The 115,343-nt window shown below is 40.5% G+C and carries 104 protein-coding genes, 1 other RNA gene, 2 pseudogenes, 2 riboswitches and 1 other annotated feature; of the genes and pseudogenes, 58 read left to right on the forward strand and 49 right to left on the reverse strand.

Annotated features, from left to right (window positions below; all coding sequences use genetic code 11):
• Positions 1 to 70: 70 nt before the first annotated feature.
• The 16 genes from pyk (at position 71) to MOO44_RS06675 (ending at position 15,341) form a co-directional block, all read left to right on the forward strand.
• Positions 71 to 1,828 carry a pyruvate kinase gene (gene pyk, locus MOO44_RS06600; protein ID WP_260116355.1) on the forward strand — a complete coding sequence of 586 codons (1,758 nt, stop codon included), beginning with the start codon at positions 71 to 73 and terminating at the stop codon, positions 1,826 to 1,828.
• Between the two features lie 158 nt (positions 1,829 to 1,986).
• Positions 1,987 to 2,871 carry a CvfB family protein gene (locus tag MOO44_RS06605; RefSeq protein ID WP_260116356.1) on the forward strand — a complete coding sequence of 295 codons (885 nt, stop codon included), beginning with the start codon at positions 1,987 to 1,989 and terminating at the stop codon, positions 2,869 to 2,871.
• A 1-nt stretch (position 2,872) separates the two neighbouring features.
• Complete coding sequence (gene xerD, locus MOO44_RS06610; RefSeq protein WP_260117317.1) at positions 2,873 to 3,760, forward strand: site-specific tyrosine recombinase XerD; 888 nt, start codon at positions 2,873 to 2,875, stop codon at positions 3,758 to 3,760.
• Positions 3,761 to 3,784: 24 nt separating this feature from the next.
• Positions 3,785 to 4,144 carry a reductase gene (locus MOO44_RS06615; RefSeq protein WP_260116357.1) on the forward strand — a complete coding sequence of 120 codons (360 nt, stop codon included), beginning with the start codon at positions 3,785 to 3,787 and terminating at the stop codon, positions 4,142 to 4,144.
• Positions 4,137 to 4,862, forward strand: a complete 726-nt coding sequence (locus tag MOO44_RS06620; protein ID WP_260116358.1) for a segregation and condensation protein A — start codon at positions 4,137 to 4,139, stop codon at positions 4,860 to 4,862. The genes MOO44_RS06615 and MOO44_RS06620 overlap by 8 nt, the downstream gene beginning before the upstream one ends.
• Positions 4,863 to 4,867: 5 nt before the next feature.
• Entirely contained in the window at positions 4,868 to 5,398 is a 531-nt protein-coding gene (gene scpB / locus MOO44_RS06625; RefSeq protein WP_260116359.1) for an SMC-Scp complex subunit ScpB, read from the forward strand.
• Position 5,399: 1 nt separating this feature from the next.
• Complete coding sequence (locus MOO44_RS06630; protein WP_260116360.1) at positions 5,400 to 6,128, forward strand: pseudouridine synthase; 729 nt, start codon at positions 5,400 to 5,402, stop codon at positions 6,126 to 6,128.
• Positions 6,129 to 6,181: 53 nt separating this feature from the next.
• Positions 6,182 to 6,301: riboswitch (FMN riboswitch) on the forward strand.
• 78 nt (positions 6,302 to 6,379) lie between these two features.
• Complete coding sequence (locus MOO44_RS06635; RefSeq protein WP_260116361.1) at positions 6,380 to 6,955, forward strand: ECF transporter S component; 576 nt, start codon at positions 6,380 to 6,382, stop codon at positions 6,953 to 6,955.
• Between the two features lie 21 nt (positions 6,956 to 6,976).
• On the forward strand, positions 6,977 to 8,020 hold the full coding sequence (locus MOO44_RS06640) for a helix-turn-helix domain-containing protein (RefSeq protein WP_260116362.1): 1,044 nt from the start codon (positions 6,977 to 6,979) through the stop codon (positions 8,018 to 8,020).
• Complete coding sequence (locus tag MOO44_RS06645; RefSeq protein ID WP_260116363.1) at positions 8,013 to 9,464, forward strand: RecQ family ATP-dependent DNA helicase; 1,452 nt, start codon at positions 8,013 to 8,015, stop codon at positions 9,462 to 9,464. Before MOO44_RS06640 ends, MOO44_RS06645 begins: the two co-directional genes overlap by 8 nt.
• A gap of 62 nt (positions 9,465 to 9,526) precedes the next feature.
• Positions 9,527 to 10,117: a LysM peptidoglycan-binding domain-containing protein gene (locus tag MOO44_RS06650; RefSeq protein WP_260116364.1), complete on the forward strand. Its 591-nt coding sequence runs from the start codon at positions 9,527 to 9,529 to the stop codon at positions 10,115 to 10,117.
• Positions 10,118 to 10,141: 24 nt separating this feature from the next.
• Positions 10,142 to 10,825, forward strand: a complete 684-nt coding sequence (cmk, locus tag MOO44_RS06655; RefSeq protein ID WP_260116365.1) for a (d)CMP kinase — start codon at positions 10,142 to 10,144, stop codon at positions 10,823 to 10,825.
• A gap of 68 nt (positions 10,826 to 10,893) precedes the next feature.
• Positions 10,894 to 12,132 carry a 30S ribosomal protein S1 gene (rpsA, locus tag MOO44_RS06660; RefSeq protein ID WP_260116366.1) on the forward strand — a complete coding sequence of 413 codons (1,239 nt, stop codon included), beginning with the start codon at positions 10,894 to 10,896 and terminating at the stop codon, positions 12,130 to 12,132.
• Between the two features lie 92 nt (positions 12,133 to 12,224).
• Positions 12,225 to 13,535 carry a ribosome biogenesis GTPase Der gene (gene der, locus MOO44_RS06665; protein WP_260116367.1) on the forward strand — a complete coding sequence of 437 codons (1,311 nt, stop codon included), beginning with the start codon at positions 12,225 to 12,227 and terminating at the stop codon, positions 13,533 to 13,535.
• Positions 13,536 to 13,731: 196 nt separating this feature from the next.
• Positions 13,732 to 14,007, forward strand: a complete 276-nt coding sequence (locus MOO44_RS06670) for an HU family DNA-binding protein (protein ID WP_260116368.1) — start codon at positions 13,732 to 13,734, stop codon at positions 14,005 to 14,007.
• A gap of 74 nt (positions 14,008 to 14,081) precedes the next feature.
• Positions 14,082 to 15,341 (forward strand): tetratricopeptide repeat protein, encoded by a 1,260-nt coding sequence (locus tag MOO44_RS06675; RefSeq protein ID WP_260116369.1) that lies wholly within the window; start codon positions 14,082 to 14,084, stop codon positions 15,339 to 15,341.
• Here MOO44_RS06675 and MOO44_RS06680 read toward each other — a convergent pair.
• The gene (locus tag MOO44_RS06680; RefSeq protein WP_260116370.1) at positions 15,338 to 16,168 is read right to left on the reverse strand and encodes a phage integrase N-terminal SAM-like domain-containing protein; all 831 of its coding nucleotides are present in this window, start codon (positions 16,166 to 16,168) and stop codon (positions 15,338 to 15,340) included. The genes MOO44_RS06675 and MOO44_RS06680 overlap by 4 nt on opposite strands.
• Positions 16,169 to 16,315: 147 nt before the next feature.
• On the opposite strand from MOO44_RS06680, the gene MOO44_RS06685 reads away from it, so the two are divergent.
• The 13 genes and pseudogenes from MOO44_RS06685 (at position 16,316) to MOO44_RS06745 (ending at position 29,861) form a co-directional block, all read left to right on the forward strand.
• Complete coding sequence (locus MOO44_RS06685; RefSeq protein ID WP_260116371.1) at positions 16,316 to 17,542, forward strand: CCA tRNA nucleotidyltransferase; 1,227 nt, start codon at positions 16,316 to 16,318, stop codon at positions 17,540 to 17,542.
• A complete protein-coding gene (locus MOO44_RS06690; RefSeq protein ID WP_260116372.1) occupies positions 17,542 to 19,455 on the forward strand; it encodes an ABC-F family ATP-binding cassette domain-containing protein in 1,914 nt (637 codons plus the stop codon). The genes MOO44_RS06685 and MOO44_RS06690 overlap by 1 nt, the downstream gene beginning before the upstream one ends.
• A gap of 10 nt (positions 19,456 to 19,465) precedes the next feature.
• Entirely contained in the window at positions 19,466 to 20,416 is a 951-nt protein-coding gene (locus tag MOO44_RS06695; RefSeq protein WP_260116373.1) for a thymidylate synthase, read from the forward strand.
• A 15-nt stretch (positions 20,417 to 20,431) separates the two neighbouring features.
• A complete protein-coding gene (locus MOO44_RS06700) occupies positions 20,432 to 20,923 on the forward strand; it encodes a dihydrofolate reductase (RefSeq protein ID WP_260116374.1) in 492 nt (163 codons plus the stop codon).
• Positions 20,924 to 20,939: 16 nt separating this feature from the next.
• On the forward strand, positions 20,940 to 21,161 hold the full coding sequence (locus MOO44_RS06705; RefSeq protein ID WP_423802906.1) for a YozE family protein: 222 nt from the start codon (positions 20,940 to 20,942) through the stop codon (positions 21,159 to 21,161).
• 22 nt (positions 21,162 to 21,183) lie between these two features.
• Positions 21,184 to 22,044 (forward strand): ribosome biogenesis GTPase YlqF, encoded by an 861-nt coding sequence (gene ylqF / locus MOO44_RS06710; protein ID WP_260116375.1) that lies wholly within the window; start codon positions 21,184 to 21,186, stop codon positions 22,042 to 22,044.
• Positions 22,037 to 22,810: a ribonuclease HII gene (locus MOO44_RS06715; RefSeq protein WP_260116376.1), complete on the forward strand. Its 774-nt coding sequence runs from the start codon at positions 22,037 to 22,039 to the stop codon at positions 22,808 to 22,810. Before ylqF ends, MOO44_RS06715 begins: the two co-directional genes overlap by 8 nt.
• A gap of 41 nt (positions 22,811 to 22,851) precedes the next feature.
• Entirely contained in the window at positions 22,852 to 23,730 is an 879-nt protein-coding gene (gene dprA, locus MOO44_RS06720) for a DNA-processing protein DprA (protein WP_260116377.1), read from the forward strand.
• A gap of 81 nt (positions 23,731 to 23,811) precedes the next feature.
• The gene (gene topA, locus MOO44_RS06725) at positions 23,812 to 25,917 is read left to right on the forward strand and encodes a type I DNA topoisomerase (RefSeq protein ID WP_260116378.1); all 2,106 of its coding nucleotides are present in this window, start codon (positions 23,812 to 23,814) and stop codon (positions 25,915 to 25,917) included.
• Positions 25,918 to 25,996: 79 nt separating this feature from the next.
• Positions 25,997 to 26,908: a site-specific tyrosine recombinase/integron integrase gene (gene xerA / locus MOO44_RS06730; RefSeq protein ID WP_260116379.1), complete on the forward strand. Its 912-nt coding sequence runs from the start codon at positions 25,997 to 25,999 to the stop codon at positions 26,906 to 26,908.
• A gap of 15 nt (positions 26,909 to 26,923) precedes the next feature.
• Positions 26,924 to 27,466: pseudogene (hslV, locus tag MOO44_RS06735) on the forward strand (HslVU peptidase proteolytic subunit).
• 21 nt (positions 27,467 to 27,487) lie between these two features.
• Positions 27,488 to 28,906: an ATP-dependent protease ATPase subunit HslU gene (gene hslU / locus MOO44_RS06740; RefSeq protein ID WP_260116380.1), complete on the forward strand. Its 1,419-nt coding sequence runs from the start codon at positions 27,488 to 27,490 to the stop codon at positions 28,904 to 28,906.
• 76 nt (positions 28,907 to 28,982) lie between these two features.
• Positions 28,983 to 29,861: an aldose 1-epimerase family protein gene (locus MOO44_RS06745; protein ID WP_260116381.1), complete on the forward strand. Its 879-nt coding sequence runs from the start codon at positions 28,983 to 28,985 to the stop codon at positions 29,859 to 29,861.
• Positions 29,862 to 29,901: 40 nt separating this feature from the next.
• On the opposite strand, the gene plsY is transcribed toward MOO44_RS06745, so the two are convergent.
• Positions 29,902 to 30,522 (reverse strand): glycerol-3-phosphate 1-O-acyltransferase PlsY, encoded by a 621-nt coding sequence (gene plsY / locus MOO44_RS06750; protein ID WP_423802907.1) that lies wholly within the window; start codon positions 30,520 to 30,522, stop codon positions 29,902 to 29,904.
• 203 nt (positions 30,523 to 30,725) lie between these two features.
• Between plsY and parE the strand changes: the two genes are divergently transcribed.
• The 17 genes from parE (at position 30,726) to MOO44_RS06835 (ending at position 49,803) form a co-directional block, all read left to right on the forward strand.
• On the forward strand, positions 30,726 to 32,684 hold the full coding sequence (gene parE / locus MOO44_RS06755) for a DNA topoisomerase IV subunit B (protein ID WP_260116382.1): 1,959 nt from the start codon (positions 30,726 to 30,728) through the stop codon (positions 32,682 to 32,684).
• A gap of 23 nt (positions 32,685 to 32,707) precedes the next feature.
• Positions 32,708 to 35,149: a DNA topoisomerase IV subunit A gene (gene parC / locus MOO44_RS06760; RefSeq protein ID WP_260116383.1), complete on the forward strand. Its 2,442-nt coding sequence runs from the start codon at positions 32,708 to 32,710 to the stop codon at positions 35,147 to 35,149.
• Between the two features lie 69 nt (positions 35,150 to 35,218).
• Positions 35,219 to 36,148: a manganese-dependent inorganic pyrophosphatase gene (locus MOO44_RS06765; protein WP_260116384.1), complete on the forward strand. Its 930-nt coding sequence runs from the start codon at positions 35,219 to 35,221 to the stop codon at positions 36,146 to 36,148.
• A 166-nt stretch (positions 36,149 to 36,314) separates the two neighbouring features.
• Complete coding sequence (msrB, locus tag MOO44_RS06770) at positions 36,315 to 36,740, forward strand: peptide-methionine (R)-S-oxide reductase MsrB (protein ID WP_260116385.1); 426 nt, start codon at positions 36,315 to 36,317, stop codon at positions 36,738 to 36,740.
• 42 nt (positions 36,741 to 36,782) lie between these two features.
• Positions 36,783 to 37,301 carry a peptide-methionine (S)-S-oxide reductase MsrA gene (gene msrA, locus MOO44_RS06775; RefSeq protein WP_260116386.1) on the forward strand — a complete coding sequence of 173 codons (519 nt, stop codon included), beginning with the start codon at positions 36,783 to 36,785 and terminating at the stop codon, positions 37,299 to 37,301.
• Positions 37,302 to 37,626: 325 nt separating this feature from the next.
• Positions 37,627 to 38,214, forward strand: coding sequence for a WxL domain-containing protein (locus MOO44_RS06780; RefSeq protein WP_260116387.1), 588 nt, complete (start codon positions 37,627 to 37,629; stop codon positions 38,212 to 38,214).
• A gap of 8 nt (positions 38,215 to 38,222) precedes the next feature.
• Positions 38,223 to 39,245 (forward strand): DUF3324 domain-containing protein, encoded by a 1,023-nt coding sequence (locus MOO44_RS06785; protein ID WP_260116388.1) that lies wholly within the window; start codon positions 38,223 to 38,225, stop codon positions 39,243 to 39,245.
• 264 nt (positions 39,246 to 39,509) lie between these two features.
• Positions 39,510 to 40,115: a tyrosine-type recombinase/integrase gene (locus MOO44_RS06790; RefSeq protein ID WP_260116389.1), complete on the forward strand. Its 606-nt coding sequence runs from the start codon at positions 39,510 to 39,512 to the stop codon at positions 40,113 to 40,115.
• 337 nt (positions 40,116 to 40,452) lie between these two features.
• Entirely contained in the window at positions 40,453 to 41,838 is a 1,386-nt protein-coding gene (locus tag MOO44_RS06795) for a hypothetical protein (protein ID WP_260116390.1), read from the forward strand.
• 54 nt (positions 41,839 to 41,892) lie between these two features.
• Positions 41,893 to 42,116, forward strand: a binding site (T-box leader).
• A gap of 44 nt (positions 42,117 to 42,160) precedes the next feature.
• The gene (locus MOO44_RS06800) at positions 42,161 to 42,931 is read left to right on the forward strand and encodes an acetoin reductase (protein ID WP_260116391.1); all 771 of its coding nucleotides are present in this window, start codon (positions 42,161 to 42,163) and stop codon (positions 42,929 to 42,931) included.
• A 550-nt stretch (positions 42,932 to 43,481) separates the two neighbouring features.
• A complete protein-coding gene (gene pxpB / locus MOO44_RS06805; protein WP_260116392.1) occupies positions 43,482 to 44,207 on the forward strand; it encodes a 5-oxoprolinase subunit PxpB in 726 nt (241 codons plus the stop codon).
• Entirely contained in the window at positions 44,200 to 45,219 is a 1,020-nt protein-coding gene (locus MOO44_RS06810; protein ID WP_260116393.1) for a 5-oxoprolinase subunit C family protein, read from the forward strand. The genes pxpB and MOO44_RS06810 overlap by 8 nt, the downstream gene beginning before the upstream one ends.
• A 5-nt stretch (positions 45,220 to 45,224) precedes the next feature.
• Entirely contained in the window at positions 45,225 to 45,638 is a 414-nt protein-coding gene (locus MOO44_RS06815; RefSeq protein ID WP_260116394.1) for an acetyl-CoA carboxylase biotin carboxyl carrier protein, read from the forward strand.
• Positions 45,610 to 46,983 carry an acetyl-CoA carboxylase biotin carboxylase subunit gene (locus MOO44_RS06820; protein WP_260116395.1) on the forward strand — a complete coding sequence of 458 codons (1,374 nt, stop codon included), beginning with the start codon at positions 45,610 to 45,612 and terminating at the stop codon, positions 46,981 to 46,983. Before MOO44_RS06815 ends, MOO44_RS06820 begins: the two co-directional genes overlap by 29 nt.
• A gap of 5 nt (positions 46,984 to 46,988) precedes the next feature.
• Entirely contained in the window at positions 46,989 to 47,795 is an 807-nt protein-coding gene (locus MOO44_RS06825; RefSeq protein WP_260116396.1) for a putative hydro-lyase, read from the forward strand.
• A gap of 13 nt (positions 47,796 to 47,808) precedes the next feature.
• A complete protein-coding gene (locus MOO44_RS06830; protein ID WP_260116397.1) occupies positions 47,809 to 48,561 on the forward strand; it encodes a LamB/YcsF family protein in 753 nt (250 codons plus the stop codon).
• A gap of 21 nt (positions 48,562 to 48,582) precedes the next feature.
• A complete protein-coding gene (locus MOO44_RS06835; RefSeq protein ID WP_260116398.1) occupies positions 48,583 to 49,803 on the forward strand; it encodes an NRAMP family divalent metal transporter in 1,221 nt (406 codons plus the stop codon).
• Positions 49,804 to 50,001: 198 nt separating this feature from the next.
• On the opposite strand, the gene MOO44_RS06840 is transcribed toward MOO44_RS06835, so the two are convergent.
• Together MOO44_RS06840 and MOO44_RS06845 are read right to left on the reverse strand one after the other, a co-directional pair.
• Positions 50,002 to 50,544, reverse strand: coding sequence for a folate family ECF transporter S component (locus MOO44_RS06840; protein WP_260116399.1), 543 nt, complete (start codon positions 50,542 to 50,544; stop codon positions 50,002 to 50,004).
• A gap of 36 nt (positions 50,545 to 50,580) precedes the next feature.
• Positions 50,581 to 50,678: riboswitch (THF riboswitch) on the reverse strand.
• Between the two features lie 69 nt (positions 50,679 to 50,747).
• Positions 50,748 to 51,611 (reverse strand): annotated as a pseudogene (locus tag MOO44_RS06845) (DegV family protein).
• A 130-nt stretch (positions 51,612 to 51,741) separates the two neighbouring features.
• On the opposite strand from MOO44_RS06845, the gene MOO44_RS06850 reads away from it, so the two are divergent.
• Positions 51,742 to 53,457, forward strand: a complete 1,716-nt coding sequence (locus MOO44_RS06850) for an NFACT family protein (protein ID WP_260116400.1) — start codon at positions 51,742 to 51,744, stop codon at positions 53,455 to 53,457.
• A gap of 56 nt (positions 53,458 to 53,513) precedes the next feature.
• On the opposite strand, the gene MOO44_RS06855 is transcribed toward MOO44_RS06850, so the two are convergent.
• The 7 genes from MOO44_RS06855 to MOO44_RS06885 all read right to left on the reverse strand — a co-directional run bounded on the left by MOO44_RS06855 (position 53,514) and on the right by MOO44_RS06885 (position 61,233).
• Complete coding sequence (locus MOO44_RS06855; RefSeq protein WP_260116401.1) at positions 53,514 to 56,012, reverse strand: carbamoyl phosphate synthase preATP-grasp domain-containing protein; 2,499 nt, start codon at positions 56,010 to 56,012, stop codon at positions 53,514 to 53,516.
• 7 nt (positions 56,013 to 56,019) lie between these two features.
• Positions 56,020 to 57,093 (reverse strand): carbamoyl phosphate synthase small subunit, encoded by a 1,074-nt coding sequence (locus tag MOO44_RS06860; protein WP_260116402.1) that lies wholly within the window; start codon positions 57,091 to 57,093, stop codon positions 56,020 to 56,022.
• A 27-nt stretch (positions 57,094 to 57,120) separates the two neighbouring features.
• Positions 57,121 to 57,660: a bifunctional pyr operon transcriptional regulator/uracil phosphoribosyltransferase PyrR gene (gene pyrR / locus MOO44_RS06865; protein WP_260116403.1), complete on the reverse strand. Its 540-nt coding sequence runs from the start codon at positions 57,658 to 57,660 to the stop codon at positions 57,121 to 57,123.
• Between the two features lie 113 nt (positions 57,661 to 57,773).
• The gene (locus MOO44_RS06870) at positions 57,774 to 58,676 is read right to left on the reverse strand and encodes an RluA family pseudouridine synthase (RefSeq protein WP_260116404.1); all 903 of its coding nucleotides are present in this window, start codon (positions 58,674 to 58,676) and stop codon (positions 57,774 to 57,776) included.
• A gap of 6 nt (positions 58,677 to 58,682) precedes the next feature.
• Entirely contained in the window at positions 58,683 to 59,150 is a 468-nt protein-coding gene (lspA, locus tag MOO44_RS06875) for a signal peptidase II (RefSeq protein WP_260116405.1), read from the reverse strand.
• Between the two features lie 17 nt (positions 59,151 to 59,167).
• On the reverse strand, positions 59,168 to 60,829 hold the full coding sequence (locus MOO44_RS06880) for a formate--tetrahydrofolate ligase (RefSeq protein WP_260116406.1): 1,662 nt from the start codon (positions 60,827 to 60,829) through the stop codon (positions 59,168 to 59,170).
• A 14-nt stretch (positions 60,830 to 60,843) separates the two neighbouring features.
• Positions 60,844 to 61,233 carry an EbsA family protein gene (locus tag MOO44_RS06885; RefSeq protein ID WP_260116407.1) on the reverse strand — a complete coding sequence of 130 codons (390 nt, stop codon included), beginning with the start codon at positions 61,231 to 61,233 and terminating at the stop codon, positions 60,844 to 60,846.
• Positions 61,234 to 61,268: 35 nt separating this feature from the next.
• On the opposite strand from MOO44_RS06885, the gene MOO44_RS06890 reads away from it, so the two are divergent.
• Positions 61,269 to 61,685: a ribonuclease HI family protein gene (locus tag MOO44_RS06890; protein ID WP_260116408.1), complete on the forward strand. Its 417-nt coding sequence runs from the start codon at positions 61,269 to 61,271 to the stop codon at positions 61,683 to 61,685.
• Here MOO44_RS06890 and MOO44_RS06895 read toward each other — a convergent pair.
• The 5 genes from MOO44_RS06895 to MOO44_RS06915 form a co-directional block, all read right to left on the reverse strand.
• A complete protein-coding gene (locus tag MOO44_RS06895) occupies positions 61,673 to 62,833 on the reverse strand; it encodes an NAD(P)/FAD-dependent oxidoreductase (RefSeq protein WP_341482920.1) in 1,161 nt (386 codons plus the stop codon). The genes MOO44_RS06890 and MOO44_RS06895 overlap by 13 nt on opposite strands.
• Positions 62,760 to 63,911: a THUMP domain-containing class I SAM-dependent RNA methyltransferase gene (locus MOO44_RS06900; protein WP_260116409.1), complete on the reverse strand. Its 1,152-nt coding sequence runs from the start codon at positions 63,909 to 63,911 to the stop codon at positions 62,760 to 62,762. Before MOO44_RS06900 ends, MOO44_RS06895 begins: the two co-directional genes overlap by 74 nt.
• A gap of 81 nt (positions 63,912 to 63,992) precedes the next feature.
• An RNA gene (rnpB, locus tag MOO44_RS06905) (RNase P RNA component class B) lies at positions 63,993 to 64,370 on the reverse strand.
• A gap of 22 nt (positions 64,371 to 64,392) precedes the next feature.
• Entirely contained in the window at positions 64,393 to 64,785 is a 393-nt protein-coding gene (gene gpsB, locus MOO44_RS06910; RefSeq protein ID WP_260116410.1) for a cell division regulator GpsB, read from the reverse strand.
• Between the two features lie 58 nt (positions 64,786 to 64,843).
• A complete protein-coding gene (locus MOO44_RS06915; protein WP_260116411.1) occupies positions 64,844 to 65,410 on the reverse strand; it encodes an SLOG family protein in 567 nt (188 codons plus the stop codon).
• A 125-nt stretch (positions 65,411 to 65,535) separates the two neighbouring features.
• On the opposite strand from MOO44_RS06915, the gene recU reads away from it, so the two are divergent.
• On the forward strand, positions 65,536 to 66,135 hold the full coding sequence (gene recU, locus MOO44_RS06920) for a Holliday junction resolvase RecU (RefSeq protein ID WP_260116412.1): 600 nt from the start codon (positions 65,536 to 65,538) through the stop codon (positions 66,133 to 66,135).
• Between the two features lie 15 nt (positions 66,136 to 66,150).
• On the forward strand, positions 66,151 to 68,433 hold the full coding sequence (locus tag MOO44_RS06925; protein WP_260116413.1) for a penicillin-binding protein: 2,283 nt from the start codon (positions 66,151 to 66,153) through the stop codon (positions 68,431 to 68,433).
• Between the two features lie 54 nt (positions 68,434 to 68,487).
• On the opposite strand, the gene MOO44_RS06930 is transcribed toward MOO44_RS06925, so the two are convergent.
• The 4 genes from MOO44_RS06930 to MOO44_RS06945 form a co-directional block, all read right to left on the reverse strand.
• Positions 68,488 to 69,222, reverse strand: coding sequence for a DnaD domain-containing protein (locus MOO44_RS06930; protein ID WP_260116414.1), 735 nt, complete (start codon positions 69,220 to 69,222; stop codon positions 68,488 to 68,490).
• 60 nt (positions 69,223 to 69,282) lie between these two features.
• Positions 69,283 to 70,578: an asparagine--tRNA ligase gene (asnS, locus tag MOO44_RS06935; protein WP_260116415.1), complete on the reverse strand. Its 1,296-nt coding sequence runs from the start codon at positions 70,576 to 70,578 to the stop codon at positions 69,283 to 69,285.
• Positions 70,579 to 70,610: 32 nt separating this feature from the next.
• A complete protein-coding gene (locus MOO44_RS06940; RefSeq protein ID WP_260116416.1) occupies positions 70,611 to 71,114 on the reverse strand; it encodes a cell wall elongation regulator TseB-like domain-containing protein in 504 nt (167 codons plus the stop codon).
• Between the two features lie 63 nt (positions 71,115 to 71,177).
• Positions 71,178 to 73,967, reverse strand: a complete 2,790-nt coding sequence (locus tag MOO44_RS06945) for an exonuclease domain-containing protein (protein WP_260117322.1) — start codon at positions 73,965 to 73,967, stop codon at positions 71,178 to 71,180.
• Positions 73,968 to 74,142: 175 nt separating this feature from the next.
• Here MOO44_RS06945 and mvk point away from each other — a divergent pair, with 175 nt between their 5' ends.
• From mvk to fni, 4 genes are read left to right on the forward strand one after another with little or no spacing between them, the layout of a single operon-like run.
• Positions 74,143 to 75,066 (forward strand): mevalonate kinase, encoded by a 924-nt coding sequence (mvk, locus tag MOO44_RS06950; RefSeq protein WP_260116417.1) that lies wholly within the window; start codon positions 74,143 to 74,145, stop codon positions 75,064 to 75,066.
• Between the two features lie 10 nt (positions 75,067 to 75,076).
• Positions 75,077 to 76,063: a diphosphomevalonate decarboxylase gene (mvaD, locus tag MOO44_RS06955; RefSeq protein WP_260116418.1), complete on the forward strand. Its 987-nt coding sequence runs from the start codon at positions 75,077 to 75,079 to the stop codon at positions 76,061 to 76,063.
• Positions 76,064 to 76,078: 15 nt separating this feature from the next.
• Complete coding sequence (locus tag MOO44_RS06960; protein ID WP_260116419.1) at positions 76,079 to 77,191, forward strand: phosphomevalonate kinase; 1,113 nt, start codon at positions 76,079 to 76,081, stop codon at positions 77,189 to 77,191.
• Positions 77,160 to 78,206, forward strand: a complete 1,047-nt coding sequence (gene fni, locus MOO44_RS06965; RefSeq protein ID WP_260116420.1) for a type 2 isopentenyl-diphosphate Delta-isomerase — start codon at positions 77,160 to 77,162, stop codon at positions 78,204 to 78,206. Before MOO44_RS06960 ends, fni begins: the two co-directional genes overlap by 32 nt.
• Positions 78,207 to 78,391: 185 nt before the next feature.
• Here fni and MOO44_RS06970 read toward each other — a convergent pair whose 3' ends face one another.
• On the reverse strand, positions 78,392 to 79,744 hold the full coding sequence (locus MOO44_RS06970; protein WP_260116421.1) for an RsmB/NOP family class I SAM-dependent RNA methyltransferase: 1,353 nt from the start codon (positions 79,742 to 79,744) through the stop codon (positions 78,392 to 78,394).
• Between the two features lie 398 nt (positions 79,745 to 80,142).
• On the opposite strand from MOO44_RS06970, the gene yjeM reads away from it, so the two are divergent.
• On the forward strand, positions 80,143 to 81,630 hold the full coding sequence (yjeM, locus tag MOO44_RS06975; protein ID WP_260116422.1) for a glutamate/gamma-aminobutyrate family transporter YjeM: 1,488 nt from the start codon (positions 80,143 to 80,145) through the stop codon (positions 81,628 to 81,630).
• Between the two features lie 16 nt (positions 81,631 to 81,646).
• A complete protein-coding gene (locus MOO44_RS06980) occupies positions 81,647 to 82,465 on the forward strand; it encodes a Cof-type HAD-IIB family hydrolase (protein WP_260116423.1) in 819 nt (272 codons plus the stop codon).
• Here the strand turns inward: MOO44_RS06980 and glpK are convergent.
• Positions 82,462 to 83,967 (reverse strand): glycerol kinase GlpK, encoded by a 1,506-nt coding sequence (glpK, locus tag MOO44_RS06985; RefSeq protein ID WP_260116424.1) that lies wholly within the window; start codon positions 83,965 to 83,967, stop codon positions 82,462 to 82,464. The genes MOO44_RS06980 and glpK overlap by 4 nt on opposite strands.
• Positions 83,968 to 84,084: 117 nt before the next feature.
• Here glpK and MOO44_RS06990 point away from each other — a divergent pair, with 117 nt between their 5' ends.
• A complete protein-coding gene (locus MOO44_RS06990; protein ID WP_260116425.1) occupies positions 84,085 to 85,515 on the forward strand; it encodes a C69 family dipeptidase in 1,431 nt (476 codons plus the stop codon).
• A 62-nt stretch (positions 85,516 to 85,577) separates the two neighbouring features.
• On the opposite strand, the gene rplS is transcribed toward MOO44_RS06990, so the two are convergent.
• From rplS to MOO44_RS07080, 18 genes are all read right to left on the reverse strand, one after another.
• Positions 85,578 to 85,937 carry a 50S ribosomal protein L19 gene (rplS, locus tag MOO44_RS06995; RefSeq protein ID WP_260116426.1) on the reverse strand — a complete coding sequence of 120 codons (360 nt, stop codon included), beginning with the start codon at positions 85,935 to 85,937 and terminating at the stop codon, positions 85,578 to 85,580.
• A gap of 121 nt (positions 85,938 to 86,058) precedes the next feature.
• Positions 86,059 to 86,823 carry a tRNA (guanosine(37)-N1)-methyltransferase TrmD gene (gene trmD, locus MOO44_RS07000; RefSeq protein ID WP_260116427.1) on the reverse strand — a complete coding sequence of 255 codons (765 nt, stop codon included), beginning with the start codon at positions 86,821 to 86,823 and terminating at the stop codon, positions 86,059 to 86,061.
• Positions 86,823 to 87,338: a ribosome maturation factor RimM gene (rimM, locus tag MOO44_RS07005; protein ID WP_260117323.1), complete on the reverse strand. Its 516-nt coding sequence runs from the start codon at positions 87,336 to 87,338 to the stop codon at positions 86,823 to 86,825. Before rimM ends, trmD begins: the two co-directional genes overlap by 1 nt.
• A gap of 68 nt (positions 87,339 to 87,406) precedes the next feature.
• Entirely contained in the window at positions 87,407 to 87,658 is a 252-nt protein-coding gene (locus MOO44_RS07010) for a KH domain-containing protein (protein ID WP_260116428.1), read from the reverse strand.
• A 10-nt stretch (positions 87,659 to 87,668) separates the two neighbouring features.
• A complete protein-coding gene (rpsP, locus tag MOO44_RS07015; protein ID WP_219054475.1) occupies positions 87,669 to 87,944 on the reverse strand; it encodes a 30S ribosomal protein S16 in 276 nt (91 codons plus the stop codon).
• 99 nt (positions 87,945 to 88,043) lie between these two features.
• The gene (locus tag MOO44_RS07020) at positions 88,044 to 88,337 is read right to left on the reverse strand and encodes a hypothetical protein (protein ID WP_260116429.1); all 294 of its coding nucleotides are present in this window, start codon (positions 88,335 to 88,337) and stop codon (positions 88,044 to 88,046) included.
• 12 nt (positions 88,338 to 88,349) lie between these two features.
• A complete protein-coding gene (locus MOO44_RS07025) occupies positions 88,350 to 89,615 on the reverse strand; it encodes a vWA domain-containing protein (RefSeq protein ID WP_260116430.1) in 1,266 nt (421 codons plus the stop codon).
• An 11-nt stretch (positions 89,616 to 89,626) separates the two neighbouring features.
• A complete protein-coding gene (locus tag MOO44_RS07030) occupies positions 89,627 to 90,769 on the reverse strand; it encodes a P-loop NTPase family protein (protein ID WP_260116431.1) in 1,143 nt (380 codons plus the stop codon).
• Between the two features lie 57 nt (positions 90,770 to 90,826).
• A complete protein-coding gene (ffh, locus tag MOO44_RS07035; RefSeq protein ID WP_260116432.1) occupies positions 90,827 to 92,284 on the reverse strand; it encodes a signal recognition particle protein in 1,458 nt (485 codons plus the stop codon).
• 13 nt (positions 92,285 to 92,297) lie between these two features.
• Positions 92,298 to 92,639, reverse strand: coding sequence for a putative DNA-binding protein (locus tag MOO44_RS07040; protein WP_260117324.1), 342 nt, complete (start codon positions 92,637 to 92,639; stop codon positions 92,298 to 92,300).
• A 66-nt stretch (positions 92,640 to 92,705) separates the two neighbouring features.
• Positions 92,706 to 94,235: a signal recognition particle-docking protein FtsY gene (gene ftsY / locus MOO44_RS07045; RefSeq protein WP_260116433.1), complete on the reverse strand. Its 1,530-nt coding sequence runs from the start codon at positions 94,233 to 94,235 to the stop codon at positions 92,706 to 92,708.
• 5 nt (positions 94,236 to 94,240) lie between these two features.
• The gene (smc, locus tag MOO44_RS07050; RefSeq protein WP_480241889.1) at positions 94,241 to 97,777 is read right to left on the reverse strand and encodes a chromosome segregation protein SMC; all 3,537 of its coding nucleotides are present in this window, start codon (positions 97,775 to 97,777) and stop codon (positions 94,241 to 94,243) included.
• A gap of 39 nt (positions 97,778 to 97,816) precedes the next feature.
• Entirely contained in the window at positions 97,817 to 98,506 is a 690-nt protein-coding gene (rnc, locus tag MOO44_RS07055; protein WP_260116435.1) for a ribonuclease III, read from the reverse strand.
• A 74-nt stretch (positions 98,507 to 98,580) separates the two neighbouring features.
• Positions 98,581 to 98,820: an acyl carrier protein gene (acpP, locus tag MOO44_RS07060; RefSeq protein ID WP_260116436.1), complete on the reverse strand. Its 240-nt coding sequence runs from the start codon at positions 98,818 to 98,820 to the stop codon at positions 98,581 to 98,583.
• A 17-nt stretch (positions 98,821 to 98,837) separates the two neighbouring features.
• Positions 98,838 to 99,875 carry a phosphate acyltransferase PlsX gene (plsX, locus tag MOO44_RS07065; RefSeq protein WP_260116437.1) on the reverse strand — a complete coding sequence of 346 codons (1,038 nt, stop codon included), beginning with the start codon at positions 99,873 to 99,875 and terminating at the stop codon, positions 98,838 to 98,840.
• Between the two features lie 13 nt (positions 99,876 to 99,888).
• Positions 99,889 to 101,913, reverse strand: coding sequence for an ATP-dependent DNA helicase RecG (gene recG / locus MOO44_RS07070; protein ID WP_260117325.1), 2,025 nt, complete (start codon positions 101,911 to 101,913; stop codon positions 99,889 to 99,891).
• A gap of 60 nt (positions 101,914 to 101,973) precedes the next feature.
• Positions 101,974 to 103,653, reverse strand: coding sequence for a DAK2 domain-containing protein (locus tag MOO44_RS07075; protein ID WP_260116438.1), 1,680 nt, complete (start codon positions 103,651 to 103,653; stop codon positions 101,974 to 101,976).
• Between the two features lie 36 nt (positions 103,654 to 103,689).
• On the reverse strand, positions 103,690 to 104,052 hold the full coding sequence (locus tag MOO44_RS07080; RefSeq protein ID WP_260116439.1) for an Asp23/Gls24 family envelope stress response protein: 363 nt from the start codon (positions 104,050 to 104,052) through the stop codon (positions 103,690 to 103,692).
• 215 nt (positions 104,053 to 104,267) lie between these two features.
• Here MOO44_RS07080 and rpmB point away from each other — a divergent pair, with 215 nt between their 5' ends.
• Positions 104,268 to 104,453, forward strand: a complete 186-nt coding sequence (gene rpmB / locus MOO44_RS07085; protein ID WP_219054488.1) for a 50S ribosomal protein L28 — start codon at positions 104,268 to 104,270, stop codon at positions 104,451 to 104,453.
• Between the two features lie 40 nt (positions 104,454 to 104,493).
• On the opposite strand, the gene MOO44_RS07090 is transcribed toward rpmB, so the two are convergent.
• The 9 genes from MOO44_RS07090 to coaBC are packed head-to-tail and all read right to left on the reverse strand — an operon-like array spanning position 104,494 to position 115,342.
• Positions 104,494 to 105,141 carry a thiamine diphosphokinase gene (locus tag MOO44_RS07090; RefSeq protein WP_260116440.1) on the reverse strand — a complete coding sequence of 216 codons (648 nt, stop codon included), beginning with the start codon at positions 105,139 to 105,141 and terminating at the stop codon, positions 104,494 to 104,496.
• Positions 105,141 to 105,794: a ribulose-phosphate 3-epimerase gene (rpe, locus tag MOO44_RS07095; protein WP_260117326.1), complete on the reverse strand. Its 654-nt coding sequence runs from the start codon at positions 105,792 to 105,794 to the stop codon at positions 105,141 to 105,143. The genes MOO44_RS07090 and rpe overlap by 1 nt, the downstream gene beginning before the upstream one ends.
• A gap of 10 nt (positions 105,795 to 105,804) precedes the next feature.
• Positions 105,805 to 106,686, reverse strand: a complete 882-nt coding sequence (gene rsgA, locus MOO44_RS07100; RefSeq protein ID WP_260116441.1) for a ribosome small subunit-dependent GTPase A — start codon at positions 106,684 to 106,686, stop codon at positions 105,805 to 105,807.
• A gap of 53 nt (positions 106,687 to 106,739) precedes the next feature.
• Positions 106,740 to 108,650 carry a Stk1 family PASTA domain-containing Ser/Thr kinase gene (gene pknB / locus MOO44_RS07105; protein ID WP_260116442.1) on the reverse strand — a complete coding sequence of 637 codons (1,911 nt, stop codon included), beginning with the start codon at positions 108,648 to 108,650 and terminating at the stop codon, positions 106,740 to 106,742.
• Positions 108,643 to 109,404: a Stp1/IreP family PP2C-type Ser/Thr phosphatase gene (locus MOO44_RS07110; RefSeq protein ID WP_260116443.1), complete on the reverse strand. Its 762-nt coding sequence runs from the start codon at positions 109,402 to 109,404 to the stop codon at positions 108,643 to 108,645. Before MOO44_RS07110 ends, pknB begins: the two co-directional genes overlap by 8 nt.
• Positions 109,405 to 109,408: 4 nt before the next feature.
• Positions 109,409 to 110,746 carry a 16S rRNA (cytosine(967)-C(5))-methyltransferase RsmB gene (rsmB, locus tag MOO44_RS07115; protein ID WP_260116444.1) on the reverse strand — a complete coding sequence of 446 codons (1,338 nt, stop codon included), beginning with the start codon at positions 110,744 to 110,746 and terminating at the stop codon, positions 109,409 to 109,411.
• Complete coding sequence (fmt, locus tag MOO44_RS07120; RefSeq protein ID WP_260116445.1) at positions 110,739 to 111,689, reverse strand: methionyl-tRNA formyltransferase; 951 nt, start codon at positions 111,687 to 111,689, stop codon at positions 110,739 to 110,741. Before fmt ends, rsmB begins: the two co-directional genes overlap by 8 nt.
• Before the next feature lie 14 nt (positions 111,690 to 111,703).
• The gene (gene priA / locus MOO44_RS07125; RefSeq protein WP_260116446.1) at positions 111,704 to 114,115 is read right to left on the reverse strand and encodes a primosomal protein N'; all 2,412 of its coding nucleotides are present in this window, start codon (positions 114,113 to 114,115) and stop codon (positions 111,704 to 111,706) included.
• A gap of 18 nt (positions 114,116 to 114,133) precedes the next feature.
• Entirely contained in the window at positions 114,134 to 115,342 is a 1,209-nt protein-coding gene (coaBC, locus tag MOO44_RS07130) for a bifunctional phosphopantothenoylcysteine decarboxylase/phosphopantothenate--cysteine ligase CoaBC (protein ID WP_260116447.1), read from the reverse strand.
• Position 115,343 lies beyond the last annotated feature (1 nt).

Raw genomic sequence — 115,343 nt, forward strand, 5'->3', positions numbered from 1 at the left:
TGGAAATTAGTTCACTAGTTTGCGAATTAGTTAATTAATTTGCGCAAAATCAAAGGAGAGAGTTTAACTTATGAAGAAGACTAAAATCGTAAGTACATTAGGTCCTGCTAGTACCGATCTCGATACTATTATTAAGTTAATGAAGGCTGGAGCTAACGTTTTCCGTTTTAACTTTTCACATGGTGACCATGAAGAACATCTTGGTCGGATGAACACTGTTCATGAAGCTGAAAAGCAAACTGGAAAGACAATGGGAATCATGCTTGACACTAAGGGTGCCGAAATTCGGACGACCGTTCAACAAGGTGGCAAGTTAGACTTCCATACCGGTGATCAATTTAGAATTTCAATGGATGATTCCATTGAAGGTACTAAGGATAAGATTGCCGTTACTTACCCTGGTTTATTTGATGACGTTCACGAAGGCGGTCACGTTCTCTTTGATGACGGTATCTTAGATGCTACTGTTGACGAAAAGGATGCTGCTAACAAGGAATTAGTTGTTACTGCTCAAAACAATGCCGTATTAGGTTCACGTAAGACTGTTGATGCACCTGGTGTATCAATTAACTTACCTGGTATTACTGACAAGGATACTAGTGATATTCGTTTTGGTTGTCAACACGGAATTAACTTTATTGCAGCTTCATTCGTTCGTAAGCCTGAAGATGTCTTAGACATCCGTAAGTTACTCGAAGAAGAAAATATGGAAGACGTTCAAATCTTCCCTAAGATCGAATCCCAAGAAGGAATTGACAACTTCGAAGATATCATGAAGGTTTCAGATGGTTTGATGATTGCTCGTGGTGACATGGCCGTTGAAATTCCATTTGAAAACGTTCCATTGGTTCAGAAGCACTTAATTGATAGATGTAACGAAATGGGTAAGCCAGTTATCACTGCTACTCAAATGTTAGATTCAATGCAAGAAAACCCACGTCCATCACGTGCTGAAGTTTCCGATGTTGCTAACGCTGTTTGGGACGGTACTGACGCTACCATGCTTTCAGGTGAAAGTGCTAATGGTGACTACCCAGTTAAGTCTGTTCAAGCAATGAGCAAGATTGATGTTAAGGCTGAAAATGTATTCGCTAAGTACGGTCGTAAGCGTCCAGACTTTAGTAACGGTGATGTTACTGAAGCACTTGGCCACAACGTTGCACAAATGGTTAAGGATCTTGGAATTAAGACGGTGGTAACGACTACTTCTACTGGTTACACTGCTCGGATGATTTCTAAGTATCATCCAGATGCTAACATCTTAGCACTTACTTTTGATGACCGGGTTCGTCGTGGACTTACTGTTAACTGGGGTGTTCACCCAATCGTAGTTGAACAACCATCAAGCACTGATGCAATGTTTGACTTAGCAGCTAACAAGGCCGTTGAAACTGGTTTAGCTAAGGAAGGCGACTTGATCTTAATCACTGCTGGGGTTCCAGTTGGTGACCGTGGTACTACTAACTTAATGAAGGTTCAATTAATTGGATCTAAGTTAACCCAAGGTCAAGGAGTTGGTGACAAGACTGTTATTGGTAAGGCTTTTGTTGCTAACGATGCTGATGAAGCAAATAGCAAGGCTACTGATGGTGGTGTTTTAGTTGCTAAGAACACTAACAAGGATTACATGCCTGCTATTAACAAGGCTAGTGCAATCATCGTGGAAAATGGTGGATTGACTTCACACGCTGCCGTAGTTGGAATTTCAATGGGAATTCCAGTTATTGTAGGTGCTGGTAATGCTACTGAAAAGATTTCCGATGGTGAATTAGTTACTGTTGATGCTCGTCGTGGAATTGTTTACCATGGTGCTTCTAGCTCAATCTAATTTTTAATCAAGCTTTAAAGTCCGTTCCGATTTTTCGGGACGGGCTTTTTTAGTTCTACTTTGACCATTAGCCGTAATTCCGACTATAATTAAAGTGAAATCCTAGCTTAAAAAGTGTATAATCTTTTAAACAACGTTGAAATGAAGTGAGGTTCATTATGGATCAAATTATCGGCAGGGTTGCTGCTGGAAAAGTAACCGATGAAAATGATGGGTATTATTTTGTTCAAATTGAGGGGGCGACCTTTCAATTAGATAAAAACGAGATTAAAAAGCCGCTCCAGTTGGGCAGTAATTTTAGGGGATTTACCTATGAAAATGAATCCCATAAAATGCAAATTACTAGAAACGTTCCTAAAATTCAAATTGATCATTATGGATTTGCTGAAGTTGTGGGATTTAAACATGATTTGGGCATTTTTGTAAACATTGGATTACCCAATAAGGATGTTGCGGTATCATTAGACGATTTACCAACGATTCGTTCACTATGGCCTAGTGTTGGTGATCACTTAATGATTGCACTGAAAATCGATAAAAAGGGCCGTATTTGGGGCCAGATAGCAGATGAAGAAATTTTTAACGCAATTGCAAAACCTGCTAACAATAAAATGATGAATAAAAACGTTCAAGCCACCGTTTATCGGGATAAACTAGCTGGAACAAAGGTGATTACCGATGATTACCACCTGGGCTTTGTGCACCCGAATGAGCGGGATGTCGAACCTCGGTTAGGACAACACGTTGCTGGTCGTGTAATTGGGGTCCACCCGGATGGATCATTAAATCTATCACTAAAACCGCGGGCATATGAGGCGATTAGTGGTGATGCTGCAATGATCTTTGCGGTGTTAAAACATTCCGAATCAGGTCAGTTACCATATACTGACAAGAGCGATCCAAAGGCAATCAAAAAATTCTTCGGCATTAGCAAGGGGCAGTTTAAACGAGCGGTTGGCGCGCTTTTAAAGCAACGATTAGTGACCGAAGACGAGCAATTTTTGAAATTAACTGAGAAGGGAATTGCAAAGGTTGTTGAATGATATGAATCAATTGGTTAGTGAATACGTCAGATACATGTTGGTAGAGCGAGGATTAGCAAATAATAGTATTGTGAGCTACAAACAAGATATTGTTGAGTGCATGCATTTTTTAGCATCGATCGGGTTGGACAGCTGGCGTGCAGTGGATCAAAACGCCATTTTAGAATACATTGCCCACCTTCAAAAAAGTGGGAAGGCGAAAAGTTCCATTACCCGCTTTATTTCTGCCATGCGCGAATTTTATCAGTTTTTGATGCAGTTTCATTATGTTGATACTAATCCAATGTTAAAAATTGAGGTTCCTAAACCAGAGCAGCACTTGCCAGCGGTTTTAACTGAATCTGAAATTAACCAACTATTGATGCAGCCTGATGTCACTAACAAGTTTGGCATTCGTGATCGAACGATTTTAGAGGTTATGTATGCGACTGGTTTGCGAGTCAGTGAGTTAATTGGGTTACAGTTAGCGGACTTACACTTGGACATGCACTTGATTCAAACAGTTGGTAAGGGTGATAAGGAGCGCATTATTCCGATCGGGACGGTTGCTATTGAATGGGTGCAACGTTACTTACGACTTAGCCGTCCACAACTGTTGGGTAGGCATAAGTCAAACTACTTATTTTTGAATGCTCGTGGCGGCAAATTGAGTCGACAGAGTATTTGGCAAAAAATTAAGCATTACGTATCAAATACCGATATTAAGAAAAATGTGACTCCCCATACACTGAGGCATTCGTTTGCGACCCATATTTTAGAAAATGGTGCCGATCTTAGAATTATCCAGGAACTGTTGGGACATTCAGACATTGCAACGACTCAATTTTATACCCATATTTCACATGGCCATTTAAGCGAGGTCTACGATAAGTACCATCCAAGAAAGTAATTTTAGTAAAGAGGATTTTGGAAAATGTTATTTAAGTACAAAGATGATTATCAAAAAATTGTTTATGATTTATTATCATTGGTTCCTAATATGGATAAAATGGATCGAATTACCGATGAAATCGATTGGTATCAAGATGATGATAGTCGCAATTTTTACTTGTGGAAGGATCAAAATGATAATTGGTCCGGATTATTAGGAGTTGAGGATAAGGAACAAAATTTATTGATTCGACGTTTGATCCTAGTTCCTGAAATGTTTACGTTACCTAATTGTTTTAAGATGCTAGATGAATTGGAAAAAATTGATTTAGGCAAGAAAATCGTGGGATCATTAGAAACCGCCAAAGTTTGTGAAGAATGGGAGCAAGCCCAAAATGAGTGAATTAAAACAGCCATTTTTGATTCATATCAATGAATTCGACGGGCCGCTTGAATTATTACTGCACTTGATTAAACAATCTAAGATGAGCATTTATGATATTCAAATTGAGGCAATTACCAAGCAGTATGTGGACTATCTCGATCGCATGAAGGCATTGAATATCGACTTGGTCAGCGAGTACTTTGTAATGGCTTCTAACTTGATGGCAATTAAATCCAAACTACTATTACCTAGTGTTTCAAATGATGAAGATGATGATTCTGATCCACGAAATGAGTTAATGAATCAATTGATTGTCTATCAAGTGTACAAAAAGCATGCTGATGATTTAAAGCAGCGCTATGTACAACGCGCCCAGTTGCACTCACGACCTGAGTTAGTCCCGAGCTATGCGAATGGTTTGATTGATAGTGATTCAACAATGGACATTGATTTAATTCGGACTGCGATGCTACGGGTGGTCAATAACCATGAATTGGAATCGCAAAATGCAGTTGAAGTTAGCGAATGGCAGTATTCCGTTGATGAGCAAACCGGGTGGTTAATTGATCAATTGGAATTAAATGGACATTTAAACTTGGTTGAATTATTTAGTCAGCAATTGAATCGAGAGGCATTGGTGACTACCTTTTTGGCGGTTTTAGAAATGATTAAGCAGCAGCAAATTAAAGTTTCGAACGTTGATGGTGAAATGACAATATGTAAAACGATTGGGTGATGTTAATGAATAGTAATTTAGCCCGCATTGAAGCGTTAATTTACGTAACTGGTGAAACGGGAATTTCGATCGATCAAATTCAAAAGCAGTTGAACCTTAGCTTAGAGGAAGTAACAACACTTTTAAAGCAGCTAACGTTTAAATATCAAAGTGATGATGAATCAGGATTGCAGGTCATTAATTTTGATCAGCGGTATCAAATTACGACTAAACCAGAATTAAATCCTGATTTAAAGCGGTTATATTCTGATGATAATCACCGCATTTTGACTCAAGCTAGCTTGGAAGGATTAACCATCATTGCATATAATCAACCAATTACACGGGTGGAAGTTGATGATATTCGGGGGGTCAATAGTTCAGCAATTATTCAAAAATTATTTAAACAGGGGCTGATTACCACAGCTGGGAAAAGCAACGTTGCTGGGAACCCCCGGTTGTATAAAACGACCGATTTATTTTTAAATCTATTTGGTTTAAATAGTTTGGATGATCTTCCACCAATGGACTTAGATAATGATTTAAAAGGAGAATGAAATGGCAGAAAGATTACAAAAGGTAATGGCTAGGGCTGGTGTAGCATCTAGACGGAAATCAGAAGCAATTATTAAGGCTGGCCGGGTCCGGGTCAATGGACAGGTAGTGACTGAACTGGGGATTAAAGTTAAAAGCAGTGATGAAATTCAAGTTGATCGGGTGCCGATTAGTAAGGAACAACCAGTATATTACCTATTTTACAAGCCCAGACAAGTGGTTTCGACCGTTAGCGATGAAAAGAATCGAAAGACGGTAATGGATTATTTTCCGGAAGTATCCGAGCGAATCTACCCAGTGGGGCGGTTAGATTATGATACCGCAGGATTATTATTGATGACTAACGATGGTGATTTAGATAATCGATTGACCCATCCTAAATATGAAATCAATAAAGTTTACGTTGCAAAGGTTACCGGCATGCCCTCGAACGATGGAATGAAAAAACTACGGTTAGGGGTAATGATTGATGGTAAAAAGACAGCCCCTGCTAAAACGAAGGTATTAGAGGCTGCTAATGGATATCAAGTTAAAAACGCGGTTATTCAATTAACAATTCACGAGGGCCGAAACCATGAAGTAAAAAAGATGTTTGAAGCAATTGGTAATCCGGTTAAAAAATTAAGTCGGGTCCAATATGGCTTTTTAACGCTTGGCAATTTAAAGCCCGGTGAGTACCGACCCTTAAAGAAGGTCGAAGTTGATCGCCTTCGTGAAATGACTGATAAATAATATTTGACTTTATTAATTCAAATTATGTACAATGTAACTGCAAATAAATTTTGGTTTATCTTCAGGGCAGGGTTAGATTCCCAACCGGCGGTACAGCCCGCTACCTATCGTTTGATAGTTGATTTGGTGAAATTCCAAAGCCGACAGTATAGTCTGGTATAAAGAAGATTGCTTTTTAAGGAACGCTTTTTTAGCGTTACTTTGGATTTTTAAATCCAGTTGAAGATGGCCTGTTAAAGGGGCTTTTTTTTATGGAAACAAGTAAGAAACGGTTTAGTGTTGTTCAGTTGGTTCAAATGTCATTACTAGCGGCATTGTCATATATTCTAATGATTTTTCCAACAATTCCAATGTTTGCTTTCTTCAAGTTAGATTTTGGTGATATTCCAATTCTAATTGGCACGATGATCTTTGGGCCCGCTGGAGGGATTTTAATTGCAGTTATTAAGTCGATCTTGTATTGGATTACCGGGGGCGCTTCAATTGCAAGCTTAATTGGAATCTTAGCATCATTGACAGCGTCTATCGTGATTTTACTTTCAATTGAGCTTGGCCAGGGATGGTTCAAGCACCGCAGTCGCAGTTTAAATATAATTGGCACGGTTACGATTGAAACGATTAGTTTAGTGGTAGTCCTATCGATTTTAAACTGGCTGGTAATTACTCCTCTGTATGCTAATTTAATTGGTTTTAAAATTCCAAATATGGCTAAATACATTTTAATTCAAGTAATTCCATTTAATTTGATTAAGGGAATTGTGATTGGTGGCATTTTCATGTTAGTTCAAGGCCGCCTTGCCAAGTGGATTAACGTTCATAAGAAATAATGATTAAGGGGGGAGCTTCCAGTGGATCAAGATTTGATAATGTTTTTCCTATCTGCTGAACAACCACGGCGGATTAAGGTAATTGAAAATACCCTAATTCAACGCCGAACGGTTTCAACATTGTTTTGGGGAATGCGTTATCAAATCAATGATTTCATGGGGCTATCCCCCAAATTAAATTCAATTAATACTAATCATGAATTAGTGAAATTGATTCAAGCCGGGTTAGTGACTAAAAATGACGATAGTCATTATCGACTGACGTCACTTGGGACGGCCCGGATACATACGCATCAACCCTATTTTAGTAGTTCGACTGGATTAAGTGCGAATGCTAATTATAATTTGCTTCAGTTTCGCAAACGATGGCTATTAGCGCTTCAAATTACATCTGAGTACAGCTATCGTAATCAACACTACTACCCAATGTTAATTGGTAATCGTGATGATAGTTTTATTAAGCAATGGTTTCACCACTTTAAAAATCACGGATTAGTTAATGAAATTAAGCGGGGCTTAAATCATTTTCTAAGTCAACTCCCTAATGATTTAGCATGGCAATTTGTTAAGCGTTTAAATGGTCATTCAATGACTGGAATGACTCTTTTACAACAATCGGCGGTCTTAAAACGGACGACTGGCTCACTATTGATTGATGAGTGGTATTTGTTTGATAACTTGATTATCTTCTTGCTTAACCATCAGTCTCAATATCCGGCATGTTATGATTTATTAATGGGGACCCATCGTGATCAGGTTAGTAATAGTGCGCGTCAGACTTATCAATTCTTTTTGCAAAATAACCATTTAAAATTAATTGCTAATTATCGCAAGCTCAGGCTATCTACCGTAAAGGAGCACCTCTTAGAAGTGGCGATTTTGGATTTTAAGACGCACGCTGTTTTTAAACAAATGTTCGATCGAAATACCTGGCAACTTTTGGGAAATTTATACCACGGTAATTTGGATAATTGGCAGTTCGATCGAATTAAGCAACAACGACCAGATTTCGATTATTTTTATTTTCGGATGTATCAGATCTTAAGGAGCAATCAGGATGGATAAGGAACAACTAACGGCTCTTTTAAAGCGCCATTTTGGTTTTGATCAGTTTCGTCCCGGTCAATTGGAAGTGCTATTATCGTTACAATCAGGGAATGATACCATGACGATTTTGCCCACTGGTGCCGGTAAAACATTGATTTATCAAATGTTTGGTTTAATGCAGTCCCAGCCGATTTTGATTGTGTCACCCCTGTTGTCATTGATGCAAGATCAAGTGGCGCGGTTAAAATACCTAGGGGTCAAATCAGTGGTTGCCCTAAATTCCACGTTAAATTGGCAACAAAAACAAGCCGTACTAGCGAATTTACATTCATATCAATATCTTTACATTTCTCCAGAAATGCTATCACAACCAGAGGTAATCGATCGAATTCGATTAATGCATCCTGGATTAGTAGTAATTGATGAAGCCCATTGTCTTTCACAGTGGGGGCCCGATTTTCGTCCTGATTATTTGAATTTAAAATCGGTATTAGAGCAGTTAAATGGACCATTAACGTTAATGTTAACCGCAACTGCTTCAAAGTTAGTTCAATCGGATGTGATTAACAAATTAGGCTTGAAAAAACCAGTGAACCGCATCATTAAGTCCATTGATCGGCCTAATATTTACTTATCCGTCATGGAAGTAGCTAGCAGTGACGATAAAGAAAGTCGCCTTTTAAGGTTAGTTACACAACTGAAAACGCCCGGGGTGATTTATTTTTTAAGCAGAAAATTAGCTAATCAAACTGCCGTTTGGTTAGCTCAAAAAACGGGATTACGAGTGGCCGCTTACCATTCTGGATTAGGAAGTGAGGATCGTTTTAAGATTCAACACCAGTTCATGAGCGACCAATTGGATATAATTTGTGCAACGAGCGCTTTTGGAATGGGGATTGATAAAAATGACATTCGATTTGTGATTCACTATCACTTGCCAGCTAACTTAGATGCATATATGCAAGAAATCGGTCGTGCTGGGCGGGATGGAAAGCAAAGTATTGCGATTTTACTCTATCAACCCGGTGATGAGACTATTCCAGCACACTTGATGTTCAATAATATTCCTGATGAAAGCCTAGTGCGGACCTTTTTTAAGACCCCTAAGCGATTTATTGAACAGTCTCCCGATGATGAACAAATCAAACTATTGGCCTTTTACTTTCAGCATGGTTACAATGCAAATCAATTGAACCGCATCTTTCAGTTGCGGATTTATCAGCAAAGCAACCACTTACAATCATTGATCAATTATGTGAATGCTCATGAATGTCGTAGGCATTCGTTATTATCATACTTTGATCAATTGGCTCCTGGGCATAATAAATATTGTTGTGACTATCAAAGCAATGGACTACCGCTTTCAGATTTAAAACTACAACGTCCTTTGAACCAACCCGATCATGATGCTTCATTGGATTGGCAAATAGTTATCAAAAAATTATTTAAAAATGATGATTAAAACCAACAACTAAATGTTACAATAATAAATGATAATTTTAGAGGAGGAGTGTTAGGCTCGTTATGAACGATAAAGATCAAAAAGATAAAGAACCTTGGAATCAAACATTTAACGATGCAACTGATGACGATGGAAATCTTTCCAGAAGGAAGTTGCGAAAGCAAAATAAAAATAATAGTCTAATCTCGGTGATTTTAATTGGGGCAATTATCCTAATTGCTGCAATTGCATTGTTATTTGGAGTGATGAAAAGTACCGGGGGCAGTAATAATAGTGATGGGACTAGCATTGCTAGTACAAAGGTTCAATCTGTTAGTTCCAGCCATACTAAGCATTCTGAAAAGAAGAGTAGTGTGAAGAAGGATCAAAATAGCTCAAGTGATACTAAGACAAGTAGTTCAGAGTCTAAAAAAGAACCATCACAAAAAACTAGTGCAAGTAGCCATTCAGCCGCACAAAAGTCATCCACTAGTAGTGCAAAAAGCAACAGCCAATCATCTGGAAGTAATGGTGATTATGTTACTGTTCAAGCTGGTCAAGGATTGTATCGAGTGGCTACGAATGCTGGAATATCAGAACAACAATTATTGCAGTTAAATGGGTTATCTAGTGATTCGCAGTTGCGGCCTGGCCAGCGACTACGGGTTAAATAATATTGATTGGAGAATTAAATTAAGTTGAGTACAAAAAAGCTACAAGTAGCAATTGATGGTCCAGCTTCGGCAGGTAAAAGTACGGTTGCCAAGTTGATTGCCAAACAATTTGGCTATGTTTATTGTGATACTGGAGCAATGTATCGGTCAATTACTTTGAAAGTAATCCAAGAAGGGATTAAACTTGATGATGAACCTAAGATTGTTTCGATCCTTGATAATACAACCATTGGGTTTGAACCAGGGCAGCCGCAACAGCTAGTCTTTTTGGATCATCAAGATGTGACTAATCAGATTCGTTCGGAACAGGTTACTAATTCTGTTTCAACGGTTGCGGCACTGCCGGGAGTTAGAAAGAATTTAGTTGATCAACAACGTAAAATTGCGAGTCACGGTGGGGTGATTATGGACGGACGTGATATTGGAACCACCGTCTTACCAAATGCTAATTTGAAAATCTTTTTAGTTGCTAGTGTTTCCGAGCGAGCTGAGCGACGGTTTAAGGACAATGCTGAAAAGGGAATTCACACGCCCTTGAAGGAATTAGCAGCTGAAATTGAAACTAGGGACTACAAGGATTCACATCGGAAGGTATCACCATTGATTAAGGCATCAGATGCAATTGAAATTAATACAACCCAGATGTCAATTCAAGATGTGGTTACTGAAATTAGTAAATTAATGAAAAATAAACTTAATAATGGCTAATTACTAGCAATTAATAAAAAAGTAGGTTAAACTACAGTTAGTTGTTGTCGCAAGGAGGAAGTATTTTTATGAGTGAAACTAACGAAAATACAAATAAGGATTTATTAAACGCTTTGAATAGCGTACAAGAAGTAAAAGTCGGGGACGTTGTCAACGGTGATGTTTTAGATATCGATGATAGTGGCCAAGTTTTTGTTGGAATTGAAAATTCCGGAGTTGAAGGGGTTATCCCTCGCCGTGAACTTTCCGCAACTCCAATCGAAAACGTTAAGGATGAATTTAAGGTTGGCGATCCAGTTAAGGTTGTCGTTATCAAGGGCATTGGTGATGACAAGGAAGGCGGGAACTTCCTGCTTTCAATTAAGCGCCTTGAAGCACGTAAGGTGTGGGATGAAATTCAAGCTAAGTCCGAAAAGGGCGAAACGATTAACGTTACCGTTAGTCGTGCCGTTCGTGGTGGATTAGTTGTGGATGCTGATGGTGTTCGTGGATTTATCCCAGCTTCAATGATTACTGATCACTTCGTTGAAAAGTTGAACCAATTTAAGGGTCAAGAATTCGAATGTAAGATCGTTGAAGTAATTCCAGCTGAAAACCGACTAATTCTTTCTCACCGTGAAATTGTTGAATTAGAAAGAAAAGAAGCTCGTGAAAAGATTATGGATAAGCTTACCGTAGGCGAAGTTGTCGAAGGTAAGGTTGCTCGTTTAACTGACTTCGGTGCTTTCGTTGATTTAGGTGGAATCGATGGTTTAGTTCACGTTTCTGAAATTTCATACGAACGAGTTGCAAAGCCAAGTGATGTCCTTAAAGTGGGTGAAGAAGTTAAGGTGAAGGTCCTTTCAGTTGATGAAGATCGTGATCGGATTGCCCTTTCAATTAAGCAAACTCAACCACAACCATGGGATGATATTGAAGCAAAGGCTCCTAAGGGCAGTGTGCTTGATGGGACTGTTAAGCGCCTAGTTGACTTTGGTGCATTTGTTGAAGTCTTTCCTGGAGTTGAAGGGTTAGTTCATATTTCACAGATCTCACACAAGCACGTTGCTACCCCTAGCGATGTATTAAAGGTTGGTCAAAAGATTCAAGTTAAGGTCTTAGATGTTCAACCAGAAAACCACCGTCTTGCTTTATCAATGCGGGCCTTAGAACCTGAACCAGAAAATGCTGAAGGTGAAGGCAAACAACGTCCAAGCAGAAAACCAGTTAGCGATAATTCAATTAAGAATGCTCCTGAAGAAGAAAGTGGTTTCACTTTAGGTGATATCGTTGGTAAAGCTTTGAACAAAGATGAAGACGATAAATAATAAGTAATATCTGTACTATTAAAATTATCCTTCAAATCATTTAATTTGAAGGATAATTTTTTGTTTATAACGATTTTAAGGGAGGTTTTAATATGGCACAACAACCAACAGTTGCGATTGTGGGCCGGCCCAACGTTGGGAAATCAACAATTTTTAACCGCATTGCGGGAGATCGGATTTCGATTGTTGAAGATACGCCAGGGGTCACTCGGGATCGCATTTACGCCCATGCAGAATGGTTGAACCAGTATTTCAATATTATTGATACTGGTGGGATTGATATTGGCGATGAGCCCTTTTTAAAGCAAATTACTGCGCAAGCAGAAGTAGCAATTGATGAAGCGGATGTAATCATCTTCATGGTAGATGGTAAACAGGGGGTCACTAGCGCTGATGAACGAGTCGCAAAGATTCTTTATCGGTCTAAAAAGCCGGTGGTGCTTGCGGTCAATAAGGTCGATAATCAAGAGTTACGAATGAATATTTATGATTTTTATTCATTGGGATTTGGTGAACCATATGCGATTTCTGGAGCCCATGGAATTGGATTAGGGGATCTATTAGATCAAGTAGTCGCACACTTCCCATCCGAAAGCGACACTGAAGAAATTGATTCAATTCGGTTTAGCTTAATTGGTCGGCCGAACGTTGGGAAGTCTTCCTTAGTTAATTCTATTTTGGGTGAAAATCGGGTGATTGTATCAGACGTTGCCGGAACAACGCGGGATGCAATTAATACCACCTTTGATTATCAAGATCAGTTGTTCACAATGGTCGATACCGCGGGGCTTAGAAAACGTGGCAAGGTTTACGAAAATACCGAACGGTATAGTGTAATGCGTGCCATGAAGGCCATTGATGATAGTGACGTGGTCTTAATGGTGATTAATGCTGAAGAAGGAATTCGTGAACAGGACAAGCGGATTGCAGGGTATGCGCATGATGCCGGACGGGCAATAATTGTGGTTGTGAATAAATGGGATACAGTTAAGAAAAATACCCATAGCCAACACGACTTTGAAATTGCTTTTCGGACGGAATTTCGATACCTTAGCTATGCCCCAATTATTTTTGTGTCTGCACTGACCCACCAACGCTTAAATCAAATTCCAGCGTTAATTGAAGAGGTTAATGCCAACCACAAGCAACGAATCGCATCATCAGCATTAAATCAAGTGATTTCAGATGCAATTGCAATGACACCCACGCCAACGGTAAAATCAAGACGATTACGGATTTATTATGCGACCCAAGTGGCAGTTGCACCGCCTACGATCGTTATTTTTGTAAATGATCCGGAATTAATGCATTTTTCATACCAAAGGTATCTTGAAAATCAAATTCGGGCTCATTTTGATTTTAAGGGAACGCCAATTAAAATTTTAAGTCGTCACCGAAAATAATGGGTTGAAATGACTAAAAATTAACATTTATATGGGCAAAACTATTGCACTTGCCCGGGGTTTGTGCTATTTTGGATAAAGTAAAAGGCGCCCCTTGGTGTGTCTAGAACTTTAGGTCATTTTCATGGTATAATGATTAAGTTCAGTAACTTTGATACTGACCAAAAGTTCCTAATTTTTTAGGAGGTGAATCTCAATGGCAAACAAGGCAGAATTAGTTGGCGATGTCGCAGAAAAGACTGGTTTAACTAAAAAAGATGCTACTGCAGCTGTAGATGCAGTATTCAGTTCAATTGAAGACCATTTATCAGATGGTGAAAAAGTTCAATTGATTGGTTTTGGTAACTTTGAAGTTCGTGAACGTGCCGCTCGTAAGGGCCGTAACCCACAAACTGGTGCAGAAATTCAAATTCCTGCAAGCAAGGTACCAGCTTTCAAACCAGGTAAAGCTTTAAAGGATGCAGTTAAATAATTGTATGTTTTAAAACGAACCAGCGCGACGATGTCGAGCTGGTTTTTTATTTACATTGAGATTGGAGAATTTAAATGGATAGTTACTCACAAAAAGCCCTCGAACTACTATCAGCAGGTAAGTTGACCCAGTTTGATGAGCAATTTAAATTAGCCTTAAAAAACGACGCTGATGACATGTTATTTTCATTGGCAGAGGAATTATACTCACTTGGCTTTTTAAGCCAAGCTAAGCAAATTTACCGTCAATTATTGACTAAGTATCCAGATGAAGATTCATTACGGGCGAACTTAGCTGAAATTGCAATTAGTGAGGATCAAAATGACCTTGCGTTAAATTATTTAAGCGAAATTAAGCCCGATTCTGATAGTTATGTTCAATCATTGATGATTGCCGCTGATCTATACCAAACGCAAGGATTATTTGAAGTTAGCAAGCAAAAACTATTGGCTGCGCAAAAAGCAGCTCCAGATGAAGATGTAATCACTTTTGCATTAGCCGAATTATACTTTTCGACCCGTGAGTTTGATAGGGCAATTCCACTTTACTTACATTTAATTAAAAAGGGCATTACCACTTTATCTGCCGTTAACCTAGTTGAAAGAATTGGGGTAGCGTATGCTAATGCTGGCCGTTTTGGGCACGCGATTGGTTACCTGAAGCAGATCAAACTAATTGATATGACTTCTGACGTTAAATTTGAAACGGCCTTTACCTACTTACAACTAGGGGAATATCAAAAGGCGATTGAAGTGTTTGAGGATCTTCGTGATAGCGATCATGATTATCCGACGCTATATCCATACCTAGGGGAAGCACTAGTAAAAATCCATAAAGAAAAAGACGCATTACGCGTCTTTCAGGAAGGATTAGGAGTGGATGAGTATAATGAATCACTTTGGACCAAAGCCGGCGATTTAGCCCTTAAAATCGGTGAAAAAGAACAGGCAGAACATTATTATCGTTCGGGACATCGAATTGCACCGGATGATTTGACCTTAACACTTAAACTATCAAATCTATTAGTTCAAGAAGGCCAGTTCGAAAATAACGTTTCATTTTTGAAACAGTACCTGGAAACGCATGCAATCGATCCCCAATTAGCATGGAATTTAGCAACTTCTTATTCTGAAATGGATAATTTGAAGCTAGCAGCCACTAACTACCAGACGGCAGCTAAATCATTTGGGGATAATCCAGACTTTTTAAGGGAAGCTGCCCTGTTCTTCCGGTCAATTGGGAACGTAAGTGAGATGTTACAATTACTAAATCGATACGTGGAACTGGAACCTACGGATGGTGAAATGATGCAAATATTAAATGAATACCGCTAATGCTCCAGATTATGAATTAATTTTCGGTAATATAAAATTGAGACCATATCTAAACGTAAATGCTCCGATAGTTCTGTATCTGATAGTCGGGGATGTTTTAGAATGTAATCAACAATATAACTTTGAAATAATTGGGATGGCTTTAATTGCATCCCAATTTTTTGTTCATCCGGTTTTAAATATTTATGAATCCCCTGGATTGTGATGTGAGGGTCACCTGCGAAGCGTTGCTTTAAAAAAATATCCGAGCTAGATTGACGGATCTGAATCGGTCCGATAAAGGCTTTAAATTTATTAATGAATTCCTGTTCTGATGGTGACCATTGAATTTGTTCGAATTCATGGTAAAAGCCGGGTTGCAAAAATTCCTTTAAATTATAGCCCTTACTAATTAACAGCATCACTAGACGCGTATAAATGTGAATCCGATCATCTGCAATAATGACTGGGAGTTCATTGAGCCATTTCACGGAAACCGACGCAGGCGTTTTCCGTTCCTTCCCCTTTAAGGTTAAAGTGGGGAGTTTTTGGGTCAAATCTTGAGTAAATAGGTATTTAAAATAAATGTTGAGGTGTGATAGAACCTTATTATAAGTCGTATTAGTGATATTCCGTTCACTAACTAGCATGTTCATGTACTGTTGAACATCACGATCGAACAACTCACTGACCCGATGGTCCCTTTGGTAACCACGGTTAAAATTAGAGAGGTATTCAAACAAATCAATCAATGTTGCTGAATATTCATCAATGGTAATTTGTGCTAGTGGGACTTGATGTAAATAAAGCTCAAAATTTTTTTGGTATGGGTAGTTATTAACGGACATATCAAGATGCCTCCTTTTTGTACATTTTTACATTAACTTAAATAATAACACAAAACAAAATTTAAACAAGATTTTACCGCTTTGATTACTAAAATTCCTAAAATTTTGGTAACATTAGTAATAGTAATTTAGAATGGAGCGGAGAAAATGAAGATTCAAAACTTACCTAATGAATTTGAAATGGCTAGGCCAGTTTTGCAGACGATTGAGTCAGCCGGCTTTGAGGCTTATTTTGTCGGTGGAAGTGTTCGTGATACAATTCTGGGCCTTCCAATTCACGATGTGGATATTGCTGCTAGTGCCTATCCAGCTGAAATTAAGGAACTATTTAAACGAACGGTCGATACCGGAATCGAACACGGTACGGTAATGGTATTAGATCATGGAAATGGTTATGAAGTAACCACTTTTCGAACTGAATCCGGTTACCAAGACTACCGGAGACCGGATCAGGTGACGTTCATTAGATCACTTGATGAGGATTTAAAACGCCGTGATTTTACGATCAACGCCCTAGCAATGAGGGAAGATGGTGAAGTGATCGATTTGTTCAACGGCTTAACCGATTTAAAACGGCGGTTAATTAGGGCGGTTGGCGATGCTAACGTTCGCTTTAATGAAGATGCCCTGCGGATGATGCGGGCCGTTCGTTTTGCTAGTAAACTGGACTTTTCTATCGATCCTGACACGATGAGTGCCATTACGACCCATAGTCATCTTCTGGCTAAAATTGCTGTTGAACGAATTTATACTGAATTCGTTAAGATGATGATGGGTTCTAAGCCGCGCCTAGGACTTCAGGATATGTGTAACACTAAAATGATTGACTATGTTCCAGAATTTAAGAACTACTTGCCAGGAATAAAGAAGATCATTGCACTGCCCGAATTTAGATTGAAGAATGAATTTCAGGTGTGGGGATTGATTAGTTTTTCATTTGGTTTGAACCACAAACAAATTAGTGAACTCTTAAAGCGTTGGAAAGCAGCTAATCAAACCATTGAAGCTACGCAAAAAATAGTGACTGCCCTTAGGGAATTGGTAGCTCATGGATTAAATTCAATGACGTTGTTCAATACGGGGCAGTCCCTGCTAGGTGATACAATGGGGGTTGCTAGGGCTCTTAACATTTCAGTTGACGAGACTAAGGTGATGCAGCGCTACGATCAACTCCCAATTAAGAATGTCCATGAATTAGCAATTAACGGTGGCGATTTGATCAAAGCGGGGGTATTAAAGCCTGGTCCGGAATTAGGGCGCATTTTAAAACAACTGCAATCGGTGGTAATTAACGGTGAATTAAATAACGATCAACCAACTTTATTGGAACACGCACGGGTAATTTTAAGTCACGAACGAAAGGGTGAGATTTAATGCAAACATTGAGAGCCGAAAACTTAACCAAGACCTATGGTGAAAAGACCCTTTTTAAGTCACTAGACTTCATTATTAATGAAAAGGATCGCATTGGTTTAATTGGAACGAATGGAAGTGGTAAAACTTCTTTATTAAATGTTTTATCCGGCATTGATACTGATTCCAGTGGGGAGATCATTACATCTAAATCATATACCATTGGCTATTTAAGACAACATCCAGAGTTAAATGAAGATTTAACGATTTTGGATGCCGTCTTTAGTGGGAGCCAAGCGGTATTTAAAACGATTCGGCACTATGAGGAAGTATTGGATCGTTATTCATTTAATCCTGAGGATCCCAAAATTCAAAAACAATACATGGATGCTGAAGCCAAAATGAATGAAGAAGATGCCTGGAATGCCGAAAGCGATGTTAAAACCATTTTGACCCAGTTAAAAATCACTGACATGCAACAAAAAGTGGGAAATCTATCCGGGGGCCAAAAGCGGCGGGTCGCACTGGCACAGGTTTTAATTCAATCTCCTGATCTTTTATTATTGGATGAACCAACTAACCACCTGGACTTTGATTCGATCGAATGGTTACAGGAATACTTAGCAAAGTACAAGGGCTCCTTGCTATTGGTCACCCACGATCGGTACTTTTTGGACCGGGTTGTTAATAACATCTGGGAACTATCGTTTGGCAAACTATATGTCTATGAAGGTAATTATCAAGACTACGTTCAAGAAAAAGCGGACCGAGTGGATCGGGCAGTATCTGCTGAGCATAAGCAACAACGGCTCTACAAACAGGAATTAGCTTGGATGCGAAAGGGTGCTAAGGCGCGATCGACTAAACAACAAGCACGGGTCAACCGGTTTAACGATATTAAGTCCAATATCAATCACCTCCAGTTGGATCAAGATGTTGATATTTCATTAGGGCAAAAACGACTCGGGAAGAAAGTAATTAACATTGAACATGCTGATTTAAAGCTTGGTGACAGGGTTATTTTGAATGATTTTAATATGTTAGTCCAAGGAAACGAACGAATTGGAATCAGTGGTGAAAACGGAGCTGGTAAATCATCATTATTAAACGTGATTGCTGGTAAATTACCGCTAGATTCCGGGACCGTTACAATTGGTGAGACCGTTCGATTAGCCTATTACACCCAGCAAATGGAACCCATTCCAGGTGACAAACGGGTCATTAACTATTTAAGTGATGTTGGTCAACATGTTACTGATAATCAGGGGAACGATTTAAGCATTACTGAATTACTGGAGCAGTTCTTATTCCCTCGCTTTATGCATGGCACGCTGATTCGGAAGCTATCCGGTGGGGAAAAGCGACGGTTGTATTTATTAAAACTATTAATGCAACAACCAAACGTTTTACTATTAGATGAACCAACTAATGATTTAGACATTAGCACGTTAACAGTGTTGGAAGATTACATCGAACGCTTTAATGGGACTGTGATTACGGTATCTCATGATCGTTACTTTTTGGATAAGACCGCAAGCCGCTTATTGTTCTTCGATGGAAACGGCAAGATCGAAGAACACGTTGGGAAGTTTACGGATTACTTAGCCCAAAGAAATGCGCATGGAAAACCAGCTCAAAAAACTAGCGATAGTGACAATCAGTCGGTTAAACAAACTACGGATGCCAATTCTGATCAACCACAGACGAAGCAGAAGGTGAAATTAACCTATGCTGAAAGAATAGAGTACGACCAGATCGAATCCGAAATCGAAAAGTTAGACCAGCAACGTGAACAAATTGAACGGGATATGGCTGAAAACAGTGCTGATTTTGAAAAATTAGCTAAGTTACAAAAGCAATTGAATCAAGTTCAATCTGAATCAGATGCAAAAATGAACCGTTGGGAATACCTCAGCCAGTATGCCGACGAATAGGAGAGTTATGATGTTAGAAGATGCATATTTAAATTTAGAACGCTACGTCTTATCACATGGGCACCGCAAAACCGATCGGACTGGGACGGGAACGATCAGTACTTTTGGGTATCAAATGCGCTTTGATCTTAGTGCCGGATTCCCGCTGTTGACAACTAAAAAGGTTCCCTTCGGGTTAATCAAAAGTGAATTATTATGGTTCTTACATGGCGATACGAACATTAAGTTTTTATTGCAACACCACAATCACATCTGGGATGAATGGGCATTTGCAAATTATGTTAAATCAAGCGATTACCATGGCCCTGACATGACTGATTTTGGACGGCGGCACTCAGTGGATGCAGACTTTAACCAACAATACCAAGAGCAAAAAAAGCAATTTTGTCAACGCATCTTAACCGATGATCAATTTGCTGAGCGATATGGAGACTTAGGTGATGTTTATGGTAGTCAGTGGCGTCAGTGGAAGACCCGGAGTGGTGAGACCATTGATCAAATTCAAAATGTAATTGAAACGATTAAGACCCACCCGGACTCTAGAAGAATGATCGTATCTGCTTGGAATCCAGAGGATGTGCCATCAATGGCGTTACCACCGTGTCATACAATGTTTCAATTTTACGTTAATGACGGTAAACTAAGTTGTCAATTGTACCAACGAAGTGGTGATATTTTCTTAGGGGTGCCATTTAACATTGCTAGTTATGCATTATTAACGTGTTTGATTGCTAAGGAGACCGGACTACAACCCGGTGAGTTCATTCATACACTAGGGGATGCCCACATTTATTTAAATCACGTGGAACAGGTCAAACAACAACTGAACCGGACGCCTAAAGCCGCGCCAACATTATGGTTAAATCCCGCAAAAAATAGTATTTTTGACTATCAAATGGATGATATTAAGGTGGTTGGCTACGATAGTTACCCGGCAATTAAAGCTCCGGTAGCGGTTTAAGATAGGAGGATAATGATGATCGCATTTGTATGGGCGCAGAGCCAAAATGGCATCATTGGCAACCACGGTGGGCTACCGTGGAAAATGCCAGCTGATATGCACCATTTTAAAACGACTACGACGGGGCACTTAATTTTGGCCGGACGGGCAACCTTTGAATCATTTGGTCGTCCCCTACCAAATCGGACCAATATGGTATTGACCCACCATGCGCCAAGTAAATTTCCAGCGGGAGTGGTTGTTTTTAATGATGTCGCTGCATTCTTAGCAGATTACAAACAACGCAATGAGGATGTTTACGTTGTCGGTGGTGCTAAGGTATTTCAAGCTTTAATGGACTATGTTGATTGTTTGTATCGAACCGTAATTGATACTGAAATTGATGGTGATACTCAAATGCCACCAATTGATTACTCACAGTTTGAATTGCTAGCAACTAGTTCATTTGATGCCGATGAAAAGAATCAATATCCGTATACTTTTGAAACTTACCGTAAGTTAAAATAATGCGAAGGTGATTATAATGGGACAAAGTTTTTATCAATATCTAATGACTGAACGAAACCCCAAAAGTTATGAACCAATTGCTGAATTTGCTAATAATGCTTTTTATGACCATTCTTTCCCCAAAAACACCGCTGATTTTGAAGTAATTTCACGTTATTTAGAGGAAAATGGTTCATATTTACCGTCGATGAGCATTTTTGATGATGCATGGAGTCGGTTTTTAGATTACAAGGATTAGACTAATTAAACGAGGTGAGAAAATGGGTGTAAATATTCAATGGTTCCCTGGACACATGGCCAAAGCAATTCGGCAGTTCGAAGAAAACGTTCACCTAGTTGATATTATTTTTGAATTGGTCGACGCAAGGGCCCCATTTAGTTCGATGAATCCAGAAGTAGCAAGAATTGGGGTCGATAAACCCCACCTATTGATTTTAACCAAGGCTGATCTAGCTGATGCGCACCTAACTAAGCAATGGATTAAATATTTTGATACCCATGGATATACTGCCATTGCCGTTGATTCTAAGCAAAACGGGGCGAATAAGCTAGTGACTCAGACTGCCCAATCCATTTTACGGCCTAAATTAGCAGCCGAGCTAAAGCGAGGGATGAAACAACGCCCCATCAAGGCCATATGTGTAGGAGTTCCGAACGTCGGTAAATCAACACTGTTGAATCGACTAGTGCAAAAGCGGGCGGCTCAGGTAGGAAATCGCCCAGGGGTAACGAAGGGCCAGCAATGGTTACGCTCCAGTAAGGATTTGGAATTATTAGACACCCCCGGGATTTTGTGGCCTAAGTTTCAAAATCAAGCAATTGCTAATAAATTGGCATTGACTGGTGCAATTAAGGATAATCTATATGCTAGTGATGACATTGCCCTATTTGCTTTGGCATTTTTTAGCAAGCATCGGCAAACGGAATTGATGACCCGGTATCGACTAACAGATGCTGATCTTGAATTAAGTACTGTGGATTTGCTGCTTAAAATCACTAAACAAATTGGGATGCGAGATGATTATGAACGGGCATCGGTCAGGTTGATTCAAGATGTCCGAAAGGGTAAGTTAGGGCGCTTTACCCTAGATTCAATGGATTTAGTTGACCCTAATGAATAATTTAACCATCAATCAGATTAAAAGCCAATTAGCAAAAGTTGATTCACTTAGTGATAACATGCTACAAGCCCTTGCTAATGATAAGCGCAAGGGAGTGCAATTAGCCCTAAAGCAGCGGATTCATCAACTACAAGTTACTGCCAAGCTACGGGATGCATTTTTCAAACGTTTTCAATACGAACGAACATTTTGGCACCAGGGCATTAATTACATTGCCGGTGTTGATGAGGTGGGGCGTGGTCCGTTAGCAGGCCCAGTCGTTGCTGGAGCGGTAATGATTCCACGTGATTTTGACCTACTTGAAGTAAATGATTCTAAACAGCTTAGCCCTAAAAAGCGGGCTGAACTAGCACCATTGATTAGACAATCAGCACTGAGCGTTGGCATTGGAATCATGGATAATCATGTTATTGACCAGGTCAATATCTATGAGGCCACCCGACTTGCAATGAAGGCGGCAGTCGATCAACTCGATCCAATCCCACAGCGCATTATCGTTGATGCCATGCAGATCGATGTTCCCATTAAACAAGTTCGGCTGATCAAGGGGGATGCTAAAAGTGTATCCGTTTCAGCTGCTAGTATTATCGCAAAGGTCTATCGGGACCATTTAATGGATGAATATGCCCGTAAGTATCCTGAATATGATTTTATTCATAATGCAGGGTATGGGACGAAGAAGCATTTAGCTGCTTTGCAGCAATTTGGTGCTACGTCCATTCATCGAATTAGTTTTGCACCGGTCAAAAATTTCGTTAAAAAATAATGATTTTGCGTATCTTTCCTAAAGCGAAGGGATTGATATAAATGCAAGCAAGACAATTATTATTAAAGTTACGAATCTGTCGAGGAATTAATTTTCGGGGTGAATATCGGGTCTACCAATGGCTGAAACAGAATTTAAAGGTAGTATCTGGTAAGCAAGATTTAGATTTAGATGAGCAAGCTCTAATTGAGATTGCTCAAATTAAGCGCAGTTGCCAAGCTCAGTTCAGGGCTAGTTTTTTAAGTGACCAATTGGAATCTGATATTGCATTGAATGAACGAATGTGTAACTATACCACCATTTTTGATGAAGACTATCCTCCGAATCTCTTGGAAGCCGGGTTACCGCCAATGGTCCTTTTTTATCAGGGAAATATTAGGCTGGCACACCAAAAGCTATTGGGGATGGTGGGGAGTCGGAAAAATTCAGGCTATGCGATCCAAACAATGCGGGCGTTAGTTCCAGAGCTAGTTAAAAATCAGATTGTGACCGTCTCTGGATTAGCAACCGGTGTTGACGGACTATGTCATCGGTTAACGATTCAAAATGGTGGGAGCACGATTGCAGTAATTGGGACCGGGTTAGATTACTGTTATCCTAGGAACAATGTCAGATTACAATCACTAATTGCACACGATCATTTATTATTAACGGAGTACCCGCTGGGAGTAAGCGTTCGTAAACATCACTTTTTAGAACGAAATCGGGTCATTGCCGGTTTAATAAAAAATATTATTATTATCGAAGCCGCCCAAAAATCAGGGAGTTTAATTACCGCTAATTTAGCACTAAATAACAATCGTAATGTAATGGCAATCCCCGGTCCCATCGGGCATTGCTTGTCAGTTGGTTGTAATGAATTAATTGCCGAGGGGGCCAAGCCGGTTTTAACGGTCGAAGATATTTTGGAAGATTTTTAATTTGACACAATCACGGAACTGCAATATTATGTGAGAGATTTAGTGAATAAAAAATAAATAATTTGATTGAGGGATTATTTAATGACCACAAAGACAAAAACTTCCACATCGAAACGTAAAAGAACCGTTAAGAAAAAACTAGTAATCGTTGAATCACCAGCGAAAGCAAAGACAATTGAAAAATATTTAGGACGTACTTATCGTGTGATCGCTAGTAAGGGTCATATTCGAGACCTTCCTAAGAGTAAGATGGGGGTCGATATTGAAAACCACTTTGAGCCTCACTATATTTCCATTCGTGGAAAGGGCGATACAATTAAGATGCTCCGTGCTGAGGCTAAAAAAGCGAAGGCGATCTACTTAGCATCCGATCCGGATCGAGAAGGGGAATCGATTGCTTGGCATCTTTCCCATCTATTGGGGTTGGATATTCATGATAATAATCGAGTTGCCTTTCATGAAATTACAAAGGATGCCGTTAAGGATGCCTTTAAAAATCCACGAACAATTGATATGAATTTAGTGGATGCCCAACAAGCTCGTCGAGTCTTGGATCGATTAGTTGGTTATTCAATCTCACCATTACTTTGGAAAAAGGTTAAAAAGGGTCTTAGTGCTGGGCGGGTTCAATCAATTGCTTTATGGTTGATTATCGACCGTGAACGCGCAATTAGAAAGTTTGTTCCAGAAGAATATTGGACGATTGATAGTGAGTTTAAAAAGGGACGGGCAAAGTTTAACGCCAGTTTCTATGGATTAAATGGTAAAAAAGCGGAGCTACACAATAATGATGATGTTCAGTCAGTTTTAGGCCGTTTAGATAAGCAAGCTGATTTTAAGATTACCAGTGTAAAGAAGCGGGAACGGAGAAGACAGCCCCAGCAACCATTCACGACTAGCACGATGCAACAGGTCGCTAACCGCCAGTTGAAATTTAGGACTGGTAAAACGATGATGGCTGCCCAACAATTATACGAAGGAATCCACCTAGGAAAAGAAGGTAGTCAGGGATTAATTACCTATATGCGGACGGATTCCACAAGAATCTCTGCAATTGCAAAGCATGAAGCAGCGACTTATCTTCATGAGAATCTGGGGCCTGAATATGCAGCTAATAAACCGCTCAAGGGGAAATTGCCCGAAGGTGCTCAGGATGCCCATGAGGCGATTCGGCCGACATCCGTGATGAGAACACCGGATAGCGTGAAGGAGTACTTAAATCGTGATCAATTTAGACTATATCAGTTGATTTGGTCTAGATTTGTGGCTAGTCAGATGACACCTGCGGTTATGGATACCATGACGGTTGATTTAGAGCAAAATAACGTTAATTTCCGGGCCAATGGCTCTAAGCTCAAGTTCCCTGGATTTTTGAAGGTTTATGGGACCCGCGAAAAAGATAACGATTTGCCGGATTTAGTTGAGGGTGATGCTGCTAAACTAGTAAAGACTAATCCTGATCAACACTTTACCCAGCCACCAGCTCGTTATAGTGAAGCTGCTTTGATTAAGGCCCTAGAAGAAAATGGTGTCGGCAGGCCATCAACCTACGCTCCGACCCTTGGGACGATTCAAAAGCGTTACTACGTTAAATTTGTCGGCCGCCGCTTTGAACCCACTGAATTGGGTGAAATCGTTAACGACATTATCGAGGAATATTTCCCAGATATCATTAATATTGACTTTACTGCTGATTTAGAATCTAAATTAGATGAAATTGAAGACGCTAAGCAAAATTGGGTCAACGTGGTCGATCAGTTCTATCAACCATTCTCAAAAGAGGTTCACCATGCTGAAAAGACAATGGAGAACGTTCAAATCAAGGATGAACCCGCTGGCTTTAATTGTGAAATCTGTGGTGCGCCAATGGTCATTAAGATGGGACGTTATGGGAAGTTCTATGCTTGTTCACGCTTTCCTGATTGTCGCAATACCCAGGCAATTGTAAAGGAAATTGGTGTCACTTGTCCTAAGTGTAAGCAGGGACAGGTAATTGAAAGAAAATCCAAAAAGAACCGCATTTTTTATGGTTGTTCAAGATACCCAGAATGTGATTTTGTAACTTGGGATAAGCCGGTTGGGCGTGATTGTCCACGGGATGGGCACTTCTTAGTTGAAAAGAAAATTAAGGGTGGCGTTCAGGTGGTTTGCCCAAATGGTGACTATGAAGAACCAGTTCAAAAATAGGAGATTATCGAATTAGATAGTCTCTTTTATTTTTGAATTCAAGTAAAAAGTTTAATTTTACTTTAACTAAGGTGAAAAAATGAAAAAAGAAGAAATAATCAAAAAATTCATTCATTATATTCAAATTGAAAAACAATACTCCAGTGAAACCATTCGCGCATATGAAAATGATTTAAAAGAATTTAACAAAATTGCCATCGGGAAACAAAATAAATCGTTACTAACAGTCAACGAAATTGACGTAGAAAACTATTTGAACTATATGCATAACAAGGGCGATCAACGTAATACCATTTTAAGAAAGGTCTCATCAATCCGGTCTTTTTATAACTATCTAATCAAGAGTGATATTACTAAAAACCAACCATTTGAATATGTGCACTTGAAAAAGAAACAAAATCGATTACCCAAGTTCTTATATCCTAACGAGATTAAAGAATTGTTTAAATCAGCTCATAATGGAACAAATGAGGCATTAATTCCAAGAAATATTGCTATACTAGAATTGTTATTTAGTACTGGGTTGCGGGTAAGTGAATGCGCAGCATTAACCATTAGTCACATTGACTTTAATAACCGTATTATGGATATTTGGGGAAAGGGGAATAAGCAACGTTTTGTACCCTTCAGTCAGGAAACTTTGCAAGCCCTAAGAGTCTACATTAGAACAACGCGGCAAACCTTAATGAATGATTACCATCAAGACCATGGGTATCTGTTTATTAATCATCATGCTAACCCCATTACTACTAGGGGAATTGAGTATATTCTAGATGCAATCTTAAAAAATAGTTCCATAAATGGTAATATTTATCCACATATGTTCAGGCATACGTTTGCAACTGACATGTTAAATAACGGGGCGGATCTAAGGAGTGTTCAGGAGTTATTAGGGCACAGCAGTTTATCCACTACTCAAATCTATACCCACGTAACTAAGGAAAATCTATTAAAAAATTATAATCAATTTTTCCCACGATCAAAGGAATAAAGGAGCAGATTAAGAATGACAGTGAAATTTGAAGCAACTACGATTTGTGCAGTTCGGCATAATGGGCATATTGCAATGGCAGGTGACGGACAGGTCACAATGGGCGAAAAGGTGATCATGAAGGGCACTGCTCATAAAGTTCGTAAAATTTATGATGGTAAAGTGGCCGTTTGATTTGCCGGTAGCGTGGCTGATGCATTTAACTTGGAATCTAAATTTGAGGGCAAGCTAAAGGAATATAGTGGAAACTTAAAACAAGCGGCAGTTAAACTCGCCCAACAATGGCGTGGCGATCAAGCATTACAAAAACTAGAAGCACTATTAATCGTTGCCGATCACAAGGATTTATTACTAGTTTCAGGATCAGGAGAGGTAATTGAACCTGATGATGATATTTTAGCAATTGGTTCTGGGGGTAATTTTGCATTAGCTGCCGCACTTGGAATGAAGCATCATGCACCAGCAATGAGTGCAAAAGAAATTGCTGAAGCCTCCATTCACATTGCCGGAAGTATTGATATTTTTACTAACCAGAACGTTATTTCAGAAGAATTATAATTTAAATTAGGAGAATTTTTAATGGAAGCAATTGATAAAACACCAAAACAAATTGTTAAAGAATTAGATAACTACATCATTGGCCAAGATGATGCTAAAAAAGCAGTAGCCGTTGCATTAAGGAACCGCTATCGAAGAATGCATCTTTCTAAGTCGATGCAAGAAGATATTACCCCTAAAAACATTTTAATGATTGGACCAACTGGAGTTGGTAAGACCGAAATTGCAAGACGGCTTGCTAAAATTGTTAACGCACCATTTGTAAAAGTGGAAGCAACTAAATTTACTGAAGTTGGGTATGTTGGTGGTGATGTTGAATCAATGGTTCGGGACTTAGTTGAAAATGCTGTTAAAGAAGTGCGAGAAGAACGCTTCGAACGGGTCGCTAGTCAAGCAGCAAAACAAGCAAATGAACGCATTGCCGAATTAATGGTTCCAGATGATAATCAACAAGCAAATCAAAATGCTGATATGAAGAGCATGATGGATATGTTGAACCAGATTCAAAAGGGGAAAATGCCGACGGAACAAGATCAACCCAAACACCAACCAGTTAGCCAAGCAGTTAAGGATAAACGTGCGCAAGTCTTAAAAGAATTAGAATTAGGCCAACTCGAAGATAAGATGGTTGAAATTGAAATGGATGATCCTAAGCAATCAGTATCACAACAAAATAACATGTTGGGACAAATGGGTATTGATTTAAACGATACCTTGGGAAACATGCTGCCAAAGAAGAAAATCAAGGCCCACTTAAAGGTGGCTGAGGCTCGTGAAATTTTAATTCGTGAAGAATCAGAGAAACTGGTTAATGATGCCGATCTATACCGGGAAGCCATTAACCGGACCCAAAATACTGGAATCATTTTTATCGATGAAATTGATAAAATTGTTGGTGGAAAGTCACAAAATAAGGGTGAGGTCTCAAGAGAAGGAGTTCAACGAGACATTTTACCAATCGTTGAAGGAGCTAACATCAATACTAAGTATGGACTAGTGGATACTAGCCATATCCTATTTATTGCATCTGGAGCATTTGCCGAAAGCAAGCCTAGCGATTTAATTGCTGAGCTTCAGGGCCGCTTTCCAATCAGAGTTGAATTAGATTCTCTTAGCAAGGAAGACTTCGTCAATATTTTAACAAAACCGAACAATGCTTTGATTAAACAGTACGTAGCATTGATTGGTACTGATAATATTAAGGTCACTTTTACCATCGAATCAATTCAAAAAATTGCTGAAATTGCGTATAATGTAAATCGTGATGTTCAAAACATCGGAGCTAGAAGGCTTCATACAATTCTAGAAAAACTATTAGAAGATTTACTATTTGAAGGTCCCGATATGGAAATGGGAGACATTACGATTACTGAACATTACGTTGAAGATAAGGTCGGACACTTAGCAAAGGATCAAAATCTATCACAATTCATTCTATAATCGGTTAATTTAGTGCTCTAATCTAATTTTTTTGCTAGAATTAACTTAAATAACTAGAATAGATGAGGATGATAGCATGGAATTTACTTTATTAAATGACGATTTAACAATTAAAGTCAATTCAAAGGGGGCCGAGCTTAATAGTGTCAAGGGTGCTAACGGAATTGAGTACTTATGGCAAGCTGAGCCTAATTTTTGGTGTAGACATGCACCAATCTTATTTCCAATCGTGGGGCGTTTAAAAAACGATAAATATGAATATGAAGGTAAGCAATATTCAATGGGTCAACATGGTTTTGCCCGTGATATGGAATTTAAATTAAGTGAACAAACTAATGATTCGATTACGATGGTATTGAATTCTGATTCAGATACTAAGGCAATGTACCCGTTTGATTTTCAATTATTTGTGAAGTACACGTTGGAGCAAAAGACCCTTAAGGTTAACCTAACCGTTGTAAATTCAGATGATAAAACGATGTACTTTTCAGTTGGTGCACATCCCGCATTCAACGTCCCATTAACCACCGGTACATTTAGTGACTATCAATTGAACGTGATCCCCAATGAAATTTTTGATCAAGTCCCACTGCAAAACTCATTGAGTAATGCAAAAAGTGGAAACGAAATTGATTTGAAGTCACCATTAGGGATTAGCCGAACTCTTTTTAAAAACGATGCGGTTATCTTAAATCTCAATAGTAACCCCGTGGAGATTAAATTAACCAATGCTCATAATAGCGATGACCATGGCGTTTCATTGCAGACAAAGGATGCTGAGTACATGGGACTTTGGTCTCAATACCCACAAGATGCTCAATTTGTTTGTATTGAGCCGTGGTGGGGCATTGCCGATGATGTTGATACAGATGGCCTCTTAATCCATAAAAAGGGGATTAAGGATTTAGCTGCAGGTGCGCGGTTTAATACTCAATTCGATATTACGGTCCATTAATAAAAAGACGCTTACCAAATTGGTAAGCGTCTTTAATTATTTAGTGATGATTACGATTATAATTAATGCCAAAGTGGACTAGACGCTCATCACCAGCTCTAATTCGTTGAATGTTTTTACGATGGCGGTAAAATACAAATAGCGTTAAGATAATAGCGATAGTGGCTAGCAAGTAATCCTTAATGAGTAGTGAAACAATCGAAACAAATATAAAGGTACAAAGACTAGCTAGACTAACCATACTGCTCAAGTAAAGGACCAGAAGCAAAACGGCCGTTGCTAATATAAAGAGAATTGGATTATAGGTTAATAGCATCCCCGCGCTAGTGGCAACTGCTTTACCGCCCTTGAATCTGTCAAAAATGGAAAAGGTATGTCCAGCCACCGCACAGAGTCCAAAAATTAATTCAGTCAGATGAATGGACCCAAAATTAACTTGAAAAATAAGTGGGAGTGCTGCTGATAACGCCCCCTTAGCGATGTCCATGAATAAAACGACCGTTCCGGCGATGGGGCCTAAAACTCTGAATGTGTTGGTGGTCCCAATGTTGCCAGAACCATGTTTACGAATATCGACGTTAAAGAATTTTTCACCAATCAAAATTCCACTCGGAATCGACCCCAGTAAGTATGCTATGATTAACAATGCTGCAATTTTCAAAATGATGCCTCCAATAATGATTTGGTTAAAATAACGATAATTTATCAAATGTTCATCTTTTCGAGTGTTATAATAATTTATCTTAATCATATTATACCATAGAAGGTTAGCGGAAAATTCAAACGCTTGTTCGCATAATTTGCAAAGTTACACAAATAAGTTATTATTATATAGATTGCATAATGTAAAGGAGTTTTCTCATAATGGCAAAATCAAAACAAGAATATGATGATTCTTCCATTCAAGTTTTGGAAGGATTAGAAGCCGTTCGTAAGCGGCCGGGGATGTACATTGGATCCACTAACGGTAGTGGGCTACATCACTTGGTCTACGAGATCGTTGATAATGCCGTTGATGAGGCATTAGCAGGATATGGTGATGAAATTAATGTTACGATTCATAAGGATAATAGTTTAACCGTCGTTGATCATGGCCGGGGAATGCCCGTTGGAACCCATGTTTCTGGCAAACCCACTCCTGAAGTAATCTTGACGGTCCTCCACGCAGGGGGAAAATTTTCTGAAAACGGTGGTTATAAAACCTCTGGTGGATTACATGGGGTTGGATCAAGCGTTGTTAATGCGCTTTCCACTAACTTAACGGTTACGATCGTTAGGGATGGTCGGAAGTATCAAGAAAAATTTGAAAACGGTGGTAAGCCCATCGGTACTTTGAATGATTTGGGTAAAACTAGTGAGCATAGCGGGACAACGGTGACTTTCAAACCAGATCCAGCTATTTTTACGACCACCGTTTTTAATTACGACATTTTAAAGGAACGGTTACGTGAATCAGCTTTCTTGCTAAAGGGAATCAAGATCACGTTGACCGATGAACGAACGACTCCAGCCAAGCATGATGAATTTCATTTTGAACGGGGAATTCAGGAATTTGTGGAATACCTAAACGAAGGCAAGCATACCTTGGGTCCGGTCATGTATTTTGATGGATCTAAGGAGGGGATTGAAGTTGAAGTAGCCGCTCAATACAATGACGGATATACTGAAAATACCCTTTCATTCGTCAATAATGTTAGGACCAAGGATGGTGGGACCCACGAATCAGGGTTCCGGAGCGCTTGGACTAAGGCCTTTAATGAATATGCTAAAAAGGTAGGACTATTAAAGGGGAAGGATAAAAAGCTGGATGGAAACGATGTTAGAGAAGGGCTATCAGCAATTATTGCCTTAAAGATCCCTGAAGAACTATTACAGTTCGAGGGGCAAACAAAGGGAAAGCTAGGGACTCCTGAGGCGCGTTCCATCGTTGATAGCATCATTAGTGATAAGTTAATTTACTTTTTAATGGAAAACGGCGACTTTGCTCAGCAATTAGTTCAAAAGGCAATTCGAGCTCAACAGGCGCGTGACGCTGCTCGGAAAGCGCGGGATGAAAGTCGCGGTGGTAATAAAAAGCGTAAAAAGGAACGGCTGTTATCAGGTAAGTTAACCCCTGCTCAATCTAAGGATGCCGCTAAGAATGAATTGTTCTTAGTGGAAGGGGATTCAGCCGGTGGATCTGCTAAGCAGGGACGTGATCGTAAGCATCAAGCCATCCTTCCATTACGGGGGAAGGTCTTAAACACTGAACGGGCAAAGCTACCTGATATTATGAAGAACGAAGAAATTAGTACCATGATCTATACCGTTGGTGCTGGGGTCGGTTCTGATTTTAATATTAAAGATGCTAACTATGATAAAATCATCATCATGACCGATGCTGATGATGATGGTGCCCACATTCAAATCCTATTGCTGACCTTCTTTTACAAGTACATGCGACCAATGATTGAAGCGGGGCGCGTCTATATTGCATTACCACCACTGTATAAGGTGCAAAAGAAGGTTGGTAAAAAAGAGCGAATTGCATATGCCTGGACTAATAGTGAAATGGAACAGGAAGTAAAGGCATTTAAGAAGCCATACACCCTACAACGCTTCAAGGGATTAGGTGAAATGAATGCAGACCAACTCTGGGAAACGACCATGGATCCTGAGTCACGAACGTTGATTCAAGTCCATATCGATGATGCTAAATTAGCAGACCGGCGGGTCACTACTTTAATGGGTGATAAGGTCGCTCCTAGACGTGATTGGATCGAGCATAATGTTCAGTTCAACCTAGAAGAAGACGGCAGTATTTTAGATAATACCGCTAAATAGTTAATCAAGGGAGGCCCAATTAATTGAAAAATGGACAAACAATTGAACGGCTAACGCTTGAAGATATCATGAGTGAACGATTTAGTCGTTACTCCAAATCGATTATTCAAGAAAGAGCGTTACCTGACGTTCGTGATGGCTTAAAACCAGTTCAACGTAGAATTCTTTACGCAATGAATAAGGATGGTAATACTTACAACAAGGGGTTCCGGAAGGCTGCTAAGTCAGTTGGAAATGTAATGGGTAATTTCCATCCCCATGGTGATAGCTCCATTTACGAAGCATTGGTGCGAATGAGCCAGGACTGGAAATTACGAGAACCCTTAATTGAAATGCACGGGAACAACGGGTCAATGGATGGTGATCCACCAGCAGCAATGCGGTATACCGAAGCTAGACTTAGCAAGATTGCCGGTGAAATGTTACGCGACATCGATAAAGATACTGTTGATTGGGTCTTGAATTTTGATGATACCGAATATGAACCGGTGGTTTTGCCATCCCGATTCCCAAACCTATTGGTCAACGGGGCGACTGGAATTTCAGCCGGATATGCAACTGATATCCCACCGCATAATTTAGGGGAGGTCATCGATGCGGTCATTGCCTTACAAAAGAATCCCGATGCATCCCTGGATGAATTAATGAAATACGTCAAGGGGCCCGACTTTCCGACTGGTGGCATTATTCAGGGAATCGATGAAATTAAAAAGGCTTACCAAACCGGTAAGGGGCGGATTGCAGTACGTTCTAAAACGGCCATCGAAGCATTGCGCGGGAACAAGCAATTGATTCGCGTCACTGAGATTCCATATGAAGTGAATAAACTACAGTTAGTTAAGCAAATTGATGAAATCAGAATTGCTAAGAAGATTGACGGGATCGCTGAAGTCCGGGATGAAAGTGACCGTAATGGGTTATCGATCGCAATTGAATTGAAGCGGGATGTGGATTCAAAGGGAATTTTAAACTACCTTTTTAAGAATACGGATCTTCAAGTATCATATAATTTCAACATGGTCGCGATCGATAACATGCGACCAGAACGGCTCTCGTTAAAACGGGCGTTAGACTCATACCTTAAATTCCAACGATCAGTGGTTAAGAAGCGGACTCAATTTGATTTAAACAAGGCATTAGCCCGGCAAGAAATTGTAGAGGGACTAATCAAGGCATTATCAATCTTAGATCAAGTTATCAAGGTGATCCGGGGGAGTAAGGATAAATCATCCGCTAGGCATAATTTGATTGAACAATTTGATTTTACTAATAATCAAGCTGAATCAATCGTTAACTTACAACTGTACCGGTTAACCAATACTGATGTCACCCAGTTAAATCAAGAAGCAGCAGAATTAGCTAAACGAATCGAACGGTTCAGGGCTATTTTAGCGGACCCGAAGCAATTAGACCTGGTCTTAAGAAATGAACTACGGTCTATTAAGAAGGCGTATGCTTCTAAGCGATTGAGCCAAATTGAAGCTGAAATTGAGAACCTTAAGATCAGTACGAAGGTCACAGTTCCAGATGAGGATGTAATTGTCTTAGTTAGTGACGATGGTTACCTCAAGCGGAGTAGCATCCGTTCTTATCGCGCTTCAGAGGTCAATGAGAACGGCTTGAAGTCAGATGACCATCCCATTTTTATGCAACAATTAAATACTCGTGACCACTTAATGATGTTCACCAACAAGGGGCATTTGATCTATCGGCCGGTCTTTGAGATCACCGACACCCGTTGGAAGGATACTGGCGAACACATTTCTCAAACGATTGGATTGGCCAATGACGAGAAAATCATCAAGACGGTTGCCTTCAAACATCTAAATGAATCCGGCAGTTTTTTGATTGCTACGAGTGATGGGTATGTAAAATTGACTGAATTTGCCAAGCTATTACCGGGCCGGACTTATAAGAGTCACGCTAGTGTTTATGAAAAGTTAAAGCATCCCGATGCTAACGTGGTAACGGTTGAATACATTGATGCTAATGTTAAGCACCATCAATTGGTGGTGGCCAGTCGCGAAGGGATGGCGACCCGGTATGCGCTCTCAGAAGTCTCCTTTAGTGGCGCTAAGAGTACCGGAGTCCGTGCAATGGATCTCCGCGATGATGATCAAGTTGTCGGTTGTCAATTAGCTAGTGAGGATTCAGTGATGGCCATAATCACTCAGCGGGGAGCATATAAGAACCTTCCAGTCGCTGAGATTCCCCTAGCTGGTAGAGGACGGCGTGGCGTGATTATCCTAAAGGCCCTCAAGGCACAACCACATGAAATTACCGGGTTCGTTTCGATCCAGCCCGATACAATGAATACGGCTTTGCATATTTTTACCGATCGGAGACGTGTTCATGACGTAGTTCCAGTTGACCATCCTATGAGCGAGCGATATTCAAATGGCTCATTTGTAGTTGATGTTAAAACGGAGGGGCAACCAGTTTCGATTCAAAAACCTTTAAATTGATTTATCAATGCTTCTAAAATATAATAGAAGTGTCAGATTAATATAATAATAGAATTGGAGCAATCAATAATGAGCAAAGAATTAATTTTCGGACACCAAAATCCAGATACCGATGCAATTGATGCTGCTAAGGCATACGCATATCTACAAACTAAGTTAGGTTACGATGTTGAAGCCGTTGCACTAGGTGAATTAAACGACGAAACTAAATTTGTGTTAGATTACTTTGACGAACCAGCACCCCGGGTAATTTCAGCTGCTAAACCAGAAGTTGATTCCGTAATGCTAGTTGATCACAATGAATTTCAACAGAGTGTTAGTGACATTAAAGATGTTACCGTAACCCACGTAGTCGATCACCACAAGGTCGGTAATTTCGAAACTGAAAAGCCACTTTACATGCGTGAAGAACCCCTTGGGTGTACTAGTACCATTATTTATAAGCTCTTCAAGGAAAATAATGTGGAAGTTCCAGCTAAGGTAGCTGGATTAATGCTTTCAGCAATTATTTCAGATACGTTATTATTACAATCACCAACGACTACTGAAACTGATCGTCAAGCCGTAGCAGCACTAGCTAAAATTGCTAATGTTGATTACAAGGAATATGGAATTAAGATGTTAAAAGCCGGGACTAATGTTGACGGTCGTTCAGCTGACGAATTGGTGGATGAAGATGCCAAGTCATTCACCATGGGTGGCAAGAGCGTTCGAATCGACCAAATCAACGTAGTGGACTTACAAGACATCCTAAAGCGGACTGATGAAATTAAAGCTGCAATGGAAAAGGCAAGCCAAGCAAATGGCTTTGACCTATACCTAGTGTTAGTAACGAACGTCTTGGATAGTAACTCTGCATTGATTGTCACTGGTGAACCTAAGGCTGCTGCAGAAAAAGCATTTAATGGTAAATTAGATGCTAACGACGTAATGAACCTTCCAGGAGTGGTATCCCGAAAGAAACAAGTGGTCCCACCACTAACTGAAGCCATGGAATAAGCTTGCATTAACCATTAAATTAATAAGCGACCAGTTAACTATGATGATTAGTTCGAACTGGTTGTTTTTTATTTAGTGATCATAAGCATATCAGTTGCAATTATTCCCGATTTATTTAAACTATTAATATGTAGTGTAAGACCTAATAATATTTGGAGGGATTATAATGAGCGATTACGATAAGAGCAAGTTAACGAAAGAACAATACGATGTTACCCAAAATGCTGGAACTGAGGCTCCGTTCACTGGAAAGTACGATGATTTCTTTGAGGACGGTTTATACGTAGATGTGGTTAGTGGACAACCACTATTCACCTCTAAGGATAAGTATGATTCTGGTTGTGGCTGGCCTGCTTTTACTAAACCAGTTGATGACAAAAACATCAATTCTAACTTAGATACTTCATATGGGATGGTCAGAAATGAGGTCCGTAGTAAGGATGCTAATTCACACTTAGGACATGTTTTCCCAGATGGACCAAAGGACCGTGGGGGATTAAGATATTGTATTAATTCCGCAGCTTTAAAGTTCATCCCCGTTGACAAACTACAAGAAGCAGGGTACGGGGACTATCTTAAGTTCTTTAAGTAATCATTTGACAACGTTAATTTTAAATGAAAAGAGTGATAATAAATGGAAACTGCAATTTTTGCTGGTGGTTGTTTTTGGTGCATGGTAAAACCATTTGATACGATTCCTGGAATTGAAAAGGTGGTATCTGGATATACTGGTGGGCATGTTCCTAATCCAACTTATGAACAAGTATGTAGCCATACCACTGGGCATACTGAGGCCGTTAAAATTACTTTTGATCCAGATAAAATTTCATACAAACAATTAGTTGAAATTTATTGGCATCAAACTGATCCAACTGACGCTTCAGGGCAATTCCAAGATCGTGGTGATAGTTACCGCCCGGTTATTTTTGTTAATAGCCCTGAACAAAGAGCAGTTGCTGAACAATCCAAAGAAGATTTGCAAAATAGTGGGATGTTCGATCAACCCATCGTGACCCAAATTGAAGATGCTCAACCATTTTATCCTGCTGAAGATTATCATCAGGACTTTTATAAGAAGGATCCACTCCGTTACGTAATGGAAGAAGCAGGTGGTCGGGAAGCCTTTAAGAAACGTCATTGGAATGAAAAATAATTAATATCTATTCAACACCGGCAATCGACCGGTGTTTTTTATTTTTATATAATGTAATTTTATTCATTTTTATGAATAAAATTAAGTGTAGGAACCCGTTAAGGAACATAATTTTAAAATGTAACCCGTAACGGTGTTTAAAATTTTATGTGGTATACAAAAGCTATTATATCAGTATTATTGAGTCTGCTTTTTATATATCTAATTATTTACGAGCGTGCTATAATTGTAATTGGTAACAGCCGTCTCATTATGTTAAATGGTGATTATACGTTAAATGCATAAAAAGCCGCTGTTATACATCGCTTAAAAGGAAGTAATAGCCATGCTCAAAAAAACAAAGAAGACCCTCTTAATCTCGTCAACGTTAGGAATATTAGCAACAGCTGGAACTACTGGATTGTTCGCCCATGCGGATTCAGCAGCTACTCAACAATCTGCGAATGTTGCAGTTACCCCAGGAAGCCTTGCTGCATCAGCTTCTAATATTACATTTAGTAGTGTTGCCGTTTCTGATATTGCAAATAGTAATACATCGGCAAAGGCAACTGCTGCGCAATTAGCAACTGATGATAATCGTGGACTAGGGGCAATTGGTTGGAACGTGACTGTTTCAGTGAACTCACTTACTGACAGTAGCAATAAGGATTCACTTAATGGGAGTATCAATTTTGCACCCACTTCTGCAAATAATAGTGCCAGCGTTAATTCCGGTGCAACCGCTAAAATTGGTGATCCTTCAACAATTCAAGTGGTTCAAGGGTCGAATGAAGGGCATACCATTACTAATTTAGATCCAGTGATGAATCTAAACCAAAACACGAGCGTAGTAGCGACTTCATACTCTGCTTCCATCAATTGGACGATTAATGGCAGTACTAGTACCAGTGCTGCTACTAGCAGTAGTAACTAGGTTTAGGGATGGTAAAGTTAAATTTGAAACGAGTTCGCTGGCTACTAATAACTAGTGCATTGATGTTGTGCTATTGGCACGTTACTAAAGCAACGGTGTCTGCTGACAATGTTAATTCACAATATAGTTATTCCGTCGAAGTGGATGATCAAAAAAATACTTCATCCATTCAAAAACACGTTAGTCCTAATCAAAAATTAAACGTAAAACTAGTGTTTGCGAATAATAGTGCACAGGTCCAACGGTTGAACGTGAATTTTAATACCGCGACCACTGGTGATAATGGTGTTGTTCAGTATAACTTTAGTAATCTTAACGATCGCTATTTAGGAAATGTTAATTTTGCTAAGTTAGTGAATGGTAAAAAGCTAATCACGCTAGCTGCTAAATCTAAGGTCATTGAGAATTACACAATTACAGTTCCCCGAAAAAGTTTTAATGGGGTGATTGCAGGTGGCTTTTACATTACACAGGCTAAATCGAAACATGGAATTCATTCCAAAAACGGGGTTAGCTTTAAAAACGTCATTTCATATGCAATACCAATCGTTTTAAGGGAACGAAATCAACAGGTTAATACTAAGCTGAATTTAAATCGTGTTAATGCTAAGATCCACTATGCAGATCCAACGGTGATTGCAAAAATTGATAATTTAACACCGACTTTATTTGGCCAGATGAACATCAATGCTAAAATTATCGATAAAAATACCAATCGGATCGTATTTAAACAGCAGCAGGGAAATATGGCAATGGCTCCCTTAACCAGGATGGCATATCCGATTACGATTGATCAAAAGTTAAATCCCGGTCAATATCTATTGAAACTGGCCATTAGTTCTGGCAAGGCCCATTGGCATTTTACTAAGCCATTTGAAATCAATGCAAAAATATCACAGGCAACGAGTAAGAGTGCCCCAGCACATGCGGGGATGCCAATTTGGGTCTACGTTGCTATCGGGGGCGCAGTCCTGTTGGCACTACTAAGTGGTGTCTATTACCTGGGTACTCGTAAAGTTAGATCCAACTAATTGAATGGCCACTAAGGAGAAATACTTTATTTCTCCTTTTTGGTTTTCTTGAATAATTTTGCGTTAGATGCTCCCATCATCAATTTAAAAACTGAAGTCGTTCACTGAACGCGTTTCTGTTAATTAAATTTTAGCTTCTATCTCACTGTTAGTACCTAATAATGATATAGGAATCAATTTAAATTAGGGTTTAATAACCAGCCTGTTTTCTATATCACTGTTTTTTAAAAACAGTGATATAATAGCAACAGGTGGTGATATTTAATGACGGAAGAAAAGGTTTATCCAATCAAAGATGACCAGGTATTGAATGAAGTTGAGGACACTCTATTACATAATTTTGCAAAGAGTGGCCCCCGCAATTACATGATTTTTCAGTTGGGGAAAGCAACGCTTTTGAGATGTAGTGATGTAATGAAGCTAAAAATTACCGATGTATTTGATGAAGATGGCATCCTCCGTGATAGTGGTTATATTCATGATCAAAAGACCGGCAAGCAAAATCGGCTCTATTTAAAACCGGTCGCAAATGATCTGTTGCAATACCAGCAATGGCGACAGAAAATGCTTAGAAGTCGTCACCAGACTTCCGAATGGTTATTTCCTTCGATTATGTATCCCAATCGGCATATTACAGTTAATCAGTTTTATAAAATTATGCAACGGACTGGTGAATTATTGGATATTGATTATTTAGGGACCCATACAATGCGCAAAACAGGTGCATATCGGCTCTATGAACAAACTGATCATAACATTGCATTAGTGATGCAATCCTTAAATCATTCCAGTGAGGCAATGACTTTGCACTACTTAGGGTTAGATGAAACGACTAAGCGTAATATTTTCGATACCATTGATTTTGGTTGATTGAACACTCCTGAATGCCCATTCAGGAGTGTTTTTTTGCTTTAAGGTTGCTTTAAGGATGTTAGTTATTTTCTTACGTTGTCTAAGGTTTAATTGAGTTAGGACTAAAGTAGTTCTCAAACGATGCTCAGTCACATATACTAATATCAATTCAAGAGGAAAGAAGGAATGAATGATTAAAAGTAAACTGATTATTAGCATCCTCTCAATTGCAATGGTGACTCCGTTCGCCATCAAGTATGGGTATCTAAAGCAACCCTTAGTTTCGATCAAAGCTAATCGAAACGACTAATAAACTAAAAGATAAAAACATTAAATTGTAAAGGAAGTTTTGACCATGAAGAAAAATCATAAGAACACACTACTATCTATTTTATTAAGTGCCTCATTAATTGGTTTCACCGCTGCTCCACTAAATCAAATTCATAATGATCCAATGGTCCATGCGGCCATTAACCAAACTAAGCCCGCAAACAAACCTGGCGCAAGCTCCGCCAGTTCCGCTAAACTGTCTGGGACTCAAACGGTGACTAGTCAAAAGACCGTTAACGATGCTGATGTTAAGGCTGACCAAGCAAATCGTTCGGCATTGCTGGTTAAAAAGGGCGGTATTTTAAACATCAATAACAGTGTGATTGCAAAGACCGGGAATACGACTAGCGAGGACAATAGTAATTTTTTTGGCCAGAACGCAGGGCTGCTAGTAACTAGCAACGCCACTGCGAACGTTAACCACTTAACTGAAACTACTAATGGGAACGGTGCCAATGCTGTTTTTGCAACTGGTAATAAGGCGGTCATCAATTTAAATCATGCTAAGATTAATACTAAACAGAATTCATCTAGGGGGTTAGATGCTACTCAAAAGGGAACCATTAAGGCGACGAATACTAATATCTCGACTCAGGGTAGCCACTCAGCAACTCTTGCAACTGATCGGGGTGGTGGAACGGTCAGCCTAAACACCGGGAATCTGAAAACTGCTGGGGATGGATCACCAATCATCTACTCTACTGGTAAGATCAACGTTAAAAACGTTCAGGGAAATGCAAGTAGTGCCGAAGCGGCGGTAATTGAGGGTGACAATAGCATCAATGCCACTGATTCACACCTTACTGCTAATCAGAATAATGGGGTCATGTTATACCAAAGTATGTCTGGTGATTCAAAAACGGGAACTGCTTCATTTACAATGAAGGGCGGTTCGCTAACTTCTAAAGTGACTGCTGGTTCTAAGGGCACCACTAAGCATACCGGAGCATTATTCTACGTTACTAATACCAATGCTAAGATTAATTTAAATAACGTTAAGTTAAGCAATGCTTCCAATACTTTAATCAGGGCAGCAAGCGACCGTTGGGGTAGCAGTAATAGCAATGGTGGTAAATTGGCGTTTACTGCGACTAAACAGGCCCTTACTGGAAATGTGGAAGTTGCTAGTGGTAGTTCCGTTGCCTTAGTCCTAAAAGATGGCAGTAGCCTCTCCGGCAGTATTAACTCATCCGACACCAAGGGGGTTACTAAACTAACGTTAAATGGGAATAGTTCTTGGAACGTGACTCAAAACTCATACTTGACGGAATTAGTCGGGAGCAAGGCATCCCTTAAAAACATTAAATCCAATGGGCACAAAGTTTACTACGATCAAAGTAATCAAGCCAATTCTTGGTTGAATGGTAAAACTTACAAATTAGCTGGTGGTGGAACCCTTAGTCCTAAGTAATTGGGGATGCAGTTAATTGACTTACATTATAAAATGATTATAATGTAATTAATAATAATTAACGATTAAAGATGAGTAAATTAATTTAGATTCTAAAGTGAAAAACTGACAGTGAGAAGGTTTTGTTTCTGATTAATTGAAGATGGTCTTTTGCTTTATTGATTCTACCGAGTTATTAATGAGGTAGATTCGGAGACTTCCGTTACCAAGGCTAAGGGTGGTAGGTAAACCTACCAAACTAAGGTGGTACCGCGGAAATGAGCGCTTTCGTCCTTGTAATTAGGATGGGAGCGCTCGTTTTAATTTAAGGGAGGAATTAATGATGACTAAAACAGCAGTAATTACCGGCGCGGGTCAGGGAATTGGTGAGGGGATTGCCCATCAATTAGCAAAGGATGGATTTGCCATTGCAGTAGCAGACATTAATGAAAAAACTGCCAACCAAGTGGCTAACGATTTAAAACAAAGTGGGTATTCAGCTAAGGCATACAAACTAGATGTTGCAGACCGGAATGCAGTGTTTGAACTGGTCCAAAATGCAGTGAACGAACTGGGTGAACTCGGTGTATGGGTCAATAATGCCGGGGTTGCCTTTATTGAGTCCTTTGTGGATTCTGATCCGAAAGCCTTCGAACGATTAATTGACGTCAATTTAAAGGGGACTTATTGGGGGATTCAGGCGGCAGCTAAGCAATTTTTAAAGCAGGGACATGGTGGTCGAATCGTTAATGCCGCCTCGCTAGCTGGAGTTGAAGCCTCTGCATTACAAAGTGCCTATTCGGCCTCTAAATTTGGGATTCGTGGATTAACCCAATCTGCGGCAAAGGAATTAGCCAAGGATGATATTACGGTCAACGCCTACAATCCGGGCGTGGTTAGAACTCCAATGCGGGATGCAATTGATAAAAAGACGGCTGCAATTAAGGGCATTTCAATTGCAGAACAGCGGGCCGATGTATTAACTGAAATTGACCGCGGCCGTGAGGCGACGCCTGCTGACGTTGCCAACTTAGTATCGTGGTTGGTTAACCCTAAGACGGAATACATTACGGGACAGTCCTTCATGGTTGATGGCGGGATGCACTATCTATAATTAATAGATGACGCAAACGGTTTACTTAATTATGAATGAAGTATAATAAAACGTTAGTCGTTTTAAAATTTAATATTTAGCTGCATTTAAGAACTGACTCTAATATCCAATTGGGGTCAGTTCTTTTTTAATTTTATTAGAAATATTAACTATATTAATATTTGAAAGTAACCATGATTTCATCAATAATTACCAAAAGATAGTCATAATTCACATAAATATTTTTAATAATCATTAGGTTTTTATCACAATTATACGTAATTTTCACCGACTGAAAATTCATTGTTAATTAGAAATTTAATAAGGATTTAATCAATTTAATTGTCTATCATTTGTGATATTAAATATAACATAGATTTTTATTCAATATATTACGCTTAAAAATGTAAATTATTACAATTAATACATTAATATTGGATTTTAATTAATTAAAATGCATTAAAAAACAATTAGAATTGACATTGCACTATAATTAATAATATAATGTCAATTAAAATCTAATTGTCAATCTGCTATTATGTTATTTTTATTGACATACAGGAGGCGCATCATGCACTCATTTAAAATCATCCCAGTTGGTGATCAAGCATTATCAATTGTTTTCCCAGATGTGATTGATATTACCGTCAATCGCCAAATTCAAGCATTGGTAAAACAGATTAACCAGTTAAATATCGTCGGGATTCAGTCCTTAATTCCTGCTTACCATACTTTAATGATCAGTTTTGATGCACTAAAAGTTACATATTTACAATTAAGATCAAAATTAAATGGATTATTGAGTACGGATGAATCTTTACAGAACGCTGAAAAAAGGATATTAAAAATTCCAGTTTGCTATGAAAATCCTTATAATCCGGATTTGCAGTCAGTAGCTGAGTTCGCTGGTATCAGTCCTGAAGAAGTCATTAGGATGCATACGCAGGGAACCTATTTAATTTATTTTTTAGGCTTTTTACCAGGATTTGCATATATGGCTAGCGTTGATAAGCAAATTGCAATGCCTAGGTTAGAAACTCCTCGGGTAAAAATACCAGCAGGGAGCGTTGGAATTGCAGGAATCCAGACCGGCTTTTATCCAGTCGATGCTCCAGGTGGATGGCGTTTGATTGGTAGGACTCCACTCAAGCTATATAATCAAAGGAAACCAGAATTATTTTTCCATTCAGGTGATTTCGTTAAATTCTTTTCAATCAGTCTAGATGAATATGAAAAAATCAAGCTATCTGATCAAAAGGGCGAATACAAAGTAAGGGTGGTCGTTGAAAATGGATAAATTATTAGTGATCGATGCTGGATTACAGACTACTATTCAAGACCTAGGACGTTTTAATCACCAAATTGATGGTTTTCCCACTTCAGGATGCATGGATCAATTTGCATGTAAAATTGCCAATTTATTAGTTGGAAATGCTGTTGATGCTGCAGTGCTAGAAGTGTGCATTACAGGTGGAACGTTTCAGTTTGAATCCGAGACTTTTATTGCTTTTACCGGTGGCGATTTTGCATTAACGTTGAATGGAAAATCTATTAATCCTAATCGAGCTATCATGGTTCAACGTAGCGACATTTTAAAAATTGGTTATGCTAATAGCGGCCGGTATGGCTATTTAGCAATTGCGGGTGGAATCTTAATTCCGGTAGTAATGGACAGTCGTTCCACTACAACTCGGATAGGAATTGGTGGCCTTCATGGACGTAGTTTACAAGCTGGTGATTGTATCCCCATTAGTTCGAATAATACTTTGGACGAATTTGCTTTTCGACAATCACCATTAAAATCTCCAGTTTCAGTTAATAATTATATTACCATTCGTTTTGTTAAGGGTCCTCAATGGGAACAATTCGAACAAGCAGATGTTAAAACATTTCTAGGTCAATCCTATCAAGTATCAAGTGCTGCCGATCGGATGGGATATCGACTTATAGGGAAACCAATTAAAACTAGTGCTGCTAACATGCTATCAGAAGCAACTGTTTTTGGTGGCATTCAAATTAGTTCAGATGGAAAGCCCATCGTATTATTAGCGGATCGCCAAACAACCGGTGGCTATCCAGTAATTGGCGTTATTATTTCAGTAGATATCCCTAAATTCGTACAAAGCCAAACAAATCGATTGATTAAATTTGACTTGGTGTCATTTGAGGATGCAAATGATGAATTATTAAAACAACAAACTGCCATTAATAATCTTAACCACAGTTGGTATCTGAAACGATTTAAAGCACCAATCGGAATTAAGCGTAGTGCCGCACAAAAAATTAGTACTTTATTTGAGCAGGAGTGATAAAGATGGACTTAAAAGTGATAAAAGAATTAATCAACTATTTAAAACAAAATGAACTAAGCGAAATTACTTACCGCAGTGGAGAAGATGAAGTTACTTTAAAGCAATCATTAGTTGGGAGTGAAAACACTTTTGGTCCTATTAACCATACTGATGATAAGGGAATCTCCACTGATAATGATCAATCTTACACCGTTAATTCACCGCTGGTAGGAGTGTTTTATGCTGCTAAATCACCACAAGATGATCCGTTTGTGAAAGTGGGGACGAAAGTTAAGGCGGGTGATTTAATTGGAATCATCGAGGCCATGAAGGTAATGACAGAAATTAAATCTGATCGTCCTGGAGTGGTATCTAAGATTATGGTTAATAACGGAGAAGAGGTGGAATATGATGAACCACTTATTCAAATCGAGTAAAGCGGTTGTAGATTGGCCATTTCATAAATTATTAATCGCTAACCGTGGTGAAATTGCCGTCCGAATTATTCGAGCTTGTCGAGACTTAGGGATTCGAACGGTTGCTGTTTATTCTACTGCTGATCGTGATGCACTCCATACCAAACTAGCTGACGAAAGCATCTGCATCGGACCAGCAAGTGCTAAAGATAGTTATTTGTCTATTGATCAGTTGATTGAGGCTGCTAAGGTAACTAGGTCTGATGCTATCCATCCTGGATATGGTTTTCTATCAGAAGATCCAACGTTTGCTAAGCAAATAGTAGCAAATGATTTAATCTATATCGGTGCGGATGCTGATGTAATTTCATTATTAGGTAACAAAGAGGCTGCTCGTAAAACGATGCATCTGAACGGGATGCCAATCGTATCTGGAAGTAAGGAGGCGGTGACTGATGAAAAAGTTGCTGCTGAACAAGCTGAACAAATCGGATATCCAGTTATGTTGAAGGCTAGTTCTGGTGGTGGTGGAAAGGGGATGCGAATTATTCATAGTAGGAAAGAATTCGCCAAATTGTTCAGCGTTGCACAAGGTGAGGCCGTAGAATCTTTCAATGATGAACATATGTATATTGAAAAATATTTAGCTAATCCTCGACATATCGAAGTGCAGATTATTGCTGATCAATACGGGAACGTGGTTTCTGTTGGCGAGCGTGATTGTACGATTCAATCTCATAATCAAAAGGTAATGGAAGAGGCACCTGCAGTCATTTTAAATGACGTTGATCGTAACCGGATGCTTTCAATTTGTGAGAATGTTGTTGCCCCTTTACACTACGTTGGACTAGGGACAATTGAATTTTTGTATGAAGGACCTGGACGATTTTATTTCATGGAAATGAATACTAGAATTCAGGTAGAACATCCCATCACTGAATTAACTAGTGGGATTGACTTAGTTAAGGCTCAATTAATGGTATCAGCAGGAGCACAACTAGCAAAAATGCACCCGAATGAAAGCGAATTTGCATTAGAATGTAGAATCACGGCACTAAGTGCAGGAACAATCACAGGATTACATTTGCCGGGTGGATATGGCATTCGTATTGATACTGCAATTTATCAGGGTTACGTCGTTCCACCATATTATGATGCAATGATTGCAAAAATAATTGTCTTCGGTTCAAATCGACAAGAAGTAGTTCAGCAAATGCGCTCTGTTATTGATGAGACCGTAGTTAATGGAATCGATACTAATTTGAATTTATTAGCTCAGATTTTAAGTGAACCTGATTTTCGTAATATGAATACCAATGTGAACTGGTTGGATAATCAAATTCAGTTATCGAATGAACAGGAGTGATGGTGATGGTGATTAAAGCAAATAATTCTAACTTAACACAATTAAGTCCACTTGAGCTAAGGCATTTGATTCGTAAGGGCGATTATACTAATCAGACTAGTGGATTATGTGCAGGCTATACCCAGGCTAATTTAGTCATTTTACCAAAGGCATTGGCTTATGATTTCTTATTGTTTACTCAACGAAATCCTAGACCATGTCCCGTCCTAGAAGTAAGTGATGTAGGTAGTCGTAAATTAGTCGATTTTGCAAGAGATGTTGACTTAGCTAATGATTTTCCAAAGTATCGGATTTATCGTAATGGTAAATTAGCGTCTGAAACTACTTCAATCGAAGATATTTGGTCAAATGATTTAGTTAGTTTCATTATTGGTTGTAGTTTTTCATTCGAATCAGAACTATTAGCTGCTGGGATTGATGTTCGTAATATTAGTGAACACGTTAACGTTCCAATGTTTAACACCAATATTAAACTTAAATCTGCTGGTGTATTTCATGGAAATATGGTAGTTAGTATGAGACCGATTAGGGATGAATTGGTTCCCACAGCGGTTCAAGTGACTGCCAATATGCCTAAAGTGCACGGAGCTCCAATCCAAATTGGTCATCCAGAAGAAATTGGAATCCGTGACCTTAATCATCCGGACTATGGTGATACAGTAACAGTTAAAGATGGTGAAACACCTGTCTTTTGGCCCTGTGGAGTTACTCCACAAAATGTAATCATGCAGACTAAACCACCATTAGTAATTACACATGCTCCTGGACATATGTTAGTTACAGATGTCATTAATTCAACACTAAAATATTAGGGAAGTGATCTAAATGGTTTCAATTGATTTAAATAGTGATATAGGTGAAAGTTATGGTCGATATCATTTAGGTAACGATGCTGAAATTATATCGTTAGTTAGTTCATGTAATATTGCATGTGGCTTTCATGCTGGCGATCCAAATGTAATGGCTAAAACAGTTCAGCTTGCTGAAAAAGCCGGGGTGGGAATTGGTGCTCATCCTGGTTTTCCAGATTTAAACGGATTTGGTCGTCGTTATATCCAAATGGATGCTGAATCCGTTACAGATATGGTGACTTACCAAGTTGCTGCATTGGCTGGATTTACTAAAGGGCATCGGTTACATCATGTTAAACCACATGGTGCTTTGTATAATGCAGCTGGAAAGGATATTAATCTAGCTCGGGCCATCTGCAAGGGAATTCAAAATGTAGATTCACACTTACTAGTTTATGGATTATCAAATAGCCAATTGGTATTAGCTGCACAAGAATTTGGGTTACCCGTAGTTTCGGAAGTATTTGCAGATCGTAATTACCAAGCAGATGGAACGCTGGTTCCACGTTCACAACCAAATGCTGTAATCAGCGATCCTGAGTTAATTGCGAAAAGAACTGTTGAAATGATTAAGAATCATTCAGTAACAGCAATTACAGGGGAAACAGTTTCATTACAAGTGGATTCGATTTGTGTTCATGGTGATAATCAAAAGGCACTTGCCATTGTTCGAAGGTTAGTTGATCAACTAAAGTTAGATTCAATTACAATCAATAAGGCAAAATAATTGGTAAAAGGGGTGCTATAAATGGATAATAAAACAACACCAACTAACAATCATGGTAAACAAATGCGCAGTGTTGCAATGGGGGCAGCTTTCCTCATGGCTATGGCTGCCGTTGGCCCTGGTTTTCTAACCCAAACGGCGACGTTTACTGGTAAATTAGGTGCCAATTTCGGTTTCGCAATTATTATATGTATCATTATGGATGTTGTCGTCCAATTAAACATTTGGCGAATTATCGTAGTCTCTGGTAAAAGGGCTCAAGTATTAGCTAACGAAGTCTTCCCAGGATTAGGATATTTATTATCCACCTTGGTTGCTATTGGTGGATTAGTTTTTAACATTGGAAATGTTGGCGGAGCAGGGCTTGGGTTGAACGTATTATTCGGTATTTCTCCAGAGAACGGGGCAGTGATTGCCGCTGTAATTGCAATTTGCATTTTCATTGTTAAAAATGCTTTAAAAGCAATGGACCGAACCGTTCAAATATTAGCAGTAATTAAAATTGGAATTTTAATCTACATATTATTCGTAACTAAAATTCCATTTCAAGCTGCTGCTACCCATGCTTTTACGCCAACTAAGATTGACTTTTATTCAATCGTAACCATTGTAGGGGGAACTGTTGGTGGATACATCTCATTCTCTGGTGGACACCGCTTATTAGATGGTGGTGCAAAAGGAATTAAAGACATTAAATACATCAATGAAGGAGCTTTGACTGGAATTACGTTAGCATCTATCATTAGAATTATGCTATTTTTAGCCGGGCTAGCTGTGGTAATGGAAGGATTTAAACTTGATCCAGCTAACCCAGCTGCATCTATCTTCCTACATGCAGCTGGTAACTTCGGATATAAATTCTTCGGATTATTACTATTTGCATCAGGGATGTCATCAATTTTAGGATCAACTTTTACTTCTACTTCATTCTTAGATTATGCAGTAAATGAAAGAACAACTGCATTATTTAAAAAATACAGAAATTCAATTGTCATCAGCTTTATCGTATTTTCAACTCTAATTTTTTACTTTATTGGGAATCCCGCTAAAGTATTAGTTTTAGTAGGTGCATTGAATGGATTCGTACTACCAATTGCACTATGTATCCTATTAGTGGCTGTTAGAAAAAAATCAATTATGGGCAAAGCTTACCACCATCCTTTATGGTTAACGATAACTGGATGGATTGTAATTGCCTTTATGGCATACGCTAGTGTTGATACTTTATTTGAATTATTTTAGATATTAATTTTAACTCGCTTAAGTAAGATAATTATTTAAGCGAGTTATTTATTTTTTAAGTTAAAAGCATATAGAACGTTTTAAGGCAAATGATTAACTTCCGATAATATATATTATGTAAAGTAATAAAACAAATATCACCCTGCTAAATTAAAAAGCATCTTCAGTGAATTATGTAATTCACTGAAGATGCTTAAATTATTTTCTAAGGCGTTTTCCTAAGGAAATAATTGTTTTATTTTTCACGATTAGATCCATAATAAATACCTGAACTAAAACAGTGACTATTTCTTTAATGAATCGAGAAATAAAAATCACATCGAATGGAACATGGTTTAAAATCACGACCCAAAGTGTATTCAGAAATAAATTAACAAAGATTACTACGATTAATTGAGAAATGATAATGGTTTTAAGGGTTGGCTGACGATTGAAGAAAAAAATGCCAAAAACAAACCCAGTTATGATTGCTGATAACGTAAATCCTGGGAAATAAATTTGCCCAGAAATTAACGTTAGAAAAATATCAGCAAAACCGCCGATAAATCCGGCCCAAAACGGTCCGAACCACATTGCAATTAAAAAAGTAGCAATGAATGCAAAACTGAACTGAATCTTATTAGGAATTAAGTAAAATGTAAATAAACTACTTCCTAATATCAACCGAATCGCAGTTAAAAGCCCTAAGATGGCAATTCCACTAGCGTTAGGTTGCGTAAATATTTTCTTTTGGGTATGCAAAAGAGACATCTCCTAAATAGAGCTGCCACTATTAATGGTGGCGAATGCGGGACTAACATCGCAAACGCATCGTTTTTCGTCCAAAGTTCACATTCCGTTCCAATGGCACTTGACGCGCTAGTCCCTACTCCAAGTATTTTATAATAAAAAATTATTATAATAATATTATTCTACTCTTTCATCACTTACTAATCAATAACACCCTAACGATTAAAGTCACGCATCCAAGCTAATGCAAGGGACTTATTACCTAAATGTGCCCCAATTACCGGGCCGAAGTAGCTTTGCTCAATATGCACATCAGGTCGGATTTGTTTGATGCTATCTGCCCACATATTTCCACCTGCGGGATCGTTGCCATTAATTATGAGAACTCGAATCGGATAATTTAAATCCTTAGTTTTTTGAGTAAAGATACTTTCGGCGCGCTTCAGGGCCCGCTTTCTAGTTCAGACTTTATCGAATGCAACGATTTTATCACTTTGGTTATCAAATGTTAGTAGTGGCTTAATGTTTAATAGACTGCCAACTACCCCAGCCGCATTAGACAGACGCCCGCCCTTAACTAGGTTCTTTAAATCATCTACCACGAAAATTTCATCAATTGTTGCTCTTAATTGATCTAATTGTTTTAAAATATCCGCAACTGGTTCACCGGATTGAGCCATTTGAGCAGCAGCAATGGCTAAGTTGCCCATTAGCTTGACCGTAATTTTAGAGTCGTATGGATAAATCTTAATGTTATCGATGCTTGGAGCTAGTGCTGCAATCTGGTTATACAACCCTGAAATCGTACTTGCAAGGTGAATGCTAATCACGGCATCATAGCCCTCATCTGCTAATTGATCGTATAGTTGAATGATTTTACCCGTCGCCGGTTGAGCAGTACTAGGAAAGTCTTTTGCTGATTGTAATTTATCATAAAATTCATCAGTGTTAATATTAATCCCTTCATCGTAGGTTTTGCCATCAATGATGACTGAGATTGGTAAAATATGAATATTATATTTCATTAGCTCATCTTTAGAAAGATAAGCGGTACTATCAGTCACAACTGCGATTTTCATTTATTATCCATCCTTTAAATTTTTACAACTAACTTTAATTATACCATTAATCATGCTTTCAAATAATCATCCCGCTATTTTTTTGTTATAATACAGTTATATCTTAATATCGAAAGTAAGTGATTGAAAAGTGTCTTTTGACGGAAGTTTTACCCACGCTATGGTAACCGAGTTAAGTGCTCAATTAACTGGTGGCCGGATTTCTAAAATCAATCAACCCTATCCAAATGAAATTATTATTACCATCAGATCCAATCGAAAAAGTTATCCTCTACTATTATCGGCAAACCCTAGCTATGCTAGAGCTCAAGTTACTGCCATCCCATATGTGAACCCGCCCGTACCGACGAACTTTAACATGACGTTAAGAAAGTACTTAAGTGGTAGTGTTTTAACTAACATCACTCAATCTAATAATGACCGGGTGATTCAATTCCACTTTACTGTCCGGAACGAAATTGGTGATTTAAAATCAATGGTATTAATCATCGAAATTATGGCCCGGCATAGTAACGTAATTCTAGTGGACGGTTCTGATCGTCGAATTATTGATGCCATTAAACGAATTGGCCCGGATAAGAGTCGTTATCGAACGATCCTTCCTGGTGATGAATACGTTAACCCCCCTAAGCAGGACTTAATCGATCCGTTCCAATTCAATGATTGGAATCAATTAAGTGAATTAGTAACTACGTTCCCCAATCGCGATGTATTGGCTGGATCCCTACAAAAAACATTCCAGGGACTGGGCCGAGATACCGCAGCCCAACTAGCTCGCTTTTTACATGCATCCAATGCCCTTGACCAACAGTTTAAAACGTTTTTTAATCAGTTTGACCACCCGGTTCCGACGATGATCGATGCTAAGAAACCGATTTTTTTACCATTTAAACCAATCGGAATTGATGCCCCATTGAAACAATACGAATCACTAAGCTTATTATTAGATCATTATTACCAGACTAAGGCCCAACGAGATCGCGTTCGTGAGCAAGGTGGAGTATTGATTAAGGTCACTAAAAATGAACTTAAGAAAAATCGGAATAAAATTAAAAAGCTAGAACAAACGTTAGCTGATACTAAGCATGCTGACGACTATCGGATCAGGGGGGAAGTCTTAACGACCTACTTAAATCAAGTTCATAATGGGAGTACGACGATCGAACTCCCTAATTTCTATGATAATAACGCCCCGATTAAAATTAGTCTATCACCGGAAAAATCCCCCTCACAAAATGCCCAGTGGTACTTTAAACAATACCAAAAGAAGAAGAATGCAATTAAATTCGTTCACCATCAGCTCGACTTAACTAACGCTGATATTGACTACTTTGATAATATTCTGTCACAAATCGAACTAGCAGCACCTAGTAATTTGGTTGATATTAAAGCTGAATTACAACAAGGGGGCTACTTACGCGACCATGAACACCAGAATAAGAAGAAAGCATTAAGACAAAAAATCAGTCAACCGGAGCAGTTCAAGGCTAGTGATGGGACCGTGATCCTAGTCGGTAAGAACAACTTACAAAATGATCGGTTAACCACTAAAACAGCTGATAAGCGTGATACCTGGTTGCATACACAAAAAATTCATGGCTCCCACGTAATCATTCGCTCGTTCGATCCTAGTGACCAAACCATCACGGAAGCTGCCATCTTAGCCGCATACTTTTCAAAGGGGCGTGATTCAGCGAACGTTCCTGTTGACTACGTCCAAGTCAGACACGTGAAAAAACCACATGGTGCAAAACCTGGCTTTGTCATTTATGAAGGACAAAATACGATATATGTTACCCCAACTAAAGCAATGGTTGATCAACTACGGGCAAACAATGATCAATAACTAAAAATGGTCATCCCTGAAATAAATTTCAGGGATGACCATTTAATTTTAAATTATTATTTTTCAGGATCGAAATTTATTTGTGCTCCGACCTCTTGATTTGTCGTTCCAACGATTTGATCGACCTTTAAATCAATAAATGGGAACGTAGGCTTCATTTCAGCGGACGGAACAAAGGATAATTCATTGAATGCCCGATCTAAATCATCCGCACTGAGGTGGTTAGTATATAACTTGACTAACATTTTGATCCAATTAACGTTTGAAATCCGGTTTAAAAAGATGGTCTCAATAATTCGAATTGGACGAATCCCAACCACCTTAAAGTGATCATGGTCTGCTAATACCAAGATTTGGACTAGCCCCTTCCAATATGAGCTACTAATTAATTCCTTAGCATCAGTGATTAAGCCCTTCAGCTGTTGTTCATCAATGTCATATGGAAATGCCAAGTGTGAAATGTCCTTTAACTCGTTATTTTTACCGGAGGCTAATTTCACGGTATTGATAAAGCGAATTTCATCCTTAGTCACAAAGAAGTTCATCGCAAAACTGGTTTTTTGGGGAAGGGTAACGCCCGTTTCTTGATCAGGTGGAAGCACCACGACCTTTAGTTCTGGATATTGCCGTAACTGCCGAACTAGGTAGTGCCGATTTCCAGGAACCACCACGATCGCCGGCTTTTCAATTTCAGCAATGTTCAAAATGGCCCCAATTTGAATGGGCTCAATGTATTGTTTGTCACTGAGCTGGGGACTTAACGAAACTGAATTAGGGTTATTATTCATGATAATCGTCTTGTAACCTAATCGATGCATTTGAATTAATACTTCTGAAGTGTAGTAATCAGCGGCGGTATTCGGTCCCAGTCGATTACCGCCCCGCCCGATTACTAGGGCTGAACGATCAGATAGTTGATGGGACTCATTTTCCAATTCAAAACTACTGTAAAATGAGCGAATCGTTGGCGACTCTTCACCAGCAGATGGTTCGATCATTTTATAGGTCGGTAAACTATGTTCACTTTGTGAAAACGCCCTTACTTTGTCTAAATCAACCTGCCAAGCAGCTGCTAACATCCCATCACCAAAGCCACTCCGGTGGGCTGTAATTAATGCATCCGCGGTCAATGGTCGATCCAACAATAAATTTTCCACGGTTAACAGTTTTTTTAACCGCTTAAAGTAAAATGGGTCAATTTTAGTGAGCTCAGAAAGGTCTTCGACCGGGTAATTCCGTCGGAGAGCTTCAATCAACACTAAAATTCGACTCGCCTTGGGATGAATTAATTGGCTAATCAATTCATCATCGCTTAGCTCCTCCATGTTGGGCAATACATCCCGTGGATTGAACTGCGAGCTACGCATTGCCTTTAAGAGCGCCTCTTCAACCGTTCGGCCAATCCCTACCGCTGAACCGACTGACTTCATCGATTGGTCTAGGTGTTGGTCAACATGCTTTAAACTATCGAACGGCCATAGTGGAATGCGAATTAAGATGCGGTCCATGACCGGTTCCATAAAGGTGGTTAGCTTTGCATAGTCGTGTGGTAAATGAATGTCGGCAAAGCCATTCCCTAACACCAATTGAGCGGCAACGTAGTTCAATGGGTACCCAGTTGCAAGCGTAGCTAATGCAAACCCACGGTTATAATTCGGCGTGACCTTAGTTACAAAATAGTCATTAGTATCGGGATTGACCGCAAAACTGACCTCACAAGCCCCCACGATTGCTAGTTGATCAATGACTTTTAACGCTGCTTCACGTAACCGTTGGTAAACAAAATCGGTAATGGTTTGAATTGGTGAAATGGCGATTGAGTCTCCAGAATGGATTCCGATCGCATCAATGTCTTCAATGCCGTTGATGATCAACTTAGTCCCGTTCGGATCGCGAATTCCTAAAACACTTAGCTCCTTGTAACCAACAATACTTTTTTCAATTACGCACCGGTTTAAGGTCGAATCGGTAAATGATTCGGTCAATGCAGAATCTAATTCATCAAAACTATTACAAATCGTGCGGCGGCTATTAATTGATGATAGAACGGGCTTGATAATGATTGGAAAGCCTACTTTGCGAACCAGGTCAAATGCTTCGGTATTAGAATGCACAATGGTTGAAGAAATGATCGGTTCTTGGACTTCCTTCATTAACTGGCTAAAGCGTAACGGGTTTCCAACTAACTTTAGGGCTGCCTTGGACAGTCCCAGTAATTGGATGGATTCCTTTGCTAATATCTTCATCTCATCCAATTTTTGGCACAGGGCAATGGCATTCGGTCCCCCCAGGGTCGGTAAGATGGCATCGGGATGTTCACATTGGATGATTTTGACCAAGTTATCTAGATTAACAGCTTCAATAAACGCACTTGCTGGTTTAATTTCGGTCGTTGCAATCGAGTATGGATTATCATCGATAATAATACTCTTTACCCCGACCCGTTTAAAACTAACGACGGTTTGAAATATGGCCGCATCCAATTCATTTTCCTGGCCCACTTTGGAGGGACCACCCCCGATAATTAAGACCTTATTAATGCTTTGATCGATCAAGACGTGATCACCTCCTTTGTGAACCAATGTTTTCTAAGAATTCGTCAAAAATATCAGATGCAATCGTTGGCCCGGGTTCGCCATCTGGTGAAAACTGGACCGAAAAAGCTGGAAAGTCACGATGCCTTAATCCCTGGACCGTCCCATTATATAGATCGATATAGGTTGTGATCAATTTATCCTTATTGATCGATTTATAATCAACGGCGTAGCCCTGAGCTTGTGAAACATAAATGACCTGGTTCGTAATGATTTTTCTAACTGGATGGTTACTACCGTGATGTTCATTGGTCAATTTATAGACCCTAGCGTCATTAGCAAGGGCAAATAACTCATGGCCCAATCCAATCGCTAGCAACGGGAACTGCGTTTGTAACCTTTGGATGGTCTTAATGATTGATTTAGGCATATCCTCAGGGTTCCCCGGACCGGTAGAGATCACGATCCCATCTGGATCTAAGCTCAAAATTGTTTCTACCGTTGTGTTCCATGGCACTACTACGATATTACAATTACGTTCATCTAGTTTTCTTAAGATTCCCTGTTTCAAACCAAAGTCAATCACGATAATGTTAAAACCATCCCCCGGATTGGGATATGGTTTGGGCGTGGCTACCTGTGATACCTGCTGGTTGGTCAGCACCGTAGCGTTCAATTGATCGAATGCGTGTTCATCATCAACATCGACAATGCTAGCCTTCATGGTCCCGTGCTTACTAATGCGGTGAGCTAATTCACGAGTATCAATCCCGGCGATTCCCGGGATTTCATGTTGCTTTAAGAACGTATCTAGCGATTGCTTGTGTTGATGATTATTAGTGGTATCAGAGTATTCACGGGCAATTACTCCCTTAATGCTGGTCACAATCGATTGATAACTGCGGTGATTAATCCCAACATTGCCAATGGTGGGTTGGGTGAATACAATAATTTGATTATGATAGATTGGATTGGTAATGGACTCCTGATACCCCATCATATTTGAATTAATGATAATTTCACCAGTGGTGGTAGCTAAAGCACCAAATGCTTCTCCAGGATATGCTGAGCCATCTTCTAATATTAAATAACGTTTTGTCATTTTATAATGCTCCTATCGATTCCAGAGTTATTTATTGACAATTTCCACAGCATCACGTTTATCAATTTCTTGGACTGAGACCTTGATTTTTTCATTCTGGGCGCTTGGAATGTTCTTACCAACGAAATCAGCACGAATTGGTAGTTCGCGATGGCCACGGTCTACTAATACTGCTAACCGAATACTATTGGGCCGTCCTAATTCAGTAATCGCACTCAACGCAGCGTTAATGGTCCTGCCAGTAAACAATACATCATCAACTAAGATTACGTTTTTTCCCTCAACTGAGACCCGGTCTTCGCCACTGGCAACGACCGTGGGCGTCTCCTTAGCGCTATCATGTTCAATGTCATCGCGATACTTGGTAACGTCTAATGCTCCTACTGGCACTTCCACGTTTTCTAATTTTTGTAGTCGATTAGCAATTCGCTTCGCTAAATAGACCCCCCGGGTTTTGATCCCAATGATCACTAAGTTATCAATTCCCTTGTTCTTTTCAATAATTTCATACGTAATTCTAGTTAAAGCGCGTTGCATCGCCATTTTATCAATGATTACTTTTCCCATTGTAAAGTCCTTCCTTTATTAAAAATGGTTGCTAATTCGATCACTCGAACAGCAACCATTTTCCAGTGGTTAATATATTATCAGAATATTTTAAAATGTTAAATTTGTCAATGCTATGACCGTTGATGCCGTAATTGTTTAAGTGTTTTTTCAAAAATAGGCGGAATGGGCGTTGAAAATAACATTTGCTTGCCCGTTCGGGGATGTTTGAACCCCAATACTTGAGCATGGAGAAATTGTCCATTTCCAGGGATGGTTTTCCGTGGTCCGTAGAGCGGGTCCCCCACTAGTGGATGGCCAATTGATTTCATGTGGACTCTAATTTGATGGGTTCGCCCGGTCTCTAGTTGACATTCCACCAACGTGTAATTAGCGAAGCGCTCTAGCACTCGATAATGAGTGACCGCATGACGGCCATCAGCAACGATAGCTTGTTTTTTTCGGTCCTTTTTATCCCGCCCAATGGGGGCATCGATCGTTCCATGGTCTGACTTAATTACCCCATGGACTAATGCTACATACTTCCTAATGTTGGTCTTGTCCTTAAGCTGTTTTGAAAGTGATTCGTGGGCTAGGTTATTTTTAGCAACCATTAGTAACCCGGAAGTATCCTTATCAATCCGGTGCACAATCCCAGGACGCAACGTCCCGTTAATATTTGATAGGGGCGTATGGAACAATAGCGCATTCACTAGCGTGTGGTCAGGATGCCCGGGTGCTGGATGCACTACCATTCCCTGTGGTTTATTGACCACGATCACGTCATCATCTTCATATACGATATCTAAAGGAATTGCTTGCGCAATCAAATCTAGCTTTTTAGGCGCGGGGATGTCAATTTGAATTAAATCTCCGGTTCGCACCTCATATTTAGGCTTGACCTGCTCTCCATTAACTAGGATATCACCAGCTTGAATTAAATCCTTGGCGCGGGACCGACTCATTTTAGGTTGTAACTCAGCACTTACCTTATCAATGCGGCCACTTTGATCAGTAATGGTAAATTGTTCAGCCATTAATAATCAACTCTTTTCTGGTGTTTCACTGCGCCATAGCATAATCAATAACAGGATAACCCCCATTGTTAAACAAGCATCCGCAAAGTTGAAAACGAAATTTAAAAACGGCAGGTTCAAATCTACTTGGAACATATCAACGACATACCCATGAATACTTCGATCAATAAAGTTACCAACCGTCCCTGCAAGTAATAAGATAATGGTAATTGTATAACCGCGACTGTGACGGAGCTTGAACAGGTAGTAGAGCATCACTGCAATGGCAATGATTGAAATAATGATGAAAAAGTTTAATTTTCCTTGTAACATGCTCCACGCTGCTCCGTGATTGTGCAGGTTAGTTAGTGATAATCCCCCTGGAATCAAAGTTTCAATTTGGCCCTGTGCCATTGATGCTGATACCCAGGCTTTGATGCCTTGATCAATTCCAATTAAACCAACCAGAAGTAAAATAATAAATATAACAGGCATTGCTAAAGTCCCTTCGTTTAGAATAGTCCGGTGATTTCACCGTTATCCTTGATGTCCATATTTAATGCAGCGGGGTGACTAGGTAGCCCTGGCATGGTCAATACGTTCCCAGTCAATGCTACAATAAAACCAGCGCCGAGCTTCACTTGAAATTCACGAATGTGAATCTTAAAATCGGTTGGGGCCCCATGGACAGAGGCATCATCAGTTAATGAATATTGAGTCTTTGCCATACATACTGGCAGTTGATCCCAATCATTTTGAACGATTTGCTTGAGCTGCTTTTTAGCCTTGCTGGTAAGTTCAATCCCGTCGCCTCCATAAATATTAGTAACGATTTGATTGATTTTAGCCTCGATTGAATCATGGTTTGAATATAATGGTTTAAATTCGTGGGGGGTATCAGCGGCCTTTACCACTTCCTTTGCAAGGTCAATGGCCCCCTTCCCACCTTGGGCCCATTCGTAGCAGGTCACACTTGGGATGTGGAAGTTATCAGTCACGTATTGTTTTAATTGGTTAATCTCAGCTTCAGTATCGCTAGTGAAATCGTTAATTGCAACGACAACTGGTTTCCCGTATCTCTGCATTGCTTGAATGTGTCGACCTAGATTAGCAGCCCCCTTCTTTAGAGCAGCTAAATCTTCAGTCGCCAATTCATCCTTTGCAGCCCCACCATTTAACTTAAGGGCCCTAATGGTAGCAACGATTACCACCACATCCGGCGTCTTACCTAGGCGAGGAGCAACGATATCCATGAATTTCTCACCACCTAAATCAGAACCAAATCCGGATTCAGTAACCGTATAATCAGCGGTGTTCAATCCCGCACGGGTAGCAATAATACTGTTACAACCATGGGCAATATTTGCAAATGGCCCCCCGTGAATGTACGCAGGCGTATGTTCAATCGTTTGCACTAGATTGGGTTTGATGGCATCCTTTAGTAGTAAGGTCAATGCTCCTTGGACCCCAAGGTCTTTAACGTAAACTGGTTTACGATCATAGGTGTACCCAATTAAAATTTGACTGATTCGTTCTTTTAAGTCCTTAATATCACGACTAAGGCATAGAATTGCCATTAACTCACTGGCAACGGTAATATCAAAGCCGTCTTCTCTAGGAACTCCGGATGTTCGACCACCTAAACCAATGACCGTGTGGCGAAGCTCACGGTCATTGATATCTAAAACCCGTTTCCAAGTGATTTGACGGGGATCGATATTTAATTGATTACCGTGGTGAATATGGTTATCAATTAATGCTGATAAAGTATCATGGGCTTCAGTTAGTGCATGAAAGTCACCTGTAAAGTGTAGGTTAATATCTTCCATTGGAATAACTTGTGAATAGCCACCACCAGTGGCACCACCCTTCATGCCCATTACTGGACCCAAAGATGGTTCTCTTAATGCTAGTGCTGTTTTGTATTTCAGTTCACTTAGTGCATCACCCAACCCCACTGCCATTGTTGTCTTACCCTCACCAGCAGCAGTTGGGTTAATTGAAGTGACTAATACCAACTTTCCCTTGGTATCTTGGTTTGCAACTGGCAACGTTACCTTAGCTTTGTAATGTCCATAAGGCTCAATTTGTTGCTCACCTAAACTCAACTGACTTGCAATTTTACCAATTGGTAATAATTCACTATTTTGAGAAATTTCAATATCTGTTTTCACGATTTCCACCCCACTTATTGATATGCGTTTATTATACCATTGATTTCAATTACAGAATTAGCTGGTAGCATAAAAAGATAGTGATTTTGCTGATAATCAAAACTAATTGTAAATTTACCAGCATGGAGATTATTGATATTGTGCATTGGAATCCTTAACCAATTTGGATTCATTACGTGTCCGACCATAAACTGACCATTTTCAATCGTAATTTTTCTGAAGTATAATTGGGCTGCACTAATTAAAGTAAATAGGGTAAAGAAAAAGAGCGTGATCCAAGAAAATTGAGTTACTTCAAGCCAAAAAATGATTCCTAATAGTAATAATATGAACGTCCAACTCCAACAAATCGTTGATGTTAACGGGTTAGGTTGATAAAAAAAGGTTCTTTTAGACGTAGTCATTAAATTAAATCCTTTCGAATGGAGTGTGCTAACCAATGTATAAACTATATACTGATGCTGCTACTTTGAATCATGGTGACATTAAGAATGATCAAAGTGCCGGTGGTATTTTAATTTTAAATAATGGTCATCAATTACAAATGAAGGTCCCATTAAGGGATGCTCATGATAATCATACCGCAGAATTCACTACTTGTATTGCGGGATTAAGGGCTCTAATTGAACAAATTCCCGCAGCTAAATTGAGCCATACGATTGTCTTTTACTACACAGATAGCAAGATCCTAGCAGACAGTCTAGATAAGCAGTATGCTAAACATTACCAACCATTTGTGGATTCCATTTTAGCACTAGAAGCTAAGTTTCAATTAGTAATGAACCAATGGATTCCAGAAGCACAGAATATGGGGGCCCATGAATTGGCCCAACAAGCCCTGCATCAATTTAGGTAGGTCTCAATCGGTTTCGTATAAGCATCCCAATCAGGATAATTAGGGTCAATCACTTCAGCTGCTAATAATTTAGCAATCATTGGACCAGTCGTTAATCCTGATGATCCTAATCCGCCACCAATCAACACGTTATCTAAATTGGGTAAGTAACCAAAAAACGGTGCAAAATCATCAGTATACGCCCGGGTCCCTATCCTGACCTCCTCGATATTTTGAGTGGTAATGGTAGGCATCAATCTTTGAGCACTAGCTAATAAGTCATTGATAACTTCACTGCTTGGCTGTAGGTCAAAGCCCTGATCATTTTCATGGGTAGCACCAATAATTATGTGTTGATTATCAATGGGGATAAAATCGCGTTCCCCTTCGGGCATTAAAACCGGCATTGGGCTTTTAGCAACTGGATGCTTTAAACGAAGAGTGATTAACTCACCCTTTTGGGGACGGACGTTTAAGTTATACTGCAATGGAGCTAGCGTTTTTTGCATCCATGCGCCTGTGCATATTATTATTTTTGAATATTTTTTTATTTTTTCTTTTGTTAAAGTAACTTTTTGCTTTTTACTATGCAAATTACGCTGTTCAGCAATCCTTAAAAGCCGTTCTCGATAGCGTTTCCCATCAATCCAGGCCCCTCCAGATACGAATACGCCCGGATAATGATTAGTAACCATTGGAATCAATTCGTTAACTGTATCCGCGCTTAATTTTTGAATCGTTCCCATCAATGGAGCCATCTGTTTACGCTCGATGGCAAGTGCTATTAACTCATCTATCCGCTCCATTGAATCCCTAGTAATAATCGTCCCACTCTGATGATAAGTGGAAACGTCCATCCTAGTCTCAAGGGCGATTTGTTTAACGACGTCAGCACCCATTCTTGCCAATCGGTACCAACGCTGGTTACGGCGTTTGGATAGCCATGGGGAAATAATGCCAGCAGCTGCCTTAGTGGCCTGTCCAGTCCCATCATCAAATAACGTAACGTCAAAATCCCGCCATTTTTCACAAGTAGCTAGATAATATGCAACGGTACTTCCGATAATTCCACCGCCAATAATGGCAATCTTTTGATTAGTCATTTTGATGCTTCTTTCTAAAGTCTGGGCGCCCCCAATATTGGAAGTAGTCGGTCCGAATGGATCCATTATAGAGCTTTCGTTTCTTGGTCGCCTTTTCACCATAGTGTTGTTCAAATTCCAAATCACTAGTTAAAAAGTACTTCGACCAGGTTGTAAGGGGTTTAAAGACCCGTCCCATTTGGTGGTATAAACGAATAATGCTTTCCTTATCACTCATTCGTTCACCATACGGTGGATTAGCGATAATGACCCCATTAATTAAATCAGTCTTAAAATCTTGGACCGCTAATTGTTTCGTTTGAATATCATATTGTAAGCCCGCTTCTTGTGCATTGCGGTTGGTTGCTTCAACCATCTTCCCATCAATATCAGAAGCAAAAATCTGAAGTTCAGTATCGTAATCTGCTTGTTCGTCAGCTTCATTACGGACTTGCTCTGCAAGCTCTTCGGATACCCAATCCCAACCTTCACATTGAAAATCACGATTGAACCCAGGAGCAATGTTTCTAGCAATCATCGCTGCTTCAATCGCTAGGGTTCCCGAACCACACATTGGATCCCAAAATGGCATGTCTGGTTTCCAATTCGTTAACATAATCAATGCTGCAGCCATGTTTTCCTTTAAGGGTGCAATTCCCTTTTCAACCCGATAACCACGCTTAAATAAACTATTCCCAGTGGTGTCTAGGGTCAACATTACATTATCCTTATTGATCACTACTTCTAATGGAAACCGGGCGCCAGTTTCTGGAAACCGTGTTCGCCGGTGGTAAACATCCGTTAGCTTACTGACCACTGCCTTTTTAGCAATCGCTTGTGCGTTAGGCACACTGTGGAGTTTAGAATTACGCGAACGGCCCTCCATTGGAAACTCAGCATCCATTGGCAGCAATGTTCCCCAGTCTAGTGCCTTTGTTTTTTCAAATAGTTCATCGAACGTGTAGGCTTTAAATTCACCCACTACGATTTTAATTCGATCAGCAGTTCTGAGCCACACGTTAGCAGTTAAAATATCCTTTACATTTCCTTGAAACCGAACCCGACCGTTTTCAACTTGGGTTTGATAGCCCAAGTCCCGTAGTTCTTTGCCTACTAGGGCCTCGATTCCAGCAGCACAGGTAGCAATTAAATTAAATGTTTGCATTATATTATTTGAGTCCTCCTTGAAAAAATGAATAAAAAAGGGGTGAGAGTTAAACTCTCACCCCTTCCTGATGGTGTAAATCCCTGTAAGCCATGTTTTGTGCTCAATTAAAATTTCAGGACAAATTAATTGAGTAGTAATCATCTATCTGAGAAATAAAATTTCTCCCCCATGCTTGGTTCAATTTCCGTACATGAAGCTCCCCTACCGTAGTTTGGGTTTCCCGCTCGAGGGGTTTACCGCGTTCCACCAATTAAATTTCTTTAATTGTTTCGTCACTGTGGCACTTTACAGAGTATTAAAGCATCGCCTAAGCATTAGCTCGTTTCTCCGCCATCATTACCAAATGGTAATGCCTCGGCTTATTTTTTCGCCGAGCACGAACACTACAGACATCGCAGCCTGTGCGAGAGTGGACTTTCCTCAGCTGATACGAACCAGCCGCGATTACTCAGGATTTACACCAGGTTATAAACTTAAATTAGAAACGATGGGAGTCAGAATTTCCATTCCCCATTTGAGTTCCAAAAACACGTCGTTCCAAGTTCGATAGCCGCTTTAGAATATCGATTGTCGTCGCATTATTCATGATTGGCGCAGTACTTGGATCAAAGCCTTGTGAACTTTCGTTACTAGCTGGTCGATTATTTGATGTGTTATCTTGACCCATTGCAAGCTGACGATTAAGCTCATCAACTTGACTTTTCAACCGGTCATTTTCATCCCGTAACTGTTGATTTTCACGATCAAACGTATCATAATCCTTGATTACGTCATCCAAGAAACTATCAACATCATTAGGATCATACCCGCGCATCTTTTGTCTAAATTCCTTATTCAAAATCTGCTTAGGAGTAAAATGAATTTCTTCCATCGTTTGTTACACCTCACGAATTTATCAAGCACGAATAACATTATACCAAAAAAAAATCCTATTGAAAACTATTATTTTGGTTTTCCTGATATTCATTAGCCGCATCTTGTAAATCATCAAAGTCCACCATTTTTAAATCGTATTCATGGTTTTGCATGTAGTTATGAATGGCTCGATAATCATACTGGGCTTTACCTTGTTTTTCTACATCATAAATCATAACTGCCCCATCTGTATGCTTCAACATAAATTCTTGATAATTTCTTAATTGTTGAGGTGAACGATACGGCTGTGCACTTACATTTGCTGTAAAATCAGCAAGGGCCCTTACTCGGCTTAACTTTTGCTGATTATTTTCATTCCATTGATTACCAAACTCAGCAAACGGGGTCATTACGGCAACTTGAAATTCACCGGGATATTGTTGCTTTAATTTACTTGCCGCTTCAACGCTCCACTGCTCAATGCCCATTTGACCACCAGTAATGATCCAGTCATAACCAGATTCAATTGCTTCAACAATAATGTCATTTAAGACAAGCTTTAATACCGTTAATTTAGGGTCTTGATCATTAAAAACCCCTAGTTCATAACTACGATATCCAGTCAACCAAAGTCGCTTCAAAAGCCCACTCCTTTCAAAAAGAATTTAAAAACACTTCTGTAATTGGTATAATAATACCTAGTGAGTTATTATCTCTATTTTAACACGCCAAAGCTTGGTTAAATAAAAGATTGAAAGGTGGTCATATGTCAATTAACTATCCTGGGGGCACCAATGCTAATCCATTTTATCCATCCCCAAACCATAAGCCTCAAATTGACAATTATGCTGATCGGGGGATGACGTTAGAAGCAGACCTCAATCAAAGTAATCGATACTACCTTGAAAGGGAAATTGCAGTTATTCATAAAAAACCCACCCCAATTCAAATCGTCAAGGTCGACTACCACAAACGTTCAGCTGCGGTAATTAAGGAGGCATACTTTAATCGTGCTTCTACTACCGATTATAACGGGATTTATAAGGGGCGTTATATTGATTTTGATGCAAAGGAAACTAAAAGCCAAACCGCCTTTCCGCTAAGTAATTTTCATGAACATCAAATTGAGCATCTGCGTAAGTGCGTTAAACTTGGTGGCATCTGTTTTGCACTTATTAAATTCGTAAGAACGAATGAAATTTTTTTATTTAAAGCGACTGATTTATTTCAATTTTGGGATGCTCAACATAATGGCGGCAGAAAGTCAATTCCCAAGTTGACAATTCAAGAGCTTGGTTACAATATTAAATATCGATTACAGCCGTTAATTCCATATTTAGATGCTGTTGATCAGATAATGGATTAATTAAGGAGTTTTTTAATGTCAGACAACAATCAAGAATCCCGAGTAAATCGTAATCGATCTACGTATCACAAGGGTAATAAACACATTATTCGTAAAGTACTATTAAGTATCGCCGCTTTTTTCGTGGTCATTATTGCATTAGGGACTGGATTATTCTTTTACTATGCAGCTAGTGCCCCACAGGTCACTTACAATGCACTCTCTAGTGATAATTCGACTAAGATATACGATTCTAGTGGCAAGGTTATTTCTAGATTAGGGGCTCAGAATCGTGAATACGTTAAATCAAAGGACATCCCAACCACCCTAAAGGAAGCTGTCGTGTCGATTGAAGACCGTCGTTTTTACAAGGAAGGTGGAGTCGATCCGCTAAGAATTATTGGAGCCGCCTTTGGTAACCTAACCGATTCTTCCCTCGGTTTACAAGGTGGGAGTACATTAACCCAACAACTAGTTAAACTCTCCGTATTTTCTACTGCCGCTTCAGATCGGACCCTAAAGCGAAAGGCTCAGGAAGCATATTTAGCAATCAAGGTCAATCGTCAATACTCAAAGGACCAAATTCTAGAATTCTATATCAATAAAGTCTATATGGGAAATAACGTTTATGGGATGAAGACAGCAGCTGAGTACTACTATGGAAAATCACTTAAGAAGTTAACGCTTCCTGAGTTCGCATTGTTAGCGGGGATGCCACAATCACCCAACAATTATAATCCATATACTTACCCTAAATACGCTAAGGAACGAAGAAACCAAGTCCTAGATGCGATGGTCCGAAACAAAGAAATCTCACAAGCGACTGCCGAAAAGGCCCAACGGGTCAGTATCAAAAAGGGCCTCGCCAAGACCCACCGTAACACGGATGTCACATCAGTTAACGAAAAGTATATCGATGCCTATTTAAAGCAGACCCTGCAAGAATTAAAGGCCAAGGGCTATAATACTAATTCTGGCTTGAGAATTTACACGAACCTGAACTTAAAAAACCAAAAATACCTTTATAACCTCGCTAATAAAAATCCATCAATTGCATTTCCTAATAACCAATTCCAAGTCGGTGCAACAATGATGAACTCAAACAACGGAAAAGTGGTTGCCATGTTGGGGAACCGGAAAACTAAGGTTTCATTCGGTTTAAATCGAGCAGTGCAAACGGATCGGTCTAGTGGTTCAACAATGAAGCCATTAATGGACTATGGTCCAGCAATTGAATATCTCCACTTCCCGACCTATCAAACCGTCCAAGATACCCCATTTACCTATCCTGGAACCACTACCAAGTTAATGGACTTTGATGACCGGTATGAAGGTGATATTTCCATGCGGCGCGCATTAGTCGAATCTAGAAATATCCCCGCCATTCGGACCCTCCAAGAAGTCGGCATTAGTCGGGCTACGCAATTCTTAAAGGGGCTGGGAATTACCCAAAAGAGCCCATTCCAACTACAAAACGGAATTGGTGCTTACATTTCATCGGAACAAGAAGCAGCCGCATATGCAGCATTTGCTAATGGTGGAACTTACTATAAGCCTTACTACATCAATAAAATCGTTGAGGCAAATGGTGATGTTCACAAATACTCTCAACAAGGAACTAAGGCAATGTCATCTGCGACCGCATTTATGATTACTGACATGCTTAAGGGCGTTATGACTGACGCAAACGGTTCAGGGACCGCTGCTAAGGTCGATGGCCTTTATGAAGCTGGAAAAACTGGAACGACGCAATATCCTGATAACTACCTAGGATCAGTTCCTAGCTATTCGTCAATGGATTCATGGTTCACGGGATATACTAAGAACTATTCCATGTCGATTTGGACCGGATATGATAAGCCATTAGAGCCGAACCACTATGTCTCTGAACAACAATCCACCATTGCTCAGCAGATTTATAAGTATGAGATGGCTTATGCTTCGCAAAACCTACCTAACGTTGACTGGACTAAACCTAACGACGTTGGTGAAATTGAGCGGAATGGAAAAATGGAATATTACGTAGCGGGATATAATACCGGTGATATGAATAATGATTCATCATCCAGTAGCGCTAGTTCTTCCTCATCAATCATTACTTCTAGGTCCAGCAGCACTAGTGACTCCAGTAATAGAGATAGTTCAAATAATACTAATAATTCATCAGGACGAGCAAGTAGCGATATCGAAAGCAAGCCAAATGATGACAGTAGTTCTTCTGATAGCAATAGCTCCAGTAGTTCTTCTGATAGTAGCAGTAGTTCTAGCAGCAGTAGTAGTAATGATAATAATGATCAAAAAAATAACAATAATAATTAACTAAGTAAAAGGGACATCCAAATCAATCGACTTGGGTGTCCCTTTACTTATGGATTACTTAATTTTAAAGATTGGGATTTCTGGTCCGTCATCATCATTAATTGGTGCTTGACGACGGCTGTGCCCCTGATAACGATTTAATTCTCGTTCGACACCATCAGCAGTTCGAATGTTCTTTTTCTCCCAATTGATCAAAATCCGGTCAATATACTTTAAATTATAAACCTGGTTCAAAACTGCTTCTCGAAGTGCTAATTCAATTAGTTCTGGTGAATAATGACTTTGATCTAACCAGCCACTAATGGTCTCCAACTCAATTGGCGATAATTCACGGCCAAATTCGCGCTCAATACTAACAAAGACGTGTTGACGACCATTAACGCTCATACTCTCCGTTTGACGGTGATTAGCATCGTTAGTACCATTCATTCCACTCACCGGTTGATAATCTGGGTCACTGGCACTTAATTCAGACAGTTTTTCATACATCAAGTCAAAATTATATTGATCAAAATCCTTACCATCCCAATCCTGCTTAGTTTCAATCGTCATGAGCTTCTTTTGAATTAGGTTATGCAAAATTTGATAAATTTCATTGTCATTAATATTAGTCGCACTACTAATTTGTTCAATGTCAGGTGCCATCACTCCACGGTCGAAAAACCGCTTAAATTGCAAATAAATCACCAATTCATTTGCATTCATACCAATTTTAGCATAGTTATCGATTAAGTAGTTTGGAATGGTAGTTTGGCCACCTTGAATTAGCCGGTTCACAAATTGATCCATCAACATTCCTCCTTTAATTTAATTGAAAATAAAAAAGTAGCCAGTGGCTACTTTTCATTGTTATGGGTGTAAACGATTCAATAGTCTTGGGAATGGAATCGTTTCTCGAACGTGATCCTCTAATGTTAACCAAGTTAGAATTCGTTCTAAACCTAGTCCAAATCCAGAGTGCGGAACACTCCCGTACTTTCTTAAGTCAAGGTACCATGAATATTCCTTAGGATCTAAGCCGGCGGCCTTAATTTGATTCAATAGGTAATTATAATCAGTCGCTCTTTCAGAACCACCAATAATTTCACCATAGCCTTCAGGCGCTAATAAGTCGGCACAAATCACAACATCTTCACGAGTGGGATGGGGCTTCATGTAGAATGGCTTAAGTGCCTTTGGATAGTTCAATACGAAAACTGGACGATCGAAGTGATCAGCTAAGTATGTTTCTTCTGGTGAACCAAAGTCATCGCCCCACTTAGTGTCGAAATCAGCTTTTTGAAGTAATTCAATTGCTTCATCATAACTAATTCGTGGGTATGGAACATGCGTGTAACGCTTTAGCGTTTCTACATCGCGGTCCAAAATTGATAGTTCATATTGGCAATTATCAATTACACTTTGCACTAGATAAGCAATGTAGCGCTCTTGAATATCCAAACTTTCCTCTTGGTGCATAAAGGCCATTTCTGGTTCAATCATCCAAAATTCAGTTAGATGCCGGCGGGTCTTTGATTTTTCAGCACGGAAGGTCGGTCCGAATGAATACACCTTCCCAAATGCCTCAGCCCCAGCTTCTTCATATAACTGGCCACTTTGTGAAAGATATGCATTCGTATCGAAGTAGTCAATATGGAACAATTCAGTCGTTCCCTCAGGAGCACTCCCCGTTAAAATCGGGGCATCGAACTTAACGAAGCCTTCCTTTCCAAAGAACTCATAGGTTGCGCGAATTACTTGATCCCTGATTCTTAGAACCGCAAATGGCCGTTTAGAACGTAACCAAAGGTGCCGGTGATCAAGTAAAAATTCAATTCCGTGTTCCTTGGGTGTAATTGGATAATCTTCAGTTTCGGATAGCACTTGAATGTCTTCAATTTCCATTTCATAACCGAATTTAGACCGTTCATCCTTATGAATAATTCCAATTACATACATACTAGTTTCTTGTCTTAACTTCTTAGCTTCTTCAAACAATGCTTCTGAAACATTCTTTTTTAAGACGACCCCTTGAAAGAAAGCGGTCCCATCCCTTAATTGTAAAAAGGCAATTTTACCACTAGAACGTTTATTGGTTAACCAAACCCCAATTTTAACCTTTTCATCAACGTGTTTGTTTGCGTCGATAATGTTAATCTGTTGCATTAAAAACTCCCCCATCATTAAAAATTAATTTGCTATACATTTATAATCGTTTGAACTACCTTTCCATTGTAATAGTCCAAAGTGTAATAACATAGCTCCTTTGATTGGTTCAAATAACTAACGATCCAAACCGGTTTATTATTAAATAGCGATGGCCCCGCATTTAGAACTTTTTTAACCTGGCCGGCTGATTTAACCCGTTGAATGGCATTTGCCTGAGAAATGCCACGGCTTACATTCAATGCTGTCGTCTTCCCGTTATCCTTATTAATAATAACATACAGACTTGCATTGCGATCGTTAGTTCCTTGCACTGTGTAGTAGGTCTGATTCAAAGTAGCCGTATAAAAATGATCGACGTTTTTAATTCCTGCCACCCGGCGGGCAATCGTAATTGATTGCTCCCTGGCGCGACTTATGGGGCGTTGCGCCCTAAAGATAAGAATACAAAGGGCAATCAATAATAATGCGACCACGCTAATGATGATCCGTCTAGCCTTGCGACGGTGTTGGTGTCGTAACAATTCTCTTTGCATAGCGAACTTCCTTTATTCATTTACATTACAATAACATTATATCAAATCCAAAATCGAATTGATTTATTTTTTAACAAAATTTTTAAAGAAATTAGCAATTGCAAATAATAACCGCTCATTATGAATTGAAGCGGAGGTAAATTGATTAGTTAGACTATTCAAAATGACCCGACCGAATGGTTTTTTAATGATCCGTGAATCTAAGATCGCCACGAATTGGTTCCGATCAGTCAATGCTAGTTCTTGATTCAGTTTTAAAATGGCATTGGGGAGTTCAAATTGATTAAATGAATCGTGATTAGTCTGCTGGATTTGTTCTAAAATAAAATGATTGCGCTGTGAATCATCTTGAATCATTGGTAAATCAGCAATTAGAACCGCTGCAAACTGACGAACCACTAAGTGGCTAATCTTCAGCGTCTCAATCGAGCCTAACACCATCAATTGGCCATCATTTAAAATGTTTTTAATTAACTTCGCTCGATTACCACTAATGTCCTCAGCCATTAAATTGTAATGTTCACCAACATGTTTTTCAGTTAATGCAAAGTAGACCCTGCGTAATAACTGCTTAGAATTAAATAGAATAAATGTTTTCTTCGGACCGTCAGATAATAACTTTAGAAGCAAATTAACGTAGTAATTAACTGCTTCATGCCCGTAATTATCGCTTAAAATCGGTGAATTATCAACAATGGTCAGCGGATATAGTGGAAGGTTACTATTAATTTGAATCAATCGTTTATTCTGAGCCGATAAGCCTAGTCGATCGAACGTGAACGCAGTGACCCTAGAATCAATTCGTAAATTATCAACAAATAAAACGGGCGGAAAATATTTATAGAGTGCCTCTTGTAAGTCGTGTTCGGGACTCAATCCCTCTTCGGTCAAAAACGCGTTATTATAATCATGCACTTGATTAGCAGTAACGGAAATCAATAGTTTGGAACTATCTTGTTGAATCCGTTTCAAAAATTCATGATTCATTTTAATTTCACGCGTCATTTCCAGTGTCAGTGATTGAAAATGATCGATCACTGATTGTTCAGCAAGCGAATAACCCTGCTTGGGACCCGCAATGATTCGGTTCGCATTTTCAAAACAGGCCTTCCAGTTTTTTTGGATCTCTGCAAAACGCGGTCGTTCAAAATTACACTCATCCTTAAGTTTCCCGCCATCAATGATGCCATGGAGATGGTTATCGCTTCCATTAATAAATTCGCGACCTAAAAAGCGTGTTGAGACCCGCTTTTGAATCGCTGCGAGGCTGTTCGTAATTTTATCCAGAGTCCCCATAATATGGCGTAATGATTTTTTAAATTGCTTTTGATGCCCAACAATATCAATCACGCTTAGGGTATGCGTATTTTTAATGGTTCCTTGTAACTTCCTGATCAGAACGTTGATGTGGTTTAAACTAATCGTAATCTTATTGGCCCTTAAAATACTGTTCGGTAATTCTAGGGCATTATCAATTACTAGAAATGGCTTTTGATTTTGTTGGCTAATCTGCTTAGCATGCATCAATAGGTAATCGTGAGTCGTAATCAACAGGTTCGAATACTTATTATAGTTTCTTGCGCGGCGTAAAAAATCAACACGATAAAAGGGTTGACTGGGCCGAATCGATTTAATACCACGGTGGTTAATTTCATTTACAAATGGTGAAGCTTGCACTGAACTTAACTCGCTCAAATCCCCAGTCGTGGTCATCGTTAACCACACTAATACCTGTGCTTTCATGAACTGAAATTGAGTGGATTGATCGACCACGCGCAATGAAACAAAGAAACGATTTAAATCGATGTAGTTATTGGCCGACTTTAAAATCGAAAAACTAACTGGAAACGGCGCCAACTGCTTAATAACTGGGACCGTTTTATTTACAAAATCAATCTCGCTATCCTGACTACCAAGGCTTACAATAATTTTTTGATTCCGGTTATGACTTAAATAGGCCAGGGGTAATCCATAGCCAAATTTTTTGCCCATCCCCTTATTCGTTGCCACAAATAAATTATCTGGCTGCGAATTTCGATAGTTTTCATAAATTAAATTCATTAGTTTCACTTGCTCTGGAATAAACTTAATTTGATGATCAAATTCATCCATTTTTTGATGGTCATTAAACGGAAATGAGTACTTCTGTTTGTTCAACTGTCGATGATTCCGATTAAATCGTCTTAATACCAACCCATGGTTACTCATTAGGTGGTCTGGCAGGCCCTGTTTAACGTGGACCTGGGATTGATAGATCGATTGAATTAACTGAGCAGTATTTTTAGGTAATTGTAAATTCAATCCCATAATTGATTTCAAAGTCTGCAATGGCAATGTTTTCAAGCGTTTAACTAACACTAAAAACAAATGTGCAGTAGCAATCGCATCACTACTAGCGGCATGGGGATGGTCATGGACGATGTTAAAATAGCTAGTCAGATCCCGTAAGCGATAACTAGGGACCATTGGTAATAAAATCTGGCTTAACGTCACGGTATCGATTGCCTTAATTGGCAGCTGCAAGTGCCCAACTCGTTTTAACTCCTGATTCAAAAAGGGAAAGTCAAAATTAACATTATGAGCAACAAAGACCGTTCCAGAAAGCATCTTATAGATTTTATCGGCAACTTCTGCAAACGTCGGTGCAGACTTAAGCTCTGCATTCGTAATTCCGGTTAGTTTAGTAATCCTAGCTGGCACCTTAGTTTCTGAATTAACGTCCGTAGAATATACGCGAATAATTTTATTGTTCTGCACGAGCGTACAACTAAATTGAATAATTCGGTTGTCGTCATGGGTATTATTACCAGTCGTTTCTAAGTCAACGACCGCAAACACGGTATTAGCATTCATCAAATTCACCAATCTTATTCGTTCAAATTTTAACCTAATCATATGATACTACATTTAAAAGATTTATTCTAAGTTTAAAGAACCAATTAATTATTAACCAACCTACTTGTTTTTCGTGTTTTTAAGAATTAAATTATGCTATCATAAAAATGATTTTAGAAAGCGAGCGATTAAATTGAAAAAAGAAGCGATTGGAAAAAGTCATGCTAAAATTATCCTGATTGGAGAACACAGTGTGGTCTATGGTCATCCCGCCATCGCATTCCCAATTGATAGCATTCCAATGACCGTCACGATCAGCACCATTACGAATGGCATTCGCATTAACAGCGAATTTTATAAGGGCAGCTTAAAGGAAGCCCCGGTCAACCTATTGGGCATCAAGCGTTTAATTGAGGCCGTTTGTAAAAAATTAGCAACCGGTCCAGTTAATATTCAAATCAATTTTACTAGTGAAATCCCTTCAGAACGGGGAATGGGCTCATCAGCAGCGGTTTCCATCGCTTTGATCAAAAGTCTTTATAACTACTTTGAGGCCCCGTTAACTAAACAGGAAATGTTTGAACTAAGCACCATTGAAGAAACGATTACCCATGGTAACCCTAGTGGCATTGATACCGCCACCGTCAGTTCAGAAGCCCCGGTCTGGTTCATCCACAAACAAGCCCCTGGGCCCATTAAGATGAATTTAGACGGCTATTTAATCATTGCTGATAGTGGCATTCGGGGACAGACCGACGTAGCGGTCAATTCAGTCCGCCAAATGGTCAACCAAGATCAAAATGCCAGGGCTGCCATTGGCAATTTAGGGCAACTAACCACGGAAACGAAGGCGACACTAGAAAAAAATGACCTTAACCACCTTGGGACGCTATTGAACCATGCTCAACAGCAATTAGATTATCTGGGGATCAATATCCCCCGGACCGAACATTTAATTCAAGTCGCCAACCGCAGCGGATCACTAGGAAGCAAGCTTACTGGTAGTGGACTAGGGGGCTGTATCATTGCCCTTGCCGATAACCATGCCTCAGCGTTAAAAATTGCAAACGCCCTTGAAAATGCTGGAGCCGTTAATACTTGGATCGAAACCCTTTAAGGAGACAATCATGAACAATCATCTGGTTTGGGCCCGTGCTCATACTAACATTGCACTAGTTAAATACTGGGGAAAACTAGACTCACAATTGATTATCCCCCAAAACAGCAGCCTTTCGCTCACCCTTGACCACTTCTATACGGATACGGGGGTCAAATTTGATGCCACCCTTTCGATCGACCAACTATGGATTGATGGTAACCAGGTGCCAATGGAGCAAAAGGTGAAGGACTGCTTAGATGCCGTCCGTAGTTTAGCCGGCTTTCATCAGGCAGCAATCGTTAAATCATATAACCATGTCCCCAATTCAGCTGGGCTGGCTTCTTCAGCATCCGCATTCGCTGCACTAGCCACCGCTGCTTGTAAAGCTGCTAACTTAGTCTTAAACGGAAAGCAGCTTTCGCGAATCGCACGTCGCGGTTCCGGTTCTGCGACCCGTTCGATTTTCGGCGGATTTGTAGAATGGCATGGTGGTAATTCGGATCTAACTTCGTATGCTGAAGTGGTTGCTGATCCCGTTGAACTCGATATTGAAATGATTACGGTCATCTTAAGTCGCAAGCCGAAAAAAATCAGTAGCCGCGACGCGATGCAATCATCAGTTGAAACCTCCCCCTACTATCCAGCTTGGCGCAATCAAGCGCATCTAGACCTAATAGAAATGAAGCGAGCAATTAATACTAATGATTTTAAAACGATTGGCCACATTGCAGAAACCAATGCAATGCGCATGCACGCATTAACGTTAAGTGCTGACCCTAGTTTTACCTATTTAAATGCGGACAGCCTAGCCGTAATTGAGCTAGTCCGATCCCTTCGAATGAATGGAATTGACTGTTATTTCACAATGGATGCAGGGCCAAACGTTAAAATCATTTGTCAGCAACTAAATGAATCCATAATTATAACCCACCTTCAGCAATTATTTGCTGACGAAAACATCGTTGTATGTAAACCGGGGCCTGGTGTTAAAATAATTAACGACCCCAGAAAATAGAAGGGAAATGATTTTTTGATAACCGTTAAAGCACCCGGCAAACTCTATATCGCTGGTGAATATGCAGTAGTGGAGCCCGGTAATCCAGCAATTATCATCGCAGTTAATCAGTTCATCCAAGTTAAAGCTACTCTGGATGCAAAAACTAATTCAGCATGGTCAGACCAAAGTCCAGATTACAATCTTCAATGGGCTAATCACAATCACCAAGTCGTATTCAACCACCAAAATAAACGGTTTAGCTACGTGGCCGCTGCAATTAAAACCACTGAACAGTACTTAGCTGATCATAAAGTGCCTGTACAAAATTATCATTTAGAAATTACCAGTCAATTAGATAGTCAAAGTGGGCATAAATACGGACTAGGTTCATCAGCAGCGGTTACCGTTGCAGTCGTGGACGCAATTTGTCAAGTGGCTGGAAAGCCAGTTGATCGATTAACGTTATTTAAATTATCAGCAATCGCCCACCTAAGCGTGCAAGGCAACGGATCGTTAGGAGACGTTGCGGCTAGTGTGTATCAGGGCTGGATCGCATATCAATCGTTCGATCGGCAGTGGTTATTGAATCAATTAAAGACCCAATCAATCGCAGCAGTAATTGAATTGGATTGGCCTGGTTTAATGATTCAACCGCTCACCCCACCAGCAGACCTAAAAATATTAATCGGGTGGACGGGCACGCCGGCTTCAACCGCTAGCCTAGTTGAATGCGTCGCTGCTAAAAAAAACGCCCCCTCTAATTTTTACCAACATTTTCTAAATGCTAGCCACCAGTGTGTCAATCGATTGATTCGAGCCTTTGAAGAGCAAAATCTCGAAACCATTAAGGGCCAAATTAATGTCAACCGTAAATTATTGAACGAACTAGGGCGTAATACGGGGGTCCAAATTGAAACTCCCCAGTTAACTCAATTATGTCAAATCGTGGATTATTATGGTGGTGCTGCTAAGTCTTCAGGTGCCGGAGGCGGTGACTGTGGAATTGCAATTATTGATCAGAAATCCGATTCAAACCAAATTATTACTCAATGGCAGCAGGCCCATATTCATAAACTAGATTTACAAATTAGCTATCGTCACCAGGAGGAATCCCATGATCAGCCGTCACTCACATCGCAAAAATGAACACGTATCATTAGCAGAAAAATTTTTTACAGATTCAGCTAATGCTGATTTTGACCGGGTCCGCTTAATCCATCACAGCCTACCCGAAATCAACAGCCACCAGGTGGATCCAAAAACCACCCTTTTTAATGGTCAAATTAAAATGAAGTGGCCGTTTTACATTGAGGCAATGACGGGAGGGAGCGATGAAACTGGTAAATTGAACCAACAATTAGCTCAAATCGCTGCACTAACTGATCTTACAATGGCAAGCGGATCGGCAAGCGTTGCTTTAAAGGATCCTAAGACCCATGAAAGCTTTCAAACGATTCGCAAAAACCTTCCCAACGGGAATGTCTTTGCAAACATTGGCGCGGGACACTCATTAGCGGATGCCCAAAAAGTGATTACATTGCTGGATGCTGATGCATTGGAAGTTCACATTAACGTCGCTCAGGAAATGATCATGCCAGAAGGTGACCGTGATTTTCACTGGATGAACGAACTCAAAAATATCGTTATGAACGCTCCCAAACCAGTTATCGTAAAGGAAGTCGGATTTGGGATGGATCAACAAACCATTAGCACCCTAATCAACATAGTGGGTGCGAGTGCCATCAACATTAGTGGCCGGGGCGGTACTAATTTTGCCACCATTGAAAACTTTCGCCGCAAGCACAAGGAATTTTCATACCTTACGAATTGGGGCCAAACCACTGTGGAATCGTTGCTAGAAGCCCAAGCTTTTCGTGGCCAAGTAGATATTATCGCATCTGGTGGGGTTCGCAATCCACTAGATATCGCAAAGGCAATTGGTCTGGGTGCTAATGCGGTAGGCATTGCTGGCGCCATTTTAGACCAACTGATTCAAAACGGGTTTGCCGCGACCGTTGAAATGATCAAAGAATGGCAAAATGGTCTGATTACAATTATGACCATGCTTGGCTGTCAAAATGTTTCGCAGCTGCAATCGCAGCACCTATTGTTAGATAATGAGTTGGTTAATTACGTCCACCAACGCCAAATTAAATATTAATAAAAACACATTCAATTTTAAATTGAATGTGTTTTTATTAATTACGAAATTACGAAATTGCGAAATTTCGTAATTTCCCTTTTTTGCAATTTCGTAATTTCGCAATTTCCCTTTTTTATAATTTGAATCGCTAAATAAAAAGCCCTGCTTACCGCAGAGGCATTTTATTTATAATAATGAATTACCTATTTAACACTAAACCTTAGTCCCTTCGGAAAAAAGTTCTTAATGGTGCCATTTACATTTTTACCAAAGCCAATGGCCTGCTGATTACAAATCAATTGATACCAACCCTTAGTTAATGGGGACTGGGTTACTACCTGAAACGTATCGCCATGTACATATGCCGCCCATTGATGATGATCAATTTGGACCGTTTTTTTCATTGCTTGCGGTTGAATAGCCAATGCGAGGGCATAACTGGGTTCAAACCGTTTCTTTTTAAACGTTCCCAATAACAATCCCGGCCGCATTACCTTTAGCCCCTTTAATTGAGGCGTTTTAGGATTAAGCGTATATAATTGATCACCAAAGCAAATTAATTCTGTCGGTGTGAACTGATCAATATTAGTGCTAATAAAATCATCCCATAGCTGTTGTTGGTCACGACTTAAGTTCCTTCGCTCCACCTTAACTTTCTTTGGTGATTTAATTGCTTGCGTTAGGCGCAATTTAGCAATGAAATGTCCTTCACCCTTAAAAAGGTGTGGAAAGAGTCTAACTGCATTGGCAATTGCCGGATTCCCATTGGCCCACTCTGGTTTAGCAGCTACCATTCCATCATATTTTTTAATGGGCACCATTTCAAGCGGATATTCGTCCAATAACCAGGCAATAATTTGCTCGTCTTCTTCTGGTGCGAACGTACAGGTCGAATAAACTAACTCACCACCAGGTGTTAACATTTGCACAGCATCCCGCAGAATTTCTCGTTGACGGACCGCACATTCACTTGGATAGTCAAGATTCCAGTACTGCATTGCATCGGGATCCTTATGAAACATTCCCTCTCCCGAACACGGGGCATCGACTAATATTTGATCGAAATAACCTGGAAAGTGTTTTCTTAAATTCTGCGGGGTTTCATTTAAGATCATGGTATTTTGAGCCCCGAATCGTTCTAAATTCTCAACCAATACTTTGGCCCGCTTATGGTTAATTTCATTTGAAACTAGCAGCCCGGTATTTGCTAAGAAACTAGCTAAGTGCGTGGATTTACCGCCAGGAGCGGCACATAGATCAAGGACTTTCATCCCCGTTTTGGGTGCTGCCACCTCACCGACGTACATGGCACTAGGTTCTTGACTGTAAACCGCCCCACTTTGATGGTCCACGGATTTCCCGTTGACCTTACCGTAATACCCCCACTGACAATGGGGCACCGGATGACTCAAATCCACTTCGGTTGGTAACGCCTGTTTAAGTGGATTAATCCGAAATGCATGGTTAACTGGCTGGTCAAAGCTATTGAAAAAAGCCGTTGCTTGAGCCCCCAGTAATTGTTGATACTTTAATTTAAATTGTTCAGGCAGTTGCAAAATAAGATTCTCCTTAAATTTGATTCGATTTAAAATGATGATGAAATTAAGCTCATTATAGTTCAAATATTAGAAGTGAGACAAGGATTGAAATGATAATTAGTATTGACATTTTAATCCGTTGTGATTACTCTAATAAATAATTAATTGAGACGATTATAATCGTCAATTGATAGCGTCGCATTAGGAGTAACTTCTGTGGACCTAGCTAATCCTGGGCCATTATTCATGAAGTCCACCCTAAACGGACCGCTTTAATGAATTTTAGTTGAATGTTTGAATGGAATTTGGGTTTGAAAACTACCAAATTAGCGGGCTTGTTTATGAGCTAAAATGAGATTAACTATTGATGTAAACCGCTAATCGCTTTGTAACCTAGAGGGGTAGGGAGTTAATCTATGGCTAATTCAAAAAGGATTTCCTTAACTAGTTTAGTTCTAATGATTTTATCAACCACATTTGGGTTCATTAACATCCCAACTGCATTTGATCAGATGGGGTATGCCAGTATTATCTGGTACGTTGTAGGCGCATTAGCGTTTTTTCTCCCATCTTCATTTATGTTCGCTGAATATGGAGCCGCATTAAAAGATGAATCTGGTGGCATCTATTCATGGATTAAATCTGGACTCGGCGAACGATGGGCATTCATTGGGGGATTCGCGTGGTTATCTGCGCTTGAGATTACCATCCTGTTTAGTGTCCCTAATCTATGGGTTTCGCTATCAGCCACCCTGTTCGGACATGATACAACTCAGCGTTGGCACCTTTTGGGTTTCAATAGCACGCAAACACTGGGATTACTATCAATTTCATTTATTTTGTTAGCTACCATGATCGCCACTAAGGGATTGGGTAAAATTACCTGGATTGCCTCTATTGGTGGTTTTCTCGGGACCCTAATTGCATTTATCTTTTGTATCTTATCGATCGTAATCATTTTTTTAAACCATGGTCACTTAGCCCAACCGATTGATGGCTTTAAGAGTTTGCTAGTCTCTCCTAACCCTAGCTTTCAAGATCCGATTGCTACCATCTCATTTGTCATTTATGCTATTTTCGCCTATGCAGGAGTTGAGTCGCTTTGTGGCGTCATTAACCATTTGAAAACCCCTAGCAAAACATTTCCCCGTGGGGTCGTTATCTCAGCGATAATCATTTTTATTCTGTATACGATTTCAATTATTCTTTGTGGATTCGTTGTGAATTGGAAACTAGTGATGGGCAAAAATAGCGTGACCTTAGGCAATGTAATGTATGTTCTAATGGCTAACTTGGGGATGACCTTAGGGCATGGAATGGGATTGAGCCAATCAGCAACCATGGTCTTGAGCAATAGCTTGACTAGGTATACCGGATTTTCAACCCTAATGGGTGGGGTCGGTAGTTTCTTTGTATTTATCTACTCACCGTTAAAATCATTCATGTTCGGCGCCAATAAACGAATCTGGCCAAAGTGGGCGCTCCATTTAAATCCACATGATATGCCAAGCCATGCCATGTGGATTCAAAGTACCGTTTTAATTGCGATTTTATTCTTCATTTCATTTGGTGGTGATAGCGCAAAGGCCTTCTTCCAAATTTTAACTGATATGAATAATGTTTCAACCGCTTTTCAATACATTTTGATCGTCCTTGCGTTTCCATTCTTTAAACGCATTGAAAACTTAAACCGCCCCTTCATATTTTATCATCAAAAAAGAAGCACTTGGTTCGCCACCATTTTAGTCCTGTTCGTTCTATCGTTTGGAATTATTTTTAATTTTATCCAACCAATTCTTGACCATAGCTACATGACCGACTTCTGGACATTCTTAGGCCCAGTGGTCTTTGGTGGTGGAGCATGGCTCTTTTATGATTTAAGAATTAAATCTTTAAATAACTGAAGTTAGGATGTAAATAATGACACAAAAATTAATTGCCCTCGATTTAGATGGCACTACCTTAAATAATGATTCACAAGTATCTGAAGTGACCAGTCAAGCAGTTCAAAAATTAACTGCACGCGGACACATCGTAAGCATCGTTACTGGCCGTTCCACCCGCTTGGCACTACCTGCTTACCAACAGTTAAAATTAACAACGCCGATGATTAATTTTAACGGTAGTTTAGGACTCATCCCAAACCATGCCTGGAGCGGTGAATATGAATTTCCAATTCAGCGAAAGGTAATTTTGGACCTTTTAGCTAACCGTGAAAAATTAGGAATTAACATCATTGCCGCCGAGGATAAAAAATCCATTTTATCAAGTGGCCCAGCTAGTCAAAAGTTATTCGAAACTTCGTGTGGGTTCTTCCCAGACCAATTAGCACCTGGTCAAATTTTAAACCCACAGACGTTAATCCACAATCCAATTGGATTAGCGATTGACTATAATCAAGATAAGCTAGCCCAACTAGAGAGCTATATTAATGATGAATACGGTAATTACATTGAAATTGCCCATTGGGGAGGCCCACTTTCAGTGCTCGAAATTAAACGCGCTGGAGTAGATAAGGCATACGGGGTAAAGTACCTTGCTAAACAGTTCAACATTGATAAATCAAATATCATTGCCATCGGTGATCAAGTCAACGACCTCCCATTATTAAGCGCCGCCGGCACTAAGGTCGCAATGAAGAACGCTGTTGATTCGGTCAAAGCAATCGCAGATGTAATTACCCCATTTGATAATCAGCAAAATGGCGTCGCTAAATACCTAATGGAAACGTTTAATTAGGCATTAGCATCCCCAAAAATTTGGGCGGCTTTAACTGCCCGTTGCCAGCCAGCATAATAGCGTTTTCTAGTAGTTGCGTTCATTTTAGGATCGAATCTAAAGAACTGACCCACGGTTGCTTTAATGTCATCAATATCGCGCCAATAGTTAACGGCTAACCCGGCCAGGTAGGCAACCCCCAGCGCCGTGGTTTCAGAAATTGCTGAACGTTCGATGGGCAAATTTAAAATATCGGCTTGAAATTGCATTAAATAGTCGTTGTTAGCGGCACCACCATCTACGCGTAACGTTTTCAACGCGAGCTTAGTATCGCTAACCATCGTATTAACAACATCCTTCGTTTGATAGGCTAAGGAATCCAACGTTGCTCGAACAAATTGTTCACGACTAGTTCCCCGCGTTAACCCAAATACGGCCCCCCGGGTATTTTGATTCCAATACGGTGCCCCCAATCCGGTAAATGCGGGCACTACGTAAACGCCACTATCGGGTGCATTTACAGCCATCTGCTCAGTTTCCGATGCATGGCCAATAATCCGCATTCCATCTCGCAACCACTGAATTGCAGAACCAGCCACAAAAATACTGCCTTCCAGGGCATAATTGACCTTGCCATCGATGCCATATGCAATCGTCGTCAACAATCCCTTATCAGAAATGGTGGGTTTTAAACCGGTATTCATTACGATAAACGCACCGGTCCCATATGTATTCTTGACCATCCCTGGTTCGAGTGCTAATTGGCCAAATAATGCGGCTTGTTGGTCCCCAGCGATCCCAGTAATTGGAACCTGCACCCCTGAAAATGTGAAGTTAGTGGTATAGCCAAAATTATGTGATGATGGCCTGACCTTCGGTAACATCGATACTGGGATGTCTAATATATCTAAAATTTCTTGATCCCATTTTAAATCATGAATGTTAAATAGCATCGTTCTGCTGGCATTTGAATAATCAGTTGCGTGGACATGCCCACTGGTTAATTTAAATAATAACCAGGTATCGATCGTTCCAAAGTAAAGCTCACCAGCATTAGCCTTTGCCCGTGCCCCCTCGACGTGGTCTAAGATCCACTTAATTTTAGTCGCTGAAAAGTAGGAATCAATCACTAATCCCGTTTTTTGGTGAATCATATCTGTGTAGCCAGCCTGTTTTAAATCATCGGCAATTTGGCTAGTTTGTTTTGATTGCCAGACAATGGCGTTATAAATTGGTTTTCCAGTGTGTCGATCCCAAATCACGGTCGTTTCGCGTTGGTTAGTAATCCCGATTCCTTGAATTTTGTAAGGGGGGATTTCAGCTGAGATTAACGCTTCTGACACCACGGTTTGCACTGCACTCCAAATTTCATTGGCATCGTGTTCCACCCACCCCGCCTTTGGAAAGTACTGTTTAAATTCGCGCTGTGCTTTTTGTAAGATATGCCCATTGTGATCAAAAATAATTGCCCTAACGCTGGTCGTTCCAGCATCAATAGACATAATATATTGTTTATTGTTCAATCGAATTACCCCATTCATAAATTGTTAACTGGGTCTTATTATATCACGATTTAAAGGGCTAGTTTTCCAATCGATTAATCGTTATAATTGTAAATGTTAAGAGAGGATGGTTCATAAATGAATTCAATTCCATATTATTCTGCCTGTACCAGTATTTTAGTTGGAAAATCGGCCAGCTTAGACGGATCGATTATGATCGGTCGAAATGAGGATGCTAAATCAGCCTGGCCCAAACATTTAAGGGTCCATCCCAAAAAGCAATTCCAGACCTCACAATGGTTTCAATCTAACGATAACGGCTTTAAAATGCCATTACCACAAATCAGATATCAATATGAAGCGACTCCCGAATGGACCGCAAAGTATGGCTTGTTCGAAGAAGATGGGTTCAATGAATTTGGGGTCGCAATGAGTGCAACCGAAAGTACCTATGCTAATCCGACCGTTTTGGGGTATGATCCATTGGTTCCTGATGGCATCGGTGAGGAGGCCATGGTCACGGTGGTCTTACCATATGTCAAAACCGCTCGCCAAGCAGCAAAACGACTGGGCACCATCATCGAGCAATTCGGTACCTGCGAAAGCAATGGAATCTTATTTGCAGACCGTCATGAAGCTTGGTATATGGATACGGGGTCTGGCCACCACTGGGTCGCAATTAAAATTCCTGATGATTGCTATGCAGTCGTCTCCAATCAAATGGCCGTCCAAAAAATCGATTTCAATGATCCTGACAATTACATGTGGTCTAAGGGTCTTCAATCGTTCGTTGACGTTAACCACTTAAACCCAGCACTTGATGGAAGTTTTAACTTTAGAAATATTTTTGGGACCCATAGTCAATCAGACACTTACTATAACACCCCGCGGGTTTGGTATGGACAAAAAATGTTCAATCCAGAAGTGGAACAACGACCTGATAGTCAGGAGATGCCAATGCTTAGGACCCCGGCCCATAAAATTTCGATTGACGACGCACAGGCATTTTTAAGTTCGCACTTTCAAGAAACGCCATTTGACCCCATCGGGAGTGGCTCCAATGCTGATAAAAAGAAATACCGTCCAATCAGTCTTGCTAAAACCCAGGAATCTCACATTTTACAACTGCGGCCTAACTTACCGCAAGCAATTGGTAATATTCACTGGCTTGCCATGGGCGTTGCTGCTCAAAGTACCTACGTCCCATTTTTAAGCGGCTTTAACACTGTTCCTGATGAGTACCAAGTTGGTGGAGCCCAATATGACCCTAAATCAGCCTACTGGATTTTTAAATTAGTCGGCGTCTTGGTCGACCCCCACTATCCGCAACTTGGTGAGCTCCTAAAGCAGACGCAAGAAGAACTTTCAATTCGGTACCGCCAGTTAATCTTAGACGCTGATCGTCGTTGTCATGGGATGTCACATTCAGAACTAGTCACCCTAGCCAATGAAGTTAGCACCAATGCAGCTAAACTGGCGCTTAACAGGTACCAACAACTAACCGCACGACTAGTCGCAGAATCCACTGACTTGTCACCTCTGAACTACAAGCAAGATTTAAACCTTTAAACCAAAAAACACCATCAACCCAATTGAGTTGATGGTGTTTTGGTTTAATTTTAGTTTTAAAATTAACGACGACGGCGTGATGCTGGAATCCGTGCAGACTTACCACTAAGGTCACGTAAGTAGTAAAGCTTAGCACGACGAACTTGACCGAATCTAAGCACTTCAATCTTAGCAACCCGTGGTGAGTGAAGTGGGAAAATTCTTTCCACACCCACACCACTAGAAGTCTTCCGAACAGTGTAGGTAGCTTGGATACCGGCTCCACGGCGCTTAATTACAACCCCAGTGAATAATTGGATTCTTTCACGGTCTCCTTCAACAACCTTAACGTGAACACGAACAGTGTCCCCTGCACGAAAATCTGGTAAATCAGATTTTAATTGATCAGCATTGATCTTTTCGATTAAACTATTTTGGCGCATAAATATATCTTCCTTTCAACTAGCACTCATGTCGATGTTTCCGGCAGCGGAGTACCGTTTTAATTGGTATTAAATACAACAAAAACAATATTATCATAGTCAACCCAGAATGTAAAGGTGCTTAGTCATAATCCGGGTCTGGATTTTCCTCCATTTTCACCTGTGCTAATAGTCGCTTTTGTTCAGCAGTTAATTTTTGATAGTCAATTAATTCAGGACGTCGCAATAACGTCTTCCTTAACGCCTCTTTTTGTTGCCATTCAGCAATTTTTTGGTGGTTCCCACTAATTAATACATCTGGGACTTTCATCCCCCTAAAATCGGCCGGACGGGTGTATTGAGGATATTCCAATAACCCGGTGGAAAATGAATCTCCAGGAGCTGATTCTTGATTCCCTAACACCCCAGGCAACAAGCGGGCCGTGGCATCGATAATCGTCATGGCAGGTAACTCACCGCCGGTTAAAATAAAATCACCCATTGAGTATTCGTCAGTTACCACCGTTTTAATTCGTTCGTCATAACCCTCATAGTGTCCACAAATAAAGGTTAAATGATCTGCAGTTGCTAAATCTTCAGCTGCCCGTTGGTTAAATTGTTTTCCAGCCGGATCCAATAAAATTACCCGCCCGCTTGAATAGTCAGCTTGTTTTGCTGCCGCTTGGGTCGCAGCAAACGCATCCAAAATCGGTTGGGCCTGTAATAACATGCCGGCACCACCGCCAAATGGATAATCATCAACATTATGGTGCTTATTGGTCGAATATTTCCTAAAGTCGGTAATGTGCATGTCTAAGACCCCCTTTTCAATTGCCTTACCAACAATTGATTCACCCATAGGACCGTTAAACATGTTTGGAAAGATACTAAGGACATCAATGCGCATTATTCTAACCCCTCCAACAAATCAATTGTGACCCGCTGGTTTGCTAGGTCAACTTTTTTGATTACGTCTTTTATTTTTGGTAAAAGTAACTCTTTACCATTTTCGCGAGTAACAATCCAAACGTCATTAGCAGCGGTATCCATAATATCTGTAATGGGTCCCAAATAGTTCCCAGCTAAGTCATAAACCGCCAATCCCAGAATTTGGTGGTAGTAGTACTCCCCTTCTGCTAAATCATCCTCGGATAATTGGGCATCCGTAATCTTTAATGTCGATGGTTTCAAAAATTCAATGTCGTTAATGGAATCTAAGCCTTTAAAGTGTAAGATCACAAAGTTCTTTTGAGTCCGCACCTTATCAATGGTTAATTCAACCTGCTGCCCATTATTTAAAAACGCAGTGACTTGGTTACCAATAAAGAACCGGTGCTCTGGAAAATCAGTGGTTGAGATCACCCGGACCTCGCCCCGAATTCCCTGGGTATTTACAATTTTGCCAATATTATAGTATGAAATAATGATTACCTACTTTCTAAATAGTAAAAAAACCCTTAAATAAAACCAGTGGTTTTATCTAAGAGCTTTTATTTTTGACCGTCTTCAATAATCAATCTAACCCGCTTATTACCATTTACCCGAACACTGTAAACGATGGTCCGGATTGTCTGAGCGATATGGCCCTTTTTACCGATAATCCGTCCTACATCCTTTGGGTTGGTCTGTAAATGATATTCATAAAACCGGTCAGTTTCATTATGCTGAATAGTAACGTCATCTGGATATTCCACCAGTGGCTTAACGATTGTTTTAATTAACTTGTCAAAATTAGTCGTCATTACTAATCACTTATTTCTTAGTAGATTTTGATTCGTGGTACTTCTTCATGATTCCTGCATTAGATAATAAATTACGAACAGTATCTGAAGGTTGTGCACCCTTACCTAACCAACTCAAGATATCGTCTTCTTCAAGCTTTACTTGTGATGGCTTAGTAAGTGGGTTATAAGTACCAACGATTTGGATGAAGCGACCATCACGAGGACTTCTTGAGTCTGCGACAACGACACGGTAGAAAGGACGCTTCTTTGAACCCATTCTTCTTAAACGAATTTTAACTGACATTCAAACACCTCCTATATTTCTTTTAACAAATAATAATATACCAAGATTTCGATAAGATGTAAAGTGTTTTTTCTTTACACCACTTATTTTTTTAAATCATTATTCAAACGGACTGAGTAATAACTGCTTAGATTCAGCCGTTACGTAGCTATTATTGTGTAAAATAAACGCCTGAACCGACTGATAATCATTAAAATCGACCCGTGCTTTTACCATTCCAGTAGCTAATAGTTGTTTTGCAATTCCAATCAGTTCCGGTGTGATTTGATTGGGCATAAATGGATTATCATCGTCAATATCTTGCCAACGATCCTTTAACACACCCATTGCACGCTTAATTTTTGGATCACCGTTAAATAACATTTTTAGTGTTGTTGGTTCTAATAATGGCATCGCCATCCCCCCTTAATTAATTTGACGGTCAATGGATACCGCCGTTCCTGGGTAGTGCTCGATCAGCGAAAAATCACGTTTAGACGTCGTTAAAATCCAGACTACGTTTTTAAATCCGTAGTCATTTAATTGTTTTTCGCCCTTGCCATCAGTCATGATGATGGTTAAAGTATCAATCAACTTTGAACGATGTTGATTCAAAAAGTGAAAGATTGCTTGAAAACTAGTCCCCCCACCACCAATCCGTTGGTAATGAAGCTGTTGTGCGTTACTAGTCAGATAGCGAGCGTTAAAGTGGACCTGCGAATCAAAACTATAAATCGTTACTTCGATGCTCTCCTGGCTTAAAAAGTGGCCAATTTCATTCAACAGGTCCGTAATTTCTGAATCGCCCATTGAACCCGAATTATCAATAAATAAATTGATACGTCTAACGGTATCACTAACCTTCCCGGATAATTCCATCCGGTACGCCTGGCGACGGTTAAAGCGAGCTCGTGATTCAAGCCGCCCAAATGGCGTGGTTCCTAACCCCACTTTCAATAACTGGCGCCAGTTATTAATTTTAGGCGCCATTGCAGCGGCCGTTAAATTGGCAACCACGTTGCCAGGCAGCGTCCCGCGTTGCTTATCCGGCGTTTGCTGCCAAGCAAGGTTGATTAACTGCCTTAATTTGCCTTGTTGTAACGGGCGCTCTTGGTCGCCGAATTGCTGCCATCCCGCATGGGAATCATGCTGATTAGTCTGGGCTTGAATCATTTGTCGTGCAACTGTTGCGGCCGAACGATTACCACGTGGTTTCAATTTACGGAGTTGTGTTAAATAGTAATGCGAGCCCATGTCAGCTGCTAAATCGCTACCTAACTGAAAGTTTAATTGATCCAACGTATTAGCACTTTGCCGTCCTAAATATTGATCAACTACAATATCACACGCTAATTGATTGAGTGTATCTGCCCGTGGGTACATCAATGGATGGCCGAACGAAAGATGCAGGGCCACCTGCCTTAAAATGCTATCCAATTGGTCAACGGTCAAATCCGCATTAATGAAGCGGTCGGGATTGATCAATAATTCGATTTGATGGTCAAGCCAACCAATTCCAAGCGCACCGTTAAATAACGTTGCAAAGTGTCTTGGTAATTGTAATAACACTTCTCCGTAAAAACGGCTAGTTTGCTCGATTTTGATAATCTGCCCACCCACGATGGAATCAATCAATTGCTGCTTGTTTCCAGTCGGTTCCTGCAGACGGGCCAATTGTGATGCGACGTCCATTTGACCACCCCCTAAAGCGTATCAAACCCAATTTGTTCCAAGCGTTGATATAACGCTTTAAAGCCGGCTGTCCCATTTTGCGCGTTTTTATAAAGTGCTGCCAGTTTATTGGAATCAGTTACTAACGCTAATCCACATGCATATTGACCATCTGGATTGATTAGTTGCAATAACTGATCCAAGCGTTCAACAAAGGGGGGCTCTAGCCCCTGATTGCGCTCTAAAGCCGCTTTAATCACGGCCACCCGGCCCACTTGGTCAAGCGCCATAAACTGTGTCCTTGCATCGGACCATTCGCTGGTAAAGACATCCCTTGAGACCACCTGTTGGTCCGCTTGATTCAAAAACGTTTGAAGGGCGACCGCTGTTTGGGTCCCGATATCACCAGCAAAAACATCCAGTTGAATTGCCTGGCGTTCACTACTGGATAACTTTAATAACTGTTGATAGTTATTGGATAATCGTTCCCATGCCCGGGGCGTCGGAAATAAATCATCACCACTGACCTTAGTGCTCAACATCTCAGGATGCTCAGTTAGATAATCAATAATGCGGGGGTGAATCGAATGTGTAGTAGTGGCCCAATTGAGCCAGTCATTGATGTCAGTTCTCATTACTAACCTAACCGTTCGGTCCTTGATCGCATCGTCGCCACTTACCACGTGATAATCACGATCGGCAAAGTCACTCATGGTCGCATCGGGATTTTCAGCAATAATAATGTGGACCTGTTCGGGAAGTTTTAAACTGTTGATCGACCGCTGCAAGACTAAGTTCATTAACTCACTTTGTACGCCCTGACTCCCCCGGTTAAATTCATCCAAGAACCAATAGATTGGGACTTCGGGGTGCCGCTCTGCAAATTGAATGATTTCAATCAACTGGTGGGAATAACCAAATTGAACGTCGGCTAACTTACCATACTGCTTAGTTTGGACGAATGAATCAGCAGTGAGCGGGGGCACTGGAATTGCTAAATCCCCCTTTTCGGATAAACTAACGACGGTCGTAAACAATTTGGCATTATTTTGACGTGCTAAATCAGCCACCAATGCTGACTTCCCAATTCCAGCATCCCCAACAATATTAGGAACGTTTCCACCGCTAATGACCACGTTTACTGCCGTTAGTAATTGTTGATAACTTAATGCCATTTCAATCCCTCCCTAAAATAAAATAGCCATTGCACAAAAGCGGCAATGACCATTAAACTACTTCTTCCGCTTTTTATTGCGGCGTTTCTTATTCTTTTTCATCTTGCGGGCCATGCGCTTCATTGCCATGTTAGACAACTTACCACCGATGCCACCACCCATTGCGGAACCATTGACACCGATGCTATTCATCATGTTTTCCATCCCGGCCATGTTCCCGTTTGACATCTTATTCATCATTTTCTTCATCGAATTGAACTGCTTGATCATCCGATTGACTTCTTGAATAGGTCTTGCAGAACCCCGTGCGATCCGTCTGCGTCTCGATGGATTTAAAATATCCGGATTTTCCCGTTCCTGAGCGGTCATCGAATAAATAACCGCTTCAATGTGGGCAATATCCTTAGGGTCCATATTAACGTTCTTTAATGCGGGGTTATTCGCCATCCCTGGAATCATTTTCATGATGTCTTCGAGTGGACCCATCTTTTGAATTTGTTTCATTTGATCCAAAAAGTCATTAAAATCAAAGGTGTTCTCACGCATCTTTTCGGCCATTTCTTCAGCCTGTTTTTGATCATAATCCTTTTGGGTCTTTTCAATTAAGGATAGAATATCCCCCATCCCTAAAATTCGTGAAGCCATTCGATCAGGATGGAAGACGTCTAAATCAGTTAATTTTTCACCCTGTCCAACGAATTTAATTGGTTTATCGGTCACCGCCCGAATCGAAAGAGCGGCTCCACCACGGGTATCACCATCTAACTTAGTTAGGACCACTCCGGTAATGTCTAATGCGTCATTGAACCCCTCAGCAGTTTCAACCGCATTTTGTCCGGTCATTGCATCAACGACCAATAGAATTTCATCTGGATGAACCATTTCCTGGATGTCCTTTAGTTCATCCATCAATTTTTCATCAATTTGCAGCCGTCCAGCCGTATCAATGATCACATAATCATTATGGTCTTCCTTAGCTTGAGCCATTCCCTTTTCAACGATTTCACGGGGATCCACATCGGTCCCCATTGAAAAGACTGGCACTTCAACTTGGGCCCCGACCTGTTGCAGTTGGTCAATGGCAGCTGGCCGATAAATATCGGCTGCAATTAGCAACGGACGAGCCTTTTGTTCGTCCTTTAACTTTAATGCTAATTTCCCAGCAGTCGTCGTTTTCCCGGCCCCTTGTAGCCCCGCCATCATAATGACGGTCGGAATCTTATCTGATTTATTGAGCGGAACCGCAGTTTCACCCATCATCTTAGTTAATTCTTCATCGACAATTTTGACGATTTGTTGGGCGGGATTTAATCCCTCTAAGACATCCGCACCCTTGGCACGTTCTTGGACCTTTTTAACGAACTTTCTAACCACACCGAAGTTAACGTCGGCTTCTAGTAGTGCCAAGCGAATTTCACGCATCGTTGCGCGAAGGTCGGACTCACTGACCTTCCCCTTCCCACGGAGATTTCGCATGGCTTTTTGGAGTCGTTCGGTCAAACCTTCAAATGCCATTATTTCACCACTTTCATTCTTCTTCTATTTTTTCGAGATCATCCACTAACTCCACTAGCTGTTGATCATTCGCATAGTGTTGATGGATGTATTCCTTAATTCGATCCGTCTTTTGATTCCGCGAAACAAAATCATAGTAAAGGTGGAGCTGTGATTCATACTTTTCTAAAATTAATTCGGTTCGTCTAATATTATCATAAACCGCCTGGCGACTGATGGAAAACTCCTCGGAAATTTCTCCTAGGGAATAATCATCGACGTAATAGCGTTGCATGTAGCTATTTTGTTTCTTCGTCAACAGGGGCCGATAAAATGACAACAGGGAATTAATCCGGTAATTCTTGGCTAATTCCAAATCCATTCCTCCATTTGGATAATTGCACTCCATTATAGAATACATAATTAAAAGGAACTTCGTCAATTATTTTAACAGTCCCTTGAACAATCCATAAACAAAGTCACTGGCATCAAATGGTTGTAAATCGCCCACCTTTTCACCCAGTCCAACGTATTTGACCGGAATGTGGAGTTCGCTTCTAATGGCTAGTACGATCCCACCCTTGGCGGTGCCGTCAAGTTTAGTTAGCGTAATTCCAGTCACGTCGGTCACCTTCTTGAATAACTTTGCTTGACTCAATGCATTTTGACCGGTCGTCGCATCTAATACCAACATCACTTCGTGGGGTGCCATTGGAATTTCACGGGTTAAAATCTTCTTCATTTTAGCCAATTCATTCATTAAATTGACCTTATTTTGCAACCGTCCAGCAGTATCGACGAACAACACATCGTATTGTTCCTTTTTAGCCTTTTGAACCGCCTCGTAAACAACCGAAGCGGGATCACTTTTCTCGGGCCTTTTGACAATATCAACCTGATCCCGTTGTGCCCACACATCCAATTGCTGAATGGCACCGGCTCTAAACGTATCAGCAGCAGCTAATAGGACCTTTTTCCCCTGGTCACGATACAACTTTGCCATTTTCCCAATCGTAGTCGTTTTCCCAACCCCATTGACCCCCACAAAGAGGATTACGGTCGGCCCTTCCTTCGCAAAGTTAATGGTATTCTTTTCACCATTTCCGTTTTGATCATATAGCTCAATTAACTTTTGCACGACCACATTTTGAACTTCGTTCCTAGATTTAACGTTTCTTAGCTTTACCTCATCCCGTAACTCATCGGTGAGGTTTACCGCCATATCAAAGCCAACGTCAGATTCAATCAACGTATCTTCGAGGTCTTCAAAGAATTCTTCGTCTACCGACCTAAAGTTAGCAAATAATTTATTTAATCGTTGACCAAACGAAGACCGCGACTTAGCTAAGCCGTGTTCGTATTTATTGGTTTCTTGATCTGCAGTTGGTTCTGCTGATTCTACTGCATCTGATTCCACTTCATTTGAATCATCAGTATCGGCAGCTGCTTTTGAATCACTAACGTCCGATGCTTCACTAGTGGCCGTTGGTTGCTCACTTGAAGTGGATGTCAATTCCGCCTCAACTGGGGCTTGTTCATCATGTTCTAATGACTCCTCTGCACCCGGAGTGGTCTCATTAGATTGAGTCTCTTGGCTGGTCTCTGATGAAGCAGAAACGTCATTCCTTGCAGAATCAACATTCGATCGTTCAATCGAAGCGGACTGCTTTGATTCCTCACTTGCTTCAGACTCCACCGCGTCAGTCGTCGTTGATGATTCAGCATCTGATTCACTTACAGCACTAGTTGCTTCCGCAGATTCAACCCCTGTTTCACTAGCTGAGGTCGCTTCAGATTGTTCCACACTCACTTTTGCATGGGCTTGGTCAATAACGTTACTTTCACTATTGGGTAGAGTGTCATTACCCGATTCACTTGCACTACCAGTATGGTCAGCTCCAGTGGATGCTGGTGCTGGTGATTGCGATTGCTTCTTTTTGTTCCGTCGTTTGAAAATGTCAAATAATCCCATTTATGTCATCCTTTCGTTGTTTGGGCCCTCTTTAAATCAACAGTTAACACCTTGGAAATGCCAGAATCTTGCATCGTTACTCCATAGAGATTATCGGCATAAACCATCGTTTCCTTCCGGTGCGTAATTACAATGAATTGGGTCTGATTCTTAAGTTTTTGAATATAACGCGCAAATCGATCAACGTTCGCGGGGTCCAAAGCTGATTCCGCCTCATCTAAAATGGTGAATGGCACCGGCCGCAACCTTAAGATGGCAAATAATAACGCAATCGCCGTTAACGACCGCTCCCCACCAGAAAGTAACGTCATACTCCGAAACCGCTTTCCAGGGGGCTGTGCCATTATCTCAATTCCAGTCGTTAATAAGTGGACGGGGTCCGTTAATTTTAACTTCGCATCCCCACCCCCAAAGATTTCCTTAAACGTAGTCGCAAATGCTTGTTGTAATTGGTCAAAGGTATCCTTGAACCGTTTTTTAACGGTCGCATCCATTTTACTCATTGTTGATTCTAATTGCTGTTTGGACTGAATTAAGTCATCAGCTTGTTGCTTTAAAAATTGGTAGCGTTCATTGACCGCTTGAAATTCAGTAATCGAATTAACATTGACCGGCCCTAAGGCATTAATTTGGCTCTTTAACGTTGTCATTTGCTGACTAAGTGTTTTTACATCCTCAGTCACTGGCAACTGGACTAGTTGTTTAAACCGTAGTCCGTATTTTTGAATCGCTGTGGTCTTAATGGCTTGGAGTTGGTCGGTCGCCGATTGCATTGCCCGCTGTAGCTTTTCAGAACTGGTCTGAGCGCTCAATAAAGCATCCTGGGCCTGATCAATTTGCGCATCAATTGGTTGAATTAGCTGCTTCAGCCGTTTTAATTCTGTTTGGCCCGCCGCAATTTGTTGATTTAAATCAGCCACTGAGCGTTTCAATACGCTAATTTTAGTATTTAAATCAGCATTGGTCAATTGGCCGTTAATTTGATCGGTTAGCGTCTTAATGAGTTGATTCAACTTGATTTGTTGGGCCTGATTATCAGCTAAGCGTTGCTTTAATTCCTGCATTCGTTGATCGATGTGTTCAAGTTCAGACTGCGCTAACAATAATTGCTCACGATTGCTTTGTTGGCTTGATTGAACCCGTTGCTTGCGAGCGTTTAAATCAGTAATTTGTTGATTAACCACCTTAACTTGAGCTTGATTCCGTTCAATTTGGGCATTGAGTGATGCTAATTGAGCTTTAAGATCGTCATCTTGGTTAAGTTTCAAATTATCAGTCAAAGTCCGCAAGTTGATGCGTTGGGCGGCAACGTCACGCTGATGGCCATCAATTGATGATTGAACTTGCTTCAATTTACCAGCTAGCGTTTGAACTGATTGTTGAAGCTCTAATTTAGTCTGCCCATACTTTTGATCATCAGCTTGCAGTTGCTTTAACTCAGCTTGGGCAGCCTTGACCTGCTGTTCCAACGTTAGCACTTTTTGGTTCGCTTTAGCGACGGAACGTTTCAATTCATTGGCCTGTTCCTTTTGGGTCAGCATCCCGTTGAACTGCTTTTGCGTCGCTCCACCGGTGATTGAACCACCCGCATTCACCACCTGCCCGTCTAGGGTCACGACTCGATAACGGCGCCCAATTGCAGCGCTGATTTGTGTAGCTGCCCGCAGGTTATTTGCAATTAACACGTTGCCCAACAACGCCTTACGCACTGATTGATACTGGCTAGGCAATTGCACTAATTGACTGGCGACAGCCACGTATCCATCAATTGATTGAATTTGGTTTATGGTCGCTGAAGGAATCACATGCTGATTCAAACTGTTGATCGGTAGCAACGTAACGCGCCCCAAACGGCGGCTAGTCATGAACTGAACTGCTGCTCGAGCGCTTTGATTATCACTGACCATGATTTGTTGAATCCGATTGCCAAGCGCAGTTTCAATCGCTTTAATATAAGGTTCGTCCACATTGATGAACTCAGCGACCGCACCAATAATCCCATTCAGTTCGGTCCGGTGGTTCAATAGGTTCCGACTCCCCTGGAAATAGCCCCCGTGTTGATTTTGATATTCAACCAGTCCGTTCAACTTAGCACGCAATTGTTGAGCACTCTTCATTTCAGCATACCACTGGGTTTGGGATTGATTTACAGTTGCTTGTAGCGTTTGCAATTGGTGGTCGACATCGGCGAACCGGTTCGTTTGTGCAGTTAATTCAGTTTGTTTGGCAGCTAACTGCGCAGCTAGTGCCTGCTTTTGGTGTTGTAAATCTTGAATGGCAGCATCGGCGACCGAAATGCGTTGATCAATCATTTGCTTTTGACGGTCAAATTGTGCATTATCCTTATCGGCATACGTTAAGCGGTTCTTAGCAGCACTAGCTCGTTGCAATAAATCTAAATACTGTGCCCGCAACTCATCCAATTGCTTGGCATATTCTGCATCCGTAGCCGTTAGTTCGGCTACCTCTGGTGCTTGCGATGCAGACTGGAGATCATTGATCGTCGCTTGTTGCTCATTTTGTTTTGCTTCAACGGTCATGATTTGATCTTCTAGCTTAGAATATGCTTGCATCAAATTAGCTAAGTTTTCCTTAGCAGCGCTTAATTGTTCCGTTTTAAACGTGGATTGTTGGGTATCAAGTTGAATTTGGGCGCGATCTTTTTCAATCTGGTTACTATTCTTTAATAATTTTGCTTGAAATTGATCTTGTTGGCTGGTCAATCCGTCAATTTGTTGTTGGGTGGTACGCTTTTGTTCACGAAGGCCCTCAATTTGGCTGGTCAGTTCGCTTGCTTGCCTCTGGCTAGCCTGTAACTGGGCTTCATCAGTGGAATACTCCTTTAACAACCGGTTTGCATCGCAGGCCAGATGCTTTTGATGTTTCTGTGCTAACGTTTGGCTTAACGTTTGGTACTTAGTAGCGGCCTGACTCTGCTTAGCTAACGTTGTGACTTGGGATTCCAACTCAAAAATGATGTCGTTGACCCGGCTTAAATTATCATTAGTTTCCACCAATCGTTGATCAGCGACCTGTTTTCGTTGACGGTACTTAAAAATCCCAGCGGTGGTTTCAATTATATTGCGCCGTTCCTCCGGTTTACTGTTAAAAATGGCCTCAACGTTTCCCTGTGAGATAATCGAAAATGAGCCTAAGCCAATTCCGGTATCCATTAACAGGTTATTAATATCCTTTAATCGACACTCTTTATGGTTCAAATAATAATAACTATCGCCATTACGAAATAGCTTTCTGGTCACTGCGACCTCGGTATAATCGGTGTTTAAATAGTGATCAGAATTATCAAAGGTCAGGGTCACTTCAGCTCGGTTCAATGCTCGATGGCTCTTTGAACCCGAAAAAATAACATCCGCCATCTTAGTACTCCGGAGATGCTTAGCAGATTGTTCCCCTAGGACCCACCGAATCGCTTCGATTACATTACTTTTGCCACTTCCGTTCGGGCCCACGATGGCTGTTAAACCGTTTTGAAAATCAATCGTTGTTTTTTCAGCAAACGATTTAAAACCAACTAGCTGCATTGATTTTAGTTTCAAGTTAATTCTCCATCCTGTCCAAATCTATTTAAAGTACTTTAAAGCCTGCTTTGCGGCACCCTGTTCAGCATTTTTCTTTGAGTGCCCAGTCCCTACGCCATATTCCTTTCCATCAATGGTAACGGAAATTTTAAAGCGGCGGTGATTTTCAGGGCCGTTTTCATCTAAAAGATGGTATTCAATTGCGACCGGGCCGTTTACCTGGGCCTTTTCCTGAAGTTCGGTCTTATGGTCAAAAAATTCGTCGAACCACCCCGCATCCAATTTAGGAAAAATGACCTTTTCACAAAACCGGATCACCGGTTGCATTCCCTGATCTAAATACACCGCCCCGATGAACGATTCAAAAATATCACAAAGTAACGAGTCCCGGTTTCTAGCGTTTGCTTTTTCTTCACCGTGCCCCAAGCGAATGTAGCGGTCAAAGTGACATTCCCGAGCAAAGCTACTAAAACTTTGTTCATTGACCATTGCCGCTCTCAATCTAGTAAGTTGGCCTTGAGGTAATTCGGGATACCGTTTAAAAATGTATTCTGAAACCACCAATTCATAAACGGCATCCCCAAGAAACTCAATTCGTTCGTAAAATCGTAGATGATGACCCGGATGTTCGTTAACGAACGAAGCCTGGGTAAAGGCCTCATCTAATAATGATTCATCATGAAACTTAATTCCATAGTTATCAGCTAATTCTTTATCAAATGCTGCATCCATTTCATTCAACTCCTATTTATTGATTCAATAAAAAGCGATTACAAAATGTAATCGCTCTACTAATCATATTTAATTTAAGAATGACTAACAATATAATCAACGGCTTCGTCAACCGTATTTAATTTTTCTGCATCATCATCATCGATATTAGCGCCAAATTCACTTTCTAAGTTCAAAACGAATTCAACAAAGTCAATTGAATCAGCATCTAAATCACGCTTAAAATTTAAACTGCCAGTAATTTTGCTCCGGTCAATTTCAAATTGATCAGCAATCATATCAGCAACTCGATCAAAAACCTGGTCCTTTGTCATTATTATATCCCACCATTTTAGTTATTCTTTGCTTCTTGTTTAATCGCCTTCATTGCGTCTGCATGGGCGTTAAAGTAATCAACAATTTGGCCAACCGTATTCGACTCGACCATTGTATGAATCTGGCCCAATGTATTCCGGACCGTAGTCGCCTTGCTACTTCCGTGCATTTTAACGACCGGGGCTTTCACTCCAATCAAGACCGCCCCACCATACTTAGAATAGTCTAACTTAGTATTAATTTCCTTAAAGGTATTCTTTAATAAATAAGCGCCCAATTTATCAGTTAAGCCACCATTCATTATACTACTTTTAATTAAATTTAGCATCGTCAGTGCAGTTCCTTCGGTACTCTTTAAAGCAGCATTCCCGGTAAAACCATCGGTAACCACCACGTCAGCAGCTCCGTTCAATAGTTCACGGGACTCAACGTTCCCAATGAAATTTAAATCATGGTTAGCAGCCAATAAATCATGGACTGCACGATGCAACTTATCACCCTTGTCAGCTTCAGTCCCATTGTTCAATAAACCTACCCGGGGATTCTTAATTCCCAAGACGGCTTTAGCGTAGTAATTCCCCATGAACGCATATTGATAAAGATGAAAGGGTCTTGAATCAGCATTTGCTCCAACATCTAACATTACAAACTTACTATTTGGACCCTCGACCATAGGTAACGTGGTCGTTAACGCTGGCCGCTCAATCCCCTTAATGCGCCCAACGATGAATAAGCCAGCCGTAAGGAGCGCACCAGTATTACCACCGGATAAAAACGCATCTGCATCACCATTCTTAACAGCTTCAGCAGCTTTGACCATGCTAGAATCCTTCTTCTTCTTCACTGCCCTAACTGGTTCTTCACCCATTTCAATTACTTGCTCAGTATGAATGACCGTAATCCGCTCGTTATTGGCGATTAGTGGTTCCACTTGATCCTTAGGGCCGTATAATTGAAAATGCATATCGGAATATCGATCCCGTGCCATTTCAACCCCTTTAACTACTTCAGTGGGGGCATAATCGCCGCCCATTGCGTCAACTGCAATTTTCATTTCTATCTCTCTCCTAATCTAGTGAATCGGTTAATGATTCATCGTTTAAGTACTTTACTAATGGTAAATTATCGGTCAACTCGTTCCAATGCGGACTGTTAACAATTCGCTTAGCCTCTTCTTGAGCGTAGGATAACATGACCAGGTCAGCCACTGGATCACCGATTTTAAATTGAACTTGGCCGGATTGTTGTTTCCCCATCACATCTCCGGACCCCCTCAATTCGAGGTCCTTTTGGGCAACTATGAATCCATCCGTGGTCTCGACCATCACATTCATCCGTTTTTTACCGACCTCAGTCTTTGGATCAGCAACCAATATACAATACGACTGCTGATCACCACGGCCAACCCGGCCGCGCAACTGGTGTAATTGGGCCAGCCCAAAATGATCGGCATTAAAAATCATCATTAATGATGCATTGGGGACGTCCACGCCCACTTCAATTACGGTCGTTGAAACTAAAATTTGAATTTCACGGCGCTTGAACGCTTCCATCACCGCATTTTTTTCAGCATCCTTCATTCTACCATGAAGTAAACCAACCTGAAATCCCGGAAACGAACGTTGAAACATCTCAAGCATCGTTTCGGTACTTTGCATATCGGACTTATCAGATTCCTCAATTAATGGTGCAATCACATACATTTGTTCGTGGTGACTTAGATGCTGCAATAAAAATGGAAATGTTGTGGAAACCTGCTTACTATTGATCCACCTAGTCACAATTGGTTTCCGTCCGGCTGGTAATTCGTTGATGACTGAAACATCCATTTCACCATAAGTAGTAATCGTCATTGTCCGTGGAATGGGGGTGGCTGTCATAGTTAAAACGTTTGGATCGTCGCCCTTTTTACGCAAAGCAGCTCGTTGGTTGACCCCAAAGCGGTGTTGTTCATCAATGATTGCTAACCCCAGATTATGGAAATTAACTTCATCTTGAATTAGCGCATGGGTCCCAATCACCAGGTTAATTTCACCGTCCTTAATTCGTGGTAAAATTTCACGACGAACCGCCGGCTTAGTATCACCAGTCAGTAAAGCAATGTTAACTGGTAAGTTTGCAAAAATTTTAGCTAACCCATTGGCGTGTTGTTCGGCTAAAATTTCCGTTGGAACCATCAAAGCGGCCTGATATCCAGCCGTTATGGTGGCATAAATGGCGATTGCGGCAACAATCGTTTTTCCGCTCCCCACATCACCCTGTAATAGCCGATTCATTTGAGAACCGTCCCCTAAATTGTGTAAAATCTCAGTGACAACCTTATTTTGAGCACCGGTCAGTTTAAATGGTAAGGCGTTAATAAATTGATTAATTGCAGCAATATCGTAATTAATTCGGATGCCGGAAAAGTGATGATCACGCATTCGTAATAACTGCATGCGCATTTGAAAAATAAAAAACTCCTCAAATTTAGCAGTCCGTAACGCTAATTTAGAGGCCCGCAGATCAGCTGGAAAATGCATATCATGCACCACTTGCCGGTGTGATTCCAAACGGTAGCGTTTCCGCAGTGATTCTGGAATGAAATCCTCAATTTGAGCTTGATATTTTTCATAGGTAGCTTGAATTAACTTCCGAAGCGTTTGCTGCTTGATCTGCTTATTGACCGAATAGATGGGCGCCATTTGATTAGTCGCATTGCTAATGATCTTCATCGCCGCCATTGCCATTTGTTGACGATCAAATCGACCGTAAACCACGAGTGGTTGATTGACTGTAATTTGTTTAGCTAACCAGGGTTGGTTAAAAAAATTCACCCGAACGGCCGCGTGCTCAACTTGCAGTAGAAATGTCAATTTTGATTTTTTATATCCATACCGATAAACGCTCGGTGAATCCACCACCACGCCTTTTAACGTCACTTGAGCTTGTGGTGGCAGCGTTGCTAACGATTGAATCTTAAAATTATCATAACGAAACGGAAAGTAATTTAACAAATCGTTAATCGTTTTAATTCCTAAACTATTCAACACGAGTTCCTTTTTAGGACCGATGCCCTCCAGGGTGCTAACAGAATTATTCAAACTATCGATTTTAAATCACCTCCGAATAAAAAAATCGGATTAGAATCCGATTCGTTTTAATTAAACTAATTATTCAACGGATACCAAAAATGGATAAACTGGTTGGTTCCCTTCATGAATTTCAATTTCTAGGTCTTCATCAATTTTCATGATGTTATCCTTTAATTTCTGTGATTCACGCTCATTGGCACCTTGACCATAGATAATGGTAACGGCTTCGCTATCTTCATCCAACATGGCAGCAACCATCTGAGTAGTCGCATCAATCATGTTCGAACTAGTAACGGTAATGTTACCATCCACAATTCCCATGAATTGATTCTTCTTAATATGCACTTGATCTAATTCAGTATCCCGAACGGCCCTGGTCACTTCACCACTCTTTACGTAATCCAAATTGGCCTCCATTGCAGATTTAATATCCGCTAATTTAGCGCTAGGATCATATTCAAGCATGGCCGTCATGCCCTGTGGAATCGTCTTTGTATGGACAATTGTGGTCGGAATGTCTGCCACCTTAGCAGCCTGCTCAGCAGCTAAAAAGATATTGCTATTGTTCGGTAAAATCACTGCCCGGTTAGCGTGCGAATTATTAATGGCATCAACAATGTCTTGGGTACTAGGATTCATGGTCTGACCACCACTGATGATATCAGTTACACCCAGGCTATTAAATAACGTCCCAATCCCGTCCCCACTAGCAACCGCAATTACAGCTGTATCGTTAGGGCGTTCAATTTCTTGTTCGGCCGGCTGGTCGTCAGTATCTTGATTGATAATGTCTTCTTGTTGTAAGCGCATGTTATCAACCTTTACGGTGGCTAAGTCACCAACTTGTTGCCCCCATGCTAAAACCTTTCCCGGATGTTCGGTATGCACATGAACCTTGACGATTTCGTCATCATTAACAACTAACAACGAATCACCCAGCTTAGCTAGATAATCATAAAATGGCTGGTATTCGAACTTTCGTTCCACTTCCTTGCCATGACCAATCCTGACCATAATTTGAGTACAATAACCGTACTTAATGTCTTCTGGATTAATTTCACTTTGAACGCTCTTATGATGCTTAGCATCAATCATTTCGTCCATTTCTTGACTGTCAGGCTCGTTTTTTTCAATCGATACCTCACGCCCATTCAAAGAATCGGCAAACGCCTTTAAAATAAATGCTAGCCCCTGGCCACCTGAGTCTACGACCCCTACCTGTTTTAAGACTGGTAATAATTCGGTCGTTTGTTTTAATGCATCATCGGCAGCAACACTCACTGCATCCATTAACGCTGCGACATCCAATTCTGAATAGACTTGTCGACTCTTTTCAGCAGCCCCTCGAATCACGGTCAAGATGGTCCCTTCAGTTGGCTTCATCACGGAACTATAAGCAGTTTTAGTGGCCTCCACTAATCCATCATTAAGGTCCCTTGCATCTAAAACCCTTTTACCGGCGACCGATTTAGCAAATCCCCGAAAAATTTGGGACAAAATCACGCCAGAGTTACCACGAGCCCCCATTAAAAGACCCTTAGCCAACGCTTCAGCCAAATCCCCCACTGAATCAGCACCGGAATTGGCAACGTACTTAGCACCGCTTGCTAATGATAAATTCATATTAGTCCCAGTATCACCATCTGGCACCGGGAACACGTTTAAAGAATTAACAAAATCAGCATTATTTTTAAGCGTCGCTGAGGCCGCCTTGATCATTTTTCTAAATTGATTACTGTCAATTTCTGTCACACTCAAATCGATTTCCTCCTAGACGAGGAGTTCAGGTCAGTCCTAATCATTTAAAACTTGAACCCCTTGGACTACAACGTTAACGGTGTTGGCAGTGATGCCAAGCATGGTTTCTAGATTATACTTCACCTTAGATTGAACGTTTCGGCAAACTTCCGAAATTTTAGTCCCATAACTAACGATGATGTTTACTTCGATTGCAATCCCGCTGTTTTCTTGTCTGACTACTACTCCCTTAGAGTAGTTATCATTTTTTAAAATACTATTTACATTATCACGGAGCTGGTTTTTGCTAGCCATGCCCACAACCCCGTAGTTATCAGTAGTCGCACTTCCAACAACGGAAGAAATGACATCACTACTAATGTCAACGACTCCATACTTTGTCTTAATTTTAACGGCCAATGTAATAGCCTCCTTAAAAGATTCGAATCTATTATCTTATAATTATTAATGTTACCACAAGAATCGCAAAATCCAAAGAGTTGGTAATCAATTTAATTGAATATGCTGTCAAGTAAATATACTTGAAAGAAAACTATTGCAAAGCTGCTCATAATATGCTAAATTATTGTAGTGGATTAAAACATTTATAAAAATAAATACAAGGAGGCATTCTCATGGCTAAAGACTTTATCAGCGGTAAGAGAACCCATTTTGGTAACAAGCGTTCTCACGCCTTGAACTCTTCACGTCGTAGCTGGAAGCCAAACTTACAAAAAGTTCGGATTTTAGTTGATGGCAAACCTAAGAAAGTTTGGGTTAGTGCCCGGACCTTAAAATCAGGTAAGGTTACCCGCGTTTAATCATAATTATAAAAAAAGACCAGCGAATGCTGGTCTTTTTTTATTGGTCGCAACTTTGAATTACCGCGATGACGCCTTGGTCGAATGTAAAGTGCCCCGTCTCACCAACAAACTCGTTACTAGCTAGTGAAACTGGATTTTGAATGGGGTATTGATTTAACTGGTACCGTTCATCAGCTAAGGTTAGCGTCATTTTAGTTAACGGAACAAAGGCTAAGTATCGTTTACCAGGTTCCTTTTTAATCTCATGGGTTCCAGGTAAAAAATAACTAATGGTATTTTGAGCATCGATCAATCTGATTCGTTGTGCGAACGGTCGAAAGCGCATTTCTAACACCATGAAAAAATTGGCTAAGAAATGATCCAGCCGGCCCCCGGTCACCCCATAAATATCGATTGAATCAGCCGCAAAGCGTTGCAATGCCACCTTCAATCCCAATTGGGTATCGGTATCGTCTTTTTCCGGGTTAGATTGGTGAATCTCGCTTACGTGTTGTTTTACGAGTGCCAATTCTGCTGAATTCATTGAATCGAAATCACCAATTGCATAAATCGGATCGATCCCCAACTTGATCAAACGCAGGGTTCCGCGGTCAACTCCGATCCAATCACCATCAACCTGATGCTCCTTAAGCGCCTTAGGCCAGTTAGCTACTGGGCCGCCACCAAGTAGGTTTAGATGCGTCATTATTTAGTCGCATCCTTAATTGCTTGCACTTTACTTGCAGGATCATCGGCACCGAATACATATGAACCAGCAACAGCAACGGTAGCACCAGCTTCGTAAGCACCCTTAACGGTATGGTCATTGACCCCACCATCAATTTCGATATCAAAATCATAACCTGCTTGCTTTTTAATTTCATTTAGTTGCTTAATCTTCTTGACCGTTTCAGGAATGAACTTTTGACCACCAAAACCTGGGTTAACGGTCATTACTAATACTTGATCGACCATGTACAATACCGGTTTGATTGCCTCTACTGGCGTTCCTGGATTAATTACGACTTCAGCCTTAATGTCGCGGTTCTTAATCATTTGAAGGGCCCGGTGAATGTGGGGCGTTGATTCAACATGAATCCCAATTAGATCGGCACCAGCATCCGCAAAGGTGTCAATGTAGCGTTCTGGATTTTGAACCATCATATGCACATCTAAAATCATTTTTGAAATGGGTCTAATTGCCTTAACCCAGTTTGGGCCATATGAGATGGCAGGCACGAACATGCCGTCCATAATATCAATATGGAGGTATTCAGCGCCCCCCTTTTCAACCTTTTCAATGTCACGTTGTAAGTTAACATAATCTGCACTTAAAATGGATGGAGCAACTTTAATCATTTTCATTTCCTCATTTCTTTTTATTATAAATTGGCTTCCGATTTTTGATCATCTCAACCAGTTGTAAGTAATCATCATAACGACTCTTTAAGATTTCACCATCATCGACCATTGCCTTAATTTTACAACCCGGTTCCTTAACGTGTAAACATTCACGGAACTTACACCCGGAAGCATTGCGAACAAACTCCGGAAAGTAATCCTTAACCTGACGGTAGTCAATCTCAAAAGTATCGTAAGAAGAAAACCCTGGTGTATCAGCAACTAGCCCGTCTGCAATCGGAATTAAGGTGACCTTCCGGGTCGTATGCCGGCCCCGGTTTAACGCCTGTGATATCTCACCGGTCGCTAAATGGAGACTCGGCAATATTTTATTTAACAGCGTTGATTTTCCAGCCCCAGTCTGGCCCATAAAAACGGTCACCCGGTTCGCAAAATAATCACGGAGCGGTTCGATTGGATCGTTATCACTTTGTTGATCCGGACAAATCGTGACGTAGCCAATTTTTTGGTAGTCATTAGCAATTTGTCTAATCTTAGCAAAGCGTTCGGGAGTCAATAAATCGATTTTAGTAAAATAAATAATCGGTTTGATCTTACTGATGCCAAGCGCTACTAATTGACGGTTCAATAGGTTCAAACTAAATTCAGCTTCCGTCGATGCAGTCACCACCACCGCTTGATCAATATTGGATAATGGTGGCCGAACCAATGCATTTTTCCTTGAATCCACCTTTAAAATATAGTCATTTTCAAACTCTACAATATCACCAACGATGGGCTTAATCCCGTGCTTTCTAAAATTTCCACGAGCACGAGTCCGATATGTCTTACCGTCAGCGTGCACATCAAAAAAGCCACTTAGTGATTGATAAATTCTTCCAGTTGGCAATTCACCACCCCTTTTATTAATAATTATACTAAACTTTGGCACGTTAAAGAACATTAATTAATATTTTTAACGTAGTTAATCGTCTTCCCATCCCGTACAATTTTATATTCTCCAGGTGTCTTACCATCCAATTTAAATGGAATAATGAATTTGGTATTTTGATAGATGGTAATTCGGCGGTACAAATGACTCAAAGAATTATTAGCATCCTTAACGTAAATATCAATTTCATTTGACTGGTGATCATCAGATTGATACGGTAAATTAACGTTCACGTTCAACGTATGCGGCCCATTTTGACTTCCAGATGTCTTGGCACCCTTTGAGACCGAGATAATTACATTATCGCCATTAAACACGGTTAATCCAGAATCTGGATTTTGGTTAAACACCATGCCAGCTGGATATTCATCGTTATATTGATAATCAAACGTTGGGTTCAACCCCATCATTTGAACGTAACTAGCGGCTTCGTCCTTAGTCATCCCCACTAATCGTTTCAATGTAAATTGTTTAATCCCATCTGAGACTACAAACTTAATCTTTTTATTATGGGGGCTATACGAATTTCCAGGAATGAAATTTTGTTTTAGGATTTTACCACTACCAAACGTATCCGAACTAGCAAGTTGTTTTTCAATTTTAAACCCACGGTCACTTAGTTCTTTGGCAGTCTGCTCAAAATCCTGGCCAATATAATTATCCAAACTAATTTTATCAACCCCATTACTTAACACTAGCGTAACGGGATTACTCCGTAAGACCCAACGATTGGTTTGGGGGATTGATGAAAATGCATGTCCAATTGGAACGTTATTAGCATACCGATATTGAATGGATTTCACTTTCAAACCAGCTGAATGCAAGCGTTGAATCGCCTGTTGCTTAGACAACCCCGTTAACGACGGCACCTGGGCAAAATAGAAATGGATCACTAATCCAAACGTCACCAATATAATTCCAACTACGCCGACCCAAGTGCTCCAAAATAATCGAGCGGGATGGTGGATGCCCCGTTTTGATGGCGCACTCGTAGTGGTCCCGCTTGCCGTATTGTCAAGGGCATTCAACTCGTTAAAATTCATGATTTTAGTCTCATCTTCATCATCGAAGCCCATCTTGGGGACGAAGCGTTGCACGTGCTTTAAATTAAGCGCCTGATTTAATGCGGTTTGCATCTCAGCAATCGATGCGAACCGATCATTTGGATTCTTAGCAGTTGCCCTGAGGACTACGTTTTCAACCGCTAATGGAATTGCCTGATTAGTCGCATTAATGGGTGGTAACGGTGACTTAGAATGTTTTAAGGCAATTGAAACCGGATTATCACCATCGAAGGGGACCTTACCCGTCAAGAGTTCATACATAATGATTCCTAGTGAATAAATATCCGAACGTTTCGTTGCCCCCTCACCACGAACTTGTTCCGGTGAAAGGTAGTGAATGGAACCAATAATTGAATGCGTTTGGGTCAACGTCCGTTCAGTGGTAAAAATGGCAATGCCAAAATCAGTGATTTTAACGTTCTCATTTTCATCAATTAAAACGTTTTCTGGTTTTAAGTCCCGATGAACGATGTTATTTTGATGGGCTACATTTACTGCTAATAGAATCTGATTCATTATTTTTAAAACATTTGACACCGCAATGGGAGAATAATTATGAATGTAATTCTTGAGGTTCATTCCCCGAACGTATTCCATGATGGAGTACTGCACCCCATCGGTTTCTTCAAACCCATACACCTTAACAATGTTAGCGCTGCTCAACTGACTGATTGCCAACGCCTCACGTCTGAATTGGGCTTTTATTTTGGGATCATCCCTAAAATCAACCCGTAAGAATTTAACGGCAACGAGGCGGTTCGTCTTAATATCCTTGGCAAGGTAAACATCAGACATTCCACCCTGGCCAATTTGTTCAATCAATCGATAACGATGATTTAATAGCCGCCCACTAACCATGATTATCAACTCCTTGATCAGCCCGTGTCTCAATGATCAAAACCGTAATGTTATCAGAACCACCGTTTTGATTAGCCATTTCGGTTAGTTTTTCACACTTTTCAGCAATTGATCGATTGGACTGCAACACCAACTTAATCACTGATTCAGATACTAAATCGGTCAATCCATCACTACAAAGTAAAAACTGATCACCAATTAAAATCCGGCCATCAGAAATCGTAGGCTCAGCATTGCTAGAAATACCCAGGCTACGAACAATCACATTTTTATATGGATAGGTCGCAGCGGCCTGTTTAGAGATTTTACCAGCCTTTAGTAACTCGTTGACGTAGGAATGATCTTCAGTTAATTGGGTGAGTTCGGTATTGCGAAATAAATACCCCCTACTATCCCCAATGTTACAGATTACATAGTTTCTTCCGGTGTTAATAAAGCCCACGAACGTGGTCCCCATGCCTTTTAAGTGTTGATCGTGCATTGAGATTGCCAGGATTTCTTGGTTTTCAAAATCAATTTGATTTTGAAACCACTTGCTGGCATGCTTTACGGTTTGAATCTGTTGATTGGTAAAGCGCTTGCCAATCCCATCCACTGCCATTTTAGAAGCCACTTCTCCGGCCCGGTTCCCCCCGATACCATCTGCAACGATTGCCAATATATTATTTGATTGGTCGTAAAAAAAAGATGCGTTATCCTCGTTTTTGGGCCGAATCTTACCAATTATCGATTTATAAGCCACTTTTAACTTCATTCAATTAATCACCTGTTTTTACTAAATTTGCAACAAAGAAGCCATCAGAATCAAAATCATCCGGATAGATTCTAATTTCACCCGGATTGGACTGCACACTATTTAAGTCAATCGGCTTCCGTTCAAATTCGGGGTGCTCCACTAAAAATTGCTCTAAGACTGCGTGATTTTCCTGGTCAATGATCGTACAGGTGCTATAAGTTAATTGACCGCCGACTTTTATTTTAGGAGCAATTGAATTTAAAATTGCCAATTGAATTTCAGCCAAGTGTTTAATATCTTGAATTGATTTTTCATACCTAATCTCCGGTTTCCGACGCATCAAGCCTAACCCCGAACACGGTGCATCAACTAAGACCTGGTCGAATGTTTCATTTGCATAAATTGAATCTAATTTTCTAGCATCCAAGGCTTTAGTTTGTACATAATCATTCAAATGCATCCGCTTTGCATTTTTAACGACCTGCTTCAAACGACTCTCGTGGAGATCTAATGCAACCACCCGCCCACTTTTTTGACGGGCTAAGCGTTCCGCAATCTGGGTCGTTTTGCCACCAGGTGCTGAACAGGCATCCAAAATCAACTGATTGGCACCAATCGGCATGGTTTCCACCGGTAGCATCGCACTTTCATCTTGAATTGTCATCGCCCCAGTTTTAAATTCCGGTGCAGAATTAGCCGATCGGTTAGATAGGATCAATCCCGCTTCGGCTAGGCTACTATTGGTAACGTCAAATCCACTTGCATGCAATTGAGTGGCTAGGGCATCCCTGGTCTCCATTGCCGTATTGACCCGCACTGATTGCTTAGCGGGTTGATTCAATGATGCTAAAATGCTAGTGGTCTTGGTCATCCCCACCTGTTCAATTAGTTGCTCAATGATCCACTTAGGCACACTAAATTGAAGTTGCATCCGTTCCAACGGATCCTTAATCTGAGCTGGATCTAAGACACCATTACGGTCAATTTGGTGTAAGACGCCGGTAACCATTTTACGAATTCCATCGTGTCCCATCACCTTAGCAATGTTAATTGATTCGTTAAAGATTGCCCGTTTCGGAATGCGGTCTAAGTACTCCATTTGATACAAAGCGGTTTTTAATAGCACTAACACCCATGGTTGCAGCCGCTTTTGCTTTTTGATGAACGGAGCAATTTGATATTCCAACGTTAATTTGTGTTGAATGACTCCATAGACAATGTTGGTCAAGAGTTTTACATCCCGTTCATCAAGGGTACTATTTTGAATGATTTGATTTAATTGTAAACTGGAATATGCTCCCTGTTCGATCTTGGTTAAGGTGGCAACTGCTAACTGCCTTGGATTATCTTTTTTAGTCATTACTAATAATTTGCTCCCCAACTTGAATGCTTTGCCCTGCACCATTCAAGTAATCTTTAATTTGTTGCTTCGGTTTACCAGCTGGTTGAATGACATCTAGTTGTAACGTCGTCGAATCCCCAGCCGCAACCACAAGCTGCTTTTTAGTCTTAGCTACCACACAACCAGGTGCTAGGTCCGTGGTTTCAGATCGTGGCGTGGTTTGCCATACCTTCGTCCGCTTACCCTTGATGGTCGTAAATGCACTTGGGTCTGGACGTAATGCCCGGACCTTCGCATCCACTAAGCGGGCGGGTTGATTAAAATCAAGCCGTTCCTCGCTCCGCTTAATCGTTGGTGAAAAAACAACTTGCTTCGGATCTTGAGGGGTCCTAGTCGCAGTCCCATCAATCAACTTTGGAATCGTAGCCAATAGCATCTTACGACCTAAACCGCTCAATTTCTTAAACATTGAAGCGGTGTCATCGTCTGCTTCAATTGGAATGGATGATTGTGCGATCACATCACCAGCATCCATTGCTTTGACCATGTCCATGATTGAAATGCCGGTTTCAGCATCCCCATTCATAATGGCGTATTGGACCGGGGCCCCTCCCCGGTACTTTGGTAACAATGACCCATGCACATTAATTGCAGCCACTTTCGCAGCCGCCAGTAGTTTTTCAGGTAGGAACTGTCCGAAGGCAGCAGTGATGATTAAATCCGGCTTTAAATTAATAATTCGTTCCATTTCATCACTGCCACTAATCTTTTCGGGCTGGAATACCGGAATGTTGAATTTAATTGCGGCCTGTTTAACTGGTGAGGCCGTTAAGACCCGCTTTCTCCCCACTGGTCGGTCGGGTTGGGTCACAACTGCCTTAACGGCATAGCCGTTTTCAACTAGTCCGGTTAGGATCGGTACGCTGAATTGGGGTGTTCCCATAAATACAATTGATGTCATTTTAAATCTACTCCTTACATAAAACTGACTGGTTCGGAATCAATCGAAATGTAAATTCCATGCCGAATCGCAGTTTGATATTTGTTCAACACGTGTTCTAGTGCTGATTGTAATTTTGGTTCATGTTTATACTTGATTAGCAACTGATAATAATATTTATTCTTAATTCTAGAAATTGCCGAGGGCGTGGGACCTAAAATAATGTCACCATTAGTCAGCGTCTGCCTTAAGTAACGGTCAATTTCATAGATGACCTTCGCCGATTGATTCTCAAACTTAGCGTTGGCAGTGATACGCACCGTAAAGAAGTACGGTGGGTAGTTTGCAATGTGCCTAATTCGCATTTCAGAACGGTAAAAGGCCTCATAGTCCTGTTCCTTAGCCAACTGAATGGCCTTATTATCAGGATTATAAGTCTGGATATAAACCTCACCCTGCTTTTGAGCTCGGCCTGCCCGGCCACTGACCTGCGTCAATAATTGAAATGTCTTTTCATTCGCCCGAAAATCAGGTAGATCCAACGAAGTATCGGCATTTAACACCCCAACTAACGTCACGTTCGGGAAATCAAGCCCCTTGGCAATCATCTGGGTGCCCAGTAAAATATCCGCCTGCCCACTCCCAAATTGGGCCAATAAGCGTTCGTGGGCGCCCTTGCGTTTAGTGGTGTCAACGTCCATTCTAATTACGCTAGCATTAGGTAACAACTGATTTAATTGCTGTTCAACTTTTTCAGTTCCCGTCCCAAATGAACGAAGGCGCTGCCCATGACAATTGGGACAGCGATTGGGAATTGGTTGCTCAAATCCACAGTAGTGACATTGCATCCGATGCCCCTTTAAATGCAGGGTCAACGAGATATCACAATTGGGACACTTTAAAACAAATCCACAATCACGACACATCAAAAACGACGAATAACCCCGCCGGTTCAGCATTAAAACGGTCTGTTCCTTCCGGGCTAATCGGTGCTGAATTGCAGTTAACAGCGGTTCTGAAAAATCAGTCTTACCATCATTGATTAATACATTACGCATATCAACGACGTTGACCGTGGGGAGTGATTGATTATTAATTCGGTGCGGCATCATCAATAGGTGGTAGACGTCCTTTCCGGCTCGGGCTCTTGACTCGAGCGAGGGCGTCGCACTGCCTAAGACCACTGGACAGTGATTATAAGCTCCCCGCCATTTAGCCACCTCACGGGTATTATAACGGGGAGTATCCTCTTGTTTATAGCTACTGTCGTGTTCTTCATCCATAATGATGACCCCGATGTTTTTTAACGGCGCAAAGACTGCAGAACGGGCGCCGACTACCACTTGAGCATCCCCAGCATTAATGCGCCGCCACTCATCGTACCGCTCACCGATTGAAAGGCCACTATGTAGCATTGCTACCATGTCACCAAAGCGGCCCTTGACCCGGTTCACCATTTGGGGAGTCAATGCAATTTCTGGAACTAGCATCAAAGCTGTTTTTCCAGCTACCAATGCCTTTTGGATTGCCTGGAGGTAGACCTCCGTTTTCCCGGAACCGGTGACCCCTTCCAATAAATACACGTCTGCAGTTTCATTTTTGATCGATGCAGCAATTTGATCAACCGCTTGTTTTTGGTCGTCATTTAATGCTAATGGATAGTTTCTGGCAATTGAATGTTTCGAGGGATCGCGTAATACGGTCACCCGTTGTTTATTAACCCAGCCTTTTTTAGCGGCAGTGTTAATCGTTGAAATGGGGATTTGCAACATACTGGCGAGTCGAGGCTGTTCAATTGGTTGATCAGGATGCTCGATTAACCACTTCAATAGTTTTTGTTGGGCAACCGCATTAGCAGCAACTTGTTCTAATACAGCTTTTAATTCGGCAACGGATTGTGCAGGCGTAATTTGGAGGACCTGTTTCGCCCGGGCCTGGTTTTTGACTACGTAGTCCAGCGTTAACTGTCCGGTCCGAACTGCATCGATAATCGCCTTCAATTGATCAGGATTGAATTGATCCTCATCGTACTCCAATTCACTTTGTTTCCCGAATAGCGCTGCAATTGAGGGCTCCAATGGCGCCTTATTAATCCGCAATACCTTGGTCGCCTTAGCTCGCATCACGCTCGGTAGCATCGTCATGATGCAACTAATCCGAAATGAAAAGGTCGTTTGAGCTAGCCATGCAGATAGTTTTAACAACTCATCATTAACCACTGGGGTTAGGTCAATGATCGAGTCAATTTGCTTCATTTTACCATCGTAATCAACATGATTGCTAAACCCCACAATAAAGCCCTGCACCTTACGCTTACCACGGCCAAACGGAACGACCACTCGCATCCCCAGCTTTAGATCGCCCGCTAATTCAGATGGAATCTGGTAGGTATAGGGTTGATCAGTCTGCATGGTGGGTACATCCACTAATACTTCAGCGAATTTCACGGTACATCGCGTCCTTTCCTATTTTAAGTCATCAGCGACCATATTCACAAGCCGTTCCGCAATTGCTATTTTCGGCAGGACCGGCGTTTGGACTGGCTCATGCCCCGCACGTAAGAACGTAACCTGATTATTGTCACTGCTAAATCCAATTTGGGGGTTAGCAACATCGTTTGCCACCAATAAATTAAGCCCCTTGGCGTGTAATTTTTTAAGCGCATTTTGCCTTAAATCATTCGTTTCAGCGGCAAATCCCACCGTATATTGATCAGGACGCTTAATTTTAGCAACCGCCTTTAAAATATCAGCTGCTTCTCTAAACTGGAGGGTAAATAAATCTGATTGGGCAGCTTTTTTAATTTTTTGCCCAGCGACATGAACGGATTCAAAGTCAGCTACCGCAGCGGTCATCACTAACACATCCGTTTCAGGCATTAATTTCAACACGGCTGTTTTCAATTCAGCACTTGTAACTACTGACACCACTTTAATTCCATCCGGAACTTTAACCCGCACATCAGCACAGATTAAAGTCACATCGGCTCCTAACCGTGCTGCTGCGCTAGCTACTGCAATTCCCATCTTGCCAGAAGATGAATTAGTAATAAACCGAACCGGATCAATGGGTTGCCGGGTCGCACCGGCAGTGACTAAGACCCGCTTCCCCTTCAATTTTAAATCAGCAGCAGGAGTGGTTAAGCGTTCAATCAACCGGAACACGGTTTTGGGTTCCGCCATTCGCCCCTTGGCCTGGTATCCTTCGGCTAAAAAACCAACTACTGGATCAACAATTTTACAACCGTCGGTCCGTAATTGCTCTAAATTCCGCTGCGTTGCCGGATTAGCAAGCATTTGATCATTCATTGCTGGGACGATCATCTTGGGGGCACTAGTGGCAAGTAGCGTTGTCGTGGCCAAATTGTCAGCTAAGCCATTTGCTAATTTGGCAATTGTGTTGGCATCAGCGGGCATGACCAAGGCTAAATCACTCCACTGTGCTAATTCAATATGGGTAATGTCAGAATCGTGCATTCCAAAACTATGATCAGTTAATACCGGGTGTTTGGATAACGCTTGAAAACTAAGTGGTTTGATAAAATCCAATGCTCCGTTAGTCATCACCACTCGAACGTTAGCGCCCGCTTTGACCAATAACCGGGTCATCAAAAGGCTTTTATAAGCAGCAATACTCCCCGTAACGTAAAGGGCAACGTTTAAATTTTGAATCATT

Origin of the sequence: Nicoliella spurrieriana, from assembly GCF_023380205.1 — a bacterium.
In the GTDB taxonomy this organism is placed as follows: domain Bacteria; phylum Bacillota; class Bacilli; order Lactobacillales; family Lactobacillaceae; genus Nicoliella; species Nicoliella spurrieriana.

Coding starts and splice junctions, on each gene's coding strand:
- coaBC (WP_260116447.1), bottom strand. CDS start 115,342: ATGATTCAAAATTTAAACGTTGCCCTTTACGTTACGGGGAGTATTGCT.
- MOO44_RS06685 (WP_260116371.1), top strand. CDS start 16,316: ATGAAGATTCAAAACTTACCTAATGAATTTGAAATGGCTAGGCCAGTT.
- MOO44_RS06830 (WP_260116397.1), top strand. CDS start 47,809: ATGGTTTCAATTGATTTAAATAGTGATATAGGTGAAAGTTATGGTCGA.
- smc (WP_480241889.1), bottom strand. CDS start 97,777: ATGCAGCTAGTTGGTTTTAAATCGTTTGCTGAAAAAACAACGATTGAT.
- MOO44_RS06670 (WP_260116368.1), top strand. CDS start 13,732: ATGGCAAACAAGGCAGAATTAGTTGGCGATGTCGCAGAAAAGACTGGT.
- fmt (WP_260116445.1), bottom strand. CDS start 111,689: ATGACATCAATTGTATTTATGGGAACACCCCAATTCAGCGTACCGATC.
- parE (WP_260116382.1), top strand. CDS start 30,726: ATGGCAAAATCAAAACAAGAATATGATGATTCTTCCATTCAAGTTTTG.
- MOO44_RS07025 (WP_260116430.1), bottom strand. CDS start 89,615: ATGGACGTCGCATCACAATTGGCCCGTCTGCAGGAACCGACTGGAAAC.
- fni (WP_260116420.1), top strand. CDS start 77,160: ATGATCAGCCGTCACTCACATCGCAAAAATGAACACGTATCATTAGCA.
- MOO44_RS06620 (WP_260116358.1), top strand. CDS start 4,137: ATGAGTGAATTAAAACAGCCATTTTTGATTCATATCAATGAATTCGAC.
- MOO44_RS06785 (WP_260116388.1), top strand. CDS start 38,223: ATGGTAAAGTTAAATTTGAAACGAGTTCGCTGGCTACTAATAACTAGT.
- MOO44_RS06945 (WP_260117322.1), bottom strand. CDS start 73,967: ATGAATGCTAATACCGTGTTTGCGGTCGTTGACTTAGAAACGACTGGT.
- der (WP_260116367.1), top strand. CDS start 12,225: ATGGCACAACAACCAACAGTTGCGATTGTGGGCCGGCCCAACGTTGGG.
- yjeM (WP_260116422.1), top strand. CDS start 80,143: ATGGCTAATTCAAAAAGGATTTCCTTAACTAGTTTAGTTCTAATGATT.
- xerD (WP_260117317.1), top strand. CDS start 2,873: ATGAATCAATTGGTTAGTGAATACGTCAGATACATGTTGGTAGAGCGA.
- MOO44_RS06635 (WP_260116361.1), top strand. CDS start 6,380: ATGGAAACAAGTAAGAAACGGTTTAGTGTTGTTCAGTTGGTTCAAATG.
- msrB (WP_260116385.1), top strand. CDS start 36,315: ATGAGCGATTACGATAAGAGCAAGTTAACGAAAGAACAATACGATGTT.
- MOO44_RS06700 (WP_260116374.1), top strand. CDS start 20,432: ATGATCGCATTTGTATGGGCGCAGAGCCAAAATGGCATCATTGGCAAC.
- MOO44_RS06820 (WP_260116395.1), top strand. CDS start 45,610: ATGATGAACCACTTATTCAAATCGAGTAAAGCGGTTGTAGATTGGCCA.
- MOO44_RS06800 (WP_260116391.1), top strand. CDS start 42,161: ATGACTAAAACAGCAGTAATTACCGGCGCGGGTCAGGGAATTGGTGAG.
- rpe (WP_260117326.1), bottom strand. CDS start 105,794: ATGATTAAAGTTGCTCCATCCATTTTAAGTGCAGATTATGTTAACTTA.
- MOO44_RS06990 (WP_260116425.1), top strand. CDS start 84,085: ATGAATTCAATTCCATATTATTCTGCCTGTACCAGTATTTTAGTTGGA.
- MOO44_RS07020 (WP_260116429.1), bottom strand. CDS start 88,337: ATGCCATTATTAGAACCAACAACACTAAAAATGTTATTTAACGGTGAT.
- MOO44_RS06890 (WP_260116408.1), top strand. CDS start 61,269: ATGTATAAACTATATACTGATGCTGCTACTTTGAATCATGGTGACATT.
- MOO44_RS06980 (WP_260116423.1), top strand. CDS start 81,647: ATGACACAAAAATTAATTGCCCTCGATTTAGATGGCACTACCTTAAAT.
- acpP (WP_260116436.1), bottom strand. CDS start 98,820: ATGACAAAGGACCAGGTTTTTGATCGAGTTGCTGATATGATTGCTGAT.
- scpB (WP_260116359.1), top strand. CDS start 4,868: ATGAATAGTAATTTAGCCCGCATTGAAGCGTTAATTTACGTAACTGGT.
- trmD (WP_260116427.1), bottom strand. CDS start 86,823: ATGCGCATTGATGTCCTTAGTATCTTTCCAAACATGTTTAACGGTCCT.
- plsX (WP_260116437.1), bottom strand. CDS start 99,875: ATGAAAATTGCAGTTGACGCAATGGGCGGCGATTATGCCCCCACTGAA.
- lspA (WP_260116405.1), bottom strand. CDS start 59,150: ATGCCTGTTATATTTATTATTTTACTTCTGGTTGGTTTAATTGGAATT.
- MOO44_RS06790 (WP_260116389.1), top strand. CDS start 39,510: ATGACGGAAGAAAAGGTTTATCCAATCAAAGATGACCAGGTATTGAAT.
- MOO44_RS06605 (WP_260116356.1), top strand. CDS start 1,987: ATGGATCAAATTATCGGCAGGGTTGCTGCTGGAAAAGTAACCGATGAA.
- hslU (WP_260116380.1), top strand. CDS start 27,488: ATGGAAGCAATTGATAAAACACCAAAACAAATTGTTAAAGAATTAGAT.
- MOO44_RS07010 (WP_260116428.1), bottom strand. CDS start 87,658: ATGACGACTAATTTTGACAAGTTAATTAAAACAATCGTTAAGCCACTG.
- topA (WP_260116378.1), top strand. CDS start 23,812: ATGACCACAAAGACAAAAACTTCCACATCGAAACGTAAAAGAACCGTT.
- MOO44_RS06650 (WP_260116364.1), top strand. CDS start 9,527: ATGAACGATAAAGATCAAAAAGATAAAGAACCTTGGAATCAAACATTT.
- MOO44_RS06690 (WP_260116372.1), top strand. CDS start 17,542: ATGCAAACATTGAGAGCCGAAAACTTAACCAAGACCTATGGTGAAAAG.
- MOO44_RS06870 (WP_260116404.1), bottom strand. CDS start 58,676: ATGGCTGAACAATTTACCATTACTGATCAAAGTGGCCGCATTGATAAG.
- MOO44_RS06765 (WP_260116384.1), top strand. CDS start 35,219: ATGAGCAAAGAATTAATTTTCGGACACCAAAATCCAGATACCGATGCA.
- pyrR (WP_260116403.1), bottom strand. CDS start 57,660: ATGGGAAAAGTAATCATTGATAAAATGGCGATGCAACGCGCTTTAACT.
- pyk (WP_260116355.1), top strand. CDS start 71: ATGAAGAAGACTAAAATCGTAAGTACATTAGGTCCTGCTAGTACCGAT.
- MOO44_RS06780 (WP_260116387.1), top strand. CDS start 37,627: ATGCTCAAAAAAACAAAGAAGACCCTCTTAATCTCGTCAACGTTAGGA.
- MOO44_RS06885 (WP_260116407.1), bottom strand. CDS start 61,233: ATGACTACGTCTAAAAGAACCTTTTTTTATCAACCTAACCCGTTAACA.
- rpsP (WP_219054475.1), bottom strand. CDS start 87,944: ATGTCAGTTAAAATTCGTTTAAGAAGAATGGGTTCAAAGAAGCGTCCT.
- MOO44_RS07110 (WP_260116443.1), bottom strand. CDS start 109,404: ATGAAGTTAAAAGTGGCTTATAAATCGATAATTGGTAAGATTCGGCCC.
- MOO44_RS06930 (WP_260116414.1), bottom strand. CDS start 69,222: ATGGATCAATTTGTGAACCGGCTAATTCAAGGTGGCCAAACTACCATT.
- MOO44_RS06680 (WP_260116370.1), bottom strand. CDS start 16,168: ATGTCCGTTAATAACTACCCATACCAAAAAAATTTTGAGCTTTATTTA.
- MOO44_RS06940 (WP_260116416.1), bottom strand. CDS start 71,114: ATGCAAAGAGAATTGTTACGACACCAACACCGTCGCAAGGCTAGACGG.
- rplS (WP_260116426.1), bottom strand. CDS start 85,937: ATGCGCCAAAATAGTTTAATCGAAAAGATCAATGCTGATCAATTAAAA.
- MOO44_RS06795 (WP_260116390.1), top strand. CDS start 40,453: ATGAAGAAAAATCATAAGAACACACTACTATCTATTTTATTAAGTGCC.
- MOO44_RS06835 (WP_260116398.1), top strand. CDS start 48,583: ATGGATAATAAAACAACACCAACTAACAATCATGGTAAACAAATGCGC.
- rpsA (WP_260116366.1), top strand. CDS start 10,894: ATGAGTGAAACTAACGAAAATACAAATAAGGATTTATTAAACGCTTTG.
- msrA (WP_260116386.1), top strand. CDS start 36,783: ATGGAAACTGCAATTTTTGCTGGTGGTTGTTTTTGGTGCATGGTAAAA.
- MOO44_RS06645 (WP_260116363.1), top strand. CDS start 8,013: ATGGATAAGGAACAACTAACGGCTCTTTTAAAGCGCCATTTTGGTTTT.
- MOO44_RS06675 (WP_260116369.1), top strand. CDS start 14,082: ATGGATAGTTACTCACAAAAAGCCCTCGAACTACTATCAGCAGGTAAG.
- dprA (WP_260116377.1), top strand. CDS start 22,852: ATGCAAGCAAGACAATTATTATTAAAGTTACGAATCTGTCGAGGAATT.
- pxpB (WP_260116392.1), top strand. CDS start 43,482: ATGCACTCATTTAAAATCATCCCAGTTGGTGATCAAGCATTATCAATT.
- MOO44_RS06825 (WP_260116396.1), top strand. CDS start 46,989: ATGGTGATTAAAGCAAATAATTCTAACTTAACACAATTAAGTCCACTT.
- mvaD (WP_260116418.1), top strand. CDS start 75,077: ATGAACAATCATCTGGTTTGGGCCCGTGCTCATACTAACATTGCACTA.
- MOO44_RS06745 (WP_260116381.1), top strand. CDS start 28,983: ATGGAATTTACTTTATTAAATGACGATTTAACAATTAAAGTCAATTCA.
- ylqF (WP_260116375.1), top strand. CDS start 21,184: ATGGGTGTAAATATTCAATGGTTCCCTGGACACATGGCCAAAGCAATT.
- MOO44_RS06695 (WP_260116373.1), top strand. CDS start 19,466: ATGTTAGAAGATGCATATTTAAATTTAGAACGCTACGTCTTATCACAT.
- rpmB (WP_219054488.1), top strand. CDS start 104,268: ATGGCTAAAGACTTTATCAGCGGTAAGAGAACCCATTTTGGTAACAAG.
- MOO44_RS06895 (WP_341482920.1), bottom strand. CDS start 62,833: ATGGATCCATTCGGACCGACTACTTCCAATATTGGGGGCGCCCAGACT.
- MOO44_RS06815 (WP_260116394.1), top strand. CDS start 45,225: ATGGACTTAAAAGTGATAAAAGAATTAATCAACTATTTAAAACAAAAT.
- ffh (WP_260116432.1), bottom strand. CDS start 92,284: ATGGCATTTGAAGGTTTGACCGAACGACTCCAAAAAGCCATGCGAAAT.
- gpsB (WP_260116410.1), bottom strand. CDS start 64,785: ATGGAAGAAATTCATTTTACTCCTAAGCAGATTTTGAATAAGGAATTT.
- MOO44_RS06925 (WP_260116413.1), top strand. CDS start 66,151: ATGTCAGACAACAATCAAGAATCCCGAGTAAATCGTAATCGATCTACG.
- MOO44_RS07030 (WP_260116431.1), bottom strand. CDS start 90,769: ATGGCATTAAGTTATCAACAATTACTAACGGCAGTAAACGTGGTCATT.
- recU (WP_260116412.1), top strand. CDS start 65,536: ATGTCAATTAACTATCCTGGGGGCACCAATGCTAATCCATTTTATCCA.
- MOO44_RS06810 (WP_260116393.1), top strand. CDS start 44,200: ATGGATAAATTATTAGTGATCGATGCTGGATTACAGACTACTATTCAA.
- MOO44_RS06705 (WP_423802906.1), top strand. CDS start 20,940: ATGGGACAAAGTTTTTATCAATATCTAATGACTGAACGAAACCCCAAA.
- asnS (WP_260116415.1), bottom strand. CDS start 70,578: ATGCAACAGATTAACATTATCGACGCAAACAAACACGTTGATGAAAAG.
- MOO44_RS06615 (WP_260116357.1), top strand. CDS start 3,785: ATGTTATTTAAGTACAAAGATGATTATCAAAAAATTGTTTATGATTTA.
- xerA (WP_260116379.1), top strand. CDS start 25,997: ATGAAAAAAGAAGAAATAATCAAAAAATTCATTCATTATATTCAAATT.
- MOO44_RS06715 (WP_260116376.1), top strand. CDS start 22,037: ATGAATAATTTAACCATCAATCAGATTAAAAGCCAATTAGCAAAAGTT.
- MOO44_RS06860 (WP_260116402.1), bottom strand. CDS start 57,093: ATGACAAAACGTTATTTAATATTAGAAGATGGCTCAGCATATCCTGGA.
- rnc (WP_260116435.1), bottom strand. CDS start 98,506: ATGGATGCAGCATTTGATAAAGAATTAGCTGATAACTATGGAATTAAG.
- MOO44_RS07090 (WP_260116440.1), bottom strand. CDS start 105,141: ATGACGCATCTAAACCTACTTGGTGGCGGCCCAGTAGCTAACTGGCCT.
- MOO44_RS06630 (WP_260116360.1), top strand. CDS start 5,400: ATGGCAGAAAGATTACAAAAGGTAATGGCTAGGGCTGGTGTAGCATCT.
- pknB (WP_260116442.1), bottom strand. CDS start 108,650: ATGGTTAGTGGGCGGCTATTAAATCATCGTTATCGATTGATTGAACAA.
- MOO44_RS06900 (WP_260116409.1), bottom strand. CDS start 63,911: ATGCAAACATTTAATTTAATTGCTACCTGTGCTGCTGGAATCGAGGCC.
- rsmB (WP_260116444.1), bottom strand. CDS start 110,746: ATGACTAAAAAAGATAATCCAAGGCAGTTAGCAGTTGCCACCTTAACC.
- ftsY (WP_260116433.1), bottom strand. CDS start 94,235: ATGGGATTATTTGACATTTTCAAACGACGGAACAAAAAGAAGCAATCG.